Genomic DNA, 115,343 nt, shown 5'->3' with positions numbered 1-115,343 from the left:
ACGCTGTGAATGATACCGTTCAAATAAATGGAATTACGTACTATTATAATGGAGAGTCTACTGTTGAAAAGAAAACACAACTCGCTCTCGACCATGGTTTTGGAGGAATGATGCTATGGGAGGCCGGTCATGATGCTTCGGGTGAATACAGTATGACGAGTACCATTGCAGAAGTACTTAACGCACAATATGTTTTAAAATAGAAGATTATTAGGAAATGCTAGCCCTTGATTATCTTTTTCATTCATCTCCATTTGCTTGTATAATTTAATTAGCCAGTTGCAAAAAGGAGAATGAATATGGATCAAAAAGATTTACAGGATAAAATCATTGCGAATTATCAACGCGATGAAAAAATGATGATTTTAGTCTTTGCTCAGTGGTGTATAAATCGTGATCTCAACCCTGAGGAAGTCTACCTTCGGGCTTATCCCGCGCAAAGTAAAAACCCAGCATTAAAAGAAGCAATCGAATTAACAGTTCCGAAAGAAGAAGCTGGTGAAATTCGAAATGAAACTTTGCTTGGAGTTTTATCATTATTTGGAAATGACGATCTTGCTTTTGTCGTCAGTGAAGAAATGCAGAAGCGGAAATAACGAAAAACATGAAGCTTTAAGAGGCAGCCAGGATAAAAGTCAACCGGCTGCCTTTCTTCGTTTATTTTTTCTTTTGTGCTTTAGAATAAAAGCCGCCTTGAACCTCGATAGGGTTCTTAACGGACTTGCCGTTTGGTTTCGTCTTAACATTTTTCAGATTTTTTTGTTCCATTCCTGCAGCCCTCCTTTAGATCCATTCATTTTAGTATCTGTGTTTTTCTTTTATATTAATCATCCGATATGTGAATGGTCTTTTGCAGGGAATAAGTTTCACTGTATGCCGTGGGGTCAATGATAAGGAAATAATGGCGGCAGGCATACATTTCCTTACAAGAATAATAAAGGATGACTCAATGGACCTGCTCCTTTTGCCTGGTTTGGTCCCATTCATTTGAGTCATCCTCAATTCAGAGTTATTCATTTTGCAGTTCTTTTAAATATTCAATATCCGGCTTGGTCCCAAACCATTGCTGATAAATTTCAGTAAAAGAACCGTTGTCGAAAAGATCATCAATAGCTTTGTCCATCTTCTCCTTTAGTCCACTGCCTTTCGGGAACATGAAACCGTAATGTTCTTCTGCAAAGCTTTTATCCGTAATGACCATTAAATCCTTTTCAGGATTTTTTTTCACATATTCCTCGAGAACTGTATTATCTGCGACAACAGCATCAGCTTTCCCGTTTAACAGTGCTTGAATCGCCAGGTTATTATTTTCAAACTTGCGGATATCCTGGTTGTTTTTACCTAAGATGGCTTCAACTGTTTCCTTTGCTGTTGTACCATTCTGGACCGCAACGACTTTTCCTTCTAAATCTTCCCCGCTTTTAATATCACTGTCCTTTAGAACAAGAATCTTATTGGTTGATAAAAAATACGCAACTGAAAAATCATACGTTTGCTTTCGGTCTTCATTAATCGTAATGGCGGATACCGCGAGATCGGCATCTTTATTTTCAATCTCCTCAAAAAGCGGGTCCCAGCTTACATGCTCAATTTTTACATTATAACCTGCTTCTTCTGCAACGGCTCTGACAAAATCAATATCGAAACCTTTAATGCCATCGCCTTCGAGATATTCAAATGGAGTATAGGCTGCATCCGTTACAACGCGAAGAGTTACTTTGTCTTCATCTAACTCTTTTGCTTCACCCGTTGTTGGTTCACTCGGGCCACAAGCTGTAAGAAGGAAAATAGAGCATAACAACACGAATAAACTAAATTTTGAAAATATTTTCACGAAACATAGCCTCCGACCAACATTATATGTACATGTTATTTTTAAAATATTCAATCTATTATAACTATATCAATAAAATCTCCATTTTTCTATTATTAAGCATTGGATTTTATTGGGAATTTGCATGTCATTATGAATGCTTCCCTAAATTATTATTAAAAAATAATGCCAGCTTGCTATTTGCCCTAAATATTTAATAGTGAAAAGGGGTATCAAATTTCGAAAAATTGGTAACCCTTTTTTTATTGCAGAAAAATCATTTTTCATCTGCTGTATTCGATATATTTAAGCTCTGCTTATAGAAAGGAGAACTTACTATTATTCATTTCATCGAACGGGGATCTGGTGAACCGCTTTTATTCATTCACGGTCTGGGAAATACGATAGAATTGTGGAATTCACAGCATCAATTAGCAGAACATTATCGTTTAATAATCCCTGAATTAAGAGGGCATGGGGATTCACCTTTATCAACTGATATTTCCATTCGTGCCTTTGTTACGGATATTCTTGAGGTGTTAGATTTTCTTGAAATTGAAAAGGTTCATGTTTGCGGTTTATCTTTGGGTGGCATTGTCGCACAGGAGTTGTATTTAAGGAGACCTTCCCTTGTTAATTCATTAATCATCTGTAACTCGCTCTCCTATGCACCTTTTTGGTTGAGAGGCATCGTCCTCTATCTCGGGGCCTCGAGTGTGATGAACAGAACAAACGAAGAAAATACAAAACTTTTTGCTGCCAAATGTATTTATAATCAAAAGGATTTAGCGTTAATGAGAAGAGCTGAAGAAACTTTTTTTATTAATAAAATAACGTACATAAGCTCCTCCAAATCTTCTTTATCTAGAAATTATCTTCCCTTCCTGCCATTTTTTAAAATACCTGTTTTAGTGGTTGGAAGCGATCAGGATAAAGTGACTCCCGTTTATTGCGCATATCAAACGCATGTTTTGCTGCCAAACTCCGAGCTATTTATATTAAGAAAATGCGGCCACCTTTCAAACATTGAAAAGAAGGAAGAATTTAATAACAAGGTGCTGTCTTTCCTGCAAAATGTAAGAACTGCATAAGTTTGTGGTATTGAAGTACGAACAGCGGAAAAACTGTTCGTACTTCAATCGTTCAGGATTTCTTTTACACGGCCGACGATTCCGTTCTCGAGCATCACCTTAACTCCGTGAGGATGTGTTGCTGAATTTGTTAATATTTTTGCCACGACACCTCCTGTTAATTTTCCACTGCGCTGATCCTGTTTCTGGACGATCCTTACTTTGATTCCTGGTTTGATGTTACTTCTTTTTGTTCCCGGCATAATGATTCCCCTCTAACATTTATTTTTGCTTTATTTTAACATTATTTCTGTGAAAACAACGAAAAAAACCAATCATTCTTTTCTTTTCTTCACTTTCAGTTTTTTAGCTCTAAAAAGGAGATTTATTCAAGTATTTCACTATTTATATATTGGAAAATGTTTATAATAATAGTTGGTCCCAAACAACAAACACTTGTCAACAATCTTTGTTCGACAAATATAGGGACATCACTGTGTCTAAGGGGTTGATGATGATGGAGTCTACTGTTAAGTGGAATGGACAAATGGCGTTTACGGGGGTTAGTGACTCTGGCCATGAAGTAAGGATGGATGCTTCTGGGGAAGTTGGAGGAGAAAATACTGGATCCAGACCGACAGAATTGCTATTGCATGGGGTGGCAGGATGTACAGGGATTGATATTATTTCGATCTTAAAAAAAATGAAGCTTGAGCCTATTTCTTTCCATATGGAAGTAAAAGGAGACCGCGCGGATGAACATCCGAAACGGTTTACAAACATTCACATTCTTTATGCCCTTGAAGGGGATCTGCCTGAAGATAAGGTTGTTCGTGCGATTCAGCTTTCAAAAGATAAATACTGTTCTGTTGCTCATTCTTTAAATGCGGAAATAACTGCTGGGTATTCAATCAATGGAAGCAAAGAAATATTGATATAATAAAGCTTGAAACAACGTGCTAAAAATAAAAGTTCTGTAGAACTGATTCCCTACAGAACTTTTTATCCCGCCATATTTTTCCTGACCTACTTCTAACGTTTTTATCTCTGTTTTTGCCGCTATTTTAACTGTCGCCGCAGCCAGGCAGCTACATCTTCTGCAGTATTATCCGTAATTTCATGTTCAGCCGGATAGATTGAATATTTCACAGATGCTGCGTGTTCGCGGAAATAGGCAAAACTCTCCTGTCCAACCTTTAATGGAAAAATAGGATCGTTTAATCCCTGACAAATAAAAACAGACAAATGGGCAATGGATTTTAGCGGATAGACCTCAGTGAGAAAATCGGGAATATAGCCGTTCATTGGGACAATACCCTTGACAGAATTACCCAATACTAATGCCAGACTTGTACTGAGAATGGCCCCCTGACTAAATCCAATGAAATATTTTTGCTTCGGGTCAATCGGATAGGTATGGACGGAATATTCGATAAAATCGATGATTTTCGCCATACTTGTAAAAAATAAATCCCGTTCCGGAATGCCATACCCCTTTAAATAATAGTAGGCATATCCTTTTTTAAACGGCAGGTCTCCTCTAATTCCAATTATGATCGCTTCATCCTGCAGATCTTTCAGTAAATTCACCATAAACTGTTCGTTATAACCAATTCCATGTAAAGCATATATGACAGGATATGTCTTTTCCCTATCCATATTTTCTGGTAATAGGATTGTGTATTGAAATGGACAATTCATGTAACGTACCTCCCGGTAAAAACAAACTTATCACTAAATATTCTATATTTCTCGATTATAATTCACAATATATTTTGATTAAATAATATTTCTATCACCGTTTCATGCCATTGTATAAAAAATTTAATAGAACGAAAAAAGAAGCTGTATGAAACAACTTCTTTTGCCATTTTCTTATGCTTTTATCCCTATTTTATTATAACCATGGAACCCGGCTTTATGTCTTCCCCATTCTGAATTTCTTCTATGCATTTTGTTGAAACGTACTCTCTGTCAGTTCGTTCTTTCTCTTTTGTTGATCATCATGTCCTGCTTTTTTATAAACAAGTGATAAAGCAATCGCAGCAATGATACCCGGTATGGCAAAGGCAATGAAATTTAGCTGAATTGGTAAGGCACGGGCTAAAAGAATACCGCCTAAAAGCGGTCCCATCATGCCCCCCATTCTTCCAATTCCGGATGCCATACCAAGTGCAGTTGATCTTGTATGTGGCGGATAATACTGTGAGACATATGCTTGGATAAGGTTTTGTGCTCCAATTGTGGATGCGCCGGCAAGTGCCACTAGGACATAGATAAAGACGATATTACCGCCAAATCCCAAAAGTGTCAGACTTACAGCACCTAAGGTATAAAGAGGAATCAACATCTTTTTAAAGCCATATTTATCGCAAAGACGGCCGATGACCAGTGAACCAATAATTGCTCCTCCTTGTAAAGTTATCAGGAAGATTAAGCTGGAATTAAGCCCGTATCCAGCATTCATCATCAGTTTAGGCAGCCAAGTGTTCAAACCGTATATCATCAGTAAGCATGAGAAAAATGCCGCCCAAAACATAACTGTACTAAGCGCACGGGATTCTTTAAATAATCCGATAACAGGCACCTTTGGCGTTTCTTGTTTTACTTCTTCTATTTCAACCTGTTGATCGAATATTAAATCTGGGTTCACTTTAGAAAGAAGTTCTAACAGCTGTCCCTTTTTTTCCTTTTTAATTAAGTGATTTGCCGATTCAGGCAGCATCTTATGCAATAAAGGAAGTAATAACAAAGGAAGACCAGCGAACCAGAAAATGGATTGCCATCCATATTTTGGCATAGCAAAAATCCCTAATAGAGGCGCCAGCATGCCGCCAATCGAATAACCGCACAAAACGATGGATACAATCATACTTCGAATTTTTACTGGTGCATAGTCAGTTAGTAAAGCAATTACGTTTGGCATAATCCCGCCGAGTCCTAAACCTGCTAAAAATCGATAAGTTGAAAAAATCGTTGGATTATCCGCAAATCCGCATAAGAATGTAAACAGACTAAACAGGAAAAGGGAAAGTATAATCACTTTTTTTCTGCCAATGGCATCTGCCAAAATTCCAAGAAGAATAGCACCAAACATCATTCCAAACAACCCATAACTCCCTAATGCACCTGCTTCAACTGGACCTAAATTCCATTCCTCGATTAATACAGGTACGACAGTACCATAGATGACAATGTCATATCCATCAAAAATAATGATAATGAGACTCCATAGCAGTAAACTTAGATGGAATTTATTAAACTTACTGTTTGTAATGATTGCAGTTGGATTAATCTTGACCAAGTCCATTCATCCCTTCAATATTCAATTTTCTTACAGCAATGGTAATTTCCCGCCTTCTTTGCTGTATTTTCATGATTTTAGAGTCAGCAGTGGAAATATTGCTTTTCATTAATTACTGAAAATTCAGATAATTACAAGCAATTACATTTATCCATCTATGATTACTAACATCATTATCGTTTCCCCTTTCTCGTTGGCCGCCATTTAAAATAGGCGTATTGATCATGATACTTTCCATAATTGGATAACTATATTCTCTATATATAAAATAATTTATTTTCAGATAATTGTCAATATTTTGTCTATATTTTCATTGTAAATATATTGTTTTCTTTCATTCTTACATTTCCTCCTATATAGGAGAATAACCCTTCCCATTTACCGTACGAAAAGTGCAAAAAATAAAGGAGATTAATGAAGTAATACCTCCTTCATTAATCTCCTTTATTACATATTAAGTTCTTATTCTTGATAACCAAATATATGGGAAACTTCCTTTGCTGCTTCTATCAGCTTTTGGCTGGCTGCATGATTTTCATCTTGCTCGAAAAACGGTAAAAAGCCGACAAGGGTAATCGTCCCGAGTAATTCCATATTATAATTAAATATTGGCGATGCTGCTGAGATTACATTTTGCACCAGAGCCTCCTTAGACAAAGAAATACCATTCATGATCAGCTTCTGCTCTTCCTTAGCAAGCATTGTCTTTTCCTCAAGTGTTAATTTATCCAACTCTCTTTTCTTCCAATCCTGTATGATATAGGATGTTGGAAAAGCTGAAAATACCTTTCCTGTTGCTGACAAAATCGGCAGCTGTGTTCCTATTTGCGCCCCGATATTAAACATATGGTTTGTATTCCAGATATTTGCTACGACTGGTCCGTTTGGACTTTCTATAACTAATAGCACTGTTAGTGATGTATCCTGTCCAAGCTCCTGTAAAAATGGTGTTACGGTAGCAATGATATCTTGATGTCCAATCGCACTTCTCCCATACTCAATAATCTTGCTCCCAAGCATATAGGCCCCGCTCCTTTTATCGCGATACAATAGCTGCAAATGAGTGAGAGTATTTAAATACTTATATAAATTACTTTTGGTTATGTGGGTCAGTTCCTGAATCTCAGAAAATTTCAAGGGTTGTTCTTTCGCTGCAATGATATCAACAATGCTCATTCCAACCTGAAGCGACTGTATCATAGTATGATTTTTTTCATTATTCATTATTAATCCTCTCCGTTAACAGTGATCAGCTAACCTTCATCACTTTTCATGTGTTCAGTAAAATATAGAATCTTTTCTTTAGTTTAATATTAATAGGCAATGATTAAACCGTCCACTATATTAATGAAGATTCTCCATTAAAACACTAACAAAAAAAGCAAATCCCACTTTTACGTGAAAGGGATTTGCTTTTTATAAAATCAAGCGATCATTTTTTCTGTTATGCGTAACTGATACCCGCCTTCTTAATATTGTTATAATCATCCGAACCGCAAGGCGTTACAGCATAAGTCATTTCACACTTTGGACAATTCATAATTACCGTTTTTAGGGTAAAGGTTTCGCCGCATTCACAATGAATTTCATGCGCAACTGCAGGTGCAAATTTATCTTTCCCTTTACCCTTTACGTGATCCACTACTTCCCTGCCATCTTTTAATCTGCTTGTACATCCGCAACTCATTCAAAACCCTCCATATCATCTTACATAATATAAACCATAAATATTAATGTAAGAGTAACATAAAGATGGCTCACAAAAGTATAGCAAAAGTCACAAAATACGGTCTTCCCCTGTCTTGTTCAAATATTTTTCATAAATTCCTCCGGAATGAGGAAGAAACATTATTTCTTTAGCATTTCATGCACTTGATCCACATCTTTGTCACCACGACCAGATAAATTGACGATGATCACATCTTCCGAGGACAGTTCTTTTGCCAGCTTAACAGCATGAGCAACAGCATGTGAACTTTCTAAAGCGGGAATAATTCCTTCAACTTTTGATAATAATTGAAACGCCTCAAGGGCCTCTTGTCCGGTTACCGTTACGTATTCACCTCTGCCGCTTGCCTTTAAATAACTGTGTTCAGGTCCGACGCCTGGATAATCTAATCCTGCAGCAATTGAGAATACCGGACTTGGCTCACCGTTTTCATCCAATAAAGTGTAGCTGTTAAATCCATGCAGAACAGCTGGTACTCCTTTCGATAATGTTGGTGCTTCCGCCGGTTCAACGCCAATTAAGCGGACCTCTTTATCATCGAAATAATTAACAAATGAACCAATTGCATTACTGCCTCCGCCTGTACATGCCACAACAGCTGTTGGCAGTTTACCTTCCTTTTCAAGAATCTGCTTTTTCGATTCAGCACTGATAATGGATTGAAAGTGTTTGACAATAGATGGATATGGATGCGGTCCTACTGCCGAACCAATTAAATAGAAGGTTGTCTCATAATTTTCGATTAAATCCATTAAAGCTACATCCACCGCATCTTTCAAACGGCCTTGTCCTTTTTCGACCGGAACAACCTTTGCTCCAAGTAATTCCATCCGGAAAACATTTAACTCCTGCCGTTCCGTATCCACTTTTCCCATATAAATCACACATTCCATCCCAAACATGGCACAGGCTGTGGCAGTTGCTACACCATGTTGTCCTGCTCCTGTTTCAGCAATGATTCTCTTAGCCCCCATTTTTTTAGCTAATAGAATTTGACCAAGAGCGTTGTTGATTTTATGAGAGCCAGTATGGTTTAAATCTTCTCTTTTTAAATAAATTTTTGCTCCGCCTAATTGTTTCGTTAAATTTTCAGCAAATGTAAGCGGATTTTCACGTCCAATATATTCTTTCAGATAATAATTTAATTCGGATTGGAATTCAGGATCATCCTTATATCGCAAAAAGTTTTCCTCAATTCGATCCATTACCACTTGAAGCTGTTCAGGAATATAACTTCCGCCAAATTCTCCAAAATATCCTCTTTTTTCTGCGCCAGTGCTAGCCATTAAACTCTACTCCTCTATACTGCGAAAATTATTAGACTATTATAATAAGTCTTTATATTATTATAACGATTAATGGAATCCAGTTCAATTTCAAATTTCCCGATTCCACTGGAATGGAATGAGTCCCCATAAATCTTACTGTTGTTTTAGCGTGCCCAGACTCCCTTTAGCTCCATGGTAGTTCACAGCTAAAATTCCAACAGCAACTAACGAAAGAGCAAGGATAATATATAGATTAAAACGTTCCCCTGGAATGAACATAGCAGATAGAACAGCGCCAGATACCGGTGTGAGAAATTTATAAATACTAATTTCACCTGCTTTATTGTATTTCAAAATGGAATACCACAGGGCAAACGCGGTTGCTGAGAGTAAGGCAGCATAAAGCAATAGAGCAAAACCAAACGGAGTAAATGTTATCATCTCATCTTGGTATTTTGGCAGACCGATCAATAATAAACAAAAAGCACCAATGGACAACTGCCAGCCCGTTAAAGTAAAGGGGTGAATATCCCGCGCCAATTCCTTGGCCAAAATCGTGGCAACAGCGCTTGTCAAGCCAGACATGATCATATACCCCTCTCCTGTCCATTGAAAGCTAAAACTGAATTGCTGTCCCCAATTCACCAAAATAATTCCGGCAAATCCAGCCGTTAAGCCGATCGCCTTTTTCACATCTATTTGATCATTTTTATAATAGAAATGGGCTAACAACACAGTGAGAAATGTACCGCTTGAGGAAAGAACCGAACCCTGCATGCCGGATACTTTCTCTAAGCCGTTATAGAAAAAAAAGTATTGAACCGCGGTTTGGATAAAACCCAGCAGAATTAAAATCATAAATTGCGATCGCTTTACAAATAAAAGCTTGCGGTTCGAGATAAATATTAAACAGAGGATCATGATTCCCGCAAGGAGAAAGCGAATCCCAGCAAAAACAATCTGGGCAATTGGATCATTTGCCGGCATTTGTAATTCCTGATTACTAATTTTTAGAACGGGAAATGCACTGCCCCATAAAGCGGAACAAAAAATGGCAATCCCAATGACTGACCATTTATTTTGAAACATTTGCTGCACTTTTCTTCATCTCCTCATTTATTTAAACCTTCCTTTTTCCAATCGAAACAAAAAGTATTGTAATAAAATAGTTACGCAGAGCTTATTGTATCATCTATCCTCTTGAAAAAGCAGAAAAAATCTCATCCGCAGCAAATGGATAAGAGAAAAAAAGGACCTATACTTGGGATGAACAAATACTCACTAAAAGCCCGCTCATAAGAAAAGGAAGTGATAGGAATATTGAATTAGTGTATAATGAATTCAGAAGATTATATACGCCTTTTAACCTAAAAAATATACATAAAGCTTTCAATGAAAGGGTGCAATGGTTAATGGAAAAAAGAGTTGTTGGAAAAGATTTGATGGAGGCTTTAATTGCGATTACTCCTTGGATTGCAGAGATGCTCCACTCTGATTTAGGATTTGCAGTGACAGATAAAGATAAATTTATCATTCAAAAAGATGGAAAAACGGTAAAGCTCAATATTTCACCAGGAGATCCAGTAAACCCCAAATCAGCAATGGCAGAGGCGATGAGACTAAACGCTCCAGCTGCGAAAAATATGGATGCCTCACTATATGGAATCCCTGTCAGAATTTATGGATATCCAATCGTGGATGAACACAGAAAAGTAATCGGTTCTGTTGGGATTGCAAAAAATATTGAAACATGGACAGGCTTAAACCAAAGTGCAGAAGAACTCTTGGAATCCAGTAATGACGTCGGCCGCATCATTAATCAGTTTTTGGAAATCGCCTCACAGTTGAATAAAGACAGCGAAATGCTTCAAAATAAAGCAGATTTAATCAATCATAAATTTAAAAAGACCAATCAAATACTCGATTCGATTAAGGCGATATCATCCCAGACACGCTTAATCGGCTTAAATGCAGCCATTGAAGCGGCAAGAATTGGAGAGGTAGGAAGAGGATTTGGAGTCGTTGCCAACGAAATCAGAAAGCTTTCAGGAAACAGTAATGATGCCAGTAAAGAAATAGAAACTACCTTAAACGAATTACAAATTGATTTACAAAAGATAACAGAAGAAGTAAACTCAATCAATAGTACGGTCATTGAACAATTAGAAAAAGCGAAAGAAATCAATTCAAGAATAGCAAAATTTGAAGATATATCAAAACTGCTATTGCAATTGGCTAATAGATTGTAAAGAAATAAGGAAAGGGAATTACCGCACAGGTAATTCCCTTTCCTTATTATTTATCTAATCGTTTCACTTTATACCATTACCTTACAAATATCATTTGTAAATTCGACTGGATCTTGAATTGGCAGACCTTCAATCAGCAAGGCTTGATTGTATAATAAATTCACATATAAAGTGAGTTTATCCTTATCATTTTCAAAGGCATTTTTTAACGATTGGAATACCTCATGATGGGCATTAATTTCAAGCACCTTATCTGCTTTAATGTTTTGATTATCCGGCATGGCATTCAATACCTTTTCCATTTCAATCGTAATTTCGCCGTCTGCAGTTAAACAAACCGGATAGGTTTTTAACCTTTTCGAGATTCTGACATCCTTAACTTTGTCTTTTAAAACATCTTTCATAAAGTCAAAGAGTTCTTTATTTTCCTTTTCTTCAATTTCAGACTGTTCATCTGCTGCATCCGGTTCAATGCCTAGGTCGCCGCTTGCAACCGATCTAAATTCTTTTTCCTTATAAGTCATTAACATTTTAATCGCGAATTCGTCAATTTCATCCGTAAAATAAAGAATTTCATAACCCTTTTCGGCTACTAGCTCCGTTTGCGGGAGCTTATCAATTCTTTCATTTGACTCACCCGCAGCGTAGTAAATATATTTCTGTTCTTCCGGCATTCTTGATACATATTCATCAAGGGTAACCATTTTCTTTTCTTTAGAAGAATAAAACATTAATAAATCCTGAAGAACTTCCTTATTCGCGCCAAAGTCGCTATAAACACCGAATTTTAGCTGTCGGCCGAAGGATTGATAGAACTCTTCATATTTTTCACGTTCATTTTTTAAGAGACTTTGCAGCTCACTTTTAATTTTCTTATTGATATTCTTCGCAATTAATTTTAACTGACGGTCGTGCTGCAGCATTTCCCTTGAAATGTTTAATGAAAGATCCTCAGAGTCTACCATCCCTTTGACAAAGCTGAAATAATCCGGCAGCAGATCGGAGCACCTGCTCATGATAAGAACACCATTCGAATATAGTTCCAAACCTTTTTCATATTCTTTTGAGTAATAGTCAAATGGGATTTTTTCCGGAATATAAAGAATAGCATTGTAACGTATTGTCCCATCCACACTGATATGGGTATGCTTTAGCGGAGTATCAAAACCATAGTGTTTTTCAGTATAAAATTTCTCATAGTCCTCATCTGTCAGTTCACTTTTATTTTTCTTCCAGAGCGGTACCATACTATTAATGATTTGTTCTTCCTGAACTTCCTCAAATTCATTTTCGCTGCCCTCTTTTAATTTACTTGAAGACACATCCATCTTAATTGGGTAGCGGATAAAATCTGAATACTTTTTGATAATTTGCTTTAAACGATATTCTTCTAAATATTCGTCATAATTTTCATCTTCCGTATTCTCTTTAATTTGAAGAATAATTTCAGTTCCAGTTCCGCCTTTTTCACATGGTGCAATCGTATAGCCATCAGCACCTTCGGATACCCACTGGCAGGCTGTATCACTGCCTAGTGCCTTACTCTTTACCGTTACTAAATCCGCCACCATAAATGCCGCATAAAAACCGACACCGAATTGACCAATAATATCAAAGCCGTCTTTTAATTCATTTTCCGTTTTAAACGCTAAAGAACCGCTCTTCGCAATGACGCCAAGATTATTTTCCAGTTCTTCCTGTGTCATCCCAATACCGGTATCTTTTATCGTTAATGTCCGATTTTCTTTGTCAGGAGTCACTTTTATGTAATAACTATCCCGGTCAAAACTTAATGAATCGTCTGTTAATGCTTTATAGTAGATTTTGTCAATCGCATCACTGGCATTGGAGATCAATTCGCGCAAAAAAACCTCACGATTGGTATAAATTGAATTAATCATCATTTCTAATAAACGTTTTGATTCTGCCTGAAATTGTTTCTTTTCCATTGGAACCTCTCCTTTCAATACTAAAACTGTGTAAACAACATGTTACGCAGGAAATAAGTAAATAACATTTCATGAAAATTAGCACTCATCCATCTTGAGTGCTAATCCTATAATTTAAATATCAAATATATGGGTGGATGTCAATGATTACACTTTAAAAATATTTATTGTGATAGTGGGACAACGCCAGTAAAGGAAAAATATAGCGATAGCTATGGTAATGCATATAGAACGCTCCTGCCATTCCCTGCCCCGCAGGATAAGCGGTTGTCCAGTCATCCACTTCTAAATTTCCCAATAAAAAGGCGATCCCTTTACTAATCGTTTCGGTCGGTCTGTTAGACACTGCGATTAAGGCATCCAAAGCCCAGGCGGTATGTGTTAAAGTACTGGCACCCAGAGAAACATACATGCGCTGTTTATCGCTTTTACAAGATTCGCCCCACCCCCCATCATGATGCTGAATCTCTTTTAACCATTTAACCGCTTTGGCAATAGCAGGACTGGATGATTTTATATCTGCTGCAGCTAACCCCGTTAAAGCAGCCCATGTTCCGTAAATATAACAGATTCCCCAGCGGCCGTACCATGACCCATTTTGCTTTTGCTGCTTTAACAGCCATCGGACCCCTTCCCGGATGGCCCGATGATGATGACCCAGATTCGTATACAGACTGAGATATTCCAGCGTTCTCCCTGTTAAATCCGGTGTAGACGGATCTCCAAGCAGATATTCCGCTCCTTCAATCGGCAGCAGATTAAATACCTTGTTACTAATTCTTTTTTCAAACGCAGGCCATCCCCCATCATCATTTTGCATGGTTAAAATCCAGTTTAACCCTTTTTTCCAGGATCTATAATGAAATGGTTCAGCACTTGCCGTACGCGTAAGGGAACGAAGAGCTGCAGTCGTATCATCAACATCCGGATGAATGGTATTCATATCGGCAAAACCCCAGCTGCCTGGACGCCCGCCCGGATTATAAACGACCCAGTCTCCATATTTTTTCTGCTGCCGGCGGAGTAAGTATTCGTTAGACTTCATGATCATTGGAACGGAATAAGCAACTCCGCTATTTTGTAATGCGGTACTAATTAAGGCGGTATTCCATATGGTTGCTGTTGTATACTGCATATGGGGCAGCCCGTTAATTTCACACATCATTCCTTTTAGGCCCTCTACTGCCTGTAAAATCAGTTTATCCGTCTTTCTAAATCCAAGTGACAGTAAAGCAAAAATCATGAGAAACGTTGAACTGAAGTAATTGAGAAATGTCCCATCAGGTTCTATACGTGCAAGCATATATTGCCTTGCTTTTTCTAATGCTTGCTGATGAAGGAGTCCCGGCAGACCTATTAAACTTTTAATTCCTTTTTCAATTGCCGAGAATAACTCATGCCACTCTTCATGATTCCAAAAATCAAATTGGTCCCGGACCAATAAAGCGGATATATTTGGGCTATCTTCCGTTTTAAATTGCTTTTTTTGCTGTGCAAGAATCAGTAATGGAATGAGGTTGGCTCTGCCAAATACGGAAAAGCTGTAAAGGTTAACTGGAAAAGAAGCAGGCAGCAGAATCATTTCAAGAGGAAAAGGAAAAAAGGCAGGCCATTTCAGCTGTCCGGTTACCGAGAGCATGACTTTAGTCAACATATGGCATTCTTGAATCCCTCCATTGGCTAAAAATTTTTTCTTAGCTGCCATAAGCCGCGAGTCATTCCTTTTGTAATATCCAGAATAAAGAAGGGCGTAATAGGCCTCCAACGTTGCCGATACGTTTTCTTTCTCATCATCAAAAAAAAGCTTCCATCCTCCGCTCTTCTCTTGTTTGCTTAAAATTCTCTCACAAAGCCCTCTGATCAGATTTTCTTCATGAATTCCAAGTGTTCTTAATAAAATGATCATATAGCAATCAGTGGCTATTCCTGTTTCGAACGGATATTTCCATGATCCATCCGGGGACTGATCGTGTTTTAATTTATCGATAATCCTCTGAATACCTATGCTTGTCGTGTTCCGCATGATCTGCTATCCACTCCTCTAAAAACTTCCTAATAAATAATTATTTCAGGTGCATGCAAATCATGACTTGAAGGGAGTGAATACCATTTGCAGAAATTCACAGGAAGAAAACATCCTGAATTATCAGAAGCACTGTTAAAGATAAAAAAGGATTTGAAGAAAAAAGAAGGGAAAAATGCAAGTAAAATTAAACTTTCATTAGAAGAAAAAAAACTGCTGGAGAAAATTCAGCAGCAAACAAAACAATTCAATATCAATAACGTGACGAGAACGAAGGCTTATCTGCATTTTTACAACCAGTATCAGGATATTCATTGGGCTTTTTTGGGACATATGGTTTCACGAAATGGCGGATGGAATATGACGGATTTAAAAGGAGAGTTTCTCTCAAAGCTTCTGACAAAGAATGAGCAGCAATTCTATTTTACCTTTCTCGAACGTGGAAATTGGCTGATATTCCAGGATGCCTATCCACAATTCTTAGTTTATGAAGAGAGCAGGAAAAGAAATAAAAACTTATTTCATCTATTACCATACCTGCAGGTTTCAACTTTTATGGAGACCATCTGGAATCATTACTGGAATGAACGTGATTTATACCTGTTGACCATCGCCCTCATTATAAATGAACAGAGTTATTTGGAAAAAAGGGTGATAAAGAATCCCCTGTTCCAAAAAAACATCTTTCATTCGATTGAATTTAAACTGCAGGATTCCTTGTCGCTTAATCACATTCTTTTTCCTATTATAGCTAATGGAAAGACACACGTAATCGGACAGACTTTACATCACTTTGAAAGTCTTCATGAACGGATTTGGTTAGGGAAACGATTATATTCTATTCTTTTTCATGATAAACAGCTTCTTTCAAAAGCAGTACAGTGGGCTAATACACACCCCCATACCGGTTCGCGCAAAGATTATTGGCCCCATCTATTTCATGATGTAAAAGAAGGACTGCCAGCTTTTTCTTTGCTGCCGAGGCTGAAATCCTGCCAGTTAATCCCCGGATCGCCGAGAATTTATAGTCCAACTCTCACTATTGCATGGAAAAATATAAAGCATCTGCCAGCTGAAATAGATGACTGGTTTCAAAGCTGGAAAGTCCTGTATTACTTTTTAGATTCTAAAGAAAAAACAATTGGAGAGATTCAGAGTGACTATTGCAAAACCCTCGAAAGACTCGAACTTGCTGCCATTACAAAAAAAGCAATTTCTGTCTTTGAATAATCTATTATTCGCTTTATTGCCTTGCTTGCTTTTGGCTTCGCTGCTTGGCACCTATCTTGATCTGTATTTTACAGGAAAAGAGATGTACTCCTTTCCGAAAAGATTATTACCTGACATTTTTTCGATTCATATTGGATTTACATTAGTCGTTCTTCCTGCCTTAACTGCAGCTTTCCTGGTAGTTTGTTATAGGATTTCCTTTGGACAAAAAGTTTGTTTCATCCTCTTTTTTAGCCTGCTTATGTCGTTTAGTGAAAAACAAGCTGAGGGATTCGGGTTCTTTATTCATCATCCATCATGGAAACATCTTTATTCATTTATTGGATTCAATCTATATTTAACTAGTCTTTATCTTCTTTTCCACTTCCTGATAAGACAATTAAATAAGAAATAGATTAATTATTTTATTTATTTCTAAGGTTATATTATATTTAAACATGTAAATATTAAAAAAATGATCTATTATAGATATCAGGTATTCCCAATCATGTAAAACGAAGAAAAGAAGGGCCCATTTTATGAACACACATTCTCGATTTTCTCAAAGCTTGTTATTTATTATGATCAGCAGTATCGGGGGATTCCTCCTTTCACTAACCGGTATCGGCATTGCCTGGATGCTCGGAACCATCATTCTTGCTGCTATCCTCAATTTCCGGCAGCCGAAATTTCTAAAATCAGCTGATGCAGCAAAAGGGCTGCCTCCTTATTGGTTAAGAATTGGGCAGGCAGTTTTAGCTATTGAAATGGGTCAGAAACTCAATTCATCTGTTTTCGCTACATTTAGCGAACATTTTTTGACCGTCTCATTCATGCTGCTCATTTCTATTGCACTGTCTCTTGGTTCAGGCTATATACTATGGAAGTTCACTAAAACAGATTTGTTAACGAGCCTTTTCGCTACTGCACCTGGAGGGGTTGCCACTATGCCTGGAATCGCTGAAGAAGTAGGAGCGAATACAGCGGTTGTAAGTATCATTCAAACGCTGCGAATTTTCGTTGTCGTCCTGACGATTCCACTTATCGCTTCTTCGTGGCTGACTGCACCTGAGGGTCAAATACTTGTTTCCACTTCCGGAGCTGAAGCAAACATTACTGAATTTGGACTTGCTTCACTTATTGGAACTTTTCTTTTAGGAGCTGCTGCTTATGGCGGATACCATGCAGGAAAGTTATTGCGTTTGCCGGCACCCTGGCTTGTCGGAGGCATGCTTGGTGTAGCTGCATTGCAAAGCATTTATTCATTCTTTACCGGTCACGGAATTGTTGCTTGGTGGCCTGATCCCATAATCATCTTTTCACAGATTATCATTGCGGCCAGCATCGGTTCCCGTTTTCAAACACACATGTTTACCGGCATTGGTAAAACAGTCTTGGTTTCCCTGCTCAGTACAATCGGGCTGGTAGCGGCTATGTTTGGCTGTGCCTTTGCCGTTTCAAAAATAACTGGCATATCATTCATTACTTCTGTTCTGGCATTCGCTCCTGGTGGAGTAGCAGAAATGGCCGCTACAGCAGTTGTCTTACATGCAGACGCTACCTTTGTCGTGGCTGTTCAGGTATTAAGAATTGTTTTTGTTCTCTTAGTGCTGCCGCCATTATTTAGGGCATTTAATAGGAGGAAAATAAAACAGCTGCCGCAAGAAGAGGTTCTAGTAAAGAAATTTATTAAATAAGAATGCATGCTTCACTTTACTTTGTAGAAAAATAAGCTATAAAATAAAGGAGGTCGTGTCGATATGAGTAATGCGAAGAAAAAAGATTTTAAAATGGTGAATAAAATCTATGAAGCAAGTGATTACAAAAGTAGTGACCAGACGGCAAAAGGACTAGCTGAAACTCATGAACAAGTGAGTGATTCCTATATGACAGGTGATGTATTCACACATAATCCTGCTTATCAAAATAAGGAAAGAGCTGCAAAAGGGGGACAATAAGTCCCTCTTTTCCCTTTTAGGCATAATTATCTTCCAATGCCTTGCGCAGCAAATGTGAACATCGATCCAGATCTGCCTTGACCATTTTTTTATATGTTTTTGCTTTTTCCTGATCTTTTATAGTATAGACAGCTACCTCTTGATACTTCGAACCATTTTTCTTAATTTTTCCCCTAGTTAATATTCCATCCTCAAGGAGATCATGCAATGCACGATATATTTCTGAATGCTGCGGTTCGAAACCAAATGGTCCAAACTCCTTTTTCATTTCATCTAACAGCTGCAATCCATACCATCTTCTATTTTCAATATTAGTTATGATGTACAATTTTAAAAAAGCCCTTTGCTTAATAAGAAAACCTGTGCTTTCTCTTTTTCTGGTGCTCATTTTGTCCCTCCTAACTAATGTTTGACTTTTCTGACTATATTATAACACATTGTGTAATTAGTGAAAATAAAATAAAACAGCGAAAAAGCACTTACAAAAGTAAGTGCTTTTTCTAATAGCAAAGTCAAATTATAAAATGATACTAACTTTTCCGTGTGGACGTAATGCTTCCATTTTAAGGATTACTTTTTTACCAGCAATTTTAATTTGTCCGTCTTCTTTAACCAATTTATATTCGTTAATGCCGATATAATTGTCCAGATAGTCACGTTTTGCACGGTAAGCGGAGAAGTTACATTTTACAGTTGTAACACCATCTTCTTCACCAACAATTTTTACATTGTATACGTTGTGAACAGTTGAAGAATGTGGATACTCAACATGCGCTTCTTTTTTCAATAAACGTAATGCACGGTGTTCAATACGCTCTCTATTATCGTTAACTAGGTATAGAGCAGTTAATGGATTAGCATCAGGGCTGCCGATTGGCGGTACAGAATAGTATGCATCGTCTGTTAATAATGCAACCCATTCTTTCATTTTCCATTCATCTAATAGTTCAGCTTCATGATATAAGAATTCCTCTACTTCTTGACGTGTTAAGCTCATACTCTTACCTCCCCAGATTGTTCCTTAGCTTCTTGTTCAGCTTCTAATTCTGTAATACGTTTATTCCATTGACGCCAGAATGCACGCATTTGAGCCTCATCATTGGCTTGTGGATTTTCTCTGTTCATACCTTTAGAGATATCATTCCAGCCTACTTCTTTATTATTTACATATGCTTCTTGACAAAGTTCAAGAGCTTCGTTATCATCTGGAGTTGCGAAACCGCCTGGTCCTAAGAATTCTAAGAAGCTGTCGTTACGAACCGCTCTAAATTCTTCACTTTCAAGTTTTGGAGCTAAGGCATAGCCTGTTGCTTCTAAATAACCTGGTTCCATTGGATAGAACGTTCTGATTGTAATCGCCATGATATCGTTGATTACTAAGTTAGGGAAAATCCAGATATTACGGTTTTGAGTTGCGATTCTGTCTGCTCTTTCTTCGCCGAATTTTTCAACTAAACGAGCATAGATTCTGTCGATTTCCACTTTCGCTTCTGGACCATAACCTTCGATCCATTTTGCGATTGGACGACCCCAAGCTGATTTGTATTCCATAACAGCATGTCCATTTCCAAGATCGCGTCCTGCTCCTAAGAAATCGCCTTCTGCTTTTGTACCGCCGCGGGTAGCAACAATATCAAAGAAAGTTTTGTGAGTTGGTACTGCGTGATATAAGTCAACAGAGTTTTCGCCTAATAGTTTCCAGTTAGCACGTACACTGTATTGTTGTGGATCTGTTAATACTTCCATACCTGCTTCGCCTTGGTCAGCTACGATATCAAGATATTCTTTAGCACCTGCAAGGTAATCTTCTAAAGACTCTGCATTGTCATCATAGTTAACAAAGAAGAATCCGCGGTAGTTCTCAAGACGTTTTACAGTTTGTAGGTTTTTAGAACCATCACAGTTGTGATCATTTGGGAAACCTTCTTTATCAGGCATACCAACTAGTTCACCTTTGTTGTTGAAGCTCCATGCATGGTAGAAGCAGCGGAATACTTTACCGTTACCGCCTCTTTCGCGTGTAACTAATGCGCCGCGGTGTGGACATGAGTTATAAAAAGCTCTAACTTCTCCATCTGCACTGCGAGTGAAGATTAACTCTCTGCCGCCAACTTTTCTTCTATGGAAATCGCCATTGTTAGCTAGCTCAGATTCATGTCCAATATATAACCAGCATTTACTGAAGATGGCTTCTCTTTCTTTTTCTAAAATTTCTTTACTTGAGAATGCATTACGATTGACTTTGAATGTTAAGTTTTGCAAGTCTTCTTTAACGTACTTCCCCATTTTTGTCCCTCCTAGTATTCTGAAAAATTTTATATATAAATAATCTTTCTTAAAAGAAGATTATTTATTCTCTAAAAAATATTCTGATAATGAAATGAAAACGCAATCTGTAGCCGCTTTCAATTCAATTATATAAGAAAAATTATTTTTCTTCGACAATTAAATTATTATAAAATAATTAATTTAATATACTGACTAGTCGAAGAATTTTAATTTTCCCTCTATTGGCTATATTCAGATTATATAACTCACTTAGCAAAAAATCTAATCGAAATATTTTTGCTATTTGGTGTGTTTTTCAAAATTTTTTCTTGGTTTTAAATATATACGGCGTGGTAATAGTGTTTTCTTCCACTTTCGACATCATTATATCACGTTTTTATGCTTTACACAGTATTTTCTATCGAAATAGTAAATTTATAGTCACATTCTAGACAAATATTGATATTTTCGGTACTATTCTAATTGTATTAATATTTTAAAATTAACATTTTATTATCGGGGTAAATGAAAGGGTTTTCAAAAACACCGTCATATTTAATGCTTTCTTATAAAAAACATTTCAAGTCAAAACTATTAATTGGAGTGATGATCATGGATACAAGTCAATTGGAAACCTTCTTAGCTGTCATTGAACACCATAACTATTCAAAGGCTGCTGAATATCTCAACGTGACCCAGCCGACGGTAACGGCAAGAATTAAGAATTTAGAAAACGAATTAAATTGCAAACTTTTCGACAGGGAAGGGAAAAATGTTGCTTTGTCAAAAGAAGGAGAAGTGTTTGTCGAATATGCAACCAGCATCCTTACTTATATGACCCATTCTATTGAAGCAACTAAGGCTTCCAAGTTCCCAAGCATAAAAATCGGCTTTTCTCCCGGCTTTTCCTATTCTTTTATTACTGATTTGATTGATTCGATTAAATCTATTGACCAGCTTAGTATTTCTATCATCGAGGGAGAGAATTCAACGAAACTGAATGATCAATTATTATCCGAAGACGTGGATTTAGTGTTTACAAGAAATGTCGTTTCCCATAAACCAAATATTATCTCAGAGTTCTTATTTGATGATAAAATTGTCTTAATTTGCGGAAAAAACCACCGCCTTGCTAAACATGAAATTTCCTCCTTAGATGAGCTTCAAGGTGAAACATTATTTTGGTATCAGCGGAATACACTTCTATTGTCTCCTGCGGAGCAGCAATTAATCGGAGTTCCAAACATTAAACATATTGAAGTAGGAAATAATGAAATGTTGAAGAAGGTAGTAGGCAGCGGATTGGGGGTTGGCATTACCCCATTACTTGGAGTAGACTCTGTCGATAGGAATACGATTGCCGTAAAAAGAATAAAAGAATTTGAAGCCATTCCAAACAAGGTGTATGTTCAATACCGAAAAAAATTATTAATGGACCTTCCTGTTAAGAAAATTATTTATTCCATGATTAACCATGAAATGAACTATTCACAAGGTAATTAATTTATGTAATCAAACTAATAGAAAGAACTGATTCTGCAAAATGATTCAACCAGGATGATCTTGCAGAATCAGACCTTACCTTCACCACTGCTTATTTGGCAAATACGTGGTTACCAATTCTTACGGTTACTTCGCGTGAAAATATCCATTTGCTTGTTGATGTGTTAGGATTATAGAAATAAACCGAACCATTTCCCTGCCCCCAAAAACCCAGGGCCTCATTTACAGCTTTTTTTGATGCCGCATCTGCAGCATTGTAGATAGCTCCATTTTGAACAGGTGTAAAGGCATAATGACCTCCTTCAACTTGAAAAATAATCTCTCGAATAGAATTAGGAAAATCCGGACTGCTCAAACGATTTAATATCACTGTTGCAACAGCTACTTTTCCTGCATATGGCTCCCCTTTTGCTTCCGCTGAAACCAATCTAGCCATTAAATCCTTATCTGCTTCGGAAATAGCGGCCTGAGGAATGTATAGCTTTTGCCCAGGATAAATCATATTGCTGCTTTGTTTATTAGCTGTTTTAATTTTCTGTGTCGTTACCCCATATTGCGCTGAAATTTTCCATAAAGTATCCCCTGCTTTGACAGTGTGTACTGCTGCAGAAGCCTCTGCATGCGGATAAAAAGAAAATAAAGATAGTGAAGTTACGCATGCAAGCATAGCCATTTTAATTTTTTTCATAGTATCCTCCTAGTAATCTATTTGGTCTATACTACTAGGCTATCAATTGTAACACGATGATTCATTACCTAAATTTAACCAATTCAAAAGCAAGTTCGTTTAACCACGCCATTATAACCTTTATCCAAACGATGGAAAGTATAACCATTCACAAGAAAACGCCAAAATATGTATGTGATTGATAAATTTTACTTAAATATTTCAATGGATTCTTTCACTGTTATAATTTTGTTAAATTTGACGAGCAACACCATTTTAGTTGATACGATGAAAAGGCAAAAATAAAAGAGCTTGCTTAACAGCAGCTCCCATTCTATTATCCCATCTTGAGTCATTTTGAAGTAAGTTTCCATTCAGTTGCTTGATCTTGGTTAAAAATAAAAAGCTTTAAAGCTGCTTGCTTGTCACAAAAGGCACAGCTTTTATTTGTATCCCCCTGAATCTCCTTTACATGCGGTACAGGAAGCAATTGCAACCCCTTCTTGAGATGTTCCCTGCAAACAAACACAACCTAACCCCCTCTCAATTAAAACAATGGGCATGTCCCCATGTGTTAAGCGGCTTTGTTCATCCCATTAATCGATTTCTAACACGCCTAATACAATTAAAGACTGAAGCGCTAAATAGATTTCATGTTTAATATATGGAGTATTAATATCTGCTTGTAAAATTTCATTAAGCCTGCCTAAACGATAGCGCAATCCGCTAATGGAGAAATTCATCGCCCTGGCTGTTTTATGAACATTAGATCCGTTTTCTAAATAATGATAAAGTGTTTTCGTTAATTCCATATTTTTTGATTTATCTTCTTCAATCAGATTCCCCAAAATTTTATAAGCAAACTTTTCGATCGTGTCTAAATTTTTCGTTTGCATCAGCATTCCTACAAGACCTAGGGAATCAAAAGAGACTATATTTTGCCGGGTATTGGTAACTTTTAAAGCTGCGAGGCTTTCATCATATAAATTAGGTGCATCCATAATCGCCGAGATACTGGAACTGACTCCCATTCTAAAAACAAAATCCGGATACTGTGCAGCACAAAAATCAAGCAATCGCTTACAAAATGTTTCTTTATTAATATTTCTTTTGATCAGTGCATCCTCTGAAAACAGGGCAATAACATTTTCTGATTTCTGACCCAGTAACGCATTAACTTGAATGTTTTTTAATAAACCCAGTAAATCATTCATAAATTGATCGTTAAACTCAATTTCTTCATTAAATGATTTTTTCTCAAATCGTCTATGAATTGCGACCATAAAATAAGGCTTTATTAATTGAAACTCAAGATAATGTGCATGTTTAACGATTTCAGACATCGACATTCGTTTGTTCAAAATGTCCTCTAAAAAGCTGCCTCTAATCCGCTGTTCCGTATGGATCCTCGTTTGTTCATTCAATAAATGCAGCGAACATGCCAGTGCAGCTTGTTCTAGTACCATTTTGTCTACTTCTTTGATCGACTCTTCACTAAACAATAAAGAACAATAACCAAAGATCTTCTGCCGTACATAGATCGGTGTAATTAAACGCTTTTGCTGCGGAGAAATTTCCAGACATACAGTATTCCGAATTTCCTTCCACTTGCGTTTTTCTTGTTGTTCTTTTACCCATTCCTTAAATTCATCGACAAACTTTTTCGCCTCCATTGGAGAATAACCGCCGACAGCCGTTAAATTAAAAGTATTATCTTCAATAAATACAGGAATTTTTACTGTTTGAAACATGATGTTGGCAAAGGATTGAAGTCCTGTTTCATGAAGAACCTGCTTAAACAGTTTCTGATGAATCTGATAAGTCTTGCTTAAATTATCTCTTTCCAGCCTTAGTTTTTCATAGGTTTCTTCCAGTTCAGCACCTATACGATCCGCCTCATATAACTGACGTTCCTTTTGTATCTGCGGATCCATGCCCCATTCATCAAGGGTTTTAGCTACCCAGTGACAATGTTCATCGCCTTTTGCTGCACACTTCGTTTCTTTGACTATGACTGTTTTACCCATGAGCGTTGACAAACAACCGCTTGCATACCCTACTAAAGTATCACACACCGGCTCACTGCTTTTTCCAAAAAGCCGCAGATGTTCTTCAGCTTCATAGGAATCTTTCCATATACCCGCGAAATTTAAGACACCTTCGCTGATATTAACCTCACATACCTCAGGTTCTACAGTCACATAACCGGTTAATGTATGCATCTTTGGTCCGAGAAGTAAAAGTTCTGTCTCGCTTTTCCATTCCATTTCCTTCATTAGTAATCCGTCGTTTACTCCGTAATTCCAGCCATAACGCAGCAGAAACCCTTTGACCCTCTCTATTCCCAGAGTATCAATCAGTTCCCGTCTCAATGCTCCAAAGGCGGAACTAGGGACCCGCAAAATCCTTTGGGTATGGTCAACTATTTCTATTACTTCATCCATCAATGTGCCCTGCAAATCCAAATCAAGATCTGGATGTTCCATTTCTCTCACCGCCTCAGGAATGAACTATACATAAAACAAATCCCTTTTATAAAAATAATAAAACAAAACACAAGACTATCCAGAATAATCAGATAAAGATAGTTCTATAGATATTCTCTTATTTTGCTGCAGTTCATTTATATTATTCTTAAAAAGTTCATTTTTTATATACATATATTTTACATTACATTCTGAATAATGTATATATTATTTCATCGCTATATGCACAAAGTGATGAAGGATATACATAACATAACGTATTCCATCATCACTTCGTACGATATATAGGCTGAGGGGAATGAGAAGCATTTACCTTAAGTCAAGGCTTAAAACTTAATCATCGACTGCTGCTTAAAACTCATCGTAGAAAATATCAGTACCTTTAACGCCTAATTTATAAAGAGCATCACAGGTTGTTTCAATCATAATTGGCGGACCGCAAAGATAGGCATCTGCTGTCATTTTCTCCAGTTTACGTCCAATCACATCTGCAATAAAACCTGTCTCTCCATCCCACTCTTCTGAAGGATCTTGATTGGACAGAGCCGGTACGAAGTGGAAATTAGGATGTTTTTCCTCTAATTTCCTCCACTCTTCAGTTAAATATAAATCTTTAACTGTACGTGCCCCATAGAAAAACCATGCTTCTTTGTCAAAGCCTTCAGAGAATAGTTCTTCAACAAGGGATTTAATTGGGGCCATACCAGAACCACCGGCAACAAAGATTAAATCTTTCGTACGATCACGCAGTTGCATCGTACCGTATGGTCCAGAACCAGTGACCCGGTCACCTGCCTGAAGGTCACACATATAATTTGAGCCCTTTCCTTCATTCACTCGCTTAACATGAAATTCAACGATGCTGTCATCTATAAATTTATTTGCTAATGAGTAAGCGCGGGTATCTTCGAGTCCCGGAATTTCAAATTCAAAAAACTGCCCTGAAGCGTATTCAATGGTTTCTGGTTCGGATAACTTTAATTTAATCATATGAATATCTGCTGTACATTGCTTATTTTCAATCACTTCTGCTTCAAAATCATGAACAGCAAAGAATGGAAGATCAGATTCTTCTTCTTCCACTTCAATCACAAGGTCGCTTTCTGCAATCGTACTGCACATTAACGTAAAGCCTTCTTCCCGTTCAAAGCTCATTAAGGAGTACTCAGAAACGCGATCCATGATTTCATATTCACCGTCAAGCACTTGGCATTTACATGCAGAACAACTACCGTGACGGCATCCGTATGCTACTTGAATCCCATTGCGAATCGCGGCATCAAGCAGGGTCTGCCCTTCCTTCACTTCTATCGTTTTCCCGCTTGGTTCCAGTGTTACCTCATATGTTTCAACATCTGTTTTTGACTGGGCCATTTAAAATCTCCCTTTCTATTTCTTGATGTATTAATAGATTAGCAGCGGTCAGGAAACACCTGATCCGCTGTTAATCGCCAGTTCCATAAATCGTTTTTCTTTATGCTGTTACCACTGTTAAATAATCACCGTTACGAAGACCCGCTTCTTTCAGCGAAATGTTCATTGGTACGACAGTGTCACCATCAGCACGATTTAATAACAACTCGTAACTCTTTTCTTTGTCCACTTGATAGGTATCTAAACATGCATCTAACAGTTCATTTGTCGTCATATCATAACGAGCTGGCATCACAATATTACAAATACAAAGGTCATTATAATAGGTTTCTTTTAGAACCGGCCAGACAATCAAATGATTCTCATCTTTTAAATAATTTGCCAAAATGTTCACTCCTAACTTAATTCATATTAGAAATATTTTTTATCTAAGCCTAAATGTCTGCGGTGCTCTAACCAGCGGGCATGTTCGTCAGATGAATAGTGTTCGCCGCCTTCTTCCGGTGTGGTGCCCCATGCTTTGAATAAATCACCTGGTAAATCTGTTCCCAATTCTCCGTTTACATATGCTTCAGCAGGCCACCAAATTTGTGCATATTTTTCCGGTTCATGGTCAAAAATGTGCTTACAGCCTGGAGAACATGTTGCGTATGTTTTATTGTTATATTCACTTAACTGTGTCCATCTTTCAGCCATATTGTCCGGATTAGGGAATTCATTCGGTAAATGGCAAACGGTACATACTCCTGGAAGGCCTTTACTTGCTCCAGCAAGTACATTGTCATCACTGCGGTGGAAGTATGGTGCGTAGTGTTCTTCGAATAAAGGATATTCATTTGCCAGCCATTCATAATCATCCGGCTGTAGTTTAAAGCCTCTGAACATATTTGCATGCTTGTAGTGATCAAGAATCCGCATTGTATTGTGAGAATAGTATTCTTTTTCTTTAATACTGTCTTCAGCAAATTTTGGAAGACGGATGCCGTATTTTCTAAAATCTTTGAATAAGCCGTTAAACACTTGTTCTTCAACATAGATTTCAAATGCTTTCTTCCAAGAAATTGGACGAATACGAGGATAGTAATCTACCAGTGTCGCAATAACTGAGAAAATACGGTAGCATCTCCAATACCATTTATCAATCCAGTATTGGATAATCGGAATATTGCGATCATCCTCTTCTAACAGCATTTTTAATGCAGACATTCCTAATGCCATGTGACGGGATTCGTCAGATTGCACTGTCTTACCAACAGCTGCGAAGTTTTCATCGCCTACGGCCCCGGCTGAAGAAGCAAATGGCAAGAAGAGAATATTAGTGAAAACGTATTCAAATGAGAATGAAATGGCGATCAAAGCTTCAAAAGGACCTGCAGTTAATGCATCATCAAAGAATGATTTTGTCACTGTATTAAACCAGCTGTTTTGTCCTGTTTTTTGATAATTATGCAGACCATCAATCATTTTACTCATATGAGCATAGTGTTTAATTTCAATTTGCGCGTGGCGAATTTCATCCATTGCTTGGTTAAAGGTAGCAAAACGAACCGCCTCAATTGGAATATGGCGTCCGATATAGGTCATTAATCGGTGGGCCATATATTCACCAGGCTGTACTGCTGAAGCAAAGGCTTTTACTCCTTCATACCAGCGTGAATCTATTACTCTCGCATGTCCGTCATTCGCTTCAAAGGCATTGCGGACTGTATGATAAATGCCATCCTTTTCCGATTGAACTTTTACATATTGGTTATAAGCCAAACGGAAAGGGTCTTCCCATCTGCTTGGATCCTTAAGGATAATGCCTTCCTTTTCCACTAATGGATAAACCGTACGATAATCATAATCTTTCGGGTCCCACATAAGATCCCTTGTCATCGCATGATATTTTTCTTTAATCCCCATTTTAGCCACGATAAAACCCCCTCCTTAATTCTCGTCTTCCCATTGAATGATCAAGTGTTCTTCATCCCATTCTGTGATAAAGCCAAAACAGGATGACATATAGATATGAACTGCATCCATGTCAAAATCTGCACCAAGATGCTCTTCTACTGTTTCACGTTTTAATACCATTTTATGGGGAGCTTTGACCTTTTTATAAACCATAAAGTCATCAACAAGGACTCCTTCATTATCTTCTTCAATTGCCGCAATCATTGCCGTAACGATTGCTCCGCCGCTCGTATCTAAATCCATTCCAACGTATGCTTGTTCTTCACTCATCGTTATCGTTCCTTTCTCCTAGTTAAGGGCAACTTCATATTGTGTTAGTGGCAATTTATTCTTGTTATAAACCGGAACAACATATTCTTCTTCCACTTTCTTCAAAGTTTCCGTGAGATTCATTTCAATTCCGTGCTGTTCAAATAATGGAGCTAGTGCCAGAATGGCTTCATATGCTTTTGGATACCACTTTTCGATCCATCCTTGAATGATTTCCAGGTTGGATTGAGTTTCTTCCGGTGTTTCTCTAGGGTCGCTCATGATCCTGCCCCAGCGATAGTCACCTTCCCACTCTTCATAGCCGAGTGATTTTAAGTAATCCCAACGGCTTTCAGCTTCATCCTTAGCAAGTAACCCCATAAGTGCTGCTGCCCAATCACGATTCCAATCTAATTGTTTGCCAATCACCAGGTTCAAAATAGATAAGTGTGTATCCCCTTGTTTAACCGCTTCTTTGTTAAATTCACGATACATTAGATTGCCTAATAATAGGTCAAGGGTTAAATTCGTTGCTACAATGACTTCTGCCCAGTCATCTGTTACAAGAACATCTTCTACGTATTTACGTAACGGCTGGAATGCCGGTTCATTTAATAATACTTCTTTCCCGTGTTTTAAGAAATCACCGTGATGCTCTTCCATATTCATGGCCCATTGAGAAATCCATTGGGCTCTGCCAATTTTATCGAATGCCTGATAGGTTGCACATTGTTCAATCGCTGAACCAAGAGAATAACGAACAACATATTGCATTTGCACGCTTTCACCATATTCAAGATGGCGCAGCGGCGTATAAATATCTCTTAAAGCATTTACCCATTGTTCAGAAAGATTATCAAGAACACCTAGTTCATTCGCATAAGAGAAACCATTTTCAACTTCTTCTGCTAATTTTTTACGGTTATTTACATATGGCGTATACCAAAACTTTTTCGGATCGCGGAATGCTTCCCAGTCAGAGGATTTTAAGCGTGTATAGCGTGGATCAAAAATATCCAAATCCTTTCCGTCAAATTTGTGACGGTAATGCATATGGACATAGGGCTGCATCATTAATGTTACTTCTTCATATTCATTCTTTGTTTTCCAATCCCATGGCTGTTTTCGGAGTTCTTTTTTGAACTCGGGTTCTGTTGACATTCTGTTTCCTCCTTGTTTTACTAGAATTTTTCCCAATATTATTTCCATATAGAATAGCGGTAATTATTAGAATATTCTAATGGAAATATCCCCGATGCTATTGAGCCCCCGCTCAATAAATCGCTTACAAATGAAAAGCGAACCCATTTTTCGCTGCAACTTTTGTCAAAACCTGTCTTGTAAGCGTATTCTTATTTTAGAATATTTGGAAAAGACAGTATAGAATCGATTGTGTCCATTTTTTAAATTTTTTTCGTACGAAACGTACGAATATAGAACATTACTACTATTCTTACCTTGCTATAACGCCAAAATAAGCCGATTAAAGGTACACTTCAACCGGCTTTTTTTGAAATCACGTTAAAAAATCGCGCATTAATTTTCACTATTTACATGTTGTTTACTTTTTTGAAATAATAAATCAAGAATTTTTTCATCAGCATGACGGTTCTTTCCCTTGTATGGATAACAATGAATATGAATCGCTGGATTGAAATTTATCTCTATGATTCCGTAATTTATTTCTGATGCTTCATTCTTCATATCTTCAATCATCATATCAACGCCGCAAAATACCGCCCCGGCAGCCTTTGCTGCAGAAACCGCAATCTTTTTATAACTATCAGGAATTTCATCTGTATAATCAAGACTGTCCCCGCCCGTACTTATATTAGAATTCTCTCTTAAATAAACGACTTCACCTTTTTCTGGGACATCCATAAACCCTTTGCCTTGATTTTTCAAAAATAGTTTCTCGGCTTCCCCTAATTGAATCTTTTCTAACGGGGTTCTGTAGCCTTTTCCTCGCAGCGGATCTTTGTTTTTATCTTCAGCCAGCTGGGCAATGGTGTGCTGCCCGTCACCGATTACATTTGCAGGGACACGGTGTAATATACCAACAACTTCATCCCCCATCACAAGAAAACGATACTCTTTCCCGCTGATAAACTCCTCAAGCAGTATCGTTTTATCATGCTCAAATGCCATTTGCACAGCAAGTTGAAAATCCCCTTTTGTAAAAGTATCAGTAAATATGGTGATGCCAATACCAAAATTGGTCGATTTCGGTTTTATCACGATCGGCTTATTTTGATAAAGTTCATAGTCTGCTATTGCTTCACTTATATTCCGGTAAGACCGTCCATTGGGCACACGTATGCCTTGTTGTTCAAGAACATGTTTTGTGACCAGCTTATTCTCCATGATTAATGCCGTGATATATGAATCAAGGGATGTTTTGGTTGCTTGTTTCACATATTCGGTATTCATCCCCTTTTTCAAAACGATGAAGTTTTCGTCCCGATCGAGGATATTAAATTCAATTCCCCTTTTGATCGCAGCTTTTAATAGAAGCTGCGTAGAGAGTTCTAAATCCTCATAGCCTTTAAATTGATAGCCGTGTTCCATACTTTTTAATAAATATTCCCTTGCTTTTCCTAAATGAAATTGGATAAAGGAAGAATCATTGATTTTCTTCTTTATTTGGCTGGCGATCAACAGATTCTTGTTCCTTATTCTCTCCCTGTTTATTTCCAGAACTTGAAGATATTCTTCTGCACCTGGATTTAAAAGCAGGAGCATTTCTTCCATGTCTTTTAATAATTCCAGCGCCTTTTCCTGCGGTCTGATTTTTGTCCCGTCCGGAGCAATAAATGAATCAAGATGACCGTTTCGATTTAAAATGTCGGATTGATAAGATGCTAAAATATGCTCCTCTTGGTCATACGGTTCATCTTTTTTAACGAGCATGTAGATCAGAAACAAATGAATGAAGCGCATCGTTTCCTGGCTGATGCCGACAGGCTCCAATGGATTCAGATCCAAAAGCCTTAGCTCTAAATAGGCAATGCCGTTTTCACGCAAACTAGCAAAATAATCACCGGAATCTGCCGGTTTTAAGCGAACCGCACTGTAATACTCTTTAGCATTAAGCAATTCACCCGCTTCAATTAATGCCTTTATATCCCTTAAATATTCTTCTAATGAATCAAAGGAGATAAAAAAAGGATTGATATTGCGATAACCAAATTCACTATTCCGTAATGAAATCATGTCATCAATCAGAAAACTATCTTGAGCCGTTTCTTCTGCCTGCTGTACGCATTCTTCCAAGAAAGTTTGGTGAAAGGCTGGGCTTGCCCCGGTTAAATAAATAAGGAGCCAGCGGTACTTTAACGTATTTCGCACTACTTTTAAATAAGTAGCATCTTTAAATTCTTTAAAGCTTTGTTCCGTACTTTCCGCTTCGTACCATTTTCTTAAAAATTTTTGAGGAAAGGAAAAATTATAGTGGATTCCACTGTATAATTGCTTAACTCGGCCATATTTATTGACTAGTTCCCAGCGATATTTATTCTCAATTGGATCTCCCATGTCGGCAACGGGGATTTCATCTTCATCTGGCAGGAGCGGCGGATTACTGCCTGGCCATAAATATTCTTCCTTTAACTCCAGAGCCACAATATCATGCAGTGTATTTAAAAAGTTGTAGGTCTTATTAATGGTATCGAAAACAGGAGTAATCATTTCGATTTGACTTTCAGCAAAGTCTGTTTTGATATAAGGATTCTCCATCTTTTTACCAAAGGCTTTTGGATGCGGGGTTCGTGCTAAATTCCCGCTGGAATCGACCCTTACATTTTCTTTCTCAATAGCAAATTCCCCTAAAAACAGATCATTATTTATTTGGTATTTTAACAACAGCTGAATGAAATCTCTATTCAACAACCCCAAAGAAATTCCCCTACTTTCAAACAATTTTACAAGTGTCCTGATCCCATTATCAGCTATTTAACCTTAAAATCACAAGTGCATTTTTTCTTTACTAAACAGCTTTGTAAGGCAACGGATCTCGCTTTATTATACAGTATTGTTCACTTTAGTAAATGAATAAATGCTGTTTTGAGCACTTTTATTCCTGATTGTTCAGTCAAACACAAGAAAGCAATCATATTATTTACAAATTTCTACAAGATCGAACTTAGTCAGATTTTGCAGAAATATGTTATAATGTGTATGTCAGATTGGATATTACAGCCTATTTCTAAGGAGCGTTTATTATAGAAGTGAAATGTTTGTGAAAACGGCTAAACTGAAGATAAGAAAGGATGTTCTTCTTGGATTATGAAATTGAAACAGTTTATTATTTAGAAAATCCTGAAACGGAACAAATCAAATTTGCTACGGGCAGCCAATTACGGTATGAGGATATTATCAAAGACGTCTTCGGTGTGGCCAGCATTCATGATTTACCTATGATGATTCAATATAATAAAGGATTTCAGACCTGCCTATGTAAAAGTCATGGGATTAAGGAAACTGAAATTACTTTAGAGATGATTCTTCGCGTGGCCTCAAAAATGGATCTGCGCGACTTTAGGGAACAATATCTAAAAGAGCCGGAAAATGAAGACAAATCATGTCCTTTTGAATCGGTCATTAGATTACAGGAAGGGATCTTTAAGTGGGATGAGGAAGAATGCGCCTATAACCTCATTAAAAATAAATAATAGTTCAAACCAAACCATTTATTTAACGGATCCATTATCATTCCTTTTGCAAAAGAAAACCATCCTTACTCTCATATCAGTAAAGATGGTTTTTTTCATCCTCATATAAACTTTATTTATCATCCTACAATAAGTTGACAGGGGCGTTTTCTCTTTAATTCTTATTAAAAAGAGCGTCTGTATTGTTTTTCCCTGGCGGTACTATCGGAAATACATTTTCCTCTTCGCTAACATCAAACTCCATGATATAAGGCCGTAAATCACTAAATGCCTCTTTAAGCAGTTCCTCGGACTCTGTAAGATTTCGTGCTCTTTTGGCTCTTAACCCATATGCTTCAGCCAATTTGACAAAATCGGGAGCTGTTATTTCTACAGAGGAATACCGCCCGTTATAAAACATCTCCTGCCATTGTCGAACCATCCCTAAATAGCCGTTATTGAGGATGACTAACTTAATCGGAAGCTGATATTTGGCGATTGTCAAAAATTCCTGCAGATTCATTTGCAGACTGCCGTCACCACTGATACAAAGGATACTTTTGTTTTTATTCGCAAGCGCTGCACCGATTGCTGCCGGCAGCCCGTAACCCATGGTTCCTAATCCACCTGATGTTAAAAAGGTTCTTGGCTCCTGAAATTGGTAATAAATAGCCGTCCACATTTGATGCTGACCGACATCTGTAGCAACAACAGAAACATCATTTGTAAAGTTGTTTAGTAATTGTAAAATTTCCTGTGGTTTTAATAAACTTTTGGAATCTCCAATACCCGGTGCTGTTCTTTTCCAGGACGCTGCATCGGTTACCCAATCAGAGTGATTTGCCTCTGTACCCATATCTTGAAGCTGGGACAAAAAGTGATGAACATCTCCTGTAATCGGGATGTCTACCGGAACAATTTTATTAATTTCTGCCGGGTCAATATCCACCTGTATTTTTTTCGACTTTGGGGAAAATCCGTTTACCCGGCCTGTTACCCGATCACTGAATCGTACCCCTAAACAAATCAGCAAATCTGCTTGGTGTACCGCTTTATTTGCAGCAAAAGTCCCATGCATTCCCAGCATCCCTAAAAATAAAGGGTGTTGACTCGGAATAGAACCTAATCCCATTAACGAACTGACAACCGGGATTTGGGCTTTTTCAGCCAGCTTTACAGCAAGCTCGCCGGAATCAGAAAGATTCACTCCCCCGCCAATAAAAAGAACAGGTTTTTTCGCTTTCTGAATCTCTTGCTGGACTTGTGCTAATAGTCTAGCAGAAAATACATGTTTTTCTGTTTTCTTTAAGCAGATTTGCTCCTCTCTATCTTTCATCCTTCCTGATGCTTCTGTATTAGCTAATTCTCCCGATATTTCAACAATAACAGGGCCGGGACGCCCGTCACAAGCAACAATAAAAGCTTCTTCTACTATTTGCGGCAGCTCGGATAACGCTGTCATTTGGAAAAAATGTTTGGCTATCGGCAAGGTTACACCGTTAATATCCATTTTACCCGTTTCATCATGAGTGATTTCCTGGAAAGCGAAAACTATCAGCGGAACAGAATCCATATGTGCCGTAGCAATGCCTGTCACCGCCTTCGTTATTCCGGATTTCGCCGGAATGAAAACAACACCCGGTTTTCCTGTTGCACGTGCATATCCGTCAGCCGCATGAACCGCGGCCTGTTCATGTTGTAGCGAAACATATTTCAATTGCTCACATTCATGAAGAACACTTAATAATTGGCGGTTAACAAAATTTTCCGAACTAAAAATAGCATCAACTTTTTCATTCACAAGACATTTTATAAAAAGCTCCGTTCCCGACACCATAAGCTGCTGCTTTTTTTCTGTCATATACATCGTATCCACCTTCCTTTTTAAAAAAAGTTACGCTATTTTAGAAGGTTTGTAAGTGATAGTTGTCACAACATATACGTTCTCAAAACGGGAGGTGTAATATCACCAATAATATTGAACATTGTGTTAAATATTTCTTCTGCTTTTCGTATGTCAAGCATATAGTATGGTGTAAGTGATATTCATTGAGAGGAGGCTGCTGAATTGGCTATTCGTTTAATTCAGATTTCAGTTATTTATTTTGTTATTGGGGTTGGGCTTGGATTGTACATGTCAATCGTCCATTCGGGAGATCTCATGCCGGTTCATGCTCATGTCAACTTATTAGGCTGGATGTCGTTAGCTTTGGCAGGTGTTATCTATTCACTTTACCCACAGCTCACTTCAACCAAGCTGGCAAAAACTCATTTCTGGCTCCATAATATTTCACTGCCGGTGATGATGCTCAGTCTTGCATTCTTTATTGAGGGAGTTACCTCATTAGGTCTATTGATCTCCATTGGAGCTACTGTTTTAGTTATTGCTATTATTTTATTTGCTCTTAATATTTTATTGAATATCAATCGGAAAGCCTAAGCAATAGACAGATTTTGATGACCACTTTCGCGAAAAGTGGTTTTTTCTTTTATCAAAGTATTTCTAAAGGATTCCTTTGCATACCATTGAAATTTCTGGGTATTTTAGAAATAGCTGCCTAATAAAAAAACTCTGGCAGGTATATTTTGTATGAGGAGGATTACGATGAATTATCGCCGTCTATGGATTTCATTAAGTCTTGTTATTATTATCTCTTTTGCCATATTAGGCTATTATGGCGGAAAAATCTATCAAGTGATGCCGCCTATTCCTGAACGCGTGCTGGCTCAGGATGGGACTGAATTGTTTACGGGACAGGATATTAAAAATGGTCAAAATGTTTGGCAATCAATTGGCGGTCAAGAAGTTGGCAGCATTTGGGGGCACGGGGCTTATGTTGCACCCGATTGGAACGCTGATTGGCTTCATCGTGAAGCTTTATGGATTTTAAATAAATGGGGACAAGCTGAGTATGGCAATGATTTTGCCGAACTAACCAATGAACAAAAGGCTCAGCTTCAGGCACGGCTCAAAAAGGAAATGCGCACGAATACCTATAACGAAGAGACAAAAGAACTGATTATTTCTAATGATCGTGCGGATGCATTACGCGCTTTAAGTGCCTACTATGCCGGATTATTTATGGATGACCCAAAATTATCTGAACTAAGGGATCATTATGCTATCCCTGTTAATACGATAAAAGATGGACAGCGTATGGCGCAAATGAATGCCTTCTTCTTTTGGAGTACATGGGCCGCCGCCACAAACCGTCCCGGAAGTGATATCACTTACACCAATAATTGGCCAAATGAAAAGCTTATCGATAATCGTCCAACAGGGGAAATGGTCGTTTGGTCTGTTGTTAGTTTTGTGGTGCTTTTAGCAGGAGTTGGTGCACTGGCCTGGTATTTTGCTGTTCAGCGCCGTAAAGAGAACCACGCTGATGAGCGATATCCAGAAAAGGACCCATTGCTCGCCTTGTCCCCAACCCCTTCCATGAAAGCAACGTTAAAGTACTTTTGGATTGTTGCCGCACTGATGGTTGTACAGGTAGGGCTTGGTGCCGTAGCTGCGCATTATGCCGTTGAGGGTGCAGGTTTTTACGGAATTCCGATACAAGAATGGCTTCCGTATTCCGTTGTCAGGACATGGCATACCCAATTAGGGATCTTATGGATAGCAACCGCCTGGCTTGCAACCGGTTTATTTATGGCCCCGGCTGTCTCCGGCTATGAGCCGAAATTTCAGCGGGCGCTGGTTAACTTTTTATTTATTTGTTTGCTCATTATCGTGGTCGGCTCAATGGCAGGTCAATGGATGGGAGTATTCCAAAAATTTGATAATCAAACAAACTTCTGGTTTGGCCATCAAGGCTATGAATATGTAGATTTAGGACGCTTCTGGCAGATATTCCTTACAGTAGGATTGTTCCTATGGCTGCTTTTAATGGGCAGAGCCCTCCTGCCGGCTTTTAAGAAGTCAACAGAAGACCGCCATCTGCTGGTCATGTTCTTTATTGCTGCCACAGCCATTCCTTTATTCTATATCCCGGGGTTAATGTGGGGGCAGCATACACATCTTGCTATGGCTGAATATTGGCGCTGGTGGGTCGTTCATCTTTGGGTCGAGGGTTTCTTTGAAGTATTCGCAACAGTTGTCATCGCCTTTTTATTTACCAGAATGGGGCTGTTACGAACAGCGACGGCTACTGCTTCCGTCTTATTCTCTACAACGATATTTCTCTTTGGCGGGATTATTGGGACATTCCACCATTTATATTTCAGCGGGACTCCTTTAGGCGTGTTGGCTTTTGGCGCAGTATTTAGCGCCCTTGAGGTTGTGCCCCTTGTCTTAATTGGATTTGAGGCTTATGAAAATCTGACCCTAAGCCGGACAAAACCATGGGTCAAAGTCTATAAGTGGCCGATTTACTGTTTTGTCGCCGTAGCTTTTTGGAATCTTGTTGGAGCAGGGTTGTTTGGATTCTTTATTAATCCGCCAATTTCCTTATATTATATGCAGGGATTAAATACAACTCCAGTTCACGGTCACACAGCCCTTTTCGGTGTATACGGCGTTCTTGGGATCGGTTTAATGCTGTTCTGTTTAAAAGGATTGACAGGGCAAAAAGTATGGAAAACCAAACTACTCGCTTTTGCTTTCTGGGCGATTAATATCGGACTTGCATTAATGGTATTATTGAGCCTGCTGCCTATCGGCTTAATGCAGACATGGGCAAGTGTTGAGCATGGAATGTGGTACGCCAGATCCGCTGACTTCCTGCAGCAGGACATTGTCCAAACGTTCCACTGGATGAGGATTATCGGGGATACTATTTTTGCTATTGGTGTCGTGGCATTGGGATGGTTTATACTGGGATTAAAAACCGGATGGTCTATAAAAGATCAAGCAAACGAAATTGAACATACAATAGGCAAAAATAGCTGAATAAACCAAAAAACATCTGCTTTTTGTAAGCAGATGTTTTTTGGTATTCAGCCCTGTGTTATATTATTGCGCTAGGTTAAGAAACAAATCGTAACATCATCATAAAAAGTACACCAATGACAACCGTACCTAACAGGCTTTTCGTTAAAAAAGCAACGATAAAAGCAGGAATGGCAGCTAATAATTTAAGGTAATTTTCTGTGAGGGAAAAATGACTGTCGGATAATAATAATTCCTGTGCCAGCAGTGCCGCCATAACAGCCACCGGCACGTTTTTCAACCATCTTATCAGCCACTTCGGCAGTTCCAATTGACTGAGCAGCATTAATGGAAGCACTCTTGGAATAAAGGTTACGAGAGCGGATCCTAAAATGATAATAAGAATAATCCACCTTATTTCCATCGTTCAATCACCATACCAATCGTAGTTGCTAGAATAACCGCGGTCATCACACCTGTACTTCCAGATGCAAAGAAGCTGACAACAATGACTATGATGACTGCACTTACGGCAACTAAAATATCAACAAAATATTTTTTCTGACTTAAAATCTGCAATACTAACAATCCAATAAACATCCCCGCCATAGCAAAATCCAAGCCATACTTTTCTGGATCGGGGATCCACTTTCCAAAATAGCCTCCGGCAATGTTCGCCATAAACCAATTCAAATAGGCTGTAATATTGAGACCAAGCATCCACTTATAACTGGCATGTCTTTTATTTTGCAAATGGTTAATCGAGACACCGAAGGTCTCATCTGTCAAAAGCGCTCCGACCGTCATGTTTTTCCATGGGGATAGATGACGGAAATAAGGCGAAAGTGCTGCACTTAATAGCAGGTGGCGGATATTAATAAAAAAAATCGTAAAAATAATCGCGGAAACGGGATTGCTGGCAGCGATCATGCCAGCGGCGATAAACTGCCCTGAACCTGCATAAAGCAGCAGACTCATCAGGGCAATTTCCGCAATGCTTAGACCTGAAGTCTTTTCCACTACACCTGCAGCAAAGCCTATACTTAAGTACCCTAGCAACGTAGGAATACAATCCTTTACTCCTTGCCAAAAACTCTCCTCTTCCGCAATCATAGAATCGGATTTCAACTCTAGACTCTCTTGTCTCATATTCATCACTCCTGTCAAATCTAAAGAGCCCTCCAAAAAAATTCACATATATAAACTCTAACATAATTCATATTTGAATGGGTAAAGAAGATTTATAATCTGTTATTTTTGTTCAATGCTGCTGCCGTAAGCTGCTGGCAAAAGAAAAAACAGTTAGATTTACACAGCGAAATCATAACTGTTTTTATACATTGCTTATAGACTATAGCCTTGTCTGCATAAAAGGCTTTTCAAATTGTTCATCTGTTCTTCCATTATTAAGAGAATACGGAACTGAAAGTTTCATTCAATTGACGGCGGTGGTAGAAAATGCCTTGACCTAGTTTATCTTCAGTCCAAGTAATCGTTGGGAAATCTGAGTAAACCGCATAGCCGCCGGTACACACTTCGTTACGGTTTCCGGATGGATCAAAAAAGTAAATAGTTTCTCCCCTCGTTATCCCGTGGCGAGTTGGTGTTACTTCAATTTCAATTCCGTTACGAGCAAGAATATCTGCAGCTTTTAATACTTCATACCAGTTGCCTAAATAAAACCCCACATGATGCAGCTTTGCATTTGGTCCTTTAATAAAGGCAATATCATGGCCTGTCATAGAAGTTGATAAGAAGCTGGCAATTAATTGTTCACTGTCAACGCTTACGACTCTTTCAGTTTGAACAAAGCCTAAAATCTCAGTAAATAATCTCATGGTTGTGTCCACATCATCACCTGCAAGGAGAGCATGATCAAGACGATGCGGCGCAATTCCGCGTAAACCATCCGGCCAAGGATGTGGATTTAGTCTTCCTGTAGGCACCCCTACATAATCGATTTCATGATATAATTCAAACGTATGTCCAGTTGGAAGAATGAAGCGAATTGCCTCACCTTCACCTAACCGAGATTGATTTGATACACGTTTCACATCACAGCCAAATTGTTCAATTTTTCGTTCTAATTTATCTAATACATCATGATTCGTTACTTTAAAAGCGATATGATCCATACCAGAATAATCTGATTTTTCCAAAATGACGCTGTGGTGATCCCATTCATCCCAAGCTTTTAAATACACTCTGTTGTCGTCCTGACCGGTAACATCTAAACCAAGAATATTTGAATAATAATCAACGGATTGCTCAAAATCATGTACTCTAAGCTGAATCCTTCCTACTCTTTCAATCCCATTACCATTCATTAAAAACACCCCTTTAATAATTTTCCAAGGCAACTCTACTTATCTTCTCTATTGATTTTATCAAATTGGAATCGCTTTTATCGTGAATGAAAATTTGGTATAACAACTGCACAGGGAGAAATTATTTTTTTCTCCCTGCTCTAAATTTTAAAGAGCGGCAAAGATTATTTCAACTGCTGATATGATTTTAAGGAGGATTTCTTTAGTACCATACTTAGAATAATAAACCCAATGATCGCTCCTGTAAAAGAACTAAAGATAAAAGCTGGTATAAATCCAAATAACGCAGCCTTTTGTCCCAAAAGCAGAGTTGCAATTGGATAACAGGCGATAGCCCCTAAAATACCCGTACCCACTATTTCACCAAAACAAGCAAGAAACAACTTACTTGTCTTTTTATATAAATAGGAGGCTAAAAATGCACCGATCATACTGCCTGGAAAGGCAAAAATAGAGCCTGTCCCTAAAATATTTCTCAATAATGAAATCGATAATGCCTGCATGACGGCATACCAAGGGCCCAGCAGGACAGCGGATAAAACGTTAAGAAAATGCTGAATCGGAAATAATTTTACAAAACCAAGGGGTATGTATAAAATATGGCTTGTTAAAGTTCCGATGGCAATAATCATGGCAGTCGTTGTAAGTTTCAATGATTTATTCATATTTAGCAATTCTCCTCTGTATTCATTTCTTTTCCCAGCAAAAAACTATAGCTGGCTCTCTTCCTGAGCCAGCCTTCTATCTGACTTCCAATCCTGATAACTGTTATGCTTTTTCATACTGCGCGAATGAACCATATAAATCTATTTCAGAAGAAGATAGGAGTGATAATTGGTCAATAAACTCAATTTGAAAATTCCCCGGTCCCTGTCCTTCTGTTTTATTTGCCGCAATCTCGGCTGCCACTCCATTTATCATGAGTGCGGATACTGCCGCCTCAAACAAGTTCTCTTCAACTGCTGCACATGAACCAATAATGGCCGATAATAAGCTGCTTGCCGCCGATACTTTCGCTAAAAGCGCGTCACCATTATGCACAGTATATGTCGAAATTCCATCTGAAATAAATTGTTCTCTTCCTGTCATGACGATGATAGTAGACAGCTTTTTGGCTGCCAGCAAAGCCAGTTGGCTTTTATTGCTCGTAAATGCTTCACTCCTTTCCCCGGAATCTCCCCTGTCCTCTTTAATTAAATGAGCAATTTCAAACGCATCTCCTCGAATCGCCGACACGGAAATTCTCTTTAGTAATTGCTGTGATTGTTGCCTCCTAAACAAAGAAAAGTTCGCTCCTGCAGCATTTAAAATAAGTGGAATTCCATGTTTATTAGCTGCCTTTCCTGCAGTCGTTATTTTTTCAAATGATTCTCGGTCAGACCAATTGATAGTAAGAATCACTGCTCCAGCCTTAGAGGCCAATTCAGCGGCTTCTTCAACCGACCCGTCTATTATGGGCGATGCCCCAAGAGCTAAGAGACCATTTGCAGTTAAACTAGCATCATGAACGGCTGTCATGTTGTAAATAAGTGGATTTACCTGTCTAATATTTTTTAAAATAGTATGAACCTTGCCTTTCTCCATGGATCAGTACCTCCTTTTCTGTACAATATGAGGCATGAAAAGAAAGAAAAACAATATAAAAAGCCAACTCCTTGGGAAATAAGGATCTGGCTTCGTTAGTAAGAATAGTCTTTTATTTCCTACTTTCCTCCGCCGGGATGATCCGGATCAGGTACAAGGGTTAAAAAACTGGCCGTTTTTTTCTCAGCTCCATCTAGAGCACCCCTAGCAGTCGATAATGTTCTAATTATTGTAAAAAAACTAATACTAAATAGAAAGATTAAAATGTATTATATATATTTTGACATTCTTCTCCTGTAGGTTCATAAAAGCAATGAAGCTTAAAGCGGCCGACAAATGGTTGATCATACCAGGTAGCGGGGCAATCCCCTTCCGGGCGAAAATACCATAAACTGAATTTTGCCGGCCATAATCTCTCGCCCTTAATACTTCGCCGCGCGAGACGTTTTTCACTTTCTCTGGCACGCTGATAAAAATACCCTTTAATGGTTGCTTCAAAAGCATGCGGCTGATAAATCATCTGTGGAATCGTTCGAAGACCTTTAAAATCGGAACAATTGGCACGTATGCGGTTTATCCCTACATTACCGATCATCAGCATCCCTTGTTGGCCTTCACCTTCCCCTTCAGCGCGTAAAAGCCTGGCTAATAATGCTATATCTGATTCATTTGCTTTTACAACCATGATGTCACCTCCATTATACTTTCACTACTATCATAATGGAAACTTTTGTCCTATATTCCGATATTTTATATTATACTTTTGCTTCAACTGTTGCAACCAGCTGAAATAAGAAATGGTATATTGCACAATATGCTTCATTTATCGTCCACTCTTCATGATACTCATTTAAACTGTTTAATGAAAAGTTAAAATCCCATAATCCATCACTGGAATTAAACATTAAATCATAGGATGCCTCTTCTTTATGGAGATTGTTTGTTAAATAGGTTTTAATCGCATTTTCTGTTTTTTTGGGCAGCTTTAACCCTAACATTACGTCATAAGTGCCAAACACACTGTCTGCTTCAAACGAAACAGCATCCGCTCCGATCAAATCAAACCAAGGTGATTCCATATACATGAATTCTTCCTTATGAGTCTTGAAATACGAAATCGGCTTTTCTAAAAACGGGTCTGATTCTTCGGCAATGATTTCATCAGATTCTTTATCACAACGTTCGATATACGCTCCTTGAAACCGTGTCATCGAATCTTTTACGATTAAGTTCTTTTGTTCCTCATGCCGAATATGATGCTTTTCAACGTACGCTTTTTCTTCTTCAAAGAGAGCTAATTCCTGCACCTCGTTCATTTGCTCCCTTTCAGCTAATAGTTTTTCAATGTAATTTGTTACATTTTTTAATAACATGTTAAACCAACCCTCTGTCATATGTATATTTTAATATAGTTTGTATATATACCTAAATAATCGTCTGCTGATACTATATTGCAGCTTTTTAAAAAAAATAGCAACTGCAAATCGAGCGACAGTAAAAAAAGGAACAGGATTTCTTTTAGAAAAGAACCTGTTCCCTTTTTGGGTATCATTCAAAATGAAAATTAATGATTTATTTTCGTGTTTCTGAAGCAGGAACGCCGGCAATACCCCAGTGAGTTTTCGGCATTTCTGTTACTAATACACGAACATTTTGTTTTGGAGCATCTAAAGTTTCAGAGACTGTCTCTGTTACATTTTCAATCAAAGCTTTAATTTTTTCAGGCGGTCTGCCTTCCATGATGTTGATTTGAATAAGCGGCATTGTCATTCCCCTTTCAAAATGTGTATAGAAATGGTGAATTATTCACCCATAGTTAACGTTACTTCACCTAAGCCATCAAATTTCGCGCTGACAAAATCGCCAACGTTTACTAAAATAGCACCTGTTAATGCACCAGAAAGAATTAGATCGCCTTTTTTAATTTTTTCTCCTTTTCTAGCTAACATATTAGCTAAAACAGCGATTGCATTTGCAGGATGTCCTAATACAGCTGCACCTGCACCTAATTCTCTAATTTTACCATTAACAGAAAGAGTAGCTCCCACTAATTCAAGGTCAAATTCACTTGGTTTTCTTAATGTGTTACCGAATACAACTCTTGATGTAGATGCGTTATCTGCAATAACATCTGTAAGGGTAAAATTAAAGTTCTCATAACGGCTGTCAATTACTTCGATAGCTGGTAATACATATTCAGTTTTTGCCAATACTTGAGCCGCAGTAATTCCAGGTCCTTCGATATCTTCACCAATTAAGAAAGCAATTTCAGCTTCCACTTTTGGATGGATTTGGAACGGAACAACGCCGCCATTATCAACTAATTGATAGTCGAAAACATAACCGTAGATAGGTTCAGAAACACCCATTTGATCCCATTTTGCTTTACTTGTTAAGCCCATTTTCGGACCGACAATTTTATGACCTTCATCTAATTTGTGTTGAACTAGTAATTCTTGTGCTTGGTAGGCCTCTTCTACAGTTAAATCTGGCTTAATTGCAGTAGTAACTTTCACCACTTCACGTTTTTCAACTTCTCCTGCTACTAAATAATCTTTAATTTGTTTAATGATTTCGATAGACATCTATATTCCTCCCAAATCTGCTGTATTAATGAAGAAATTCGTATATTTTTCGTTTATTATTTAAAGTTAACGCTGACTTGTCCGATATGTGCAAATCTAGCTGTGAAATTGTCTCCTGCATTTGCAGTAACCATACCTGAAAGAGCACCAGAAAGGATAATTTCACCCGCTTTAAGTGTAATATCATAATCAGCTAAACGATTCGCCAGCCAAGCAATACTTGTTGCAGGACTTCCTTGAACGGCTGCACCCACACCAGTATTCGCTACTTCACCATTTTGCAATAGCACCATACCAAGTAATTCAATATCGATATCCTCAATCTTCGTTGGTTTTCCACCTAATATTAGTAATCCACAAGATGCATTATCGGCAACTGTATCTTGGATTTTGATTTTCCAATCTTGGACACGAGTGTCAACGATTTCTAAAGCAGGTACAACATAATCAGTCGCTTGAATGACATCAAGAGCTGTTACGTTAGGACCTTTTAGATCTTTTTTCAGGATGAAGGCAATTTCACCTTCAACTTTTGGTAGAAGCATGGTTTTTGTATCAATCGTTCCGCCATTTTCTACAATCATCGAGTCTAATAAATGTCCGTAATCCGGCTCATTTACACCTAACATATTTTGTACTGCATCGGAAGTTAGGCCGATTTTCTTACCAATGATTCTTTGACCTTCACTTACTTTCTTGTTGATGTTTTCTATTTGAATCTGATAAGCTTCTTGAACTGTAATCGTTGGATCTTGGGCTGTAAGTGGATCAATTCCTGTTTGAGTAGCTTCTGCTTGCAATAATTGGGCTGCAAATTTTTGAATTTTACTAGTCAATGAAATCTTCCTTTCTCTATGTATTCATTCATAGAATACCACAAATTTTGTGAATATAATATCAACATTCAAAAACATTGCACGGTCAAACGAGAGTTAACCGTGCAATATATATTTCTCTGCAAAAGATTAAAGTTTAACACAAATGTTTGTTAATTCAGTGTAGAATTCCCAGCTGTGTACACCGCCGACACGGCCAAGACCGCTGTCTTTTGTACCGCCGAATGGAGTGCGCAGGTCACGTAAGAACCAGCAATTGATATAAGATAATCCAGATTCAACTGCTTGTGCTACACGGTGTGCACGACGGATATCGTTCGTCCAGATTGTGTTGCTTAATCCCATACGAGTATCGTTTGCTGCTGCAATAACTTCTTCTTCTGTATCGAACGGAAGAACAACAACAACTGGTCCAAAGATTTCTTCACGAACAAGGCGAGAGTCGTCGCCTAAACCAGTGATAATGGTTGGTTGAACGTAATATCCTTTATCCAATCCTTCAGGACGTCCGCCGCCTGTTACGAAAGTGCCGCCTTCTTCTTCGGCAATTTTGAGGTAGCTCATCACTTTGTCATAGTGTACTTTCGCCACTAACGCGCCTTGATCATTTGCCATATCAAATGGATTGCCGACTTTTAATTCTCTTGTTTTCGCAGCGAATTTTTCGACGAATTCATCAAAAATTGGGCGCTCAACATAAATTCTTGTACCACTTACACAAACTTCTCCTTGGTTTGTGAAGCTTGATTTAATTGTACCTGCAACAACTTCATCAATATCTACATCGGCAAATATGATGTTCGGGTTTTTACCGCCTAATTCGAACGAAAGTTTTTTCAATGTAGGAGCAGCTTCTTGCATGATTCTTGCACCTGTTGATACTTGTCCGATAAAGCCGATACCAGCGATATCAGGGTGTTTGTTAATCGCGCTTCCTGCACCAGGTCCGAAACCGTGAACCATGTTTACTACTCCGTCTGGAACGCCGGCTTCTTTAATAATTTCCATTAATACCGTTGCAGTCATTGGTGTTAATTCAGATGGCTTAATTACGACTGTATTACCTGCTGCTAGAGCCGGTGCAAGCTTCCATGTTAACAAGAATAATGGAAGATTCCATGGTTGAATTAATCCAACAACTCCGATTGGACGACGATATCCGTAGTTAAGCGCACCATTTGTTTCATCTTGGTATGCTTCTGTTCCTACTGAAATCATATAGTCAGCAAAGAAGTGGAAGTTTTTCGGAGCACGAGGTGCATCCACGTGACGCGAGAATTTAAGATGCTTACCAGTATCAAGTGATTCTAATTGTGCGATTTCTTCTTGGCGTTCTAAAAGAATATCCCCAATTTTACGAATAATATTCGAACGTTCTTGTGTACTCATTTTTCCCCATGGACCTTGTAATGCACGTTTAGCTGCTTGCACAGCTAAATCGATATCTGCAGCGCTTCCTTCTGCAACTGTACCGTAAACTTCTTCCGTTACAGGGTTTACATTATTAAACGTTTTTCCATCTACAGAATCAACGAATTGACCATCAATAAAATGTTTACAATCAATAGCTTTTACAATGGGTTCTACAATTGTGCTAGTTGTTTCAACTGACATGATTAATATCCTCCCTAAATTTTAAATAGTAAGTGTTGTTCATGCTCTTATAATAATGGTTGCTAGTTTCATATACAATTACATAGTTGCTCTATACGAAACAAAGATAAATATTTTGAAATTTTTTTGTCTCCTTTTTCAAAATTCCATCTAATTCCGGTGTTTCTCTCTATTTATCTACTTTTATACCTTTTCATTCTACATTATTTTTGATATATTTTTCATATAAAGCAACTTCGTTTTTCTATATGAAATAAAATTACTATTCCAGGAGGAATTTATATGGAATCAAAATCTGCAGGGGAAAATTATCTTTCGTCTGTAAAAAATGCCTTGCGAATATTAAACAGCTTTACAATGGAGGAGTCGGAAAAAAAGATTAGTGATATTTCAACATCTTTGGGATTGAATAAAAGTACTGTCAGCAGAACGATGGCAACGCTCGCAAGTGAGGGCTTTGTTTACAAAGATCCCGAAACAAAGAAATATCGTCTTGGTTTTTCAATCCTGACCTTGAGCGGAATTATTAACAGCAATATGGATATTTACAAAGAGTCGCAGCCCGTTCTCAACAAACTAGTGGAACATATCGGCGAAACAGCTCATATTTCTATTCTTGATCATTTAGAAGTCATTTATCTGCAAAAAGTGGAATGTAATCATCCTGTTCGGTTTTTAACACATGTAAGGAAAAGGAATCCGGCTTACTGTACAAGCTCTGGAAAAGTGATTTTGGCCCACTCCGGCGATGATTTAGTCAAAGCAATTATTGATAATGGTTTAAAGAAATACACAAGGAATACCATTACAGACCCGGATAAACTTAGGGCCCATCTTAAGGAAATCAGGGAAATGGGATATGCTTACAGTGTGGAGGAATTCTCTGAAGGTGTGATTACGATTGCAGCACCTATTTATGATTATACTGGCAGAGTCATTGCTGCACTTTCCGTTGTTGGACCTAAACAAAGAATTCAGCAGCATAAAATTCCGGCTATTGCCAAAAAGGTCATGAGTGCCAGTCTCGAAATTTCACAAAATATGGGCTATATTAAATAATGTTTTTATAAGGCGCATCTCACTAATTTCTACAAGGACGTATAAAAGAATACTGTGTAAAAACCTTTGTTTTGATTTTCTCATTAAAAAGACACCTTACATGATCGTCCTGTAAGGTGTCTTTTTTCATTAGTCACGTATACCAAGGGCAATTTTTGCATAACGGGACATATGTTCTTTCCCCCATGGCGGACTCCAGACAAGATCAATTTGAATATTTGTTAATTCCTTTACATTCATCGACAGCTTCATTTTTGCATCAGCCAGAATCTGCCCAGCCATCGGACATCCCATCGAAGTCATCGTCATTTTAATAAGGGCTTCCTTTTCTTCATTTACATTAACCTCATAAATTAAACCAAGGTTGACAATGTCGATTCCAAGCTCAGGGTCGACAACTTCTTCGAGTACTTCATATATACGATCAACCAATTCTTGGTTCATTTACTCACCCCATCCTCTTTACTCCATATTAACATGCAGCGTTTACTGAGAGCATTTCTCAATCAAAATATATCAGACATACGTTTTATGTCTAGTGATAAAAATCACACTATACAGATAATTATTTTTTAAAGAGTTCTGAAATCAAAAATATTTATACTCTCCATATTTCGTTTCCTGACTTCCCCACGGGACAAGCCCGCGTGGGTTCAAAATACCGTTTCTCTCTATCGTACACGAAGCTCCACACCTAAGATTCTAGGAGGGAAAAATCGCTTTGGAACACATCGATGAAGCTGATGTGGTTCATTCCTTACGTCCTGAACGGAGCACTAGCGGAAGGGTTGAACCCGACGTACAAGCAGCCCACTGGCCACATTATCGTACGTCTTCTTGTTTTTCAACAAAGGAAGCAAAGTCACACTCCCTAGTTTTTACTATTTTCTATATGGATTAACACAGTCTTGTTATTTAATATTATGAAATTTTTATTCCACTATTTAAGACGAACTTTCGGTTCTCTTTTATTTCTTGAACGCATAATTGATGTTTTTCATAAAAGTTTTCAAAGTGCTTTAAACACTGATCCCTATCGGGCTTTTGCAAATCCTTTTTTGAGCAAAACAATAGAAATGCTGAATAGATGTCACGTTGAATTTTTCTTCCGTCAGGCAGCGTATGCCACCTCTTTGATAGCTGTTTTTTATTTGTATCATCTAATTCATGGTCGTATTGCGATGCTTTGTACGTCCATGTATTTACCTCATGAACCGTTCCTCCAGTCATGGCGAATCGATACTTTACTTGATTGATGAAGTACCCTGGGCTCCTTTTGCCGATACTTTTACCAAATCTTTTTCGGCGATTAAATTTTCCTGTCTTTTCATTTTTGGTTATTTCTTTTGCCTTTCTTTGAAGAGCTTTTATGTTCATCGTTTCAATGATGAATTGATCTCCTAATGTACGCAATCGATTAATATCTTCATTGTGTGCATATTTTCTACTAAGAGCGGCTTTTCGGTGTAGGTTTTTTAGTTTTCCCTTTGCCTTTAGGTATCGTTTGGAATAGACCCATTCTTTCTTTCCTTTTTTAATGGTTCCATCAGAGTTGTAGTTTTGAGGATTGGTTGATTTTCTGGAACGAGCTAAATATCTCTGGATGAGATAGATTACACGCTCATAATAAAATGTATTTTTTGATCTTTCGGCTAAATTAAATAGATCCACATCGTTTTGACTCACGACTGCAAGTGTCTGTGTGCCAATGTCACCACCTATTTTGCCACTACCATAGGAATGGCGGAAGCTACCATCCTTTTTCCTTTTAACGACTGGAAGACCTTCTAACACTATTTGAACAAAAAAACGAAGCTTCCCACGGATCTCTTTCAGCACAATTCGATTGTTTCGAATGCGGTAAGTAGGGACAATGGATTTCCCTGCTAAGTACCTCTCCACATTTTCCTTATCGATAGAAAAGGTATTTCTCATGTAATGGGCTATATGGCTCAATGTTTCTTCTATAAATAAGTCTTTTTCTTTTATGTCTAATGGGAAACTCATTCCATTGTGTGTTATATAAATTGTTCCTTCATCCGAATTATGTTTTAAAATGACACATCGCTCTGCTTGCTTCCCTTGTATAGGAACAAACTCTCCTCGTTTATGAAATCGAGGTTTCATCGCCTCTCCGAATATCAGTCTTTCCATTGATCTCCATGCTATTTCGCAGACGTTCCATACCGTTACGGCATCTGGTAATTTATACTTCCTTGTCCTAAGGGATGCCCCGTAATTTCTCGCATATTCAAATGTAATATTGTGCTTATTGCGGAGTTCTTCAAACCTTTTGGTTAAATCTTTCTGTTCCTTCTCAAGAATTTTCTTTTCTTTCTCGTCTTTTGATTTATTTAATGTATTCGAAATAAGCCTATATTTTTTTAACACCTTTTTAAATTCTTTTGTACGAATCATTTGTGAGTAATTTTTATATAGTTGACCAAGTACTGTATTTCTTATGACTCTTAGTTGTTCATTGATTCGAATCAATTTCCATTGTTGGAAGGGTAACACTTTTATTTCAATTTCTACTGTGTGTAGCGGAGTATGATGTTCTCTGATCTTCTTTAATTCTTTTGCAAACTCAGAAGGTGGATTCCTTTTGCGAGCTTTCACGTTTTGAATTGGCATCGTCAATAGAATCACCCTCCTTCGCATGAATCAATCTTTCAACTTTTGTTCTTGTATATATTTTCGAACGGTTTCTTCACTTACGTTCCCTACCAAGCTAACGAAATATCCTTTACTCCATAAAGAACCTGAACGATGATAAAAAGCTTTTAACTTCGGGAATTTTTCAAATAGCTCTCTTGCCGATATGCTTTTAAGACTACGGACTACGTCCGTAGGTGCTACCGTCGGTTTTGTAGATATAAATAGATGGATATGATCTGACATGATCTCCATCTCTTTTATTTCATATCCGTAATTTTCTCCTATATTCCGGAGAATTTCTTTTAGTTCAAGCTCTATCCTTCCATTAAGAACATTGAATCTGAATTTAGGACACCAAATGATATGAAATTGAAGTAAATTTTTACAATGATTCAATCAATTATATTGGTTCATATTCCACCAAGATTTTGATTCCGTTTCTACTGGTCTTTGTATATATTTTACCACTAGGGAACACGTGATCGCAACAGTTATTTTATTCACCGCTTAAAAGGGTCGCTCAAATAGGGCAACCTAAAGGCTGCCCTATTTGAGCGAAGCACTTACATCCACGGGGCAATCCCTCGTGGTTTTACGTGCTAATTTCATAACAGGAATTGCAGATTGGATAACGATGATCCCAGGGCAGTACCTTATTACACTGGCGGCATCTTTTTCTCATCTTCTTAACCTCAATTTTCAGCTTCTCATGGATTAAATCACTTATTTCCTCACGAATTCGTTCCCAATAAAGGGCGCTGGTGTGTCGATTTAAGCGATACAGGAATAATAGATGCAATCCAACCGTTTTATAAGAAAGCTCCAATTCTTCTAAAGTTCCCTTTTTTATTTTCGGCTCTGGCAGTTCCTTTCCCGCCACAATCGATTCTACCGTCTTTTTCCATTGCTTAATCAAATCCGGCTCCCGAGTAGAAAACGGAAGATGTAATAAACCATAAAGAGCAGTCAATGAAAGACGAGCTTCCAATTCTGTCCCGCGGATGATTCGATATAGTTCTTTTTCCTCTGATAGTGAGGCTTTTTTTGTCCCTTTTGGGTTTTTAAATTTACCCCAGAGCGAGAAGAACGTCTCAAGATCTCTGTAATATTTTTGAAACCGTTCAAACACATGACTTGTCGGTGCAATCGTAAAGGTATGTATCGGTTCATCTTCCTGTAATAGGAGGGTTTCCATCTTTTTAATATCCTCAGTAAATGCTACTTTCCCGACTGCATACAGGCCTTTTCTCCCTGCCCTCCCGGCTATCTGCTTTACCTCTTGAGATTTAAGCAGCCTTCTCCCTGTTCCATCGAATTTATGATTTTCCAAAAAAACAATCCTGCGTATGGGCAGATTCAAGCCCATTCCGATCGCATCTGTGGCCACCACCATATTTGTTTCACCATTAATAAATCGTAATACCTGCTTTTTCCGGGTTTCAGGAGGCATGCTTCCATAAATCATACTGACTGAATGACCATCATTTTGCAGTCTGGATGCTGTTTCCAGAACTCTTTTTCTGGAAAAGCAAATAAGTGCATCTCCTTTTTTTACATGCTTTAATTTGAATTCCTTTTTTTCAACTTCGAGAGGAGTATCACGTTTATATTCGATGATGTCAATTTCTGAATTTCCTAATAATCCAATCAGCATTTCGCGCGCATTTACACTGGCAATGATATGAACTTCATCTGCCTGTACTTTTGTAATGGCTTTGTACCAGGAAAAGCCGCGATCTTTATCGGATATCATCTGAGCTTCATCAATCACAACTACATGATAAAAGTCTTTTTCATGAAACATTTCGACCGTGCAAGAAATATGGCAGGCACCAGAAGTAGTTTTTTCCTCTTCGCCTGTTTTCAATGAACAAGGAGTGCCATCTTCATTTAGTAAATCATATACTTCAAGTGCCAATAAACGCAGTGGCGCTAGATATAACCCGCTTGGTGCCTGTTTCATTCTTTGCAAAGCTTGATACGTTTTCCCGGTATTCGTCTCTCCAATATGCAGGACATAACGTATATTTCGTTCTCCAGGCGGACTGTATTCCATTTCAAATATTTCATTTACTATCCGCGCTTCTTCCTCCTTCTGCCGCTGAAGTCTGGCCTTTTCTTCTGCTTTTCTTTGTTCTCGCTGTTTCATATCTGTGATAAAAATATCCTGATGTAATTCTTCCTCGAAAGGAATTTGGGCAAGACGGAGTAAATCAGCCATTAATTCATCAGTCAAATAAGCACAAAAGTTTTCAACTAAATCGGTAATGTAATCTTGGCAAACATTGATCAGGACATCATCAAAAACCACTAAATCATACCGCACCACGAGTTCACGCGGGAGCGTTTGCTTTATTTTTTCTGGAACCACTTGAGAAAGAATCTGATAAATTTCTGCTTCATACACATCATAGTAGGTCTCATATACATACTCATAGTGATTCCAATTCAACACTTTCTGGATGCTGCCTGTTAATTCCACTAAAAAATCGCCAACTGTAAAATAATCCTGCTGCTGAAAAGCTCCTTGAGATACTAACGTCTCTTCAATAGAATAGGGATCCAGCCTTTGATACTTTACCTTGCTCTGAATGTCTTCCTTAAGTTGATCAGCAATCATTTTTCTTGTCTGCAAATAAAATAAATGTTGCTGCTCTCTTATTAAATCATCGATCATTTCTTCGAGTTCACTTTGACATTTTTTCTTCATTTCGTTTAATGCCTGTAGTTGAAGCTCTTTAAGGTAATCTTCTCTAGCCTTGTCATATAGCGCTGCCCATTGTTCAGTCTTCCCGGAAAATGTTTCAAGAAGCCATTCTTGAACTGGAAATGGTTTATAGCCTTTTATTTCGCTACGGAAGAGTTTGTTGATTATTTTCCGGTCAACACCTTCTACTTCATAGCCTCTCGCGCTTAAAAATTGTTTTTTCTCTGCACGCGGAACTTGACTGGATGCCAGATTCACCCAGACATTTATCCAGATTTGTTCAACATAATGACTCCGCTCCGTTTCATAATCGGAGAATAAAGGAATTGTTTTTTTATTCTGTAAATAATACCTTATATCTCCACGAATCTTTTCTTTTGTGTGCTCGATAGCAGTTTCATGGACGAAATCAAGTTTTTTCAATGAATTGCCTCCTTATCTCTTAATAAAAACACAAAGAACACATGTTCGTAAGTATAAAGTATTGTTCATCCTCTCCTAAACTGAGCATTTATGTGAAATTAAAAAGGAAGGTAATTTACATTAGTCTGTTTCTTCCTTCCTCTAAATTTTTTCCATCTAAAAATAATTGGTCATAGTAAGCCATTTGCTATTAAACAAAATTGATATTTCCTTCCAATTTCCTCATTACCAATTATTGTCCTTTTCATAACCAAGGTTAATTAAATGCTCTCCAGCCTTATTTTTGAAAGCGGTTTTGATTTCATCATCAAATTCATCACGCCAACTGCCAATTTTTCCTTTTCTAAAAGTAGGACATGAGGATGGATTAATATTATTCTCAGCCGCTTTTATCATTTTCTCAATAGGAACTGGTGGGATTAAGTCTTCCCATAAGTAATCAAGGATACTCTTTATAGCATTATGTCTAGAGATTGCAGAAGACACTAATTCCTCATAAGTAACAGGGAAAGTCACTGGTGATTTCTCCCAACCAAGAAAAGGGGCAAAATAATTATTGAAATCCGGCCACAATGGATTCTTTGTTCCGTTTATTAAAACTAATAAACGTTCCCTTATTGGCAAAGATTTTAGGTATGAAATCGCAATCCCTGAAGGGGCCTTATCAATAAAGTAAGCAAATGAAACTAAAACATCTCGTAAATCACGATATATATAGATCTGTTTTATATTTAATTTAATAAATAGATTCTCAATTGATGGTGTATACCAAAGATGTGCTGTCAATAACTCATTAGGTGACGCTTGTTTTAATATATCGTGAAAACCTTGGATTTGATTGGGTAATCCATTTAATAAAAATTTTTTTGGATTATAGGATATTAAAGTATTACTCAATAATATTTGAAGTGTAAGATGTGTTCCACTTTTAGGTAAAGTATTTAGAACAAATGGGGGTAAAGAATTCATAGCACATTCGCTCTCCTTGTAAAGTAAATTTGGAATCCATTTTTTGAGGTAATTTCGCTGAAGTTAATGTCTTTTAAAATATAAATACGTTAGTTTTCGGCGGGAATCCAACTTCTAAAGCAATTATATGTTAGCTGAAGAATAGTTTCTTAAGAAATCAATTACAAAAATTGCTTGGGCATTTCATATGGACTTAATTACCAAAAATGAGTTCCTGCCAAGATAATGGCTTACCAACACCTTTATAGATTGTATTAAAATATTAATCTAATTAATTATAATAATATATACCCTTGAATAATTAGGAATGTTATAAAGCATCAAATCGTTCCATAACTTTGCAATTTACTAAGTACCTTTTTTGTAACGGGAGGATGCTTTTTATAGAATTGAACTTACTTCCCTTCTAGAGCATATATTTATTTGTATTCAATTATTGATAAGGCTGTCACAGTTTTTAACTACTAAATAATACAAAGAAATTCCAATGAATATTTTGCGCAGAAGATTCTTTATTAGGTATTTATGCGGAGTGAGCATCTAATTGAAGGAAAAAGGAAAATTTGAGGATATACTTAGATAAATTATGGAAAAATGATCGTGAATTATTTTAGCAGAGTTGAAGGATACTACTTTCCACTATTAATAAAGATATTGAATACTCAAGATGTTTCTTCTGAGCAAGTTCAACCATATAATGAATTATAAACTAATCTAATAGAAGAAAACAGTATTATGAACGGTGGATAACGAGAGGAAAGCCCTTTATCAACAAGGACTTTCCTTATCATTTAGTAACTATTCTAAGTAAAATCTGTTGCTAATAAAATAGGACAATGATCGCTCCCCAAAATATCACAATGAATTTGCGCATCTTTAATTGTATCTGCTATTGTTTCAGATACAAGAAAATAATCAATTCTCCAACCGATATTCCGCTCACGGACTTTATTCATGTAGCTCCACCAGCTGTATACATCACCACGATCTGGATACAAATAACGAAAACTGTCAACAAAGCCGGCGTCAAGCAAGGATGTCATTTTCTCCCGTTCTTCATTTGTGAAGCCTGAATTACCAATATTCGGTTTTGGATTTTTCAAATCAATTTCTTGATGGGCCACATTTAAATCTCCGCAGAATAGAACTGGTTTCTTTTCGTTTAATTGAATTAAATGCCGCTTCATTGCATCTTCCCAATTCAAGCGGTAATCCAATCTTGTCAGGTCCCGCTTAGAATTTGGCGTATATACATTTACCAGATAAAAGTCCTTGTATTCTAATGTAATGACACGCCCTTCCGTATCGGGTTCGTCTAATTCGATCCCATAGTTGACTGAGATGGGTTCCTTTTTCGAAAATACAGCTGTTCCGGAGTAACCTTTTCGTTCAGCATAATTCCAAAATTGATGATAACCGTCTAAATCGAGCTGAATTTGATTTTCCTGCAGCTTTGTCTCCTGGATACAAAAAATATCCGCATCCACCTGATTAAAATAATCCAAAAAGCCTTTTTTTACACAGGCTCTTATGCCATTAACATTCCATGAAACTAATTTCATTTTATTTCCCCTTGTTGTTTCTACCCAGAAATCGGCAGCTCTTTTTTACTTTAATATCCTTTGTCCTGCCGCTGATGGTTTATTTCGTTTTTCTTAATATAAGCATCCTCTATCTGTTCCCAAGTAAAACCCAGCAGTTTTCCTATATTTAGATAAGCAGAAAAAGCTTCAACATAATGATACGGATCCTTCTTCTTTTCCATTAATAAAATCCTATCCATCACGTCTTTAAATGCTGGCACCAGTGTTACTGTTTCTTTCTCTTGCTCAAACATCCTTTGATAAGTATCGAATAGAAGGTCCACATCATATTCATGGGCATTCGCAATACTTAAGAAGAAATGAAGCGAATCCACATATTCTTCTAACAGGACGCTTTGTTCACTTGGTCCTTTTGTGCTCCAATGCTTAAAGCAGCGAGTTTCATTGGCTAACTCACATATTTCAACTAACAGCGCAAGGATTTTATTTTCCTCAAGATCTTTTCCTTCTAATCCATGCTCTATGACGATTCGTTCATCAAGCACCTTCTGCATTTCAGCTAATTTTTTCACATTCATATTCCGTCATCCTCTATTCATTTTACCTTATGTGTTCTTCCTTACCATTCGTTGACCAGCACAATTTTACCAATCGCTTTATTGTCTTCTAAATATTGATGGGCCGCTGAAACGTCATCAAATGTAAAATGTTTCGGGTCAATTACTGGATGTAATTTTCCTTCATTAATAATAGAAGAAATATGATTTAAACGGACTTTGTTTTGCTGCCGTTCGTTTTCATTCATCATATGTAATAGCATGAAAACAACATGGAATGATAGTCCTTTAGAATGCAGCGGGGTCAAATCGTGCGTCGAACGTGCCGCCACGCCAACGACTGTTCCATGCAGCGCTGCAGCTTGAAATGAGCGATCAAGATTTTCCTTGCCGACAGTATCGAAAATATACTTAAATCCTTTGCCATTCGTAAATTGCTCAACATATTCCTGAACAGATGTTTCTTTATAATTAATGACAACATCGGCACCTAATTCTTTGGCCATTTGCTGTTTTTCAGGTGTCGATGCTGTCGTATAGACTTTGGCACCTGCCCATTTAGCCATTTGGATCGCTACATGACCTACCCCACCCGCAGCAGCATGGATTAAAATATCATCACCTGCTTTTATTCCTGCCCGATCAAATAATGCTTCATATGCCGTAATCGCCACAAGCGGGATGGCAGCCGCCTCAGCCATTGTAAGATTCTCCGGCTTACGGGCAATGAGTCTGGCATCGGCAAGCATGTATTCTCCTAAAGCTCCACCTGCTCCCTTAAAACCCCCGGCACAGCCATACACTTCATCACCCGGTTTGAATTCCGTAACACCTGCTCCTACTTCAGTAACGATTCCGGCCACATCCCCATGAAGAACCACAGGAAATTCAGCAGCAACATCCGGAAATAATCCGCTCCGGACTTTCGTATCGATGGGATTTACACTCGTCGCCTTCACATGAATCAAAACATGACCTGGCTGCACTTCTGGTACTGGAATATCTTCTACTTGAAAAACGGATGATCCTCCGAAAGAACGAATAACCTGAGCTTTCATATTTTCTCACTCCTACTATGTATATCAGTACACTTTCTATTGTAGCATGAAAAGAGGGCACCATAATAATATGATGCCCTCTCAATACTCTCTTATTTTGACGTTACTGTTTCTTTTTCTTCAGCTAGTTGATGGCGAATCGTTGCTTGAGCTGCAGCAAGTCTTGCCAATGGCACACGATATGGAGAACAGCTGACATAGTTCAAGCCTGCTTCATAACAGAATTCGATTGAACTCTTTTCACCACCGTGTTCACCACAAATACCAGTTTTTAAGTTTGGCTTCACTTGACGGCCTAATTTAACACCTGTTTCAACTAATTTGCCAACTCCGTCACGGTCTAGGACAGCGAATGGATTTTCTGGCAGGACTTTTTCTTCGATATATGTTTGTAAGAATTTCCCTTCCGCATCATCACGGCTGTAACCGAAAGTAGTTTGCGTTAAGTCATTCGTACCGAATGAGAAGAAATCAGCTTCCTCAGCTATTTTGTCAGCTGTAAGAGCAGCACGAGGAATTTCAATCATTGTACCTACTTGGTATTCAAATCCAATACCCGCTTCTTCCTTCACTTTTTCTGCTGTTTCGACTACCAATTCACGCATCCGTTTCAGTTCATTCACGTGGCCAACAAGAGGAATCATAATTTCTGGTTTAACAGGAATACCTTTCTCTGTTAAAACAACAGCCGCATTACAGATTGCTCTTGCCTGCATTTCATAAATCTCTGGATTTAACATTCCTAAGCGGCAGCCACGGTACCCAAGCATTGGATTCATTTCAGCTAATTGATTAACCTTCTTCAGCAGTTTTTCCTTTTCTTTTAATTCTTCAGAATCAGGTGCAGTAATTTGCAATTTTGTCACTTCAACTAAAAGTTCTTCTTTATCCGGCAAGAATTCATGCATAGGCGGATCTAATAAACGAACGTTAACAGGATGACCTTTCATCGCTTCAAAAATTCCTTCAAAATCGCCTTGCTGCATCGGCAATAATTTATCTAATGCCACTTGGCGCTGTTCATCCGTTTCCGCAAGAATCATTTCTTGGACGATTGGAAGACGTTTTGGATCCATAAACATGTGTTCTGTACGGCATAAACCAATTCCATCCGCACCGAATTCAAGAGCTTTACTTGCATCCTCCGGTGTATCGGCATTGGCACGAACACCAAGGAATCTTGCTTCATCTGCCCAATCAAGCAGTTGTTTAAATTCATCAGAAAGTTCCGGGTCAATCATTGGAATTTCACCAAGGAATACTTGACCAGTGGAACCGTCAATCGTAATCACGTCACCATATTTCACAACCGTATCACCTACGGTAAACTCTTTTGCATTTGTGTCAATTTTGATCGATTCACAGCCACAGATACATGCTTTACCCATTCCGCGCGCTACTACTGCTGCGTGACTGGTCATACCGCCTCGGCTTGTTACAACTGCTTGTGCAGCTACGATACCATGAATATCATCTGGAGTCGTTTCGGAACGGACAAGGATTACCTTTTTGCCGTCATTTCCTAATTGCTCTGCCTCATCTGCATCAAACACAACAAATCCTGTTGCCGCACCAGGAGATGCAGGAAGACCCTTTGCAATTTGTGTTTGATTATGATTGTCATCAATACGGCGGTGCAGCAATTGATTCAATTGATCCGGATCTACACGTAATAATGCCGTCTTTCTATCAATAATTTCTTCATTCACCATTTCAACAGCGATACGGATCGCTGCTTGGGCTGTACGCTTACCTACCCGGCATTGCAGCATATATAACTTACCACGCTCAACGGTAAATTCGATATCCATCATATCTTTATAGTGTTTTTCAAGTAGTTCACAAGTTGCTGTGAATTGTTTGTATACTACAGGCATATCTTTTTCTAAGACATGAATCGGCTGTGGTGTGCGGATCCCAGCAACAACATCTTCACCTTGGGCGTTAATTAAATATTCTCCGTATAGAATATTTTCCCCTGTGGATGGATCGCGGGTAAATGCCACACCTGTACCAGAGTCATCTCCCATATTACCAAATACCATGCTTTGAATGTTAACCGCTGTACCTAAATGATCAGGAATTTTATTTAAACGGCGGTAGACGATGGCTCTTTGGTTATTCCATGAATCAAAAACAGCGTCAATCGCTAAGAATAATTGTTCTTTAGGTTCTTGCGGGAAATCATTTTTTGTATGTTTTTTTACGATTTGTTTATAGCCCGCAATAACTTCCTGCCAGTCTTCTGCAGTCATTTCAGGGTCAGCACTATATCCTTTTTGTTCTCTTACTTCTTCTAAAAATTGCTCAAAATAAAAACTGTCAATTCCTAAAACAACGTTACTGAACATTTGAATGAAACGGCGGTAGGAATCATAAGCAAAGCGCGCATTTCCTGTTAAATCGGCTACCCCTTTTACCGCTTCATCATTCATACCTAGATTTAATACGGTGTCCATCATTCCAGGCATAGAAAAGACAGAGCCGGATCGCACGGATACCAAGAGTGGATTGGCAGTATCCCCTAATTTTTTTCCTGTATTTTCTTCTAATTGTTGCAACGCAGCTAAAATTTGTGCTTCTACTACAGCAGAAATCTTTTTGCCTGCTTCATAATAATCATTACAAGCCTGAGTAGATATTGTAAAACCAAACGGAACGGGAAGTCCGATATTAGTCATTTCTGCTAAATTAGCTCCCTTTCCGCCAAGCAATTCTTTCATTTCACTGTTGCCTTCATTAAATAAGTAAACAAATTTGCTCATTTTTAATGACTCCTCTCACTTTTCAATACATCAATTATTAGACTGGCTGTTTCCTCAACAGCTTTATTAGATACATTAATGACCGGGCATCCTACCCGCTTCATAATCTTATCAGCATATTCTAATTCTTCCAAAATCCGCTCAAAACTGGCATAGTTCGCTTCGGATTTCAGCCCCATTGATTTTAGCCGCTCCTTACGTATCTCGTTCAATTTATCAGGAGTGATAATTAAACCGACACATTTATTACGCGGAACTTTAAATAGTTCATCAGGGGGTGCAATTTCCGGTACTAATGGAACATTCGCCACTTTATAGCTTTGGTGTGCCAAATACATGGAGAGCGGTGTTTTGGAAGTACGTGAAACACCGATCAAGATAATATCGGCACGGCTAAGGCCGCGCGGATCGCGTCCATCATCATATTTGACTGCAAACTCAATGGCTTCTACTTTTCTAAAATACTCTTCATCTAATTTGCGCATCAACTTCGGCTGATGTTTAGGCTGCTTCTCAAATTTTTTCTCAAAAGCATTCATTAATGGTTCTAATAAATCAACGGCCGTAATTCCTTCTTCTACTGCACGCTGATCTAAATATGCCTTTAATGCCGGGATAACAAGAGTATAGGCAATAATCGACTGATTTTTACCAGCCATCTGAATAACTTCCTCTATATCATCTTTATGATCAGCATTAGAATGGCGGTGAATATCCACATGCCCTCCATTAAACTGAGTAGCTACAGCTTTCACTACAAACTCTGCCGTTTCACCAACTGAATCTGATACAACATAAACTATTTTCTTTTCAGACAGAATTTTGTCCACTTCCTTTTCTTTCATGAGTATTGATTTTGCTGCAATTATTACTATTTCATACAATCAATATGTAAAAGAAAGCTCCATTGATTTGTGCAAAAAAAGAAAAGGCATATTTAATTATATATTACACATTTAAATTGAATTAGTCAGCATCGTTAGTATACTATTTCTCAACACTTCATTTAAATATGTCATACTTATTATGAATATAGAATAACACATTAAAAAAGACTATGGTACTAATATTTTCATATAAAGAAACACTTTTTTAAAACAAGCAACTTTTAAGGATAGATAAGAAATATTTTTCCCCATTTTTATCTATCCTATCAACTTCTCAGCCCAGTTTATTCACTTTTCCATCACTGAAAACAGAGGGAAATAATCTTAAACTTATGTTAATTAAACCATAACACAGGAAAATTTTATGTTAAAATTCATTGAATTTACCTAATTTAATTATTATTAATAAGTGTTTAGTCACGAATTCCTTCTAAATCCACAATCTTTTTACCTACAGCACTCGTCAGTTCCTCTGTAAATTCCGGTATACTCGTTTTTAATAGCGGATTCACTACTTTTGCTAATGTTCCTCCCGCTGTTATATCAAGAAAACCAATCATTTTTGTTTGCTTATTCGTTAATTTAATGGCTTTAAAATACCCCTGACCTGATATTTTTTCATTTATTCCGGTTAAATTAAAACTGACCTTATCCAGTTCTATCCATTGTGTAATATTTACTTTCAAGTGAATTTTCTTTTTCACTATCCCCAAGTCACTTTTAAACTTCCATGTGGATTCTGTTTCATTTAACATCTCATGTTCCAAATAGCCAGGGACGAGCGGCGCCCAATTATCAATGGAGCGGACAAATTTCCAAACGTTTTCAAGCGATGCATTAACTGTCATTTCATGTTGATGAGAAGACATAAATGAACTCCCTCCCGAATCATATTCATTATATAAATCTATTCCTTTCACTTTAGAGAAATTCATTTTTCAATTAATATAAGGCAGCTTCCCTTCGATCTACACCGTAAGGAAAGCAAAAAAACTTTCCCGCAAAATAAAAGTGCTCCTATAATCAGGAACACTTAAGAAATCTTTTTTTCATAAACTTGATCGATCTTATGGTCCAGCCTCTCCAATAAACGATAGGCCCGGTTCTGTTCTATTTTCCGATAATGATGACTGCCGCCTGGTTCTTCATCTTTTTCGTCTGCTTGTTTAATGATCGATTGCAATGGTGTCCGTACAATTTCTCCTCCGGGAAAGTAGGAATCCGTATGGAATAAAATCGCTAATGAGATTTCCTTAGCTTTCACTGGATTTTCACCAAGACGAATCAATAGTTTGTGAGCTCTTTCTGCTCCTTTTATGGCATGAATATCATTTTGCCGGTATAGCTCATAATCCCATTTTCCATTTTTATACCATGTATGATGTCCAATATCATGGAGAAACCCCGCTTTGGCAGCACTATCTACATCAGCGCCCTGCTCAAGTGCAAAGCGATAGGCATAATATGCCACTGTAATGGCATGGACTAATCCGGAACGTGTGACGTACTTTTGTGCAATATGATGGGCAAATATGTCTGTCATCCTTACATCTCTCATGGTTCTCCCTCCATTTAAACATTTCATTAACATCTTGATGGAAACTAAACTTACCTAATTATAAATTTTTCCTGCTATCATACCTTTTTTCTCCATGCAAAACAAATAATATGACTTTATCTTTCGGGCGGCATTCTTTTAGCAAATTGTTAAAAATAATCCTTTTCAACCGTTTTCCTACATATTAATAAGTAATTTATTAGAAGGGAGATGATGATCATCTATGTCAAATCAAAAGCCTCCAAAAACAGAACTGATTGTCTGTTCAGTAAAATCAGAACTACAGGCGGCACAAGTAACAAAAATCTGCCAAGACTATGGTATCCAGTCTATAATAAAATTAAAGCCTTATGCTGATATTTCTGAACTTAAAAAAACCTTAAAGGCTAAATTGAAGAATCGACTTTATGAACCCTGTCCATGCGGGAAAGGGAAAAAATTTAAATTTTGCTGCTATGATGATATATTGAATATTAAATTATACGAATGAGTGCGTGCATTCATCGTGGAAAAGATGCACAATTTTGCAAAAGAGCTGATTAGAAAATAGCAGGCATCATCAACAGGGCTGCTATTTTCTGCCTTCAGCCTTCAACACATCAGAAATCTGTCATCAATCAAATGGTTTTATATTTTCCAATCCGTTTAGGGTTTTTGTCGCTGCCGCATCCGCAGCTACCTTCACCGCCGTAACGTTTTTTATAGGACCCCCCGTTAGCCAATTGATTATTATACTTTATTTTATTTCCAATATATATTTTTTCTTGGGCTTGTGGTTGAGAAACAGTTCCCTTAACAGGGCGCAAGCTCTGTTTTTTATTCAATATAAACTCCTCCCGTTTTTCAATATATCCTTCCTTTTATGTATATGAATCATGTATGAATAGCGTGTAGCGATTATTCTTTCTATCTGTATAACAAGGGCATTACTTTATTGTACAATGATTACGAGTAACACGAAAAATAATAAAAAACGGCGTTCACGCTGTCCGCCGTTTCACTTATTCTTCTAATATTACAACGTTTATACGAACTGCTTTTTGAGCTTCCATTATAAAACACCCTACTTCAATTTCACCCTTATAAAACGACACAATCAAATATATAATATCCGTATATGGATTATTCGCAATATCATGTGAAGATGGAACAGCAGGTGAACTTGGATGTGAATGAAAAATACCTGAAAGATTTTCTCCCCGGCTTTCCATATTATTAACAGCCTGTTCAATCGCCTCAACGGACATATGAAACCGATTAGGATGGTTGGCTTCATTTTGTAATTTCCATAAAGTATCTCCTGATTTCCCTATACCTGATAGCAAACCGCATCCTTCATTTGGTAAGCATTGTTTACAGTGTTCAATCATCGCGTCATAAACACTGCGTTTAATTAGAAATTTATCTGAGTTAACTTTCATGTCTGTATTATTCCTCGTTCCATTGACTCCCGCTAATGGGACTTTGCGCAGAGGGGGGCATTGTCTTTTGCCGTAATGTAAAAAAGTCCATTGTTCCGGATTTTTCATTCCTGACCGGATTAACAACTGTGGTTTGTACCTGCTGCTGAGAAACTAGACGGTTAAACCAATCGACTGGGTGATGTGCAGATGATTGACTCTTTTGTGGTGCTTGATGTGGTGCTTGATGGAGTGCTTGATGTGGTGCTTGATGTGGTGCTTGATGTGGTGCTTGATGTGGTGATGTGATAGCTGCATTCTGTGAGAAAGTTTGTGGTGCTGATGGTTGGCTGCCCCGTTCCATTTCTTCTAATTTAGAATTAAATAAATTTGTTGGCGAGAAATTAAGCGGTTGTTTAATATATTGTGTAATAAAATTTTCTTTTTCCTCTAAACTGGCTTCAAGAACGGAGAACTGCGATTTCATTTGTTTCATTTGTTTATCCCAAGTTTCCCGGTCCTTTCCATATTGCTGAATTTTTTCCTGGTATATTTTCAATTCTGCTTTAAATTGCTCCATTTGATTCTGCAGTAAATGCTCACTATCCTTTTTCGTTTTATAAATTTCAAGTTCCTTTGCCTGAAGCTCAGCCGCTAACTGTTCGTTTTTCTTCTCAAGCTCTTCCATTTTAACAATCGTTGCCTTAGTTGCTGCTAATTCTGCTTTCAATTGATTAATTTGTTTGGACCAAGAACCCTTTTCTGCATCGAAGCTTTCGGATTTTTGTTTATAGATGTTAACCTGCTCCTGAACATGTTCTAAAACATTAATGTAAGATTCCTTTTCATGCTGATAATGATTGGTTAACATATTAAATTCTTCAATTTTTGCCTCCAAATCATCTTTTAGCTTAAGCTTCTCTGTTTCAAATTGTTCTAACCGAGATAAAGAATGCTGTGCATTCAATAACTCGTTTCTCATAATTTCGATTTGGCTTTCTAGCTCCGACTTTCTTACTTCTGACCTCTCATAATCATTTCTAAGCTGCAATACCTCTTCCATAAACATTTCCTTCTCCCTTTTTAGTTGATTCAATTCTATGGTTTTCGCTTCCAATTGGTGTTTTAATGACGAAGTCATCCTAACGAGCTGTTTCGTTTCTGTAAATACTTCATTTAAATTTACGGTAATGTTATCTAGACGTTCTTCATCGGATTGACGTTGTGAATTCATGATAGCAATACTTTCGTGGAATGAAGCATTTTCTTTTTCTAAAGATGCGATTTTTTGTAGTAGTTCAGTTTTTTCTTTAATATATCTCGAATTTTTATCCTCAAGGATGCTCATTTCCTTCACACGATTCTCCAAGCGGTTTAACATATCCGTTTTCAATTCGCCAAATTTCTTTATTTGCAGTTCGGCTTGTGCTAATTGATTCTTCAGATAACTAACATCTGCAATGGCCTTTTCCCTTTCGTCTTCCAATTGGTTTATCTTTTGTTGATAAGATACGTTTTTCTGATGCATTTGTGCCTTAATTTCCTTGAAAACTTGTAGGTCCTCGCCCATTTTTTGCTTTTCCTCTTCTTTTACCTGCAGCTGCTCTTTGTTCTTTTCCAACTCTTCCTTCAGGCTAATAATCTCCTGCTCAAGCTCCAGCTTTTTGTCATTAATTATTAATTCCTCAATTTCTGCATCCTTTTCTCTCATTAACTTATTCAATTCATCTAACTTTTTCTTAAATTGTTCATTTTCTTGCTTATACTGTTTAAGCTTTTCCTCTATTTCCGGATGTTCAGTTCGTCTCTCTAACTTCGTTATTTTATTTTTTAACTCTTTATTAAACAATAAAAGTTCATTATAATCTTTAATTAATTTATCGCGTTCCCCAGTAAATTTTTCTCTGTTTTTTAACAGCATCTGGACTTCATTATTTAATTTTTCGTTACGCTGTTTGAGGACAGTTAGTTGTTCGAAACAATTCTGCTTCTGTGCATCATTATATGAACGATGATAAGAAAGCTCTGATTCAAGGTGAATGATTCTTTGCTGTAATTGAATATGGCTGAATTTCTCATATTTGCTTTGCAAGTTGTAACTCCCCCCTCATAGGCAGTAGCCTACTCCTCTTCTTATTATTCTATGTCGTTAAGGAACAAAAGTGTTATGAAGATACAGGTTCACACAATCCGGGTGTTATAAGAAGTTATGTAATGAATACTTGGCAAGACAAACCTATTTAGGCTAGATGAGCCGAAAAAAGTGCACACTGTTTATCCTCAAGAATATATTATTTATGGGTCCACTGTGCGAAAGAATTAATTTCCACCAATCCTGAATAACATAAACAAATGCCTAAACACAGAATATGAATCCTTGCATACTATACAGTAGGCTCAGCCCCATAAACAAATATTTGAGGAGATGAATGTTTCATGAATATTAATCCTATTAGCGGCGGTCAAGAAACTTTATGCGTAAAAGTGCATAAAGTATACGATTGGGTAACCCGCCAGGCCGATGTGCCGCTTTTAGCATTCACTGGTCTCGAAGCCCTTGGTTCACTTGGATTCGATTGCCCTAGTACTCCAACGCCTACTCCTGGTGGTGCAGGTGATCCTTGTGCATTTTTAGGAGGAAATTTAACAGTTGATTGTTTCCCTACTGATGAAATTGGGAATCCAATTGATCCATTGGCACCTGGAGCCATTCTTTGTCAGGAAATTCCACAGCCAGATGGACGCGCTACTGGTCAATTTCAATTACCTGATGGTTCTACTGTTACTCTGCAAAAGGTTAAAGTATTAAAAAAGGGGTTTATCGTTGTCCGTGTTTCTAACCCACAAGGTTTAAGCTGCACATCGGACCCTATTCCTTGGGCATTATCTGAAAAGTTTTTCCTATGTGCACCTCCTGGAACATTTATTCAGTGTGAAGTCACTGACTTTGAATGTGACGCAAATCTCATGTGCCGCTCGGTTGGTATAACTCCAGGAGTTTTCGAATTCCAGCAGCTCGATATTTCTATTAACCTATGCCAGAATGTTCAAGCGGAAGCAGTGGTAAAACTTGAAATTACAGCGGACTTCTGTCAACCAAGACCAGATATGCCATTAATTTGCCCTCCATTGGCATTCCCGCCTCAATGCCCAACTATCTTCCCTGCTAATGGAAACAATGGGGAATAATGATCTACTTTAACAGTCAACGAAGAGGAGGAGTATGCTGCTCCTCTTTTTATTATTTCTTTTTCATAAAATCCCCAGAAACGGGTCACTATTCATAATCTAATTGATTTCGAAACATGATTCTTAATCTACAAACATAAAATGTAATGATATCTTCTTAATATTCAGGAGGGATTCGTATGTTCTGGAAAAAAAAAGAACAGGAACGTACTGAGGGAATAGCATGGTTCAGCTATACAGTTTTACTTCCTGATATAGCTGAAGATGAAAACGAAATAACAGTGATTGGAAATCTGACTTTCAAAAATACCGGAAATACTACAATTCATAACCCATTTATTTGTATTCGAATTAAACCTGTCCAAGACGTACGCCTGGGCGGAAAAATAGGCGCAATGACACACACTGCATTAACCATCGACGGAACAAATACAGAATCATGGCATTATATTCATGATAATTGGAAAAAAACTACTCTGGAGACCGGTGAACATTGGTTAAAGCCAAATCATTCGCAGTTCATATTGCCAAACGATATACTAACCTTTTCAAATGAGCTGCATATCTCTACTAATAAGGAAGAAAAATATGTGACCATCGAAGGCTATTTTTATTCTGATGAAATCAAAAATGGATTGACATCTTTAAATAATATCATAATTAATTTTTAGGAGATCCCTTATGAAAATATTATTTATTACTTCAGGATATGATGGGATTTATGAACATTTTGAAACATGGATCGTAAATGAACTAGAGAAAAAACATGAAGTCAAAGTATTACAACACAAAACAAATCTAAATATTTTTCACTCACTTATTAATACCTTCCAACCCGATGCCGCCATTACATTGGTTGGCTTTAAACTGCCAATACGTTTGTTAAATGCACTGCAGAATAGCAGGATCAAGACGGCAATATGGTTTACTGAAGATCCGTATTATATAGACCAAACGTCAATGCTTGCGGAATATTTCAATTATATTTTCACCATTGATTCAGCCGCAATGGATTTTTATAAAGAAAACGGCCATAAACATGTATTCCAATTGTCTCTAGCAACGGAACCGCAAATTTTCCAGCCAAAGGGAATACACGAAACTTATAGAAGCGATATATGCATGGTTGGATTTCCGTATCCGGAGCGAATCACATTCATTCAATATCTTCTGCAGAATACCAATTATCAAATACAGGTAGTCGGTAAATGGAAAAAAGCATTGGCCTTATTTCAACGTCACCCACAGCTTAGAATTCATGAAGGCTGGGTCGAACCTTCCAAAGTTGCAGACTTTTACAATAGTGCTAGTATTGTATTAAACACTCACCGTCCTTTTAATCTCAAGCAAAACCAAAATCGCCTTGGGATCGTTGGGAAAAATATTAACAACCGCACTTTTGATGCCGCTGCTTGTGCGGCGTTTCAATTAATTGAATTCAAAGAAGAACTGCCCAAACATTTTAAAGAAAAGCAAGAAATCATATCTTTTAAAAATAATCAGGAACTTCTTGAAAAACTTAACTATTACCTTGTCCATGAAAATGAACGGCAAAGAATAGCCGAAAATGCTAGAAAAAGAGTGTTACTGGAACACACTTTTGCCAAAAGGCTTGATAAAATGATCCATATCATGACAACAACAGGATAATGGTCAGATAAGCTCTTCTGTTAAATATAACAGCCCTTATTTGGAATGTACCATAGAGAAAGCGATTGTGGTGCAAACAATCGCTTTCATTCATTTTTATGGCAGCTGGTACTATCTTTTGCTGCCATTTAATGATGAGTAAGATGTTTTTTTAATCATCACCCGAGGAGAGGTTTGTTTTACCGTGGAATATGGAATAGGTCTGCCTTGGGACAAACCTTTTGCTGAGTAGATTTTATTGATCTTACTGCAGAGACACATTTGAAAATTCCTCCTTTCATACTGTATTATTATGATAAAATTGGAATTTTGCTTGTACGAATTATCTATTAATAGTGTCTATTTTTATGGAACTTTAATCTATAATTATTCTTTAATCTCTAATTATTCTTTAATCTACAACAAACTCTCTATAATGCTGGACAAAAATTTCTTTATTTTTTTCATAACCATCCATATTCGTTACTCCACAATCATGAATACACCAGGTTTGTTTTTGCTTTGGAACTCCAACCTCAAGTCCCGCTTTCCAAAATTCAATACTTTGTGAAACGTCATAAAAATGCCATCCTTTAAAAATATCCTCCCGCCAAGGAACATCATATTGCGTGATCATAATTAAACCATCGATTGCCCTTACTGGTTGGTACTTTCTTTTTACTGTATTATGTCGCAGAATACCCAAATTCCCTTTACCTGTTAATGTATGATAAACAGTACCATATATATACGGACTATTCCACCAATATCCATTTGGGATAGTGATCGATCCAACTACTCCAAGCATTCCTAATTTAGGATACTTAATAAAAAGAGCAAGGATATCATAGAGAAAATTTTTATTGATAATATAAACATCCTGGTGTAGATATACCTTATATTTGGCATCAGTCCTTCTCATCCCCTCATTATATCCGGAAGTAAGGCTAGATGCGTTCTCTACAGCAACCGTTTCAATTTCATAACCTGCAGGAATATTTAATAAGTTAATATGGTGTAAAGCCATATTGTACTCTTCATAATTATTTACACAAGAAATAAAACAAATTTTATTTGAATTTGTCATTAACTGGTCATCTCCCTCTAGGGCAAGTAGATATTCTTATTTATAATATGTAGTAGTCAACTATAAGTGCTAGATAAAGATAAACAAATTCTAATAGTGATAAATGGATATCTTATTCCTAGGACAAGCAAAATAAATGAGCCTGAATTCTCAAACAACAGGCCCAACGGTAATTTAGATATTTTTTGTTAATATGATATGATAATGGAGCTGCCGTTATTATTGTCAGTTAAAGCAGCAACAATCCCGTCATCTTATTTGGTCTCATATATATTTTTCATTTCTGTTACCTTATTAAAAATTTCTTTAAAACCTTCATTGTATCCTTTTGGAAATAAAATCCCCAGCCCAAATGAATGTTCAAATTGAAATGAAGGATATAATCCTTTCAAAGTATTCCATAATTGATAAACACCAAATCCACGGTTTTTTACTTCTATGTCATGAAATAAAATGGCTCCATTTTCTGCAACCTTTGGCAGCCATGTTTGATAATCGTGTGAAACGGCATCAAACGTATGAAATCCATCAATATGCAAAATATCAATACACTGATCTGGAAAAAGTTTTACTGCCTCATCAAAAGTGCCCCTGATTAAATTTGCAACATTCGGAAAATAAATATCATTAATATGTTTAACGAGAGTATAAACTTCTTCTCCGTAATAACCAGCATGAGGATCCCCTTTCCATGTATCTACAGCAAAACAATTTGTAGAAAGACCTTCATCCTTTACTGCCTGACAAAAACTGAAAAATGAAACTCCGAATTGACTCCCTAATTCCACTATCGTTTTCGGTTTCATAAATCGAACTAAATCATAGGCAAAATTCCGATGTCCAAGCCATGCGGACATACCTCTAATTTTAGGATTAAATTTATCCAAATCAAATTCCGGCTTATAATATTTCCACACCATATCATTACCCTCCAATATCGTTTCTTTGCTATTAAACTCGCATCATGGTAAAAGCTGCTCCTTTAATACATCTTCGTGCAGAATTATCCTAATCAATGAATGTATCAAGATAAACAGGCTTTTCCGCTTGGTTGATTTCACGGTTTAGAATATACTGCCACACAGTACAGTAATAACATCTCTCAAAAGTTGTTTATCAAATGTAAGTATATAGGTTAGTGAATCGTTTATTGTATGCTTGTTAGTACATTCCCATAAAGCACTTATGCTTTAAAAGATGCCCCAGCATCAATCTAGGCAATATTCACCGGTTTTGTATTATAGACTAATTCAGGTCTAAAGATCCTTTAACTACTCATCTTTCTCCAGTAGACCCCAAAGTTGTCAATTTTAATGAGCGGCTCCTCTATTTTACGTACTCTGCGAAAATCTGTTACAGCAGCTTGACAACCAGGCAATGCATAATCATCAATGATAATAAATCCACCTTTGGAAACCTTGTGATATAGATTCGTTAAACTATCCATGGTTGATTCATACATATCACCATCAAGCCGTAAAATAGCTAATTTATCTATTGGAGCGACTGGTAATGTATCCCTAAACCAACCTTTAAGAAATTTGACATTTTCATCAAGTAATCCATATCGTTGAAAATTTTGCTGCACTTCGGGCAATGATACACGTAAATAATCTACTTTATACAGTTGGTCCCCATTATCTTGAGGATACTTTATGATGTTTGGTGCCGGCAGTCCCTGGAATGAATCAGCTACCCAAACATTCCTATCATTAATTGCATGTGCTTTCAGAAAACCTCGCATAAAAATGCAGGCTCCCCCCCTCCAAACACCCGTTTCAATGAAATCACCTTTTATATTTTCTTGCAGTATAATATCCATGCAATTATGAATATTATCCATACGCATACGTCCAATCATACTATGAGCAATTCGAGGCCAAATTTCTCCCATTCTAATCTTTTCCGGATCGGCATACCGTTGAGTAATAATATCCTGTTCATGCTCCTGCCAAATTTCAAATAAAATATTCTTCTTTAAAAGTTCAATGTACATTTCGGTTCCAGCATTCTTACTCATACTTTCCTCCTGTAATTTAGTAATATTGCATCCAAACTCTTAAACCTTCGTTTACATCTCATCCTTGTGTTACAACATTTCCAAGAACAGTAAAGAAAAGTGAAAATAATTACAATTATGTGCTAAATGATGTCTACACTATTTTAAATTATGAGGGAGGGAGGTAGATACACTAGGTTTTCTTTTTGCATGCTCCTTTAAAATATGCTTACGATTAATTTTTGGTTCATCATTTGTATGTGTCTAGATTTTAATCGATTGTTCATCGTGATATAAAAAAGCCAATCATAGTGTGCACGTAAATGTTCATCTCACAAGACTTGATCACAAACAATTTCCTAACAAAACTATAAAGAAACCCTCACTGCTCAGACTTCTCAGCATAAATTATTATTATATTCAATTTGTTGTTCTATATAACTCTTTCACTATTTATGGAAGTTTGTCATACAAGTTAATTTAGATACCTATGTTTTTCTCCACTGATATTATCAAAACTAAACGGAGGCTTACTATGTCAAATAATAAGGTCTGTTTTATCTCATGTGTAAATAATTACGAGGAATATAACATGGCATTATTACACATCCATTCACTTCGCATTCCAGGAGGTTATGAAATTGAAACGATTGCGATTGAAAATGCCGCTAGTTTGACTTCTGGATATAATGAAGCAATGAGGAAAACAGATGCGAAATACAAAGTTTATCTTCATCAGGATACTTATATTATAAATAAGAATTTTCTTTTCGAAATCATTGCCTTATTCCAAAGATACCCAAAGTTAGGGATGATGGGGGCAATAGGTAGTAAAACAATACCTTATGGATGTATGCATTTAAGTCAGCTCCGATATGGAGTTATTTATCATACTTTTGATGGCAAAGGAAAAATAAGTCTTGGGCAAAATATTGCTGTAACGGACAAGGATTATGAGCCAGTAAGAGCAATAGATGGTATGATCATGATCACACAATATGATATCCCATGGAGAGAGGATATTTTTAAAGGCTGGCACTGTTATGATATTTCACAAAGCCTAGAATTCCAAATGGCAGGGTTCGAGGTTGGAATTCCTAAGCATAGCAGTCCTTGGTATATTCATGATTGCGGCATAATAACTCTGACAGGCTTCGAGGAAAATCGAAAGATTTTAGTGCAGCATTATTATCCGTATACTATTTGATAAAACAATTAGAGTCCAATTCACATTTCAAAACTGCCTTGTTATTTCTATTTGTTATTCACCTTAGTTCCACACTTACTTTTTTATGTTTTTCCTATTCATCTCCACATTTATTTTAAGGCTTTTTCTGCGAAACTTCGTATTTCGACCATTAAATGTCCATTAGATTTATGTATCCAGCCACTTCTCTTACAATTTGACCCCTTTAAAAATCCTGAATTTTTCACTATTGAGCAAAAACTAAGAAGAGACATTGATGCAGGTAAAAAAGCTTCTAGCGGGTTACCTGCATCATTTTTTAGATATATTACTCAGTAGTTTTTTTCCAATATACTCCGGTATTATCAATTTTAATAATTGGTTCCTTGATATTGTGTTTGCTACGAAAATCAGAAACAGCAGCTCGACAGCCAGACAATGCATAATCATCAATGATAATAAATCCACCTTTAGACAACTTGTGATATAGGTTCGTTAAACTATCCATGGTTGATTCATACATATCCCCATCAAGACGTAAAATAGCTAATTTATCAATTGGGGCCAGAGGTAAAGTCTCCTTAAACCAGCCTTTTAAAAATTTGACATTTTCATCAAGCAAGTTATATTTTTGAAAATTTCGCTGTACTTCTGGCAATGATACACGTAAGTAATCTATTGTATATAGTCTATCCCCACTATCTTGAGGAAATTTTGCTGTATTTGGGGCAGGCAGGCCTTGAAATGAATCAGCTAGCCAAACATTTCTATCATTGACACCATGTGCTTTAAGGAAACCGCGCATAAAAATGCAGGAGCCCCCTCTCCACACACCGGTTTCAATAAAATCACCTTCAATATTCTCCTGAAGGACAGATTGCATACACATTTGAAGATTGTCCATTCGCATACGCCCTATCATACTATGAGCAAATGCCGGCCAAATCTCTCCCATTATTAGTTTATTAGGATCAACTATAGGTCCTTTAGAAAAAAGATCTAGTTCATGCTCATGCCAAATTTCAAAAAGAATGGTCTTCTTTAAAAGTTCTACATACATTTCAGTACTAACTCTAGTATTCGTACTGGAATGAAGTTCTGAATGCTTATGTGTCTCAGAGTTCCTATTCATAATGCCCCCCTGTGTGAAATAACAACAAAAAATATTTGCTGTTATAAATTTATTAAGTACTTTAAAATATGCTTAATAAAATTTTTGGTTAACTTTTATTAGATTATTTACATCCCCAGTCGATATCATTTATTCATTTTCTGCATCAGAACTATGTCTGCTTAGAAAATTGAGGCTGGGACAAAACCAGCTTCAAATAAAGAGAAAGGTGAATTTGAGTACACTCAAATTCACCTTTCTCCATTTAATGTTTGTAAATTCTGTTTGGATTTAGTGTAGTAACTTAATTTTAACGGAGAGTGTCCCTAATTTATTATAAACATGATCAAAGCCTGTAAAATTTTACAGGCTTTTTCATTTCAGAGGAGGGTTTATCCCAGCCTCATTTCTAGTTGTATTTTGCCGCTTCAATTGTATGATAAAAGTTTGCTTCGTTAATTAATTAAATTAGTTAAACAATATTTACCCCCGCACTTGCAGCTCCAACAACAGCTTCTAAAATCGGTAGACCGCTAGCTTCAGAAACAGAAAATACCATCATCAAGCGATCTCCTGCAGCAACAGGTGCTACTAATCCTGTTGATCCTGACAGTAAAGTTCCAACACTGATTACACCCGTTAATGACGGTTGCAGGACAACAGTTCCTCCTGGTACAGGTGTAAAAATATTAGAGCCTGCAGGAGCCCGATATAATGTAGCTGAAACTGTTGCGGTAGCCAGTAATAAATCTAAAGCAACAGTAGTTTGAAAATTAGCTGAAATTGCATTAACAATGCCGCTTCTTGGAACTGTAAAAGCAATGTTCGTAAGACCTGCAAGATTAATTGGAAGACCAGCAACTGTTACAATAGGTAATGAGGCTCCAAATCCAACAGCAGCTGAAACTCCTACTAGTCCACCAGCAATCACAGTTAAAGCAGCTGGTGTTAGACCAGTAGAAAATGGAATAATCGCTCCCCCACCAGCAATTCCACCACCACCAGTACCTGGAAACACCGGACAAACACATCTAGGATTAGGAGAGACCAGCGGTCCAAGTTGCACAATGCCGCAAGGTTCACAAATTGGCATAAAATCAAATCCTTTCTATTAAGATACTAAATTATATTCATATCATTGAGTAATTCCTGTATACTTGTCCATAATAGCGTAAATTTTCTACAATTTAGCTGTTGATTTTCACCCATTTTCCATTCCTGACTAAATAAATAGGAAATAGGGAAAAATATGAATAAATGCTACTAAATTCGGCAAAAAATGTGTTAATATAGGTGTTAAGTGAAACTTATTATCTTTTCTATGATGATAAGGTTCAGAAATAATTTAACGATATAAGGAGTTTTATAATGGAAAAAGTACTTGTTTTGGGACATAAAAATCCTGATACAGACTCAATCTGTTCAGCGATTGCGTATGCAAATTTAAAATCAGAATTAGGCATGAATGTTGAGCCAGTTAGACTAGGTGAAATTAACGGTGAAACTCAATTTGCCTTAAATTACTTTCAAGTGAATGTACCGCGTTTAGTGGAAAAAGTGGCTTCCGAAGTTAGCCAGGTTATTTTAGTAGACCATAATGAACGCCAGCAAAGTGCGGATGACATCGATCAAGTACGTATCTTAGAAGTAATTGATCACCACCGCATTGCTAATTTCCAAACTAGTGATCCTTTATTATACCGCGCAGAACCTGTAGGTTGTACCGCTACTATTTTAAATAAGCTGTACAAGGAAAATGGCGTAAAAATTAAAAAGGAAATTGCCGGCTTAATGCTGTCCGCTCTGATTTCTGATTCATTATTATTCAAATCGCCTACCTGCACTGAGCAGGATGTTGCCGCTGCACGTGAATTAGCTGAAATCGCGGAAGTTGAACCAGAGAAATATGGCTTAGAAATGCTTAAAGCTGGTGCTGATTTAAGTGATAAAACAGTGGAACAATTAATTACTCTAGATGCGAAAGAATTTGAAATGGGGAACTACAAAGTAGTAGTGGCACAGGTTAATGCTGTCGATACAAACGATGTTCTTGTTCGTCAAAAAGAAATTGAAGCAGCATTGAATAAAGAAATTGCTGACAGAAATCTTGACCTCTTCTTATTTGTTGTCACAGATATTTTAATCAATGATTCAGTCGGCCTTGCTCTTGGGAAAATGACAAATGCAGTAGAAAAAGCATTCAATGTACAGCTTGATAATAACACTGCCCTGCTAAAAGGTGTAGTATCTCGTAAAAAGCAAATCATTCCTGTATTAACAGATACATTAAAAACAATGTAATAAGAAAAAGCATGGAGGCGTACGTATTACCTTCCATGCTTTTTCTTTATGCTGTCACTCCAAAGAAAGCTCTTAATACATATTCTCCAACTTGCTATTTTCATCTTATCTTCAATCCTCCATTTAATAGTGCTTATTCAATGCCATTACCTTTTTAGAAAAAACAGGAAAGACTAAACCCATTTTTAATGGTCGTAAGCAACATTCATTCATTCTTTTCATAATGTACATAAGAATGTAGACAAACTCTATCATATTTACCTTGGTTTTTTCATTATGATTCGGAGGTGTATTTATGTGTAAATTAATCATCTTTGCGATCATTGGATTTTTAGCACAATTAATTGATGGTTCACTTGGTATGGCTTATGGTGTTACCTCCACCACTTTATTACTTACATTAGGAATTGCTCCTGCCATTGTTTCCTCATCAGTCCATCTTGCTGAAGTTGTCACTACGGCAGCATCCGGAATATCTCATATGAAGTTTGGAAATGTTGATAGACAGGCTTTAAATCGTCTTATTATACCTGGGTCAATTGGATCATTTGTTGGAGCTTGTTTTTTGAGTAATGTACCAGGCAATTTGGCAGGGCCATATATATCCTTGTTTCTCCTGTTACTCGGTATGTATATCCTATTTCGTTTCTTGTTTAGAATCAAATCCGAAACAAAAGAAAAATCTATTGAACTAACTAGGAAGAAAGCTATTCCTCTAGGACTTATTGCTGGCTTTGCTGATGCAACAGGCGGGGGCGGTTGGGGACCTATCGCTACACCCGTTCTTTTGTCTAAACAGGGCATATCAGCAAGAAAAGTCGTTGGTACAGTAGATACCAGCGAGTTTGCTATTGCGGTTTCAGCTACTCTAGGATTCTTAGTCTCCCTTGGATGGGATGAAGTGAATTGGCTTTGGGTCTTTGCACTCATGATTGGCGGCGTGATTGCGGCACCGATAGCTGCATGGCTTGTAAGAAAGTTGCCTGCCCACCTATTGGGTGTCCTTGTTGGTGGATTTATCGTGTTAACGAATGTTCGAATTTTACTTAACACCTGGGCAGTGGACATAGTATGGGTTCCCTTTATATATGGTGTCATATTACTAGGATGGATTTTAGCCATCACATATTCTATAAAAACTAATAAACGAAAATAGGTTAAGCTATTTTCTCTTTTCTATTGACAAAAGCATATTATTTAATCACACACCTTACTTAAAAAGACATTTTTTAAATAATATTTTCAGTTTGAATTGAATGTATTCCTTCGAAAGGAGTAAGAAGTCTTGAAAAAAAACAACTCCAATAAAAATGTGATTTGGCATCAATCAATGATTACTAAAGAAAGTCGACAAAAAAAACACAAACATAAAAGTTTAATTATCTGGTTTACTGGGTTATCAGGGTCGGGAAAATCTACCATTGCAAATGCTCTCCAGAATAAATTATATGAAAATAACGTTTCCGTTTATTTGCTAGATGGTGATAATCTACGGCATGGTATCAATAAAAATCTCACTTTCACGGAAGATGATCGAAAAGAAAATATTCGAAGGACGGCGGAAATTGGCAAGTTATTTGTTGATGCTGGAATTGTGGTCCTTGCTGCGCTAATATCTCCATTTCAAGAAGATCGCATGAATGCCAGGATCCTATTTGAGGTGGATGAGTTTATAGAAGTATACGTGAAATGTTCCCTGCATGAGTGTGAACTCCGGGATCCTAAAGGGTTGTATAAGAAAGCAAGAAAAGGGGAAATCAAACAATTTACTGGAATCGACCAACCATATGAAGTACCGAAGAATCCTGAAATTATCATAAATACAAATGAATTATCAATTGAAGAATGCGTAAAAATCATTTCATCCTATCTTTATGAAAAAGTTCATCTGATGCATCATAAAGGGGGTGATCATCCATGACATTGAGCATGCCTCACGGTGGTAAACTTGTTAATCGAATCAATCTAAATTATCCTATAACAGAGATTACATCTGAAATTGAGATCGATGCTATGGCTTTGTCTGACCTGGAGTTAATGGCAAATGGGGCATACAGTCCTCTTGTTGGCTTTCTTGGAAAAGATGAGTATAATTCAGTAATTGAGAACACGCGATTAACAAATGGAACAATATGGAGTATCCCCATTACTCTTCCTATTCATGAAGGCGCTGCCGAAAAACTTAAAATTGGAGAATTAGTAAAACTCAAACACAAAAACGATTATTATGGTGTTATCAAACTTCAAGAAATATATTCATCTGATAAAATAAAAGAAGCGAGCAAAGTGTTTCAAACAACTGATCCAAATCACCCCGGTGTAATGAAACTGCTAAATAGACCAAATATTTATATCGCCGGCCCTATTACATTAACAAAATTACCCCCGAAGGACACAGCATTCACACAATACTATAAATCTCCATTAGAAACAAGAAAAAAATTTAAGGAGTATGGATGGAATACAGTTGTGGGATTCCAAACAAGGAATCCTGTTCATAGAGCGCATGAGTATATCCAGAAGACAGCTTTAGAAGTAGTCGATGGTTTATTTCTACAGCCCTTAGTCGGTGAAACAAAGTGTGATGATATACCAGCAGATATTCGAATGAAAAGCTATGAAGCTTTATTAAAAAACTATTATCCTGCCAACAAGGTCTTTTTAGCCGTATTCCCTGCTGCCATGCGTTATGCTGGCCCAAAAGAAGCGATTTTTCATGCGATTGTTCGAAAAAACTATGGCTGTACGCATTTTATCGTGGGAAGAGATCACGCTGGGGTTGGAAATTATTATGGAACTTATGATGCACAGAAAGTGTTTACGCAGTTTAGTCTAGAAGAGATTGGCATCCATATCCTTCCTTTTGAACATTGCTTCTATTGTACAAAATGTGAAAGTATGTCCTCTAGTAAAACTTGTCCGCATCCTAAGGAAGATCATTTACACTTATCAGGAACGAATGTTCGAGAAATGTTGCGTAAAGGCATAGCTCCTCCACCCCAATTCAGCCGTCCTGAAGTAATAGAGGTCTTAATGAATGGATTAAGAAAATCCTAATCAGATTTGTTTGCTCAGACCCTAAAAAGGAAAAGCATGGAGGCAGAATCCCTTCCATGCTTTTCTTTATGCTCTCACTATATCTTCTGTATAAATAATCATCGCAATTTCATCACAATGATGCAGCTTGGGACAATGAATACAATCCTTCCAAACCTTTTGCGGCATATTATCCTTGACGGTTACGTCAAAGCCGCATTTTTGAAAAAACTCCACCTGATAAGTCAGGGAAATCAATTTATTAATTCCCAGTCTCTTTGTTTCTTGGATAATCTGCTCAACTAGTAATTTACCAATTCCCATTCTTTTTACAGATGTGTCCACGACGAGTGAACGAATTTCCGCTAACTCTCTATCTAAAATGGCCAAACTTGCACATCCAACTACTTTCTCATCAACAACTGCCACAAAAAAGGAAAATATTTGCTGGATTAATGATTCCTTCGTCCGCGGCAGGACAATTTTTTGTTCTGAATATAAATAGATTAATTCGTATAAAGTATCAACGTCCGCAATTTTTGCTCGTCTAATTTCAACCACAGCTGTCATCACCTTTATTGAAAATTCTTAGTTGTAATAATCATACTGCATTTCTCCATAAAGTCAATAAATAATCATAGAAATGTATAAATATGAATTTTATGGAATACATATGAGAAAATAAAGACTGGCACCCTAGTCAGGGGCCAGTCTTTTAATCATAATCATTTATTAAGCATCAAATACTTCCACTTTCTCCATCACATCGCCGTTTTTCATTGCTAAAACGGTATCCATACCTGATGTTACTTTACCAAATACAGTATGTACCCCATTTAAATGCGGCTGTGGCTCATGAACAATGAAAAATTGGCTGCCGCCAGTATCCTTGCCGGCATGGGCCATAGATAAAGAACCTACTTCATGTTTATGCGGATTTCCTTCTGTTTCACATTTGATTGTGTAACCAGGACCGCCCATACCTGTTCCTGTAGGATCGCCGCCTTGACTGACGAATCCAGGAATAACACGATGGAAAACGACACCGTTATAAAAACCTTCATTCGCTAATTTTTCAAAGTTCGCAACGGTTCCGGGAGCTTCATTTGGAAATAAATCAAATTCAATCTTTTCACCGTTCTTCATTAATATGTATCCTTTTTTTGCCAATACAAACAACTCCTTTGCTTTTATAAAATCAGCTATTATAATACCATTATTTTCATCTTTTCACAAAGAAATGACATGAATTCCTTATTTTTTGTCAGCAAAGTATTGTGCCAATTCAACAATCATGGCCCCCATTCGCTCATGCTTTGGAACGACAAGGCGCTCGATTCCTTCCTCACGCAGTGCTTCAGCGGTAACCTTGCCAACTGCAGCTGCTATCGTTTTCCCCTTAAAAATGGCTTGAATCTTGTTAGCGTAACCTTTTTCCCGGGCATAATCAAATAAAGAACGAACCTGAATAGCAGTTGTAAAGCAGACTGCATCTACTTTTTCAGAATACAGTTCCTGACAAAGAGTTTCCACAATTTCCGGAACCGGCGGGATATGCTGATAAGGCAGGATCTGAGAAACATTTGCACCTTTTCCAGTTAAAAACTTTATTAATTCCGGTGCTTTTTCCCCATGGAGCTGCACTAATACTTTTTGATTAGAAAGGTCAAAATCCGCAAGCTGGCGGATGAGACCTTGAGTGGTCCCATCATCATCAGAAGCAACAGGCTGAATCATGACTTGTTTTAACGCAGCTTGTGACTTATATCCTCTTGATGCTACTTTTGCCTCTTTGATTTTTGCGATAAATTCCTCTTTTTCGCCTAAGTTCTCAGCTAAATCAAGCAGGGCCTGAATGCCAACTCCAGTCGTAAAGATAACCCAGTCTGCCCCTTCAGCAATAAATTTTTGTAAATCAAACTTTACTTCGTTTTCCGCTTTAAAAACGGTCCCTTGAAGAGAACGTACACTGGCGGTACCGCCTTGTTTTTCTATGAGCAATGACATTTCTTCTGTTTTTCGGGAAGCGCCAAGCACAATATGTTTTCCCGTTAATGATTTCTCCATTTTATCTCTCCTCTATTTATAAAGCAGTTAATGAAATAAGGCTAACTCACAAATCATAGGAGCCAGCCTTATTTCTATACATTTAATATTTAGTGATGATGCCCACGATGGAGACGATCGTACAATTGCCAGTCATCTATTATTTATTAAGCTTTTCTAAGATTGAGAATAATTCATCTAAACAAGTAATTTCATAATCCGGAATGACTTCGTTTCGTTCTTTATCGTGGCGGTTAATCCAAACAGATTTAATTCCTGCACGTGATGCCCCAAGAATATCCGTCATAAGATTATCCCCAACCATTAAAACTTTTTCCTTGTCGATATCAAGAAGAGATAGGGCATGTTCAAATAAAGTTGGATCGGGCTTTCCTCTGCCAAATGAACCTGAAATGACAATTTGATCAAAGTAAGGCACTAATTCCGGTGTTATTTCCAGCTTCGTGTTTTGCAGATCCGGGGATCCATTTGTCAGTAATAAAAGCTTATATTTTCCTTTCAGTTTATCTAAAACGGAAAAGCTGTCATCATAAACAAATGGTTTCTTGCGGCGTTCCGCAGGGAAACGTTCTGCTAATTCAGCAGCAAATTCCTTGTCATCAATCCCAAATTTCAACAAACCGCGGTACCAGGAATCTTTACGGTATCCCGGTACAATATCCTTCATTTTACGGAAATTATCCTCATCATCGAGGAAGTTGCCCCATAATCCTTCAAACGGATTGATCCCAATCATTTGTGTAAATGGAAAAGTTTCATAGCTTGCATATAATGTCCGCGCTTCTTCTCGAACCGCTTCCTCTAACTTTTCAAGGTCAAGATCATACTTTTCTGCCGCGGCCTGACATGTAGCCACAAAAGCCTCTTTCACACTTTTTTGATCCCAAAGAAGTGTATCATCAAGGTCAAAAAATATTGCTTCAATCATTAATAAAATTCCCCTCTATTCATCTTTCAACAATATGATTATTTTTCTTCCTGCTCTACTTCTACTACCCAGCCAAATGGGTCTGGCTCTTTACCAACTTGAATAGCTGTTAATGTATTGTAAAGCTTCATGGAAAGTTCACCTGTTTCCCCGCCATTAACAATCATTTTTTCTCCATTCCAAAATAGGTCGCCGACAGGAGAAATAACGGCAGCTGTTCCTGTTCCAAATACTTCTTCCAGTACGCCATCCTTGTAAGCCTGATAAACCTCTTCAATCGAGACTTTTCGTTCTTCCACAGGCATATTCCAATGTTTTAATAAGTGGATAATAGAATTTCTTGTGACACCTTCCAAAATGCTGCCGTTTAAAGCAGGAGTTACTACGACACCATTGATTTTGAAAAAGATGTTCATACTTCCTACTTCTTCGATATATTTCTTTTCCACCCCATCAAGCCATAAGACCTGCGAATATCCGCTCTCTTCTGCAACTTCCTGGGCCTTTAAGCTTGCTGCATAATTTCCAGCTGTTTTTGCTGTACCTGTTCCCCCGGCAACGGTCCGGACATATTTGCTTTCAACAGCAATTTTTACCGGGTGAATACCTTCTTTATAATAAGAACCTACAGGACACATAATAATAATAAATTTATATTGAGATGCAGGATGTACACCGAGTGATGCTTCTGTAGCAATGATAAATGGACGAATGTAAAGGGATGTTCCTTCAGATTTCGGCAGCCACTCACGATCAACTTTAATTAATTCTTTCAGCCCTTTAAGTACTAATTCCTCATCAATTTGCGGAATGACAAGACGGTCATTTGATTGATTCATACGCTGGAAGTTTCTTTCAGGCCTGAATAAAAGAATCTTTCCATTTGAATAGTACGCTTTTAAACCTTCAAAAACGGTTTGTCCATAATGGAATACCATTGCTGACGGATCAATTTGAAGGGGTTGATTCGGAATGATTCTTGGATCATGCCATCCCTTATCACCAGAATAATCCATTACAAACATGTGGTCTGTAAAGACTTTTCCAAAGACTAATTTGTCGTCCTCAGGTTTTTGTCTCCGTGTTGAACTTAATGTAACACTGATGTTTTGGTTTGACATTGCTTTCGTCTCCTATCTCATAACAAACTAAATATGAATTAAATGTAAATAAATAAAAACTAATAGTATTACTTTATCATAAATTTTCACATTTTAAAGATAAATTATTGATAAAGGCACGATAAAATAATGAGAAGAACTGCAGGGTGATCTCGGATCACTTTACCTGCCGATTAAGTTTTCTATTTTATCTTTTACTTTCAGACCTAAATCCACACCATCATTTATCCCTTGTTCTACTTTTTCCTTCCAAGTTGGGTATTCTTCGATGATCTTTTCCTTTACCTTTTCTGACTGTTCTTTTAATTTTTCCCTTTGTTCTTTCATAAATTGACCATCATTTTCGCCGCTTAACTGGGATTGAACTGATTCTGATTTAAACTTCTCAGTCTCTGTAAAAGGCTGCATTCGCTCCATAATCATTTTAAATAATGGCGCAGCGGTTTCCGAACTGCTTGAAGACAAATAGTGCTGACGATCCGTTTGATCATATCCAAGCCAAACGGCCCCAACTAAATTTGGTGTATATCCCACAAACCATTGATCTTTTGTCCCATTAATATCTTTGTACGGCAGCTGTGTAGAACCTGTTTTCCCGGCTAATTGAACCCCCGGTATTTGGGCACTCTGCCCCGTCCCTGACTCAACAACTCCAAGCAGGAGTGAAGTTATGTCTTTTGCTACCTTTTTTGAGGTGACTCTTGTTGTCTTGCTATTATGCTTGGCAATGGTATTTCCCGTCGGTCCCACTATCTTCGTAATTAAATGTCCATCTTTTCTTTTGCCGTCATTCGCAAACACTGAATAAGCTTCAGCCATCTGGAGCGGCGATACTCCCTTGCTCATTCCTCCAAGTGCTATTCCTAAGTAATGGTCCTCCTTTTCAAGAGGAATACCAAACTTCTCAAGAGAAGCAATCCCTTTTTCAAGACCTATTTCATGCAGCAGCCAAACAGGAGGAATATTTAATGACTCTGCCACAGCTTCATACATCGGTACCTCTCCCTGATAAGTGTGGGAATAATTCTCCGGTGCATAATCATCAAATACGATGGGCTCATCCTTAAGCATCGATTCTTTCGTATACCCCTCCTCAAGTGCTGCTGTATACACAGCCAGCGGCTTCAGGGTCGAACCGGGCTGTGCCTTCATATGGGTTGCACGGTTAAATCCTCTAAATACATAATCTCCCCTCCCTCCGACAAGACCGCGGACTCCTCCGCTTTCCGGATCAAGTAAGACTGCTCCGCTTTGTACGTCAGCACCATTCATCCCTCTTGGAAAAGACGAATTTTGCTTATATATTTGTTCTAATGTCGCTTGTATATTCTGATCCATCTCGGTATAAATACGATAACCTCTTGTGATAATCTCTTCCTGTGTTAACCCATATTCATGAATCGCTTCATCTAAAACAGCATCGACATAATAAGGATAATCCCGTTTAATATAGCTGCCGCCTCCATCCTCAAGGATGATATGTTCATTTTTAGCGGCTTTATATTCTTCTTCCGTGATCATCCCTTCCTCTTTCATTGCTCCTAAGACTACATTTCTCCGATTCATCGCCTTATCGTAATGTTTAAACGGATCTAATGCGGATGGTGATTGAAGCAATCCGGCCAGCATCGCAGCTTCACTGATTGTAACCTGGCCGATGTCTTTATTGAAATACTTCCAAGATGCTTGATCAATTCCCCAGGCGCCGCTGCCAAAATAAACCTGATTAAGATACATCGTCAATATTTCATCTTTGCTGTAATTTTTTTCAATTTCTACAGCGAGAAATAATTCTTCCATTTTACGTTTATATGTTTTTTCGGGAGAAAGCAGAGCATTCTTCGTTAATTGCTGCGTGATTGTACTGCCGCCTCCCGTTATTGAACCAGAAATCAGATTGCCGAAAAACGCTCTCGCCATTCCTTTCAGATCAAATCCATGATGCTCCCTAAACCGACGGTCTTCAATAGCGATTACAGCATTCGGAATATAATCTGGCAGGTTTGTAAGTGTAATTCCTTCTGTCCTATTCGTCTCAATCTTTGTGGCTAAATCACCATCTTTATCATAAATAACAGTTGCTTGACTCAGTCCGTCTTGTAAAGTCTTGACATTCGCCCTCCAAGCCGTAAACGAGAAAAACAAAATGACCGCCAATAGGAAAACAAGGAATACAAGGAAAAGGATTTGCGTCAAATGCCTTTCCTTCCAAAAACTTGTAAACCCAGCAAAAGCTTTTCTGCCTGCCCTTTGAACTCCCGGACTTATTTTATCCCATACATGATGTTTAATTTTCTTCCAAACTGATTGAATATGTCCCATTTTATATTCACTATCCCCCGCTGGCTTTCCATAATTGACATAATCATAGCGCAGATAAAGGAAAAAGTGAAAGTATTTAAATAGCCGCATGCTCAAAGTTGTTAAGTGGATTTTTGCAAAAGTAGTTTACTTTTCACGAATGGCCCATTATACTGTATTATAACAGATTTATTATTTTATATGTGTTATATAAAGGAGGAGCTTTCATGCTGACAAATAATACGATGCAGGATTTATCGAACAAGATCTGTTCCGAATGCGGTCAAACGTTAAACGAAAAGGTTGAGAATTATTTAATGGAATGTGACTATTGTCTTTCCAAAAAAACAGAATGACAAAAACCCTCCAAGAATACTTCATTTTATAACACTCAAGATCTATAATTCCTTCATTTCCTTTATTGGGCTGTTTGTTCATAGTAACGTAAAATGATTGTTAATGAAAAAATATAAAACCACACAAAAAGTGTGGTTTTATATTTTGGGAAGCTCTCTTATTTCCATCGTTGTATCGTTTCCGCACAAAGGACATTTTAAATCATCCGAGGCAAATTCTTTCCGCATCCATCCATTACAGGTTGAATCACTGCAGCTATACACTTCTGTATCCATCATTTCATTCTCAATTTTGTCTTCTTGACCTTTTCTATTAAAAAAAATGGTAAACGCCCCCTAAACAATTTTAGCTGTTTTTTGCTTCAATGGAAAAACAACCAGCCGGCAGGTCACAATACAAGGAAATCTGTCTGCCCGGCGGAGATTTTACTTGTATTACTAGTATGAGCAAAATGTGAATTTTTAACAAAATAATTCAGCTAATGAATCGCATGGCTTATACATGAAATAAAAAAGGCATCACAAACGGAATGATGATCGCTGTAAAAATAGCAGCGAGACCCATCGCCACCCCTGACACTGCCCCTTGCAGTTCTCCCTCTCTTGCTGCTTCAGCAGTCCCAATTCCATGCGCTATTGTTCCCATCGAAATTCCACGTGCAAAAGGATGATACACATGGCACTTATTCAAAAACCACGGCCCAAACATGGCACCAATCATTCCGGTTATCATCACAATAGCAGCTACCAAAACGCTGTCAGCGCCGATTATTTTTGCTACTTCCGCAGCAACTGGTATGGTAATGGATTTAATGCTGAGAGAGAGAGAAATCCAATTGGCTAATTTCAATATTTTTGCCAGCAGAACCGCTGCTAATACGGTTGTAATACTGCCAGCAAATAGACCGGCAAATGCCGGAATAAGATTTTGAAAGAGGATGCTCCGGTGTTTATATAACGGCACTGCTAAAGCCACCGTTGCAGGTCCCAATAGAAACGTCATGATATCCCGCGCTAATTGATAGTCATGATAACTAATCCCGCTGAACATTAAAAATATAATGATGATCAGCGTGCTGAAAAAAACCGGTGTTGTAAACGGGGATGGAAACTTAGATGAAAGCTTTATGGATAGCAGGTAAACGGCGACAGTCAAGATTATGCTATAAACTGTGATGATGAGATTCAGCTTTAACCTCCTCCTTTTTATGAATGAGCATTTGCGAAAGATTTCCTGAGAAAAAAAGACCAATAAATGTGCTTACGAGAAGAATGAACATGATCCTCAAACCGCTTTCCATGAATAGCGCTCCCAAAGTCATGATTCCAACAGAAATCGGAATAAAGAAGAAAGCTAGATGTTTAACTAAAACGGTCGAAGCACCTTCAACCCACTTTAAAGGGATAATCCCTGACCATAGTAATAAAAAGAGAATAACCATCCCTAAGACGTTTCCCGGAATAGGAACGCCGATCCAATGGACAAGAAACATTCCCACTTGGTTCACTATCATCAGAACGAACAACTGCAGCATAATCAAAATAAACTTTCCCACCATAAAGGCCCCTTTTATTCTAATCCTGGATTTTATTCTAGCAGCCATCAAATATACTCCTATTATATATCTTTTTTTGAACTATTTAAATATTCAAAATATAAATTATGTATGATAATAAGATATATACGCTCTAAATTATTGATATGCATCACCCTTGTTCACATTTTATCCATATGATTGCGCTTTATTTTTTTATATCTTATAGGTAGGAGGGGAGATAATTGAAAAAAATTCATAAGATATATATTCTTTGTGCTTCAATCATTGTTCTTGGTATAGCCGGTGGTATTTCTTTTTTCGTTATCCGTGATGTGAGGGCTACAGTTCCCGATGATATCACGCTTGTGACGATGCATAATGAGGAATATGCTTTTTCCAAATCAGAAAAAAAATTGAAATTAGTTGAATTCATGTATGGTCATTGCCCTGATATTTGTCCTACTACTACGATTAGAATGAATATGCTGAAAAAGGATTTAGAAAAAGCCGGTGTTTTCGGGGATAAGGTACAATTTATTACGGTAACCATTGATCCTTACCGGGATACTCCTGAAGAACTCATGGATTATATGAAAACTTTTGAAATTGAAGATGACGGAAACTGGATTTTGTTAACAGGTGATCCCAAAAATATTAAGGAGGATGTAGTAGAGATTAAAGAATTAGGGGAAACTTTCCAATTCCAATATAGAGACCCAGGGGATGGATTTTACGTTCATAGCACCTTTGTATTTTTATTAAACGAAAACAACCGATTTATTAAAAAATTCGAAATGGGTGAAGGTTTTAATAAAGAGGAAGTATTTGAAACCATCATGGATAAAATATAAACCAGAAAAATACAGTTCAGTGAGGGATAATAATATCCCTCACTGATTTGGGCTGGATAAAATCAATAACTGGATTATTACTTTTCTTTTTGCAACAGAGACTGCCGGTCGTCATGATTTGCTGCCATTCCTCGGCTTCCTGCAGATGAATCATTGTTTTTGACCTGGGTGTTGTAAAACTAATCTTAATACCAGAATTTTTCAACCTATGAACTAACTCAACCAGCTGTTTACTTGGCATAATAAAAACTCCTTTTAATCATCCTCGTTATTATTTATTCTACAGAAAAAATATGAACAAATGATGAATATCATTCAAAATTTATTTCACTACTATTTACCTTATAAAATACAATGGTGATAAAGAAATTTCCTGCACTAAATCCAATTTTTTTATAAAAATTTTTATCTTACCGCAAATATGGGGAAAACGATTATATCCTTCTTGTTTTTCCAATTTATTCGCCCTTCTCGAATGTTCATGGTATAATCTGTTCATCATTGGTTTGGAGGAATAAATGTAAATGATCACTGTTAGCAATGTTGGTCTGCGCTATGGAGACCGCAAATTATTTGAAGAAGTAAACATTAAATTTACACCGGGAAACTGCTATGGATTAATTGGCGCAAACGGTGCCGGAAAATCAACTTTTCTCAAAATCTTATCCGGTGAACTAGAACCGCAATCCGGTACAGTTACACTGGGTCCCGGCGAGCGGCTGGCTGTATTAAAACAAAATCATTTTGAATACGAAGAGGAAGAAGTACTTAAGGTCGTCATTATGGGACATACCCGCCTCTATGAAGTCATGCAGGAAAAAGACGCTATTTATATGAAAGCCGATTTTACAGACGAAGACGGCATGAGGGCCGCAGAGCTTGAAGGTGAATTCGCTGAGTTAAATGGATGGGAAGCTGAATCTGAAGCAGCCATCCTGCTTAAAGGGCTTGGAATCGAAGAGGTACTGCATACAAAGAAAATGGCGGATATCACGGCCGCTGAAAAGGTGAAAGTCCTCTTAGCACAGGCATTATTCGGCAAACCGGATGTCCTTCTATTGGACGAACCGACGAACCATCTTGATATTAAAGCGATTCAATGGCTGGAAGAGTTTTTAATTAGCTTTGAAAATACCGTTATTGTTGTATCCCATGACCGTCACTTTTTAAATAAAGTATGTACAAATATCGCCGATCTTGATTTTGGTAAAATCCAAATTTATGTCGGCAACTATGATTTTTGGTATGAATCAAGCCAGTTAGCCCAAAAGATGGCACAGGATGCCAATAAGAAAAAGGAAGAAAAAATTAAAGAACTGCAGAATTTCATCGCGCGCTTTAGCGCTAATGCATCGAAGTCAAAACAAGCTACATCGCGCAAAAAATTACTGGATAAAATTACGCTTGATGATATACGACCTTCTTCCCGTAAATATCCATATGTTGGATTTACACCAGACCGGGAAATTGGAAATGATTTATTACGGGTAGAAGGGATAACGAAAACGATCGATGGGATTAAAGTTTTGGATAATGTCAGCTTCATCATGAATAAAGATGATAAAATCGCTTTAGTCGGTACAAATGAAACGGCCAAAACCACCCTGTTTAAAATCTTAATGGGTGAAATGGAGCCGGACAACGGAAGCTATAAATGGGGTGTTACAACTTCTCAGGCCTACTTCCCTAAAGACAACTCCAAGTACTTTGACGAGTGCGATCTCAATCTTGTGGATTGGCTGCGCCAGTTTTCACCACAGGATGACAGCGAAAGCTTTTTAAGAGGATTTTTAGGAAGAATGTTATTTTCCGGTGAAGAGGTACTCAAAAAAGCAAGTGTCCTTTCTGGAGGAGAAAAAGTACGCTGTATGCTCTCAAAAATGATGCTAAGCGGCGCCAACGTTCTTCTGCTTGACGAACCGACGAACCATCTAGATTTAGAGTCGATTACGGCATTAAACAATGGAATGATTAATTTTAAAGGTTCATTGATTTTTTCATCCCATGACCATCAATTTATTCAAACGATTGCCAATCGTATTATTGAGTTAACACCAAAAGGCATGATCGATAAACAAATGACTTACGATGAATATTTAGAGGACACAGAACTGCAAAAACAAATTTCAGAGATGTATTCATAAGAAAAAGCAGAAAGCAAAGGGGCTCCCTTTGCTTTCTTTCTTACGTACGTTTTTGTTTTTTCCGTGAGGATGACCTTTGTTTAGCACCAGTTTCTATTGTTGTTGTCCCTTGACCTTCTACCTGGGAAGAATTAAGTCCAATTGTAGAAGGATCCGCTTTGCGTTTACCCATTGTGACACCTCCAAGCTTATAGTGCCACTCGTCCAAAATAAATATTCTTTAACCCCAATCGGATTTGGTTCTTGAAATAGAAACATTTATTATATGCGGCTGTTCCATTTTCTCGCACTAAGGACAATCGATGCTAAGGCAAACAGCGCAATGATAAACAAGGTATCCTGCCTTATTGCATTTCCCTTGCTGTGTAAGGAGTCAATACTCTTACTATTATTCACACCTTCTGCAGCTAAATGATTACTTTCCTCTCGAAGTGCAACTGTTTGAATGGTATCTCCATTCGCATTAAGTATTTTCAGTTCTCCCTTACTTGTTACAAATTCCTTGACAGGAACGATTGGAACAGTAATTGGAATATCTTTATCGGCGATAAACTTTTGTTCGCCTAATTGATAAACCGAAGATCGATCAATTTTTCCAGTGCGGTAATTTTGAAACCCATAATCTAAGAGGGCTTGCGTATCATGATAAATTTGCTTTTTGAAATCGGCTTTTAAGGCAATCGCTGTCAACTGTATCTGTTCATTCTCAGCTGTTGTGGCCAATGTTTGTTTTGCTTCGTTAACAAATCCAGTTTTCCCCCCAGTAATCCCTTCATAAGGATAATCCCCTTTTAAAAGAAGATGGTGGGTTACTAGAGTTGTATCCCATTCCTGACCATCCCAAGCAAGTTCTTTCGTACCGAAGATTTCTTTAAAGATCGGATTTTTCATGGCATAATTCGTTATGACAGCCAGATCATGTGCTGTTGTATAATGGTTTTCCTCATATAATCCATGAGGATTCGTAAAATGAGTAGACGAGACGCCTATTGTTTCATGTAAATATTTATTTAATTGTTGCGAAAACGACTCAACACTCCCATCTAAATGAATGGCAATGGCCGCAGCAGCATCATTTCCTGAGTTCACCAGCATTCCTTGAAGCAGATGTTTTAACGTTACTGTTTCGCCTTCCACTAGGTAAACCCTGGTTCCCTCAACATCTGTGGCTTCTTTACTAACCGTAACCATATCATTTAGATTTCCCTTTTCAATGGCATAGATAGCGGTTGCAATTTTCGTCAAACTGGCTGGCACCATTTTGACATCCGCATTCTTTTGATATAATACAGCCCCTGATTGAGTATCCATCAGGATTGCAGCTTCACTTACAATTTCCGGGACTTTATTTATTTCTGCTGCAGTTACTTGAGAAGGTAATAAAAACGATAAAAACAAAATGGTGAACAATCTCTTCATCTAAACACTTCCGTCCTCAAAATTAACAATCGCCTTATATTTTATCAGAAAAGCAATCCATGAGGCATCATTGTAATAAAAATGAAAATTTTTTGTCTAATTTTGTCATATTATACGCAAAAAAATGTGCCAGTATAATGAACGTAAATACCATTCATTATACTGGCACATTAATGATCTTTTACTATTTTGTCTATGATTTCTTTTTTAAATTCTTCAGATATTCGTGATATTGATCGTCTCTTGATAATGCTGCAGTATATTGTCTTTTTATAAAATTTTCCGCCGCAAAAAAATCTGAAAAGTTCATCGGAAGAGTTCTTCCATCATGCTCCACTAACCACTGATCGAGATATTTCCGAATAAACCATTTTTCACGGCTTTGATTTTCGTATAGGGTTCCTTCAGGATTATTTTTAATATTATGCTGATTTTTCGGGGCATCTAATTTCGACGGTTCAAGCGGGAAAACCTCATTTACAAAAAGCTTATAGGCTGTTTCGTTCATTGCACACCCTGATGCCTTTGCATGTCCCCCGCCGCCGAATTGCCCTGCAACCGCTGAAACATCAATATGGTCATGAATGGTACGAAAACTGACCTTTTTTCCACCCATATTTAGTATGGCTATATAATCCAAATGGCTGTTTTCTTTTCCAAGTTCATTTCCTAGTTCTGAATGGTACATTTCAGCGTGAACAATTCCAACACAATGTTCACCAATAAAGACTTGCACTAATTCGCGATTTTTCTTTCGTATATAACGATTAATTTTTTCTTCTTCCATTTTCAAAAGCTGCTGTTCAAATTCATTAAACAGAAACTGCTCGCTCGTTATTAATCGTTCCAGCATTTTTCCCTCAAAATCATCAATCGATATTAATGAAAATAAATCATTTAATTGTTTTGCTTTAATTAATTGATTTGTTTCCCATTCCCATGTATCATACTGCCGGATTAATTCAACAAATTCATCAATTCCCGGCCTATGCTCAAGCCATTTATTTTGTAATAAATAATCATAGAATAAAGATGTTGCGGATGTCAGTCTCCCGTCATCGTACTGAACTCGAACGGATGCCCAGTTATATTCATTCAAATGTAAAGCCGTTTTATGGTGGTCAAGAAACTGTGCCTTGCCCCCTGCGTTTACAAATTTTTCAATTCTTTTGCTATTCGCTTCGTTCACCGTTAAATCCGTAATCAATACAGTATCTTCATTTACTTGTTCAGATTTCATCGATTCAAAGTATTTTTCAACCTGCGTATTGATCCTAGCAACAGAATTGTAGTGAACCTCAACATCGTCTCCTAATGCTATCCGTGCTAAAATACCGCAGCCAACACCATCTAAATCATTATGGGTAAATAGATGAATCATTGGAACCCACCTTTCAATTTCCATTAATATGTATTCCTAGACTTCCTTCTTATTCATTTGTTTTATTCCATTTCCTTTTTATGCCTTATATGCAAGATTATCTCTTATCCCTTCTATTGTCAAAAAATAACCATTCTCTTTATAGGAAAAATTAAAAACTGCTTCCAAAACAGCCCTGTATAGTAATTTGCAATTCGACAAACATTAGGTTAGAAAATCACATTAATACATCAATAAAGGATAACACCTCTTATATAACAATTTAACATTTCATCAAAATAATTATAGTACAGTTTATACAGAGCTATTAAAATTATATGATAATTTGTAAAAAAATTCAAAAGATAGTTAATTTAACGCCGTAATGGCAACGTTTTCATACCATTCACAAAAAAGTCATATATAATGTGATTTATTTCACAAAAAAACCTGTTATACTGAACTCGTAGGAAACAATAAAACAGTTTTGGCTAATCAAACTTTCGAGGTGACCTAATAAATGGAACAGTGGAAAGGTTTTACAACTGGTGTTTGGGATAAAGAAGTGAATGTACGTGATTTTATTTTAAGAAACTATACTCCATACACAGGGAATGAAAGCTTCTTAGAAGGACCTACAGATGCCACAACAAAACTTTGGAAGCAGGTAATGGAGCTAACCGAAAAAGAACGTGAAGCAGGCGGAGTTTTAGATGCAGATACAAAAATTGTATCCACCATTACTTCCCATGGTCCTGGATATTTAGATAAAGAAATGGAACAAATTGTTGGTTTTCAAACAGATAAACCATTTAAACGTGCGTTAATGCCATTTGGCGGTATTCGTATGGCAAAAAGTGCTTTAGAAGCAAATGGATTTGATTTAGATAAAGAAGTGGAAGATTTTTTTACCCATATTCGCAAAACTCATAACCAAGGAGTATTCGATGTCTATACTCCAGAAATGAGAGCTGCACGTCATGCCGGTGTTATTACAGGTCTTCCTGATGCTTATGGACGCGGACGCATTATTGGTGATTACCGCCGTGTGGCACTTTACGGCGTCGACTTCTTAATGAAAGAAAAACAAAGAGAATTTAACTACATCGGTTCCCGTACGATGAGTGATGATGTGATTCGCGATCGTGAAGAGTACAGTGAACAATATCGCGCCTTAAAGGAATTAAAACAATTAGCAGCTTCATACGGATTTGATATTTCGCAGCCAGCTCGTAACGCGAAAGAAGCGATTCAATGGTTATACTTAGGTTATTTAGCGGCAATAAAAGAACAAAACGGTGCAGCCATGAGCCTTGGTCGTACCTCAACATTCTTAGACATTTATATTGAAAGAGATTTAAACAATGGAACCTTAACTGAACAGGAAGCTCAAGAATTAGTGGACCACTTCATTATGAAGCTGCGCCTTGTCAAATTCGCCAGAACGCCTGAATATAATGAGTTATACTCAGGAGACCCTACCTGGGTGACAGAGTCTATTGGCGGTATGGCCCTTGATGGACGTCCATTAGTAACGAAGAACTCCTTCCGTTTCTTGCATACGCTTGATAACCTTGGAGCAGCACCTGAGCCAAACTTAACTGTTCTTTGGTCAAAAAACCTTCCTGAACAATTTAAAATTTACTGTGCCAAAATGTCGATCAAATCAAGTGCTATTCAATATGAGAATGACGATATGATGAGAGAAAATTACGGTGACGATTACGGCATTGCCTGCTGTGTTTCCGCAATGAGAATTGGGAAACAAATGCAATTCTTCGGCGCCCGGGTAAACCTTGCAAAAGCTTTATTATATGCGATTAATGGCGGTGTCGATGAAAGATACAAACAGCAAATCGGACCTGCTTACCAGCCGGTTACTTCTGAATACTTAGATTATGAAGAAGTATTGCAAAAATTTGATGTGATGATGGATTGGTTATGTGAACTTTATGTCAATACACTCAATGTCATTCACTATATGCACGATAAATATTACTATGAAAGATTAGAAATGGCGCTGCATGATCGTGATATTTTACGTACAATGGCTTGCGGTATTGCCGGACTGTCTGTTGCCGCAGACTCTCTTAGCGCGATTAAATACGCCAAAGTGAAAACAGTTCGTGACGAAAATGGTCTAGTTGTTGATTATGAAATCGAAGGGGACTTCCCTAAATACGGCAACAATGATGAACGGGTAGACTCCATTGCCGTTATGCTGGTGAAAGAAATCATGAACAAGATTAGAAAACATAAAACTTACCGTGATGCCGTACCTACTCAATCGATTTTAACGATCACATCCAATGTTGTATATGGTAAGAAAACAGGTGCAACTCCTGATGGACGTGCTGCCGGTGTACCATTCGCACCAGGTGCTAACCCTATGCATGGCCGTGATACAAAAGGCGCCCTTGCATCCCTGTCTTCAGTATCTAAACTACCATATAAGTCTTCCATGGACGGTATTTCAAATACATTCTCGATCGTCCCGAAAGCTCTTGGTAAAGAAGAAGAGGCACGCAATCGCAATTTAGTTTCAATCCTTGACGGATACGCAACGAAAAAAGGACATCACTTAAATATTAACGTATTTAACCGTGAGACATTGCTCGATGCTATGGACCATCCAGAAAAATATCCACAATTAACCATTCGTGTATCCGGTTATGCGGTAAACTTTATTAAATTAACAAAAGAACAACAACTGGACGTAATCAATCGTACATTCCACGAAAGCATGTAAGCTTATTTTTGGAAAGGCAGCCCGCAAGCTGCTTTTCCAAATGATTCGTCTTTCAGTTCTAGTCCCCTGCTGATGAGTCGATTCAATTTTGGAAGGGAGAAAATAAACATGAACGGAAATATTCATTCCATCGAAACATTTGGTACAGTTGATGGTCCCGGTATTCGCTATGTCATTTTCACACAGGGCTGTCTTCTGCGCTGCCAATTTTGTCATAATGCAGATACTTGGGAGCTCGGTCAAGGGAAATCAATGTCTGTAAGTGAAATTATGGAGGATTTAACATCCTATCTCCCTTTCATTGAAGCATCAGGAGGAGGAATCACTGTCAGCGGCGGAGAACCGCTGCTGCAATTACCTTTTTTACTAGAGCTTTTTAAAGAATGCAAAAAGGCAGGAATTCATACAACCATTGATTCTTCAGGGGGCTGTTATTCTACCGCTCCATTATTTCAAGAACAATTAAAGGAAGTATTGAATTATACCGACTTAATTTTACTTGATTTAAAACACATCAACAGACAAAAGCACATTGACCTGACTGGTATGGCCAATGATCATATTTTGGATTTTGCCCGTTTTCTGTCGGATTCAAAAATTCCTGTTTGGATTCGTCACGTTCTAGTACCAACGGTGACCGATGATGTGGAAGACTTACATCAGCTTGGGGATTTCATTGGTACATTAAAAAATGTTAATAAAGTTGAGATATTGCCTTACCATAAGCTTGGAGTATATAAATGGGAAGCTTTGGGACATGAATATCCACTTCAGGATATTGAACCGCCAAGCGAAGAAAAAGCAGCAGAAGCGTATCAAATATTAACGAAAAGCGTTACTTATATGGAAGAAGAGAAACGTGCTGTCAATGTGTGACAGCACGTTTCTTTGAGTCCTTAGTTGATTATTTCCACCACTGCTCGAACATATTGGCTGGCATTTCTCGTTTATGCTGGGTGACCAAATAACGCTTTTCTATTTTCTCGGCAATTTCCGGGGCGACCATCTTCCCTTCTAAGTAATCATCCAATTCTTCATAGGAGACACCCAATTCAGTTTCATCGGCTTGTCCCGGTTTTTGATCTAATAAATCAGCCGTAGGTATTTTCAAATAAAGCTTTTCATCCGCTCCAAGTTCTTCTAATAATTGTTTCCCCTGCCGTTTTGTTAAACCGGACAACGGCAGAATGTCCGCTCCCCCATCCCCATATTTCGTATAAAAACCTGAAACGGCCTCCGCAGCATGATCCGTTCCAATAACCAGAAGGTTTTCCTGACCGCCAATCGCATACTGCGCAATCATCCGCATCCGCGCTTTTACATTCCCTTTGTGGTAATCTCTCAGTGGTTCTCCTCTTGTCTGACTATCATATTCCTCTTTTACTGCATCAACTGCTTTTGCGATATTAAAGGTGCATTCCTCATCAGCCTGAATAAACGTCATAGCCCTTTGCGCGTCTTCTTCATCCCTTTGTACCCCATATGGAAGCCTGACGGCGATAAACTTGACATCATGTCCCTCAGCCCTTAATTCCTCAACGGACAATTGAGCAAGCCTTCCTGCTAGTGTTGAATCCTGTCCGCCGCTAATGCCCAGGACAAACCCATTCGCCTTTGTCCGTAATACATATTGTTTAAGAAAATCGATTCGATTCCGTATCTCCACTTTTGGATTGATCACAGGCTGAACATGTAATTCTTCCATGATTCTTTTTTGCATACGTATATGTATTCTCCCTTCCATTCCTTTTATTACTTCGTCAATGTTCACTATTTTTCAACTGCCATTTTACCTTTTCCTGCACCGTTTCAATATTACGCCGTTTATTTTCCCAGCATTCAGGGCTTAAATCTACTGGATATTCCGCCGGGTTTAAGGACCGTTTATATTCATCCCACAGATAATTTAGATTATGGAGACAATAGGATTGGATTTCCTTCAGCAACGGCAGTTTGTAAACCAAATCTCCCGCAGCAAAAACATCATGATGCAAATCTTTTGCGGCAAAATTTGTGACCGTTTTACTGATATACGTATGAACAGGATGGAACATATGGAGCTCTTTCTCCTCATTTGGATTTTCATGGTCCAAAGTAATATAATCTCCTTCAGATTTCTGATTCGCCAGGTTAATAATTCTGTATACCCTCTTTAATCCTGGTGTTGATACTTTTTCGGGATTACCGCTTATTTTGATTGTATCGACCATATTTCCATCTTCGTCTTCAATGGACACTAATTTATATACTGCTCCCAGTGCAGGTTGATCATAGCCTGTTATGAGCTTTGTTCCAATACCCCAAACATCGATTTTCGCTCCCTGTGCCTTGAGGTTTAAAATGGTCAATTCATCAAGGTCATTTGATGCCACAATTTTCGCTTGAGGAAATCCTGCTGCATCAAGCATTCTTCTCGCTTCTTTTGATAAATAAGCAAGGTCCCCGCTGTCGAGACGAATTCCAATAAAATTAATCTTATCTCCCAATTCCTTTGCCACACGAATCGCATTCGGAACACCAGAGCGAAGTGTATCGTATGTATCCACTAAAAATACGCAGTCCTTATGGCGGCGTGCATACTTATGAAAAGCCGTGTATTCATCAATATACGCCTGAATCATGGAATGTGCGTGAGTCCCTGACACAGGAATACCAAACAGTTTTCCCGCACGCACATTGGAGGTAGCGCTAAAACCGCCTATGTATGCCGCCCGGGTACCCCATATGGCGGCATCCATTTCCTGTGCCCTTCTCGTGCCAAATTCCATGGCGGTTTCTTGACCAATTATATATTTTATCCTTGCTGCTTTTGTGGCGATCAATGTTTGGTAATTGACAATATTTAAAATCGCTGTTTCAATTAACTGCGCTTCTGCCAATGTTGATTCAATCCGCATCAGGGGTTCATTGCCAAAAACAATTTCCCCTTCTGCCATCGAACGAACAGTACCCGTAAAACAGATATTTTTTAAATACTCGATAAAGTCATCCTGATATCCAAGTTCGTCACGTAAATAGGCAATATCATCGGCTGAAAATTTTAGATTTTGCAAAAAATCAATAACCCTTTCCAAACCAGCAAAAACGGCAAATCCATTTCCAAATGGCATTTTCCGAAAATAAACTTCAAATACAGCTTTACGATTATGTATCCCGTCTTCCCAATAGGTTTCCATCATGTTAATCTGATAAAGATCTGTGTGCAGCGCTAAACTATCATCTAAATAATTTTTCATCATCAAACCTCCCAGTCTCGTTAATTGTACAATTTTTTTCTGAATACGGATGGTTATTTCTATTATAGCCTTATTTTATTCCTTGTCTATTTGACATGACCCTTTATTCAGTATGATAGAGCCTTGATTTTCGCAGAGAAAGTTTCAAGAAACAGCTTGGTTAATTTATTGCTTATTCTTCCCATTTCAGATATACTTTCATCAATTGTATGTCATGATTATATGGATTAAAAAAAGAACCTTGTATCAGCTTTTGAGGTGAAAATGATTGTTAGAATTCCTACTGGATGCTGCAAATATTCAACCGGCTTATTCTTTGTATATTACTTTAATACTTGGTTTAGCGGTTCAGTTGATTTGGATTTGGAAGGTCGAATTTCTCTTTATTAACACCTTTCAAACGTCTTCAGAGTATCATATCCAGGTTAAAAATCTATCGATGCAAATGAAGAGACGGCAGAATTTCTGCGCTCATTTAACGTGGATTATTAGATATATCAGAAGAAAAGAAAACTCTGGTGATGAGCCAGACCATTATTTCCTCATTCAATAAATAAACAGGACTGAAAACCACTTATTTGGAGGAAATAATATCATGAACTTTTTTAATACTTATTTCGTTGAACCTTTCACGTCACTCCTAGTTTGGACATCTCACCTTTTCAACGATAATTACGGCATAGGCATTATTGTCGTAACACTGCTTGTCCGCCTTGTATTATTGCCGCTGATGCTAAAGCAATATAAGACACAAGCAGCAATGAAGGTAAAAATGGATATGTTAAAACCAGAAATGGAAGAATTGCAAAAGAAAATAAAAGCAGCAAAAGATCCAAAAGAGCAGCAAAAACTACAAGCGGAAATGATGGGACTTTATTCAAAGCATGGTGTTAATCCATTGAATATGGGCTGTTTACCATTAATTATTCAAATGCCTATTTTAATGGCCTTTTATTATGCTATCCGTAATTCCCATGAAATCGCCACCCATTCGTTTCTTTGGTTTAGTCTTGGCGAGTCGGATATCTGGATCACAGCGCTGGCCGGGATTGTCTACTTTTTTCAATTTAAAGTTTCCATGTTTACGATGCCCGAACAGCAAAAGCAGCAAATGAAATATATGGGGCTTCTCTCACCCGTTATGATTGTTTTTATTTCATTGTCGGCACCTGCTGCACTTCCGCTGTACTGGACAGTTGGTGGTACTTTCCTTATTTTTCAAACCTATTTAGGCCGTAAATTATATCCACCACAAAATCAGACAATGAACAGCGCAGAACCGCAAAAAAATTAACACTCAAAACCGCCAGATAATATCTGGCGGTTTTCTTTTTTATAAGTTTACATAATTTTAATATGTTAAATTAAATGAACATTAAACCCATTGATTCCCAGAAGTCCCACTTCTTTTGAAGCATATCCATATGCATTTTAGTCAAACTAACATCGTAGCAATATTTAAGGAGGTCCACACGATGACTTGGAAAACCCCTACTGCCCTGCTCCTGTCGGCATTACTGCTTACAGCTTGTGGAGTAAACGATGGAAATGATGCTAATGAAACTGCATTAAGAAATGGACGAGCAACGAATGACCTGCAGCGAGTTCATTATACTCCGGGAGATGATACGGGTGACTTCAGCTCCAGTGCTAATTTCAACTATAATAACCGCATAAATGATGTTGGCTTGCGCGGTGAGACCCAAAGGAATAACCTTGCCGATGATGAACTGGAAACCCGAAATATAACGAATGTCAATAATAGAAATAACCGGATGAACGATAATCGCATTGCGATAGCAGATCGGGCTGCAGAAAAAATTGCGGCAATGAGAGAGGTGGATCAAGCTAATGTATTTGTCACTGACCATAATGCCTATGTAGCAGCGCAATTAGAAAATAATACGAATCAATTGACTGCGGATGTCAAGGGAAGAATTTCTGATATTGTAAAGTCTACGGACAGGGATATCAATCAGGTGTATGTATCGGTTAATCCTGACTTTTATAACCGAACTGCCACTTATGTTAATGATATTCGTAACGGCAGACCTGTGTCAGGTTTTGCCGAAGAGTTTAGAACCTTAATCCAACGTATTTTTCCAACAGAACAATAGAACAAAGAAAAAAGGCGGTCCGCCCTATGTTCATTTCTAACGTGACTAACATAGGGGAGCCGCCATTCATTATGCTTCAGTAAAATAGTCTTTATAAAATCCGCCAACTTTACCCGAGTTATCGATAATAAAATAAAACTCCTCTGTTTCATTTTTCACATCATACAATTTCCCTGGTGTTAATACATGATTGACAATATATTTTTTGGCATTTGTATGCACACATTTGATTTGCTTAATCGCCTTTCTTTCATGCCAGTCTAAATGAATCATTTGATTGCTCCTTCTCTTTCTATTTACTTCTTAGTATATAGAATATCTACTGTCAAGAGCAACTACGAATTTCATTTGATAAAATTGACAATTTTTAAAAAAATTAAAAATTACCTTCACAAATATTTATTAAACCATTACAATTAAGACTATATTCTATTCTTAACCTTGGAGGTATGCACAATGAAGATTATGAGTAATGAACAATTAGTTGTCTCGTATCGTGATGCATTGAAGTCAGGTTCAGGTGTTGACAAAGAATGGATTAGACTGCTGCAAGGTGAAATAAAAAAAAGAGGCTTAAAACCAACAAAAGATTAATCAAGAGGAGCAGAGGCAAAATGCCTCAAATGCTCCTCTTTTTATTTTCAGTTTATAAGAATAAAAAAAATCGGGAAATACCCGATCCAATTATAAAATATCGTTATATTGAATATAGGGCTGTGTTTTTCCTTCTAATACAGAACTCTCGCAAAGAATATTGGGATCAAACGGGTAATCAATATGACCTTTAATTGACCACTTATGAAAAATGCCTCTATTTACAAGAACTTCAATAACATCTTTTTTTGTTTCGGAAAAATTCTCTTCAGCGTTGATGTATCGATGATGACAATGACGACTATGTTCTTGCATACATTCCATTCCTCCTTGAGTATTCGTTATATAAATTATAAAGTAAATGTTCTGATAATACGATGGGAAATTTTTGAATAAATTGCAACATTTCCTTGTATTCACTTTCCAGAACGTGTAAATTAGGCAAATAGTCGTTGAATAGATCCTTTTCAAGCTATTTCCAGCAAAAAATTTGACAAATTTCTAAAAAGTAATTGAAACTTTTATATTATTATAGTAAAGTTTAGAAAATAATTATTATTCATTTCTTATCAAGAGAGGTTGAGGGTATGGCCCTGTGACACCTCAGCAACCATCAATGAAACCGTTCATTGATAAGGTGCTAATTCCATCAAGTTTCCATAACTTGGAAGATAAGAAGAAGAACTGATCATTTGAATCGAAAAGTCTTCTTCTATATGAGAAGACTTTTTTTTATGAAGAAAATAGGTTATATTTTGATTTATGTACTAACATATTGCGATCGTTATTATCCTATATCGTGCATCATTTTTTCAATTTTTATGATGAATTTTTGTTGTAGCTTCTTTCTTTTCCTAGTACACTAATAGGATAAATCAGTATAACTTTTTATATGAATTGGTAGGATAGTATCAAATAATATTATTTTTATGAATTTATCAACTAAAGGCTTCTAGGCAGCTTTAGTCAAGCCTATGTTCTAAAAGGAGTGTTTTAATATGTACAAAACAGATACAAAGCTGGCGCAAATTGGAAATAGAAGCGAGGAGAAAACGGGAACGGTAAATGTACCGGTTTATTTTTCAACTGCTTACCGGCATAAAGGAATTGGTCAATCAACTGGCTATGATTACACTCGTACAGGCAACCCAACCCGACAGGTTCTGGAAGAAACCATTGCCGATTTAGAATGCGGGGATCAAGGTTTTGCCTGCAGCTCCGGAATGGCGGCTATTTTCACTATCCTCGGTTTATTCCAATCCGGTGATGAATTGATAGTGTCTAAAGATTTATACGGAGGAACCTATCGATTATTAGAAGAAGATTATCAAAAATGGGGACTGCGCTGTCGTTATACAAACACGGATAATGTAGAAAATATCGAAAAAGAAATCACACCAAATACAAAAGCGATCTTTATTGAAACCCCGACTAACCCGCTCATGGAGGAAACGGATATTGAAGCCGTAGCCTGTATAGCCAAGAAGCATCATTTATTGCTGATTGTTGATAACACATTCTATACGCCTATTATTCAGCAGCCAATAAAAATGGGAGCTGATATTGTTATTCATAGTGCCACCAAGTATTTAGGCGGACATAATGATGTTCTTGCCGGGTTAATTGTGGCAAAAGGAGCCAAGCTTTGTGAACGGCTGGCAAGGTTTCAAAACTCATCTGGTGCTGTTTTAAGCCCATTTGATTCCTGGCTTTTAATGCGCGGTATGAAAACATTATCTTTAAGAATGGAACGGCATGAGCGAAACGCGAAAGAAATTGTACAGTTCTTACAAAATCATGATAGTATTACAGATGTTCTCTACCCTGGGCGCGGGGGGATGGTTTCCTTTCGCATTTTAGATGAAACATGGGTGAACCCTTTCTTACAGAATCTTAATCTCATTTGTTTTGCCGAAAGTCTGGGCGGTGTTGAAAGCTTCATCACTTATCCAGCGACGCAAACACATATGGATATTCCGGAAGAAGTACGCAACGAAACTGGAGTAGATAATCGCCTATTACGCTTCTCTGTCGGAATTGAAGATATTGAAGATTTAATCGGTGATTTAGCACAGGCACTTGAAAAAACACTAAAAGGGGCGGTTATTCATGAGTAATCATTATACTTTTCAAACACATTTACTTCATAATCAACATAAATTAGATCCAACAACAGGTGCAGTAAGTGTACCTGTTCAACATGCTTCGACTTTTCATCAATCAGATATTGACTCTTTTGGAAGATATGATTATGCACGAAGCGGCAACCCTACAAGAGAAGCGTTGGAAGATATCATTGCTGAACTTGAAGAAGGTACAAGAGGTTTTGCTTTTTCTTCTGGGATGGCAGCCATCTCAACAGCCTTCATGCTTCTTTCGCAAAATGATCATGTTGTGATTACTGAGGACGTTTATGGCGGCACATTCCGCATGGTATCCCAAGTACTGGTTCGTTTCGGCATCAGCCATACTTTTGTCGATATGACCGACCTTGAAGCGGTTAAAAAGGCCATTCGTCCAAACACAAAGTTATTTTATGTTGAAACTCCTTCCAACCCTACATTAAAAGTAACAGATATTAAGGCTATTAGTGAACTGGCTAAAGAACACGATGCTCTTGTCTTTGTTGATAACACCTTTTTAACACCGGCCCATCAAAAACCGTTGGCACTTGGGGCTGATATCGTGCTGCATAGTGCAACTAAGTTTCTGTCCGGTCATAGTGATGTCGTTGCCGGGCTGGCAGTAGTGAAGGATCCGGAACTTGCGCAAAAGCTGTACTTTTTACAGAATTCTTTTGGTGCAGTATTAGGTCCACAGGATTCATGGCTTGTTATGCGGGGCTTAAAAACACTGCATGTACGTCTGGAGCAGTCTGTTAAATCAGCTATGAAACTAGCAAACTTTTTTCAAGACCATCCGCTCATCAACCAAGTTTACTACCCTGGTCTGGAAAATCACCCGCAGTTTGACATACAACAAAGACAAGCAGAGTCAGGCGGTGCTGTTCTTTCATTCGATTTATTGAATGAGGATATCATGCGTACATTTGTGAAAAATGTAAAAATTCCTGTCTTTGCCGTTAGTCTCGGTGCAGTTGAGTCGATTCTCTCCTACCCGGCAAAAATGTCTCATGCAGCAATGCCTGAAGAAGAAAGAGTTCAGAGGGGAATAACAAACAGTCTCTTACGTTTATCTGTTGGACTAGAAAATCCTGATGATCTCATTAAAGACTTTTCCGACGCTCTAGATGAAGCGAAGCGATCAAACTTAATTTATGATCGAGGTTGATAAAATGAATTTTTTAGAAAGAATGAAAAATGAAATCCTCATTGCGGATGGAGCAATGGGAACTCTTTTATACTCTTATGGCAAGGATACTTGCAATGAACAGTTAAACCTGTCCCACCCTGAGCAAATTTTGCATATTCACAAGGCCTACTTAGCTGCCGGTGCCGATGTCATTCAAACCAATACGTATGCAGCCAACTATTTAAAGTTGTCCCGCTATGGATTAGAAGACTCTGTTAAAGAGATTAATAGTGCAGCGGTAAAGCTGGCGAAACAGGCAGCAAAAGTCTCCGGCTATGTTCTTGGAAGCATGGGCGGCAACCGTGGAATTAAACCGCAGTCCATCTCGCTTGAAGAAATTAAAAGAAGCTTTCGTGAGCAACTATACTGTTTATTATTAGAAAATGTAGATGGGCTTCTGCTAGAAACCTATTATGATTTAGAAGAATTAGAAACCGTCTTGACCATCGCCCGAAAAGAAACGAACCTGCCAATAATAGCTCAAGTATCGATTCAGGAAACGGGTTTTCTTCAGGATCGGACACCGGTGGCAGAGGCTCTGAATCGACTTGAAGGAATAGGGGCTGACATAGTCGGATTAAACTGCCGTCTTGGTCCACACCATATGTTAATGGCTTTAGAACAAATTCCTATTCCAAAAAAAGCCTTTTTATCAGCCTATCCAAATGCTGGACTGCCTGCCTATATTGATGGTGTCATCCAATATGAAAGCGAAGCTGAATATTTCCGAAAATCTGCTCAAGCATTCCGTGAGCAAGGGGTAAGACTTTTAGGCGGCTGTTGTGGTACCACCCCTGAACATATCCGTGCCTTTGCTTCTGAATTAAAAGGTGCTGTTCCCGTTCAGGAAAAAACAATCGCTATCAAAGAGAAAAAAATTATCATTGAAGCCAAGAAAATCGAACGGGAGTATCCCCCGCTGCAGGAATTAGTCAAGAAACGGCCATCTGTTATTGTCGAATTGGATGCACCAAAAAAATTAGATACGACCAAGTTTTTTGCAGGGGTAAATGCATTAAAAACGAGCGGAATTGATGCTTTGACGATAGCTGACAATTCTCTGGCATCTCCGAGAATTTGTAATTCGGCATTAGGATATTTAGCTAAAACCCAATATAATATGCGCCCGCTTATTCACCTTACATGCCGGGACCGCAATATAATCGGATTACAATCTCATTTATTAGGTCTTCATACGTTAGGTCTGAACGATTTATTGGCCATTACCGGCGATCCCGCACGGGTTGGTGATTTTCCAGGTGCTTCCTCCGTTTATGACGTATCATCGTTTGAACTGATTCAAATGATTAAAATGTTAAATGAAGGACAATCCTATTCAGGAAAAGAACTTGGCCAGAAAACAGCCTTTTCAGTTGCAGCGGCATTTAATCCAAATGTTAGACAAATAGACAAAGCAGTGAATAGACTTGAGAAAAAAATCTCTTGCGGTGCTGATTATTTTATTACCCAGCCCGTTTATTCCGAGGAAAAAATCAGGAGTGTATACGAGGAAACAAAACACCTTGATACCCCGATTTATATCGGTCTTATGCCGTTGACAAGCAGTAAAAATGCTGAGTTCTTGCATAATGAAGTACCTGGAATTAAGATAGACGATTCTATCCGTGAATCTTTGGCCGCTTTAAAAGATAATCCGCTGAAAGCTGCCCAAGAAGGCATCAGGATTACCAAATCATTGATTGATACAGCGGCAGAGTTATTTAACGGCATATATTTAATTACACCTTTTATGCGATTTGAAATGAGCGTTGAATTATCAGAATACGCACATAAAAAAACAGCAGAGAGAGTGAGGAGGAACCATCGTGTCGAAAGCATCAATCAAAGAACAAATCAATAAAAAGATTCTCATCATGGATGGTGCCATGGGAACGATGCTTCAAAGAGCCAATCTCTCAGCAGAAGACTTTGGCGGAGAAGAATTCGAGGGCTGTAATGAGAATTTAAATATTACGCGGCCAGATGTCATTGAGTCCATTCATGAAGAGTATTTACAAGCTGGTGCTGATATTATCGAAACGAATACATTTGGCGCTACCAAAATCGTCCTCGATGAATATGATCTTGGTGCCAAAGCCTATGAAATTAATAAACTGGCTGCGGAAATGGCTAAAGGGAAAGCTGAACATTATTCCACCCCATCGTGGCCGCGTTTTGTAGCGGGTTCTATGGGTCCGACTACGAAAACATTAAGTGTTACAGGCGGAACAACATTAGCAGAACTGATTGATTCATATGAAGAACAGGCACGGGGGCTGATAGATGGCGGTGTTGACCTGCTTCTATTAGAGACAAGTCAAGATCTGCTCAATGTGAAAGCCGGTTTTATTGGCATCCAGCAAGCTTTTGCGAAAACAGGTATCACCCTTCCGTTAATCATTTCCGGAACGATTGAACCGATGGGTACTACCCTTGCTGGTCAATCAATCGAGGCCTTTTATATCTCCGTCGAACATATGAAACCTATTGCAGTCGGTTTAAACTGTGCAACCGGTCCGGAATTTATGCAGGATCATATCCGTTCCCTTTCAGAACTTGCTCAGTCAGCCGTTAGTTGTTATCCGAATGCAGGACTTCCTGATGAAGAAGGAAATTATCACGAAACGCCTGAGTCTTTAGCGCAAAAACTAGCCGGATTTGCTGCTGAAGGATGGCTGAATATTGTCGGAGGCTGCTGCGGTACGACACCAGAGCATATTCAGGCTATTGCCGAAGCTATGAAAAAGTATCAGCCAAGAAAACATACTGGTAAACACCATCATATGGTATCCGGAATTGAGCCGTTTATTTATGACGATCCGCAGCTTCGCCCGGTCATGGTTGGGGAACGAACGAACGTTATTGGATCACGGAAATTTAAACGCCTTATTGCTGAAGGAAGTTTTGAAGAAGCCGCAGAAATTGCCAGAGCTCAAGTGAAAAAGGGAGCACACGTCATTGATATGTGTCTCGCTGATCCGGATCGGGATGAAATGGCGGATATGGAGAACTTTATTAAAGAAGTGGTCAAGAAAGTGAAAGTTCCTCTTGTCATCGATTCAACGGATGATGCAGTCATTGAAAAGGCCCTCTCCTATTCACAGGGTAAGGCCATTATCAATTCGATCAATCTTGAAGACGGAGAAGAACGCTTCAAAGCTATACTTCCGCTTATCCATAAATACGGTGCCGCCGTCGTTGTCGGGACGATTGATGAAACTGGTATGGGTGTAACAGCTGAAAAGAAACTTGAAATAGCAGAGAGATCGTACCATTTGCTCGTAGAAAAGTACGGCATGCAGCCGCAGGATATTATTTTTGATCCGCTGGTCTTTCCTGTTGGAACCGGTGATGAGCAATATATTGGCTCGGCAAAAGCCACAGTGGAAGGCATTCGCTTAATTAAAGAAAAATTTCCCGAAGTTCAAACCGTTCTTGGCGTAAGTAATGTTTCCTTTGGTCTCCCTCCTGTCGGCAGGGAAATCTTAAACTCAGTCTTTTTATATCATTGCACACAAGCAGGTCTTGACTATGCCATTGTGAATACGGAAAAACTTGAGCGCTTTGCTTCAATCTCAAAAGAAGAAATCACTATGGCGGAAAAACTACTTTTCGAAACAACAGATGAATCATTGGCGGTTTTCACTGACTTTTACCGGGATAAAAAGAAAGAAACAAAAAGCAATATTCCAGACATGACACTTGAAGAACGCCTTGCCTACTATGTAGTAGAAGGAACGAAAGAAGGATTAATTCCTGATTTAGAGTCAGCATTACAGCAGTTTCCTGCACCCCTGGATATTATTAACGGACCTTTGATGGACGGAATGAAGGAAGTCGGCCGTTTATTTAATGAAAACCAACTAATTGTCGCAGAAGTACTGCAAAGTGCAGAGGTTATGAAAGCAGCGGTTGCTCACTTGGAACCTTATATGGAGAAGAATGATTCAACGGCTAATAAGGGAAAGATTGTCCTTGCTACAGTAAAAGGTGATGTCCATGATATCGGTAAAAACCTTGTTGATATCATCTTAAGCAATAATGGTTATGAGGTCATTGACTTGGGGATTAAAGTTGCCCCTGCTGAATTAGTCGAAACGATTAGAAGAGAAAAGCCGGATATGGTGGGATTATCAGGTTTATTGGTTAAATCGGCACAGCAAATGGTATTGACCGCACATGATATGAAACAAGCTGGGATTGATATTCCAATATTAGTTGGCGGTGCTGCCCTGTCACGGAAATTTACTGACACAAAAATTTCCAAGGAGTATGATGGCATAGTCCTTTATGCAAAAGATGCGATGAATGGTTTATCCCTTGCAAACCAAGTGCAAAACCCTGACGAACTTGAGAAATTATGGCAGGAGAAAAAAGCAAAAGAAGCAGCTGCTCCGCTTCCTGCATTTGAAAAGGCATCCAGCTCTGTTGCAGTAAAGACAAGGACAAAAGGCGTTGCTGAAGCAGCTGTTTTTGTCCCGCAGGATACAAAGATTCATTTAATCAAATCCTATTCTTTTTCACACGTTGAACCGTATGTAAATAAGCAAACATTAATCGGTCACCATCTCGGTTTAAAAGGAAAGCTTGATAAGCTTCTTAAAGAAGGTGACGAAAAGGCGATAAAATTGAATGATATGGTCAATGGGCTCGTTCAGGAAGCAGAAAGAAACGGTTGGATTGACCCGGCTGCTGTATATCAATTTTTCCCTGCTCAATCGGATGGAAACAATGTCATCATTTATGATCCGGAAAATCCCGCCAAAGTAATTGAAACATTTGAGTTTCCTCGACAAGAGTCCGAACCGCACCTCTGCTTAGCGGACTTCTTAAAATCAGTTGACAGCGGACAAATGGATTATGTCGCCTTTTTCGCTGTTACTGCTGGAAAAGGAATCCGTGAAATTGCTAATAAGCTTAAAGACGAGGGGCGCTTCTTAGAAAACCATGCTTTACAGGCTTTGGCTCTTGAAACGGCGGAAGGATTGGCAGAATTAATTCATCGCCAAATCCGCGATCGCTGGGGATTCCCTGATCCGGTCAACTTCACGATGAAGGATCGTTTTGCTGCTAAATATCAGGGCCAGCGTTTTTCTTTCGGTTACCCTGCATGTCCTAATTTAGAGGACCAGACGAAATTGTTTAAACTCATTAAACCAGAGGAAATTGGCATCCAATTAACTGAAGGGTTCATGATGGAGCCTGAAGCAAGTGTTACAGCCATTGTTTTCGCCCATCCTGAAGCAAGATATTTTAACGTATTAAAATAATAAGCAAGTTTATAGAAAAAATAAAAGCAGCCTATTGCACGAATAGGCTGCTTTTATTCTGGAGATAACACCTGATGAGCAAATCCTGCCTGCTCAATATAGACTTCAATTTCTGCAATAGCCTGCTCAAGATTATCGGCCTCAATGGTGATAAATTCATTCTTATATTCATGCTGTTTATATTGATACTTTGGGTCATAATAATGTTCAAGAAGAATACGAATGACTTGATCATACTGTTTTTGCCGGGCGAATTCCATCATGCTTTCGTGCAGGGCATTATTTTTAAATCGCCTTTTTAGCTGCTCCAGCTTCTCCTTGATCACAACATGAAACCACTCCTGTTCGATATTTGGTGCAACATACTCTTGGTAGATACGCATGACTCTCGTATCAACAGACGCTTCTAATAAGAGATTATATCCTTCCAATTTTTTTTGATATAATTCATCTGGCTGTCCTGCTTTACCAATACGCTGACTTTCGGCCTCAATAAGATAATAGGATGAATCTTTTATTTCTCTCAAACCTTCAAATAGAAGGCTGTCAAAGGTTTTTTGATTATGTCCATCTTCAGCAAAACCGATTGAACCAAAAAGAGAACCTCGATGAGCCGCCATGCCTTCCAAATCTACTACCGGATAGCCTTTTTTCTCAAGTCTTTTTAATATTTCAGTCTTGCCCGTTCCAGTCATTCCATGCAGGACAATGGCATAATTCGGAATCAGCGCTGGAATTTGTTCAAGAATATATTTTCGATAAGCCCTGTATCCGCCAATTAAGCGCACAGGCTCGATGCCGGAAAATTCAAGAAATGCCGCTATAGCTCCGCTTCTCATGCCTCCCCGCCAGCAATGAATAACTGGCTGCTTTTCACTTTCCTGTAAGTCCCTAATTCTTCCTAGTATCGCAGGCAATTTAGGCGAAACGATTTCCATTGCCCTCCATTTCGCATCTGCACTGCCTTTTTGTTTGTATAGCGTTCCAACTTCCGCTCTTTCCTCATTGGTAAAGAGCGGAATATTAACAGCGCCTGGAATATGGCTGTCTGCAAATTCACCAGGCGACCTTACATCAACTGGAACCGCGTTTTTCATTAGCATGAATTGTTCGACCGTAATTTCTTTCAATGCAAAACCTCCAAATTATATCTGACATTTAAAAGGGATATTAGATTAGACTAATATCCCTCCACATTACATTGAGAATGATAAAGTTAAACAAATTTTTTTCCCGTAAGATAAGTAAGAGCCTTGCAAAACTTGATCCAATTGTTTGGAAACTTTTGCAGCCCTTCACTTTTGTATACTTTTGCTTTTGTCTCTAAGCGGATTGACCAATTTATTCCATCCAAGACAATACCTTCCGTTTCATAGCTGGGATTCCAATCCCAAATCTTCAAGCGATACAGCTCCTGCTTAAAATCATCAATATTTCCAGTTACTATTGTATCATATCTTTTTGCCATTGGAGTAGAGAAAGTTTTACCAGGTTGAACGGGGTCTAAATTCCATTCAAAATAAGTAAATATATTTCTCATAAAGTCAACGTCTATTTTTACCCAAGGACCCCTGCAGGCTCCCGCATTGACCGTTAAGGATATTAATTCCTTATCTGGAAGCAATGAAACCATTTCATTTTCACATAAAAAAAGCTCTCTCTTTCTGCTGATGACTGATTTTACATGTGCTTGTTGAACGGGCTTGCCCCTTTCCTGCATGTATACAGGGTTTTTATTGATCTCTTTACATATTGAAGGGATGCTGGCCGGACCTTGTTTGTCAATCATATTTAAAATGACCTCATACATATTCATCGAACATACCCCCGGATATTAACAATTAAATATGAGTTTTAATCAGCAGCTGTATTTGTTTATTGTTATTATACAGAAAGTTCAATTGGCTTTCTGTAACAATTGGCACTATGGAATATAAAATCTAAAATTCACCTGATCCTTCGTTCAATTTTTGTCTTTCCCTCTCTATTCATTTTCCTGTTTCATTTCATTATTAACATTTTCCAAATTCATCTATACATAAAATCTGCAGTTTAGAGCCAATTTAAATAGGACCCCCTCTCATATGAAGGGTTCACTAGTCGTTTCATGTATCCTAAAACAGAGGTGATTCGATGAGTTACAAAGATCATTTAGATCCACAATCTGAGCGTTTTCATCACACAAATACGAGAAGAAAGCGTACAAAGAATCAGGTAAATGGAGAAACACAGGTCACTCAAAATACAATTATTTTGAGAAGTAACGCAAAGGCACATCATTGGTAAGGATACAAAACACAAAAAGCAGGGAACTGGGTTTCCAGTTTCCTGCATACTTCGTTCTTTAATCTATTGTAATGAACGCTGCCAATCCTGCATTCTTTGCTTTCTGTATTAACTCTTCAGCGTACTCACGCTCTTTGAATGCCCCAATTTGTACTTTATATTGGGCATTTTCCTGTTTAATAAAAGTATGAAACCCTTTTTCTTTTGCCTGAAAAGCTAATTTTTCAGCATTTGATTGTTCACTGAAAGCTCCGATTTGTACTGAAAATAATCCAGTTGCTATAGTAGGTTCCGGCTGCAAAATTTGAGAATTACCTATTTTGGCCGTTAAATGAAATGCCGCAGCGATTCCTAATACATGTCCCCTGGCCAAATGATCGATAAAACTACTGTCTTTTAACTGTGCTGCATCAGCAGCGTTGTCAATAAATCCATTTTCCGTCAAAATGGCGTCCATATTACTTTCTCTAAGAACATGAAAATCAGCCTGCTTCATCCCGCGATTAGAAAGTAAAGTATGCTCCATTATCTTCTGATGAATAATTTCCTGATAGGTGACTGTTTGCCTGGCAACACCGGGGTAAACATAGCTTTCAAATCCACTGCCGCCGCCAGAGTTAATATGAACAGAAACATAATAGTCTGCTCCCCAATTGTTCGCAGCATTGGTACGGCTGTCTAAACTCACCGTTTCATCTCCGGTTCTGCTCATTAACACAGATACATCTTCATATTCTGATAAAAGGATATCTCGAATGATTGAAGAAATCTGTAAAGTGATATTTTTTTCCTGAATTTCATTTGCGGCTGCTCCCGGATCTGTACCGCCGTGACCTGGATCAATAAATATTTTTACCATAAATAGAATCACCTCATTATTTGTATATGCAATTTCCTGGTATTTTGACTGTATTAATTAGGCGTTAAAAGAATGGAAATAGAGTAGGCGCATGAGTTACTCATGCGCCTCTCACAGATCCGTACGTGCGGGTCATCGCATACGGCTCCTCCATGATTATCCCCGTTGGGGA

Annotated in this window: 110 protein-coding genes and 2 riboswitches (1 of these 112 running past the window's edge); of the genes, 37 read left to right on the top strand and 73 right to left on the bottom strand. The window is 37.8% G+C overall.

Annotated elements, in window-relative coordinates:
* Together HNR53_RS09250 and HNR53_RS09245 are read left to right on the top strand one after the other, a co-directional pair.
* Positions 1-203 carry the 3' end of a glycosyl hydrolase family 18 protein gene (locus HNR53_RS09250; RefSeq protein WP_184525169.1) on the top strand. The gene continues 691 nt to the left of window position 1, outside the view, so the window shows 203 of its 894 coding nt (coding positions 692-894); its start codon lies off the left edge, out of view; its stop codon occupies positions 201-203.
* Between the two features lie 96 nt (positions 204-299).
* Entirely contained in the window at positions 300-596 is a 297-nt protein-coding gene (locus HNR53_RS09245; RefSeq protein ID WP_184525167.1) for a hypothetical protein, read from the top strand.
* Between the two features lie 413 nt (positions 597-1,009).
* Here the strand turns inward: HNR53_RS09245 and HNR53_RS09240 are convergent, their stop codons facing one another.
* Positions 1,010-1,834, bottom strand: coding sequence for a transporter substrate-binding domain-containing protein (locus HNR53_RS09240; protein ID WP_184525165.1), 825 nt, complete (start codon positions 1,832-1,834; stop codon positions 1,010-1,012).
* A gap of 317 nt (positions 1,835-2,151) precedes the next feature.
* Between HNR53_RS09240 and HNR53_RS09235 the strand changes: the two genes are divergently transcribed.
* Positions 2,152-2,904, top strand: a complete 753-nt coding sequence (locus HNR53_RS09235; RefSeq protein ID WP_343065312.1) for an alpha/beta fold hydrolase — start codon at positions 2,152-2,154, stop codon at positions 2,902-2,904.
* A gap of 44 nt (positions 2,905-2,948) precedes the next feature.
* On the opposite strand, the gene HNR53_RS09230 is transcribed toward HNR53_RS09235, so the two are convergent.
* The gene (locus HNR53_RS09230; RefSeq protein WP_184525159.1) at positions 2,949-3,146 is read right to left on the bottom strand and encodes a YwbE family protein; all 198 of its coding nucleotides are present in this window, start codon (positions 3,144-3,146) and stop codon (positions 2,949-2,951) included.
* 254 nt (positions 3,147-3,400) lie between these two features.
* On the opposite strand from HNR53_RS09230, the gene HNR53_RS09225 reads away from it, so the two are divergent.
* Complete coding sequence (locus HNR53_RS09225) at positions 3,401-3,823, top strand: OsmC family protein (protein WP_184525408.1); 423 nt, start codon at positions 3,401-3,403, stop codon at positions 3,821-3,823.
* A gap of 119 nt (positions 3,824-3,942) precedes the next feature.
* Here the strand turns inward: HNR53_RS09225 and HNR53_RS09220 are convergent, their stop codons facing one another.
* The 6 genes from HNR53_RS09220 to HNR53_RS09195 form a co-directional block, all read right to left on the bottom strand.
* Positions 3,943-4,584, bottom strand: coding sequence for an alpha/beta hydrolase (locus tag HNR53_RS09220; RefSeq protein ID WP_184525157.1), 642 nt, complete (start codon positions 4,582-4,584; stop codon positions 3,943-3,945).
* 244 nt (positions 4,585-4,828) lie between these two features.
* Complete coding sequence (locus HNR53_RS09215; RefSeq protein ID WP_184525155.1) at positions 4,829-6,187, bottom strand: MFS transporter; 1,359 nt, start codon at positions 6,185-6,187, stop codon at positions 4,829-4,831.
* A 462-nt stretch (positions 6,188-6,649) separates the two neighbouring features.
* Positions 6,650-7,411, bottom strand: a complete 762-nt coding sequence (locus tag HNR53_RS09210) for an IclR family transcriptional regulator (protein WP_184525152.1) — start codon at positions 7,409-7,411, stop codon at positions 6,650-6,652.
* 220 nt (positions 7,412-7,631) lie between these two features.
* Positions 7,632-7,874, bottom strand: coding sequence for a hypothetical protein (locus HNR53_RS09205; protein ID WP_184525150.1), 243 nt, complete (start codon positions 7,872-7,874; stop codon positions 7,632-7,634).
* A gap of 161 nt (positions 7,875-8,035) precedes the next feature.
* Positions 8,036-9,202, bottom strand: a complete 1,167-nt coding sequence (trpB, locus tag HNR53_RS09200; protein ID WP_184525148.1) for a tryptophan synthase subunit beta — start codon at positions 9,200-9,202, stop codon at positions 8,036-8,038.
* Between the two features lie 135 nt (positions 9,203-9,337).
* Positions 9,338-10,273: a DMT family transporter gene (locus HNR53_RS09195; RefSeq protein WP_221452278.1), complete on the bottom strand. Its 936-nt coding sequence runs from the start codon at positions 10,271-10,273 to the stop codon at positions 9,338-9,340.
* Positions 10,274-10,596: 323 nt separating this feature from the next.
* On the opposite strand from HNR53_RS09195, the gene HNR53_RS23390 reads away from it, so the two are divergent.
* Positions 10,597-11,433 (top strand): methyl-accepting chemotaxis protein, encoded by an 837-nt coding sequence (locus HNR53_RS23390; protein ID WP_184525144.1) that lies wholly within the window; start codon positions 10,597-10,599, stop codon positions 11,431-11,433.
* Between the two features lie 68 nt (positions 11,434-11,501).
* Here HNR53_RS23390 and htpG read toward each other — a convergent pair whose 3' ends face one another.
* A complete protein-coding gene (gene htpG / locus HNR53_RS09185) occupies positions 11,502-13,382 on the bottom strand; it encodes a molecular chaperone HtpG (RefSeq protein ID WP_184525142.1) in 1,881 nt (626 codons plus the stop codon).
* 154 nt (positions 13,383-13,536) lie between these two features.
* Positions 13,537-15,405 carry a terpene cyclase/mutase family protein gene (locus tag HNR53_RS09180; RefSeq protein ID WP_184525140.1) on the bottom strand — a complete coding sequence of 623 codons (1,869 nt, stop codon included), beginning with the start codon at positions 15,403-15,405 and terminating at the stop codon, positions 13,537-13,539.
* An 87-nt stretch (positions 15,406-15,492) separates the two neighbouring features.
* Between HNR53_RS09180 and HNR53_RS09175 the strand changes: the two genes are divergently transcribed.
* The 4 genes from HNR53_RS09175 (at position 15,493) to HNR53_RS09165 (ending at position 18,572) form a co-directional block, all read left to right on the top strand.
* The gene (locus HNR53_RS09175) at positions 15,493-16,635 is read left to right on the top strand and encodes a DUF2515 domain-containing protein (protein WP_184525138.1); all 1,143 of its coding nucleotides are present in this window, start codon (positions 15,493-15,495) and stop codon (positions 16,633-16,635) included.
* Complete coding sequence (locus HNR53_RS23650) at positions 16,562-17,029, top strand: CBO0543 family protein (RefSeq protein ID WP_377802214.1); 468 nt, start codon at positions 16,562-16,564, stop codon at positions 17,027-17,029. Before HNR53_RS09175 ends, HNR53_RS23650 begins: the two co-directional genes overlap by 74 nt.
* A gap of 124 nt (positions 17,030-17,153) precedes the next feature.
* A complete protein-coding gene (locus HNR53_RS09170; protein WP_184525136.1) occupies positions 17,154-18,311 on the top strand; it encodes an AbrB family transcriptional regulator in 1,158 nt (385 codons plus the stop codon).
* A gap of 63 nt (positions 18,312-18,374) precedes the next feature.
* Positions 18,375-18,572: a YozQ family protein gene (locus tag HNR53_RS09165; protein WP_184525134.1), complete on the top strand. Its 198-nt coding sequence runs from the start codon at positions 18,375-18,377 to the stop codon at positions 18,570-18,572.
* Between the two features lie 16 nt (positions 18,573-18,588).
* Here the strand turns inward: HNR53_RS09165 and HNR53_RS09160 are convergent, their stop codons facing one another.
* The 3 genes from HNR53_RS09160 to HNR53_RS09150 all read right to left on the bottom strand — a co-directional run bounded on the left by HNR53_RS09160 (position 18,589) and on the right by HNR53_RS09150 (position 20,858).
* Positions 18,589-18,960, bottom strand: a complete 372-nt coding sequence (locus tag HNR53_RS09160) for a replication termination protein (protein ID WP_184525132.1) — start codon at positions 18,958-18,960, stop codon at positions 18,589-18,591.
* A 129-nt stretch (positions 18,961-19,089) separates the two neighbouring features.
* Complete coding sequence (locus tag HNR53_RS09155; RefSeq protein WP_184525129.1) at positions 19,090-19,569, bottom strand: aromatic-ring-hydroxylating dioxygenase subunit beta; 480 nt, start codon at positions 19,567-19,569, stop codon at positions 19,090-19,092.
* Entirely contained in the window at positions 19,566-20,858 is a 1,293-nt protein-coding gene (locus HNR53_RS09150; protein WP_184525127.1) for an aromatic ring-hydroxylating oxygenase subunit alpha, read from the bottom strand. Before HNR53_RS09150 ends, HNR53_RS09155 begins: the two co-directional genes overlap by 4 nt.
* Before the next feature lie 594 nt (positions 20,859-21,452).
* Here HNR53_RS09150 and HNR53_RS09145 point away from each other — a divergent pair.
* On the top strand, positions 21,453-22,343 hold the full coding sequence (locus HNR53_RS09145; RefSeq protein ID WP_184525124.1) for a LysR family transcriptional regulator: 891 nt from the start codon (positions 21,453-21,455) through the stop codon (positions 22,341-22,343).
* 91 nt (positions 22,344-22,434) lie between these two features.
* Here the strand turns inward: HNR53_RS09145 and HNR53_RS09140 are convergent, their stop codons facing one another.
* The 8 genes from HNR53_RS09140 to gshAB all read right to left on the bottom strand — a co-directional run bounded on the left by HNR53_RS09140 (position 22,435) and on the right by gshAB (position 32,969).
* Complete coding sequence (locus HNR53_RS09140; RefSeq protein ID WP_184525122.1) at positions 22,435-23,031, bottom strand: cell wall hydrolase; 597 nt, start codon at positions 23,029-23,031, stop codon at positions 22,435-22,437.
* A gap of 575 nt (positions 23,032-23,606) precedes the next feature.
* Positions 23,607-25,496, bottom strand: coding sequence for a XylR N-terminal domain-containing protein (locus tag HNR53_RS09135; RefSeq protein ID WP_184525120.1), 1,890 nt, complete (start codon positions 25,494-25,496; stop codon positions 23,607-23,609).
* 351 nt (positions 25,497-25,847) lie between these two features.
* Positions 25,848-26,870: an NADH:ubiquinone reductase (Na(+)-transporting) subunit F gene (locus tag HNR53_RS09130; protein ID WP_184525118.1), complete on the bottom strand. Its 1,023-nt coding sequence runs from the start codon at positions 26,868-26,870 to the stop codon at positions 25,848-25,850.
* A 100-nt stretch (positions 26,871-26,970) separates the two neighbouring features.
* The gene (locus HNR53_RS09125) at positions 26,971-27,255 is read right to left on the bottom strand and encodes a hypothetical protein (protein ID WP_184525116.1); all 285 of its coding nucleotides are present in this window, start codon (positions 27,253-27,255) and stop codon (positions 26,971-26,973) included.
* A 26-nt stretch (positions 27,256-27,281) separates the two neighbouring features.
* A complete protein-coding gene (locus HNR53_RS09120) occupies positions 27,282-28,775 on the bottom strand; it encodes a YHS domain-containing protein (RefSeq protein ID WP_184525406.1) in 1,494 nt (497 codons plus the stop codon).
* 24 nt (positions 28,776-28,799) lie between these two features.
* The gene (locus tag HNR53_RS09115) at positions 28,800-29,096 is read right to left on the bottom strand and encodes an MmoB/DmpM family protein (RefSeq protein WP_221452270.1); all 297 of its coding nucleotides are present in this window, start codon (positions 29,094-29,096) and stop codon (positions 28,800-28,802) included.
* 18 nt (positions 29,097-29,114) lie between these two features.
* Positions 29,115-30,236 (bottom strand): ferritin family protein, encoded by a 1,122-nt coding sequence (locus HNR53_RS09110; RefSeq protein WP_184525113.1) that lies wholly within the window; start codon positions 30,234-30,236, stop codon positions 29,115-29,117.
* A 375-nt stretch (positions 30,237-30,611) separates the two neighbouring features.
* Positions 30,612-32,969 carry a bifunctional glutamate--cysteine ligase GshA/glutathione synthetase GshB gene (gene gshAB, locus HNR53_RS09105; RefSeq protein ID WP_184525112.1) on the bottom strand — a complete coding sequence of 786 codons (2,358 nt, stop codon included), beginning with the start codon at positions 32,967-32,969 and terminating at the stop codon, positions 30,612-30,614.
* A gap of 383 nt (positions 32,970-33,352) precedes the next feature.
* Here gshAB and HNR53_RS09100 point away from each other — a divergent pair, with 383 nt between their 5' ends.
* A complete protein-coding gene (locus HNR53_RS09100; RefSeq protein WP_184525111.1) occupies positions 33,353-33,745 on the top strand; it encodes a hypothetical protein in 393 nt (130 codons plus the stop codon).
* 154 nt (positions 33,746-33,899) lie between these two features.
* Here HNR53_RS09100 and ilvB read toward each other — a convergent pair whose 3' ends face one another.
* A complete protein-coding gene (gene ilvB / locus HNR53_RS09095) occupies positions 33,900-35,591 on the bottom strand; it encodes a biosynthetic-type acetolactate synthase large subunit (RefSeq protein ID WP_184525110.1) in 1,692 nt (563 codons plus the stop codon).
* Positions 35,592-35,792: 201 nt separating this feature from the next.
* On the opposite strand from ilvB, the gene HNR53_RS09090 reads away from it, so the two are divergent.
* Together HNR53_RS09090 and HNR53_RS09085 are read left to right on the top strand one after the other, a co-directional pair.
* Entirely contained in the window at positions 35,793-36,164 is a 372-nt protein-coding gene (locus tag HNR53_RS09090; RefSeq protein WP_184525109.1) for a cytochrome-c oxidase, read from the top strand.
* Positions 36,165-36,329: 165 nt separating this feature from the next.
* Positions 36,330-38,615 (top strand): nitric-oxide reductase large subunit, encoded by a 2,286-nt coding sequence (locus HNR53_RS09085; RefSeq protein ID WP_184525108.1) that lies wholly within the window; start codon positions 36,330-36,332, stop codon positions 38,613-38,615.
* 76 nt (positions 38,616-38,691) lie between these two features.
* On the opposite strand, the gene HNR53_RS09080 is transcribed toward HNR53_RS09085, so the two are convergent.
* From HNR53_RS09080 to HNR53_RS09030, 11 genes are all read right to left on the bottom strand, one after another.
* Entirely contained in the window at positions 38,692-39,018 is a 327-nt protein-coding gene (locus HNR53_RS09080) for an AzlD domain-containing protein (protein ID WP_184525106.1), read from the bottom strand.
* Positions 39,009-39,749 carry an AzlC family ABC transporter permease gene (locus HNR53_RS09075; protein WP_377802225.1) on the bottom strand — a complete coding sequence of 247 codons (741 nt, stop codon included), beginning with the start codon at positions 39,747-39,749 and terminating at the stop codon, positions 39,009-39,011. The genes HNR53_RS09080 and HNR53_RS09075 overlap by 10 nt, the downstream gene beginning before the upstream one ends.
* A 251-nt stretch (positions 39,750-40,000) precedes the next feature.
* Positions 40,001-40,921, bottom strand: coding sequence for a catechol 2,3-dioxygenase (locus tag HNR53_RS09070; protein ID WP_184525102.1), 921 nt, complete (start codon positions 40,919-40,921; stop codon positions 40,001-40,003).
* Positions 40,922-41,085: 164 nt separating this feature from the next.
* Positions 41,086-41,586: an energy coupling factor transporter S component ThiW gene (gene thiW / locus HNR53_RS09065; RefSeq protein WP_184525100.1), complete on the bottom strand. Its 501-nt coding sequence runs from the start codon at positions 41,584-41,586 to the stop codon at positions 41,086-41,088.
* Between the two features lie 103 nt (positions 41,587-41,689).
* On the bottom strand, positions 41,690-42,505 hold the full coding sequence (thiM, locus tag HNR53_RS09060; protein ID WP_184525098.1) for a hydroxyethylthiazole kinase: 816 nt from the start codon (positions 42,503-42,505) through the stop codon (positions 41,690-41,692).
* 107 nt (positions 42,506-42,612) lie between these two features.
* Positions 42,613-42,721: riboswitch (TPP riboswitch) on the bottom strand.
* 43 nt (positions 42,722-42,764) lie between these two features.
* Positions 42,765-43,193 carry a cell wall hydrolase gene (locus HNR53_RS09055; protein ID WP_184525402.1) on the bottom strand — a complete coding sequence of 143 codons (429 nt, stop codon included), beginning with the start codon at positions 43,191-43,193 and terminating at the stop codon, positions 42,765-42,767.
* Between the two features lie 67 nt (positions 43,194-43,260).
* Positions 43,261-43,878, bottom strand: coding sequence for a branched-chain amino acid aminotransferase (locus HNR53_RS09050; RefSeq protein WP_184525088.1), 618 nt, complete (start codon positions 43,876-43,878; stop codon positions 43,261-43,263).
* A gap of 199 nt (positions 43,879-44,077) precedes the next feature.
* Positions 44,078-44,308 carry a 4-oxalocrotonate tautomerase gene (locus HNR53_RS09045; protein WP_343065311.1) on the bottom strand — a complete coding sequence of 77 codons (231 nt, stop codon included), beginning with the start codon at positions 44,306-44,308 and terminating at the stop codon, positions 44,078-44,080.
* Complete coding sequence (locus tag HNR53_RS09040; protein ID WP_184525084.1) at positions 44,308-45,090, bottom strand: 2-keto-4-pentenoate hydratase; 783 nt, start codon at positions 45,088-45,090, stop codon at positions 44,308-44,310. Before HNR53_RS09040 ends, HNR53_RS09045 begins: the two co-directional genes overlap by 1 nt.
* Before the next feature lie 56 nt (positions 45,091-45,146).
* Positions 45,147-45,926 (bottom strand): 2-keto-4-pentenoate hydratase, encoded by a 780-nt coding sequence (locus tag HNR53_RS09035; RefSeq protein WP_184525082.1) that lies wholly within the window; start codon positions 45,924-45,926, stop codon positions 45,147-45,149.
* 129 nt (positions 45,927-46,055) lie between these two features.
* Positions 46,056-47,540 carry an aldehyde dehydrogenase gene (locus HNR53_RS09030; protein ID WP_184525080.1) on the bottom strand — a complete coding sequence of 495 codons (1,485 nt, stop codon included), beginning with the start codon at positions 47,538-47,540 and terminating at the stop codon, positions 46,056-46,058.
* 282 nt (positions 47,541-47,822) lie between these two features.
* Here HNR53_RS09030 and HNR53_RS09025 point away from each other — a divergent pair, with 282 nt between their 5' ends.
* Positions 47,823-48,599 (top strand): IclR family transcriptional regulator, encoded by a 777-nt coding sequence (locus HNR53_RS09025; protein WP_184525078.1) that lies wholly within the window; start codon positions 47,823-47,825, stop codon positions 48,597-48,599.
* A 129-nt stretch (positions 48,600-48,728) separates the two neighbouring features.
* On the opposite strand, the gene HNR53_RS09020 is transcribed toward HNR53_RS09025, so the two are convergent.
* The 12 genes from HNR53_RS09020 to HNR53_RS08965 all read right to left on the bottom strand — a co-directional run bounded on the left by HNR53_RS09020 (position 48,729) and on the right by HNR53_RS08965 (position 63,725).
* The gene (locus tag HNR53_RS09020) at positions 48,729-49,043 is read right to left on the bottom strand and encodes a metal-sulfur cluster assembly factor (protein WP_184525076.1); all 315 of its coding nucleotides are present in this window, start codon (positions 49,041-49,043) and stop codon (positions 48,729-48,731) included.
* A 477-nt stretch (positions 49,044-49,520) separates the two neighbouring features.
* Positions 49,521-51,239, bottom strand: a complete 1,719-nt coding sequence (locus HNR53_RS09015; RefSeq protein WP_184525074.1) for a hypothetical protein — start codon at positions 51,237-51,239, stop codon at positions 49,521-49,523.
* Positions 51,240-51,263: 24 nt separating this feature from the next.
* Positions 51,264-51,653, bottom strand: coding sequence for an IS200/IS605 family transposase (gene tnpA, locus HNR53_RS09010; protein WP_221452268.1), 390 nt, complete (start codon positions 51,651-51,653; stop codon positions 51,264-51,266).
* Positions 51,654-51,849: 196 nt separating this feature from the next.
* On the bottom strand, positions 51,850-54,387 hold the full coding sequence (locus tag HNR53_RS09005; protein WP_184525072.1) for a DEAD/DEAH box helicase: 2,538 nt from the start codon (positions 54,385-54,387) through the stop codon (positions 51,850-51,852).
* 225 nt (positions 54,388-54,612) lie between these two features.
* The gene (locus HNR53_RS09000) at positions 54,613-55,356 is read right to left on the bottom strand and encodes a sulfotransferase domain-containing protein (RefSeq protein WP_184525070.1); all 744 of its coding nucleotides are present in this window, start codon (positions 55,354-55,356) and stop codon (positions 54,613-54,615) included.
* 803 nt (positions 55,357-56,159) lie between these two features.
* Positions 56,160-56,918 carry an exodeoxyribonuclease III gene (locus HNR53_RS08995; protein WP_184525068.1) on the bottom strand — a complete coding sequence of 253 codons (759 nt, stop codon included), beginning with the start codon at positions 56,916-56,918 and terminating at the stop codon, positions 56,160-56,162.
* 50 nt (positions 56,919-56,968) lie between these two features.
* Positions 56,969-57,478, bottom strand: coding sequence for a dUTP diphosphatase (locus HNR53_RS08990; protein ID WP_184525066.1), 510 nt, complete (start codon positions 57,476-57,478; stop codon positions 56,969-56,971).
* Positions 57,479-57,519: 41 nt separating this feature from the next.
* The gene (locus HNR53_RS08985) at positions 57,520-58,515 is read right to left on the bottom strand and encodes a zinc-dependent alcohol dehydrogenase family protein (protein WP_184525064.1); all 996 of its coding nucleotides are present in this window, start codon (positions 58,513-58,515) and stop codon (positions 57,520-57,522) included.
* Positions 58,516-58,607: 92 nt separating this feature from the next.
* A complete protein-coding gene (ppdK, locus tag HNR53_RS08980; RefSeq protein ID WP_184525062.1) occupies positions 58,608-61,280 on the bottom strand; it encodes a pyruvate, phosphate dikinase in 2,673 nt (890 codons plus the stop codon).
* 2 nt (positions 61,281-61,282) lie between these two features.
* A complete protein-coding gene (locus HNR53_RS08975; protein WP_184525400.1) occupies positions 61,283-62,098 on the bottom strand; it encodes a pyruvate, water dikinase regulatory protein in 816 nt (271 codons plus the stop codon).
* 482 nt (positions 62,099-62,580) lie between these two features.
* Positions 62,581-63,036, bottom strand: a complete 456-nt coding sequence (locus tag HNR53_RS08970) for an SRPBCC family protein (protein ID WP_184525060.1) — start codon at positions 63,034-63,036, stop codon at positions 62,581-62,583.
* Between the two features lie 164 nt (positions 63,037-63,200).
* On the bottom strand, positions 63,201-63,725 hold the full coding sequence (locus HNR53_RS08965; protein WP_184525058.1) for an HD domain-containing protein: 525 nt from the start codon (positions 63,723-63,725) through the stop codon (positions 63,201-63,203).
* A 223-nt stretch (positions 63,726-63,948) separates the two neighbouring features.
* Between HNR53_RS08965 and HNR53_RS08960 the strand changes: the two genes are divergently transcribed.
* The gene (locus tag HNR53_RS08960; protein ID WP_184525056.1) at positions 63,949-64,215 is read left to right on the top strand and encodes a hypothetical protein; all 267 of its coding nucleotides are present in this window, start codon (positions 63,949-63,951) and stop codon (positions 64,213-64,215) included.
* A 127-nt stretch (positions 64,216-64,342) separates the two neighbouring features.
* On the opposite strand, the gene HNR53_RS08955 is transcribed toward HNR53_RS08960, so the two are convergent.
* The 3 genes from HNR53_RS08955 to HNR53_RS08945 all read right to left on the bottom strand — a co-directional run bounded on the left by HNR53_RS08955 (position 64,343) and on the right by HNR53_RS08945 (position 67,217).
* Positions 64,343-64,549 (bottom strand): hypothetical protein, encoded by a 207-nt coding sequence (locus HNR53_RS08955; protein WP_184525054.1) that lies wholly within the window; start codon positions 64,547-64,549, stop codon positions 64,343-64,345.
* A 177-nt stretch (positions 64,550-64,726) separates the two neighbouring features.
* The gene (locus HNR53_RS08950; RefSeq protein ID WP_184525052.1) at positions 64,727-65,146 is read right to left on the bottom strand and encodes a M67 family metallopeptidase; all 420 of its coding nucleotides are present in this window, start codon (positions 65,144-65,146) and stop codon (positions 64,727-64,729) included.
* A gap of 7 nt (positions 65,147-65,153) precedes the next feature.
* Positions 65,154-67,217, bottom strand: coding sequence for a coiled-coil domain-containing protein (locus HNR53_RS08945; protein ID WP_184525050.1), 2,064 nt, complete (start codon positions 67,215-67,217; stop codon positions 65,154-65,156).
* Between the two features lie 344 nt (positions 67,218-67,561).
* Between HNR53_RS08945 and HNR53_RS08940 the strand changes: the two genes are divergently transcribed.
* The 3 genes from HNR53_RS08940 to HNR53_RS08930 all read left to right on the top strand — a co-directional run bounded on the left by HNR53_RS08940 (position 67,562) and on the right by HNR53_RS08930 (position 69,964).
* Positions 67,562-68,314 (top strand): BMQ_0737 family morphogenetic spore coat protein, encoded by a 753-nt coding sequence (locus HNR53_RS08940; protein WP_184525048.1) that lies wholly within the window; start codon positions 67,562-67,564, stop codon positions 68,312-68,314.
* Positions 68,315-68,493: 179 nt separating this feature from the next.
* Positions 68,494-68,985, top strand: a complete 492-nt coding sequence (locus tag HNR53_RS08935; RefSeq protein WP_184525046.1) for a hypothetical protein — start codon at positions 68,494-68,496, stop codon at positions 68,983-68,985.
* A 10-nt stretch (positions 68,986-68,995) separates the two neighbouring features.
* Positions 68,996-69,964 carry a CgeB family protein gene (locus tag HNR53_RS08930; RefSeq protein WP_184525044.1) on the top strand — a complete coding sequence of 323 codons (969 nt, stop codon included), beginning with the start codon at positions 68,996-68,998 and terminating at the stop codon, positions 69,962-69,964.
* Positions 69,965-70,355: 391 nt separating this feature from the next.
* Here HNR53_RS08930 and HNR53_RS08925 read toward each other — a convergent pair whose 3' ends face one another.
* The 3 genes from HNR53_RS08925 to HNR53_RS08915 all read right to left on the bottom strand — a co-directional run bounded on the left by HNR53_RS08925 (position 70,356) and on the right by HNR53_RS08915 (position 73,050).
* A complete protein-coding gene (locus tag HNR53_RS08925) occupies positions 70,356-71,030 on the bottom strand; it encodes a glycosyltransferase family protein (protein WP_184525042.1) in 675 nt (224 codons plus the stop codon).
* 254 nt (positions 71,031-71,284) lie between these two features.
* Entirely contained in the window at positions 71,285-71,950 is a 666-nt protein-coding gene (locus HNR53_RS08920; protein WP_184525040.1) for a class I SAM-dependent methyltransferase, read from the bottom strand.
* 347 nt (positions 71,951-72,297) lie between these two features.
* On the bottom strand, positions 72,298-73,050 hold the full coding sequence (locus HNR53_RS08915; protein WP_184525038.1) for a TylF/MycF family methyltransferase: 753 nt from the start codon (positions 73,048-73,050) through the stop codon (positions 72,298-72,300).
* A gap of 469 nt (positions 73,051-73,519) precedes the next feature.
* On the opposite strand from HNR53_RS08915, the gene HNR53_RS08910 reads away from it, so the two are divergent.
* Positions 73,520-74,236 carry a glycosyltransferase family protein gene (locus HNR53_RS08910; protein WP_343065307.1) on the top strand — a complete coding sequence of 239 codons (717 nt, stop codon included), beginning with the start codon at positions 73,520-73,522 and terminating at the stop codon, positions 74,234-74,236.
* A gap of 307 nt (positions 74,237-74,543) precedes the next feature.
* Here HNR53_RS08910 and HNR53_RS08905 read toward each other — a convergent pair whose 3' ends face one another.
* Together HNR53_RS08905 and HNR53_RS08900 are read right to left on the bottom strand one after the other, a co-directional pair.
* Positions 74,544-75,275, bottom strand: coding sequence for a TylF/MycF family methyltransferase (locus HNR53_RS08905; RefSeq protein ID WP_377802224.1), 732 nt, complete (start codon positions 75,273-75,275; stop codon positions 74,544-74,546).
* Between the two features lie 523 nt (positions 75,276-75,798).
* Positions 75,799-76,419 (bottom strand): exosporium glycoprotein BclB-related protein, encoded by a 621-nt coding sequence (locus tag HNR53_RS08900; protein ID WP_184525032.1) that lies wholly within the window; start codon positions 76,417-76,419, stop codon positions 75,799-75,801.
* Between the two features lie 275 nt (positions 76,420-76,694).
* Here HNR53_RS08900 and HNR53_RS08895 point away from each other — a divergent pair, with 275 nt between their 5' ends.
* The 4 genes from HNR53_RS08895 to sat all read left to right on the top strand — a co-directional run bounded on the left by HNR53_RS08895 (position 76,695) and on the right by sat (position 80,684).
* Positions 76,695-77,627: a manganese-dependent inorganic pyrophosphatase gene (locus tag HNR53_RS08895; RefSeq protein ID WP_184525030.1), complete on the top strand. Its 933-nt coding sequence runs from the start codon at positions 76,695-76,697 to the stop codon at positions 77,625-77,627.
* Between the two features lie 295 nt (positions 77,628-77,922).
* Positions 77,923-78,783 carry a sulfite exporter TauE/SafE family protein gene (locus HNR53_RS08890; protein ID WP_184525028.1) on the top strand — a complete coding sequence of 287 codons (861 nt, stop codon included), beginning with the start codon at positions 77,923-77,925 and terminating at the stop codon, positions 78,781-78,783.
* A 129-nt stretch (positions 78,784-78,912) separates the two neighbouring features.
* Positions 78,913-79,548, top strand: a complete 636-nt coding sequence (gene cysC / locus HNR53_RS08885) for an adenylyl-sulfate kinase (protein WP_184525026.1) — start codon at positions 78,913-78,915, stop codon at positions 79,546-79,548.
* On the top strand, positions 79,545-80,684 hold the full coding sequence (sat, locus tag HNR53_RS08880) for a sulfate adenylyltransferase (RefSeq protein WP_184525024.1): 1,140 nt from the start codon (positions 79,545-79,547) through the stop codon (positions 80,682-80,684). Before cysC ends, sat begins: the two co-directional genes overlap by 4 nt.
* Positions 80,685-80,750: 66 nt before the next feature.
* On the opposite strand, the gene HNR53_RS08875 is transcribed toward sat, so the two are convergent.
* The 6 genes from HNR53_RS08875 to HNR53_RS08850 form a co-directional block, all read right to left on the bottom strand.
* The gene (locus tag HNR53_RS08875) at positions 80,751-81,233 is read right to left on the bottom strand and encodes an N-acetyltransferase (RefSeq protein ID WP_184525398.1); all 483 of its coding nucleotides are present in this window, start codon (positions 81,231-81,233) and stop codon (positions 80,751-80,753) included.
* A gap of 162 nt (positions 81,234-81,395) precedes the next feature.
* Positions 81,396-81,809, bottom strand: a complete 414-nt coding sequence (locus tag HNR53_RS08870; protein ID WP_184525396.1) for a peptidylprolyl isomerase — start codon at positions 81,807-81,809, stop codon at positions 81,396-81,398.
* Between the two features lie 108 nt (positions 81,810-81,917).
* Entirely contained in the window at positions 81,918-82,730 is an 813-nt protein-coding gene (locus HNR53_RS08865) for a uroporphyrinogen-III synthase (RefSeq protein ID WP_184525022.1), read from the bottom strand.
* A gap of 139 nt (positions 82,731-82,869) precedes the next feature.
* Positions 82,870-83,658, bottom strand: coding sequence for an HAD family hydrolase (locus HNR53_RS08860; protein WP_184525020.1), 789 nt, complete (start codon positions 83,656-83,658; stop codon positions 82,870-82,872).
* Positions 83,659-83,696: 38 nt separating this feature from the next.
* Entirely contained in the window at positions 83,697-84,779 is a 1,083-nt protein-coding gene (locus HNR53_RS08855; protein ID WP_184525018.1) for a branched-chain amino acid aminotransferase, read from the bottom strand.
* Positions 84,780-84,941: 162 nt separating this feature from the next.
* The gene (locus HNR53_RS08850) at positions 84,942-87,101 is read right to left on the bottom strand and encodes a transglycosylase domain-containing protein (RefSeq protein ID WP_184525016.1); all 2,160 of its coding nucleotides are present in this window, start codon (positions 87,099-87,101) and stop codon (positions 84,942-84,944) included.
* A gap of 206 nt (positions 87,102-87,307) precedes the next feature.
* On the opposite strand from HNR53_RS08850, the gene yhfH reads away from it, so the two are divergent.
* Positions 87,308-87,436 carry a protein YhfH gene (gene yhfH / locus HNR53_RS08845; protein WP_184525014.1) on the top strand — a complete coding sequence of 43 codons (129 nt, stop codon included), beginning with the start codon at positions 87,308-87,310 and terminating at the stop codon, positions 87,434-87,436.
* 138 nt (positions 87,437-87,574) lie between these two features.
* Here yhfH and HNR53_RS08840 read toward each other — a convergent pair whose 3' ends face one another.
* The 3 genes from HNR53_RS08840 to HNR53_RS08830 form a co-directional block, all read right to left on the bottom strand.
* Positions 87,575-87,760: a cold-inducible protein YdjO-related protein gene (locus tag HNR53_RS08840; protein WP_184525394.1), complete on the bottom strand. Its 186-nt coding sequence runs from the start codon at positions 87,758-87,760 to the stop codon at positions 87,575-87,577.
* Positions 87,761-87,932: 172 nt separating this feature from the next.
* Positions 87,933-88,592 (bottom strand): LrgB family protein, encoded by a 660-nt coding sequence (locus tag HNR53_RS08835; protein ID WP_246439467.1) that lies wholly within the window; start codon positions 88,590-88,592, stop codon positions 87,933-87,935.
* A gap of 7 nt (positions 88,593-88,599) precedes the next feature.
* Positions 88,600-89,040 (bottom strand): CidA/LrgA family protein, encoded by a 441-nt coding sequence (locus HNR53_RS08830; protein WP_246439466.1) that lies wholly within the window; start codon positions 89,038-89,040, stop codon positions 88,600-88,602.
* 185 nt (positions 89,041-89,225) lie between these two features.
* On the opposite strand from HNR53_RS08830, the gene HNR53_RS08825 reads away from it, so the two are divergent.
* Entirely contained in the window at positions 89,226-89,825 is a 600-nt protein-coding gene (locus HNR53_RS08825) for an SCO family protein (RefSeq protein ID WP_184525388.1), read from the top strand.
* 16 nt (positions 89,826-89,841) lie between these two features.
* Here the strand turns inward: HNR53_RS08825 and HNR53_RS08820 are convergent, their stop codons facing one another.
* Positions 89,842-90,066: a hypothetical protein gene (locus HNR53_RS08820; RefSeq protein WP_184525012.1), complete on the bottom strand. Its 225-nt coding sequence runs from the start codon at positions 90,064-90,066 to the stop codon at positions 89,842-89,844.
* 283 nt (positions 90,067-90,349) lie between these two features.
* On the opposite strand from HNR53_RS08820, the gene HNR53_RS08815 reads away from it, so the two are divergent.
* Positions 90,350-91,969 carry an ABC-F family ATP-binding cassette domain-containing protein gene (locus HNR53_RS08815; RefSeq protein ID WP_184525010.1) on the top strand — a complete coding sequence of 540 codons (1,620 nt, stop codon included), beginning with the start codon at positions 90,350-90,352 and terminating at the stop codon, positions 91,967-91,969.
* A gap of 40 nt (positions 91,970-92,009) precedes the next feature.
* On the opposite strand, the gene HNR53_RS08810 is transcribed toward HNR53_RS08815, so the two are convergent.
* From HNR53_RS08810 to HNR53_RS08800, 3 genes are all read right to left on the bottom strand, one after another.
* A complete protein-coding gene (locus HNR53_RS08810) occupies positions 92,010-92,141 on the bottom strand; it encodes a YuzL family protein (protein ID WP_184525008.1) in 132 nt (43 codons plus the stop codon).
* An 89-nt stretch (positions 92,142-92,230) separates the two neighbouring features.
* The gene (locus HNR53_RS08805) at positions 92,231-93,388 is read right to left on the bottom strand and encodes a D-alanyl-D-alanine carboxypeptidase family protein (RefSeq protein WP_184525006.1); all 1,158 of its coding nucleotides are present in this window, start codon (positions 93,386-93,388) and stop codon (positions 92,231-92,233) included.
* A gap of 193 nt (positions 93,389-93,581) precedes the next feature.
* Positions 93,582-94,769, bottom strand: a complete 1,188-nt coding sequence (locus tag HNR53_RS08800; protein WP_184525003.1) for a DHH family phosphoesterase — start codon at positions 94,767-94,769, stop codon at positions 93,582-93,584.
* A 499-nt stretch (positions 94,770-95,268) separates the two neighbouring features.
* Here HNR53_RS08800 and pflB point away from each other — a divergent pair, with 499 nt between their 5' ends.
* On the top strand, positions 95,269-97,497 hold the full coding sequence (pflB, locus tag HNR53_RS08795; protein WP_184525001.1) for a formate C-acetyltransferase: 2,229 nt from the start codon (positions 95,269-95,271) through the stop codon (positions 97,495-97,497).
* Between the two features lie 108 nt (positions 97,498-97,605).
* Positions 97,606-98,373 (top strand): pyruvate formate-lyase-activating protein, encoded by a 768-nt coding sequence (gene pflA, locus HNR53_RS08790; RefSeq protein ID WP_184524999.1) that lies wholly within the window; start codon positions 97,606-97,608, stop codon positions 98,371-98,373.
* Between the two features lie 28 nt (positions 98,374-98,401).
* Here pflA and nadE read toward each other — a convergent pair whose 3' ends face one another.
* Positions 98,402-99,217 (bottom strand): ammonia-dependent NAD(+) synthetase, encoded by an 816-nt coding sequence (nadE, locus tag HNR53_RS08785; RefSeq protein ID WP_377802211.1) that lies wholly within the window; start codon positions 99,215-99,217, stop codon positions 98,402-98,404.
* Positions 99,218-99,257: 40 nt separating this feature from the next.
* Complete coding sequence (locus tag HNR53_RS08780; protein ID WP_184524994.1) at positions 99,258-100,736, bottom strand: nicotinate phosphoribosyltransferase; 1,479 nt, start codon at positions 100,734-100,736, stop codon at positions 99,258-99,260.
* A 265-nt stretch (positions 100,737-101,001) separates the two neighbouring features.
* On the opposite strand from HNR53_RS08780, the gene HNR53_RS08775 reads away from it, so the two are divergent.
* The 3 genes from HNR53_RS08775 to HNR53_RS08765 all read left to right on the top strand — a co-directional run bounded on the left by HNR53_RS08775 (position 101,002) and on the right by HNR53_RS08765 (position 102,850).
* A complete protein-coding gene (locus HNR53_RS08775) occupies positions 101,002-101,286 on the top strand; it encodes a hypothetical protein (RefSeq protein WP_184524992.1) in 285 nt (94 codons plus the stop codon).
* A 42-nt stretch (positions 101,287-101,328) separates the two neighbouring features.
* The gene (yidC, locus tag HNR53_RS08770) at positions 101,329-102,027 is read left to right on the top strand and encodes a membrane protein insertase YidC (RefSeq protein ID WP_184524990.1); all 699 of its coding nucleotides are present in this window, start codon (positions 101,329-101,331) and stop codon (positions 102,025-102,027) included.
* A 181-nt stretch (positions 102,028-102,208) separates the two neighbouring features.
* On the top strand, positions 102,209-102,850 hold the full coding sequence (locus HNR53_RS08765; protein ID WP_184524988.1) for a YhcN/YlaJ family sporulation lipoprotein: 642 nt from the start codon (positions 102,209-102,211) through the stop codon (positions 102,848-102,850).
* Between the two features lie 69 nt (positions 102,851-102,919).
* On the opposite strand, the gene HNR53_RS08760 is transcribed toward HNR53_RS08765, so the two are convergent.
* Positions 102,920-103,123, bottom strand: coding sequence for a DUF6501 family protein (locus HNR53_RS08760; RefSeq protein ID WP_184524986.1), 204 nt, complete (start codon positions 103,121-103,123; stop codon positions 102,920-102,922).
* Positions 103,124-103,306: 183 nt separating this feature from the next.
* Here HNR53_RS08760 and sda point away from each other — a divergent pair, with 183 nt between their 5' ends.
* Complete coding sequence (gene sda, locus HNR53_RS08755) at positions 103,307-103,444, top strand: sporulation histidine kinase inhibitor Sda (RefSeq protein ID WP_184524984.1); 138 nt, start codon at positions 103,307-103,309, stop codon at positions 103,442-103,444.
* 90 nt (positions 103,445-103,534) lie between these two features.
* On the opposite strand, the gene HNR53_RS08750 is transcribed toward sda, so the two are convergent.
* A complete protein-coding gene (locus HNR53_RS08750; RefSeq protein WP_184524982.1) occupies positions 103,535-103,759 on the bottom strand; it encodes a hypothetical protein in 225 nt (74 codons plus the stop codon).
* Positions 103,760-104,007: 248 nt separating this feature from the next.
* A riboswitch (SAM riboswitch) is annotated at positions 104,008-104,122 on the top strand.
* Positions 104,123-104,442: 320 nt separating this feature from the next.
* Between HNR53_RS08750 and HNR53_RS08745 the strand changes: the two genes are divergently transcribed.
* The 4 genes from HNR53_RS08745 to metH are packed head-to-tail and all read left to right on the top strand — an operon-like array spanning position 104,443 to position 112,026.
* Complete coding sequence (locus HNR53_RS08745; protein WP_184524980.1) at positions 104,443-105,561, top strand: methionine biosynthesis PLP-dependent protein; 1,119 nt, start codon at positions 104,443-104,445, stop codon at positions 105,559-105,561.
* On the top strand, positions 105,554-106,735 hold the full coding sequence (metC, locus tag HNR53_RS08740) for a cystathionine beta-lyase (RefSeq protein ID WP_184524978.1): 1,182 nt from the start codon (positions 105,554-105,556) through the stop codon (positions 106,733-106,735). The genes HNR53_RS08745 and metC overlap by 8 nt, the downstream gene beginning before the upstream one ends.
* Before the next feature lie 4 nt (positions 106,736-106,739).
* A complete protein-coding gene (locus HNR53_RS08735; RefSeq protein WP_184524976.1) occupies positions 106,740-108,617 on the top strand; it encodes a bifunctional homocysteine S-methyltransferase/methylenetetrahydrofolate reductase in 1,878 nt (625 codons plus the stop codon).
* A 13-nt stretch (positions 108,618-108,630) separates the two neighbouring features.
* Complete coding sequence (metH, locus tag HNR53_RS08730) at positions 108,631-112,026, top strand: methionine synthase (RefSeq protein ID WP_221452276.1); 3,396 nt, start codon at positions 108,631-108,633, stop codon at positions 112,024-112,026.
* A gap of 53 nt (positions 112,027-112,079) precedes the next feature.
* Here the strand turns inward: metH and mnmH are convergent, their stop codons facing one another.
* Together mnmH and HNR53_RS08720 are read right to left on the bottom strand one after the other, a co-directional pair.
* The gene (mnmH, locus tag HNR53_RS08725) at positions 112,080-113,156 is read right to left on the bottom strand and encodes a tRNA 2-selenouridine(34) synthase MnmH (protein ID WP_184524972.1); all 1,077 of its coding nucleotides are present in this window, start codon (positions 113,154-113,156) and stop codon (positions 112,080-112,082) included.
* 86 nt (positions 113,157-113,242) lie between these two features.
* Positions 113,243-113,842, bottom strand: a complete 600-nt coding sequence (locus HNR53_RS08720) for a hypothetical protein (protein WP_184524970.1) — start codon at positions 113,840-113,842, stop codon at positions 113,243-113,245.
* 317 nt (positions 113,843-114,159) lie between these two features.
* Between HNR53_RS08720 and HNR53_RS08715 the strand changes: the two genes are divergently transcribed.
* On the top strand, positions 114,160-114,312 hold the full coding sequence (locus HNR53_RS08715) for a YpzG family protein (RefSeq protein WP_184524968.1): 153 nt from the start codon (positions 114,160-114,162) through the stop codon (positions 114,310-114,312).
* A gap of 58 nt (positions 114,313-114,370) precedes the next feature.
* Here the strand turns inward: HNR53_RS08715 and HNR53_RS08710 are convergent, their stop codons facing one another.
* Positions 114,371-115,171: an N-acetylmuramoyl-L-alanine amidase gene (locus HNR53_RS08710; RefSeq protein WP_184524966.1), complete on the bottom strand. Its 801-nt coding sequence runs from the start codon at positions 115,169-115,171 to the stop codon at positions 114,371-114,373.
* Positions 115,172-115,343 lie beyond the last annotated feature (172 nt).

Origin of the sequence: Bacillus benzoevorans (genome assembly GCF_014207535.1) — a bacterium.
GTDB lineage: Bacteria > Bacillota > Bacilli > Bacillales > Cytobacillaceae > Bacillus_BD > Bacillus_BD benzoevorans.
This window is presented reverse-complemented; position numbering and strand designations above follow the sequence as displayed.

Excerpts from the sequence above, each read along its gene's own strand:
- HNR53_RS09245 (WP_184525167.1), top strand. The coding sequence starts at position 300 with ATGGATCAAAAAGATTTACAGGATAAAATCATTGCGAATTATCAACGC.
- HNR53_RS09230 (WP_184525159.1), bottom strand. The coding sequence starts at position 3,146 with ATGCCGGGAACAAAAAGAAGTAACATCAAACCAGGAATCAAAGTAAGG.
- HNR53_RS09225 (WP_184525408.1), top strand. The coding sequence starts at position 3,401 with ATGGAGTCTACTGTTAAGTGGAATGGACAAATGGCGTTTACGGGGGTT.
- HNR53_RS09220 (WP_184525157.1), bottom strand. The coding sequence starts at position 4,584 with ATGAATTGTCCATTTCAATACACAATCCTATTACCAGAAAATATGGAT.
- HNR53_RS09210 (WP_184525152.1), bottom strand. The coding sequence starts at position 7,411 with ATGAATAATGAAAAAAATCATACTATGATACAGTCGCTTCAGGTTGGA.
- HNR53_RS09205 (WP_184525150.1), bottom strand. The coding sequence starts at position 7,874 with ATGAGTTGCGGATGTACAAGCAGATTAAAAGATGGCAGGGAAGTAGTG.
- trpB (WP_184525148.1), bottom strand. The coding sequence starts at position 9,202 with ATGGCTAGCACTGGCGCAGAAAAAAGAGGATATTTTGGAGAATTTGGC.
- HNR53_RS09195 (WP_221452278.1), bottom strand. The coding sequence starts at position 10,273 with ATGTTTCAAAATAAATGGTCAGTCATTGGGATTGCCATTTTTTGTTCC.
- HNR53_RS23390 (WP_184525144.1), top strand. The coding sequence starts at position 10,597 with ATGGAAAAAAGAGTTGTTGGAAAAGATTTGATGGAGGCTTTAATTGCG.
- htpG (WP_184525142.1), bottom strand. The coding sequence starts at position 13,382 with ATGGAAAAGAAACAATTTCAGGCAGAATCAAAACGTTTATTAGAAATG.
- HNR53_RS09180 (WP_184525140.1), bottom strand. The coding sequence starts at position 15,405 with ATGCGGAACACGACAAGCATAGGTATTCAGAGGATTATCGATAAATTA.
- HNR53_RS09170 (WP_184525136.1), top strand. The coding sequence starts at position 17,154 with ATGAACACACATTCTCGATTTTCTCAAAGCTTGTTATTTATTATGATC.
- HNR53_RS09165 (WP_184525134.1), top strand. The coding sequence starts at position 18,375 with ATGAGTAATGCGAAGAAAAAAGATTTTAAAATGGTGAATAAAATCTAT.
- HNR53_RS09160 (WP_184525132.1), bottom strand. The coding sequence starts at position 18,960 with ATGAGCACCAGAAAAAGAGAAAGCACAGGTTTTCTTATTAAGCAAAGG.
- HNR53_RS09155 (WP_184525129.1), bottom strand. The coding sequence starts at position 19,569 with ATGAGCTTAACACGTCAAGAAGTAGAGGAATTCTTATATCATGAAGCT.
- HNR53_RS09150 (WP_184525127.1), bottom strand. The coding sequence starts at position 20,858 with ATGGGGAAGTACGTTAAAGAAGACTTGCAAAACTTAACATTCAAAGTC.
- HNR53_RS09145 (WP_184525124.1), top strand. The coding sequence starts at position 21,453 with ATGGATACAAGTCAATTGGAAACCTTCTTAGCTGTCATTGAACACCAT.
- HNR53_RS09140 (WP_184525122.1), bottom strand. The coding sequence starts at position 23,031 with ATGAAAAAAATTAAAATGGCTATGCTTGCATGCGTAACTTCACTATCT.
- HNR53_RS09135 (WP_184525120.1), bottom strand. The coding sequence starts at position 25,496 with ATGGAACATCCAGATCTTGATTTGGATTTGCAGGGCACATTGATGGAT.
- HNR53_RS09130 (WP_184525118.1), bottom strand. The coding sequence starts at position 26,870 with ATGGCCCAGTCAAAAACAGATGTTGAAACATATGAGGTAACACTGGAA.
- HNR53_RS09120 (WP_184525406.1), bottom strand. The coding sequence starts at position 28,775 with ATGGGGATTAAAGAAAAATATCATGCGATGACAAGGGATCTTATGTGG.
- HNR53_RS09115 (WP_221452270.1), bottom strand. The coding sequence starts at position 29,096 with ATGAGTGAAGAACAAGCATACGTTGGAATGGATTTAGATACGAGCGGC.
- HNR53_RS09110 (WP_184525113.1), bottom strand. The coding sequence starts at position 30,236 with ATGTCAACAGAACCCGAGTTCAAAAAAGAACTCCGAAAACAGCCATGG.
- ilvB (WP_184525110.1), bottom strand. The coding sequence starts at position 35,591 with ATGTATATGACAGAAAAAAAGCAGCAGCTTATGGTGTCGGGAACGGAG.
- HNR53_RS09085 (WP_184525108.1), top strand. The coding sequence starts at position 36,330 with ATGAATTATCGCCGTCTATGGATTTCATTAAGTCTTGTTATTATTATC.
- HNR53_RS09080 (WP_184525106.1), bottom strand. The coding sequence starts at position 39,018 with ATGGAAATAAGGTGGATTATTCTTATTATCATTTTAGGATCCGCTCTC.
- HNR53_RS09075 (WP_377802225.1), bottom strand. The coding sequence starts at position 39,749 with ATGAATATGAGACAAGAGAGTCTAGAGTTGAAATCCGATTCTATGATT.
- HNR53_RS09070 (WP_184525102.1), bottom strand. The coding sequence starts at position 40,921 with ATGAATGGTAATGGGATTGAAAGAGTAGGAAGGATTCAGCTTAGAGTA.
- thiW (WP_184525100.1), bottom strand. The coding sequence starts at position 41,586 with ATGAATAAATCATTGAAACTTACAACGACTGCCATGATTATTGCCATC.
- thiM (WP_184525098.1), bottom strand. The coding sequence starts at position 42,505 with ATGGAGAAAGGCAAGGTTCATACTATTTTAAAAAATATTAGACAGGTA.
- HNR53_RS09050 (WP_184525088.1), bottom strand. The coding sequence starts at position 43,878 with ATGTTATTAAAAAATGTAACAAATTACATTGAAAAACTATTAGCTGAA.
- HNR53_RS09040 (WP_184525084.1), bottom strand. The coding sequence starts at position 45,090 with ATGTCTATCGAAATCATTAAACAAATTAAAGATTATTTAGTAGCAGGA.
- HNR53_RS09030 (WP_184525080.1), bottom strand. The coding sequence starts at position 47,540 with ATGTCAGTTGAAACAACTAGCACAATTGTAGAACCCATTGTAAAAGCT.
- HNR53_RS09025 (WP_184525078.1), top strand. The coding sequence starts at position 47,823 with ATGGAATCAAAATCTGCAGGGGAAAATTATCTTTCGTCTGTAAAAAAT.
- HNR53_RS09020 (WP_184525076.1), bottom strand. The coding sequence starts at position 49,043 with ATGAACCAAGAATTGGTTGATCGTATATATGAAGTACTCGAAGAAGTT.
- HNR53_RS09000 (WP_184525070.1), bottom strand. The coding sequence starts at position 55,356 with ATGAATTCTTTACCCCCATTTGTTCTAAATACTTTACCTAAAAGTGGA.
- HNR53_RS08995 (WP_184525068.1), bottom strand. The coding sequence starts at position 56,918 with ATGAAATTAGTTTCATGGAATGTTAATGGCATAAGAGCCTGTGTAAAA.
- HNR53_RS08990 (WP_184525066.1), bottom strand. The coding sequence starts at position 57,478 with ATGAATGTGAAAAAATTAGCTGAAATGCAGAAGGTGCTTGATGAACGA.
- HNR53_RS08985 (WP_184525064.1), bottom strand. The coding sequence starts at position 58,515 with ATGAAAGCTCAGGTTATTCGTTCTTTCGGAGGATCATCCGTTTTTCAA.
- ppdK (WP_184525062.1), bottom strand. The coding sequence starts at position 61,280 with ATGAGCAAATTTGTTTACTTATTTAATGAAGGCAACAGTGAAATGAAA.
- HNR53_RS08970 (WP_184525060.1), bottom strand. The coding sequence starts at position 63,036 with ATGTCTTCTCATCAACATGAAATGACAGTTAATGCATCGCTTGAAAAC.
- HNR53_RS08965 (WP_184525058.1), bottom strand. The coding sequence starts at position 63,725 with ATGAGAGATGTAAGGATGACAGACATATTTGCCCATCATATTGCACAA.
- HNR53_RS08960 (WP_184525056.1), top strand. The coding sequence starts at position 63,949 with ATGTCAAATCAAAAGCCTCCAAAAACAGAACTGATTGTCTGTTCAGTA.
- HNR53_RS08950 (WP_184525052.1), bottom strand. The coding sequence starts at position 65,146 with ATGAAAGTTAACTCAGATAAATTTCTAATTAAACGCAGTGTTTATGAC.
- HNR53_RS08940 (WP_184525048.1), top strand. The coding sequence starts at position 67,562 with ATGAATATTAATCCTATTAGCGGCGGTCAAGAAACTTTATGCGTAAAA.
- HNR53_RS08935 (WP_184525046.1), top strand. The coding sequence starts at position 68,494 with ATGTTCTGGAAAAAAAAAGAACAGGAACGTACTGAGGGAATAGCATGG.
- HNR53_RS08930 (WP_184525044.1), top strand. The coding sequence starts at position 68,996 with ATGAAAATATTATTTATTACTTCAGGATATGATGGGATTTATGAACAT.
- HNR53_RS08925 (WP_184525042.1), bottom strand. The coding sequence starts at position 71,030 with ATGACAAATTCAAATAAAATTTGTTTTATTTCTTGTGTAAATAATTAT.
- HNR53_RS08920 (WP_184525040.1), bottom strand. The coding sequence starts at position 71,950 with ATGGTGTGGAAATATTATAAGCCGGAATTTGATTTGGATAAATTTAAT.
- HNR53_RS08915 (WP_184525038.1), bottom strand. The coding sequence starts at position 73,050 with ATGAGTAAGAATGCTGGAACCGAAATGTACATTGAACTTTTAAAGAAG.
- HNR53_RS08910 (WP_343065307.1), top strand. The coding sequence starts at position 73,520 with ATGTTTTTCTCCACTGATATTATCAAAACTAAACGGAGGCTTACTATG.
- HNR53_RS08905 (WP_377802224.1), bottom strand. The coding sequence starts at position 75,275 with ATGTATGTAGAACTTTTAAAGAAGACCATTCTTTTTGAAATTTGGCAT.
- HNR53_RS08900 (WP_184525032.1), bottom strand. The coding sequence starts at position 76,419 with ATGCCAATTTGTGAACCTTGCGGCATTGTGCAACTTGGACCGCTGGTC.
- HNR53_RS08895 (WP_184525030.1), top strand. The coding sequence starts at position 76,695 with ATGGAAAAAGTACTTGTTTTGGGACATAAAAATCCTGATACAGACTCA.
- HNR53_RS08890 (WP_184525028.1), top strand. The coding sequence starts at position 77,923 with ATGTGTAAATTAATCATCTTTGCGATCATTGGATTTTTAGCACAATTA.
- sat (WP_184525024.1), top strand. The coding sequence starts at position 79,545 with ATGACATTGAGCATGCCTCACGGTGGTAAACTTGTTAATCGAATCAAT.
- HNR53_RS08875 (WP_184525398.1), bottom strand. The coding sequence starts at position 81,233 with ATGACAGCTGTGGTTGAAATTAGACGAGCAAAAATTGCGGACGTTGAT.
- HNR53_RS08870 (WP_184525396.1), bottom strand. The coding sequence starts at position 81,809 with ATGAAGAACGGTGAAAAGATTGAATTTGATTTATTTCCAAATGAAGCT.
- HNR53_RS08865 (WP_184525022.1), bottom strand. The coding sequence starts at position 82,730 with ATGGAGAAATCATTAACGGGAAAACATATTGTGCTTGGCGCTTCCCGA.
- HNR53_RS08860 (WP_184525020.1), bottom strand. The coding sequence starts at position 83,658 with ATGATTGAAGCAATATTTTTTGACCTTGATGATACACTTCTTTGGGAT.
- HNR53_RS08855 (WP_184525018.1), bottom strand. The coding sequence starts at position 84,779 with ATGTCAAACCAAAACATCAGTGTTACATTAAGTTCAACACGGAGACAA.
- HNR53_RS08850 (WP_184525016.1), bottom strand. The coding sequence starts at position 87,101 with ATGGGACATATTCAATCAGTTTGGAAGAAAATTAAACATCATGTATGG.
- yhfH (WP_184525014.1), top strand. The coding sequence starts at position 87,308 with ATGCTGACAAATAATACGATGCAGGATTTATCGAACAAGATCTGTTCC.
- HNR53_RS08830 (WP_246439466.1), bottom strand. The coding sequence starts at position 89,040 with ATGGCTGCTAGAATAAAATCCAGGATTAGAATAAAAGGGGCCTTTATG.
- HNR53_RS08820 (WP_184525012.1), bottom strand. The coding sequence starts at position 90,066 with ATGCCAAGTAAACAGCTGGTTGAGTTAGTTCATAGGTTGAAAAATTCT.
- HNR53_RS08815 (WP_184525010.1), top strand. The coding sequence starts at position 90,350 with ATGATCACTGTTAGCAATGTTGGTCTGCGCTATGGAGACCGCAAATTA.
- HNR53_RS08810 (WP_184525008.1), bottom strand. The coding sequence starts at position 92,141 with ATGGGTAAACGCAAAGCGGATCCTTCTACAATTGGACTTAATTCTTCC.
- HNR53_RS08805 (WP_184525006.1), bottom strand. The coding sequence starts at position 93,388 with ATGAAGAGATTGTTCACCATTTTGTTTTTATCGTTTTTATTACCTTCT.
- HNR53_RS08800 (WP_184525003.1), bottom strand. The coding sequence starts at position 94,769 with ATGATTCATCTATTTACCCATAATGATTTAGATGGTGTTGGCTGCGGT.
- pflB (WP_184525001.1), top strand. The coding sequence starts at position 95,269 with ATGGAACAGTGGAAAGGTTTTACAACTGGTGTTTGGGATAAAGAAGTG.
- pflA (WP_184524999.1), top strand. The coding sequence starts at position 97,606 with ATGAACGGAAATATTCATTCCATCGAAACATTTGGTACAGTTGATGGT.
- nadE (WP_377802211.1), bottom strand. The coding sequence starts at position 99,217 with ATGCAAAAAAGAATCATGGAAGAATTACATGTTCAGCCTGTGATCAAT.
- HNR53_RS08780 (WP_184524994.1), bottom strand. The coding sequence starts at position 100,736 with ATGATGAAAAATTATTTAGATGATAGTTTAGCGCTGCACACAGATCTT.
- yidC (WP_184524990.1), top strand. The coding sequence starts at position 101,329 with ATGAACTTTTTTAATACTTATTTCGTTGAACCTTTCACGTCACTCCTA.
- HNR53_RS08765 (WP_184524988.1), top strand. The coding sequence starts at position 102,209 with ATGACTTGGAAAACCCCTACTGCCCTGCTCCTGTCGGCATTACTGCTT.
- HNR53_RS08760 (WP_184524986.1), bottom strand. The coding sequence starts at position 103,123 with ATGATTCATTTAGACTGGCATGAAAGAAAGGCGATTAAGCAAATCAAA.
- sda (WP_184524984.1), top strand. The coding sequence starts at position 103,307 with ATGAAGATTATGAGTAATGAACAATTAGTTGTCTCGTATCGTGATGCA.
- HNR53_RS08750 (WP_184524982.1), bottom strand. The coding sequence starts at position 103,759 with ATGCAAGAACATAGTCGTCATTGTCATCATCGATACATCAACGCTGAA.
- HNR53_RS08745 (WP_184524980.1), top strand. The coding sequence starts at position 104,443 with ATGTACAAAACAGATACAAAGCTGGCGCAAATTGGAAATAGAAGCGAG.
- metC (WP_184524978.1), top strand. The coding sequence starts at position 105,554 with ATGAGTAATCATTATACTTTTCAAACACATTTACTTCATAATCAACAT.
- HNR53_RS08735 (WP_184524976.1), top strand. The coding sequence starts at position 106,740 with ATGAATTTTTTAGAAAGAATGAAAAATGAAATCCTCATTGCGGATGGA.
- metH (WP_221452276.1), top strand. The coding sequence starts at position 108,631 with ATGGATGGTGCCATGGGAACGATGCTTCAAAGAGCCAATCTCTCAGCA.
- HNR53_RS08720 (WP_184524970.1), bottom strand. The coding sequence starts at position 113,842 with ATGAATATGTATGAGGTCATTTTAAATATGATTGACAAACAAGGTCCG.
- HNR53_RS08715 (WP_184524968.1), top strand. The coding sequence starts at position 114,160 with ATGAGTTACAAAGATCATTTAGATCCACAATCTGAGCGTTTTCATCAC.
- HNR53_RS08710 (WP_184524966.1), bottom strand. The coding sequence starts at position 115,171 with ATGGTAAAAATATTTATTGATCCAGGTCACGGCGGTACAGATCCGGGA.